94 protein-coding genes and 2 tRNA genes are annotated in these 103,363 nt (G+C 67.0%); 50 read left to right on the plus strand and 46 right to left on the minus strand.

Annotated features, from left to right (window positions below; translation table 11 throughout):
* Nucleotides 1-210: 210 nt before the first annotated feature.
* Together G4G00_RS14470 and G4G00_RS14475 are read right to left on the minus strand one after the other, a co-directional pair.
* Entirely contained in the window at nt 211-870 is a 660-nt protein-coding gene (locus tag G4G00_RS14470) for an RIO1 family regulatory kinase/ATPase (RefSeq protein ID WP_108757406.1), read from the minus strand.
* A gap of 206 nt (nt 871-1,076) precedes the next feature.
* On the minus strand, nt 1,077-2,003 hold the full coding sequence (locus tag G4G00_RS14475) for an alpha/beta hydrolase (protein ID WP_164274586.1): 927 nt from the start codon (nt 2,001-2,003) through the stop codon (nt 1,077-1,079).
* A 224-nt stretch (nt 2,004-2,227) separates the two neighbouring features.
* Here G4G00_RS14475 and G4G00_RS14480 point away from each other — a divergent pair, with 224 nt between their 5' ends.
* The gene (locus tag G4G00_RS14480; RefSeq protein WP_205515562.1) at nt 2,228-3,133 is read left to right on the plus strand and encodes an aspartyl/asparaginyl beta-hydroxylase domain-containing protein; all 906 of its coding nucleotides are present in this window, start codon (nt 2,228-2,230) and stop codon (nt 3,131-3,133) included.
* Between the two features lie 139 nt (nt 3,134-3,272).
* Here the strand turns inward: G4G00_RS14480 and speE are convergent, their stop codons facing one another.
* The gene (gene speE, locus G4G00_RS14485) at nt 3,273-4,127 is read right to left on the minus strand and encodes a polyamine aminopropyltransferase (protein ID WP_108754428.1); all 855 of its coding nucleotides are present in this window, start codon (nt 4,125-4,127) and stop codon (nt 3,273-3,275) included.
* A gap of 179 nt (nt 4,128-4,306) precedes the next feature.
* Here speE and speA point away from each other — a divergent pair, with 179 nt between their 5' ends.
* Nucleotides 4,307-6,196 (plus strand): arginine decarboxylase, encoded by a 1,890-nt coding sequence (speA, locus tag G4G00_RS14490; RefSeq protein ID WP_108763112.1) that lies wholly within the window; start codon nt 4,307-4,309, stop codon nt 6,194-6,196.
* A gap of 57 nt (nt 6,197-6,253) precedes the next feature.
* Entirely contained in the window at nt 6,254-6,574 is a 321-nt protein-coding gene (locus tag G4G00_RS14495) for a DUF6122 family protein (protein WP_012512348.1), read from the plus strand.
* Nucleotides 6,575-6,970: 396 nt separating this feature from the next.
* On the opposite strand, the gene G4G00_RS14500 is transcribed toward G4G00_RS14495, so the two are convergent.
* From G4G00_RS14500 to G4G00_RS14510, 3 genes are read right to left on the minus strand one after another with little or no spacing between them, the layout of a single operon-like run.
* Nucleotides 6,971-8,290, minus strand: coding sequence for a sensor histidine kinase (locus tag G4G00_RS14500; RefSeq protein ID WP_164274592.1), 1,320 nt, complete (start codon nt 8,288-8,290; stop codon nt 6,971-6,973).
* A complete protein-coding gene (locus G4G00_RS14505; RefSeq protein ID WP_164274595.1) occupies nt 8,287-8,946 on the minus strand; it encodes a response regulator transcription factor in 660 nt (219 codons plus the stop codon). Before G4G00_RS14505 ends, G4G00_RS14500 begins: the two co-directional genes overlap by 4 nt.
* Nucleotides 8,946-9,242, minus strand: a complete 297-nt coding sequence (locus G4G00_RS14510) for a PepSY domain-containing protein (RefSeq protein WP_234412201.1) — start codon at nt 9,240-9,242, stop codon at nt 8,946-8,948. The genes G4G00_RS14505 and G4G00_RS14510 overlap by 1 nt, the downstream gene beginning before the upstream one ends.
* A gap of 148 nt (nt 9,243-9,390) precedes the next feature.
* Between G4G00_RS14510 and G4G00_RS14515 the strand changes: the two genes are divergently transcribed.
* Nucleotides 9,391-9,825 (plus strand): PepSY domain-containing protein, encoded by a 435-nt coding sequence (locus G4G00_RS14515; RefSeq protein ID WP_108757400.1) that lies wholly within the window; start codon nt 9,391-9,393, stop codon nt 9,823-9,825.
* Nucleotides 9,826-10,166: 341 nt separating this feature from the next.
* On the opposite strand, the gene G4G00_RS14520 is transcribed toward G4G00_RS14515, so the two are convergent.
* The 3 genes from G4G00_RS14520 to G4G00_RS14530 all read right to left on the minus strand — a co-directional run bounded on the left by G4G00_RS14520 (nt 10,167) and on the right by G4G00_RS14530 (nt 12,597).
* Complete coding sequence (locus G4G00_RS14520) at nt 10,167-10,655, minus strand: hypothetical protein (RefSeq protein ID WP_164274598.1); 489 nt, start codon at nt 10,653-10,655, stop codon at nt 10,167-10,169.
* A 223-nt stretch (nt 10,656-10,878) separates the two neighbouring features.
* A complete protein-coding gene (locus G4G00_RS14525; protein WP_164274601.1) occupies nt 10,879-12,090 on the minus strand; it encodes an FAD-dependent oxidoreductase in 1,212 nt (403 codons plus the stop codon).
* Nucleotides 12,091-12,102: 12 nt separating this feature from the next.
* Nucleotides 12,103-12,597, minus strand: a complete 495-nt coding sequence (locus G4G00_RS14530; protein ID WP_164274685.1) for a lipocalin family protein — start codon at nt 12,595-12,597, stop codon at nt 12,103-12,105.
* Nucleotides 12,598-12,780: 183 nt separating this feature from the next.
* Here G4G00_RS14530 and G4G00_RS14535 point away from each other — a divergent pair, with 183 nt between their 5' ends.
* Entirely contained in the window at nt 12,781-13,029 is a 249-nt protein-coding gene (locus G4G00_RS14535; protein ID WP_108751125.1) for a hypothetical protein, read from the plus strand.
* Between the two features lie 177 nt (nt 13,030-13,206).
* Complete coding sequence (locus tag G4G00_RS14540; protein ID WP_199911387.1) at nt 13,207-15,639, plus strand: DUF3772 domain-containing protein; 2,433 nt, start codon at nt 13,207-13,209, stop codon at nt 15,637-15,639.
* A gap of 439 nt (nt 15,640-16,078) precedes the next feature.
* Here the strand turns inward: G4G00_RS14540 and G4G00_RS14545 are convergent, their stop codons facing one another.
* Both G4G00_RS14545 and G4G00_RS14550 read right to left on the minus strand, forming a co-directional pair.
* Nucleotides 16,079-18,184, minus strand: a complete 2,106-nt coding sequence (locus G4G00_RS14545; protein WP_108754420.1) for a phosphoglycerol transferase I — start codon at nt 18,182-18,184, stop codon at nt 16,079-16,081.
* 231 nt (nt 18,185-18,415) lie between these two features.
* The gene (locus tag G4G00_RS14550; protein WP_234412399.1) at nt 18,416-20,059 is read right to left on the minus strand and encodes an AarF/UbiB family protein; all 1,644 of its coding nucleotides are present in this window, start codon (nt 20,057-20,059) and stop codon (nt 18,416-18,418) included.
* Between the two features lie 251 nt (nt 20,060-20,310).
* Between G4G00_RS14550 and G4G00_RS14555 the strand changes: the two genes are divergently transcribed.
* On the plus strand, nt 20,311-21,237 hold the full coding sequence (locus tag G4G00_RS14555) for a DUF808 domain-containing protein (protein ID WP_164274604.1): 927 nt from the start codon (nt 20,311-20,313) through the stop codon (nt 21,235-21,237).
* Nucleotides 21,238-21,406: 169 nt separating this feature from the next.
* Here the strand turns inward: G4G00_RS14555 and G4G00_RS14560 are convergent, their stop codons facing one another.
* A complete protein-coding gene (locus G4G00_RS14560) occupies nt 21,407-22,945 on the minus strand; it encodes a GGDEF domain-containing protein (protein WP_108751120.1) in 1,539 nt (512 codons plus the stop codon).
* A gap of 106 nt (nt 22,946-23,051) precedes the next feature.
* Here G4G00_RS14560 and G4G00_RS14565 point away from each other — a divergent pair, with 106 nt between their 5' ends.
* The 3 genes from G4G00_RS14565 to G4G00_RS14575 all read left to right on the plus strand — a co-directional run bounded on the left by G4G00_RS14565 (nt 23,052) and on the right by G4G00_RS14575 (nt 24,954).
* Nucleotides 23,052-23,687, plus strand: coding sequence for an NAD-dependent epimerase/dehydratase family protein (locus G4G00_RS14565; RefSeq protein WP_164274607.1), 636 nt, complete (start codon nt 23,052-23,054; stop codon nt 23,685-23,687).
* A complete protein-coding gene (locus tag G4G00_RS14570) occupies nt 23,687-24,400 on the plus strand; it encodes a YafY family protein (RefSeq protein WP_108754416.1) in 714 nt (237 codons plus the stop codon). The genes G4G00_RS14565 and G4G00_RS14570 overlap by 1 nt, the downstream gene beginning before the upstream one ends.
* A 167-nt stretch (nt 24,401-24,567) precedes the next feature.
* Nucleotides 24,568-24,954 carry a VOC family protein gene (locus tag G4G00_RS14575; protein WP_108754415.1) on the plus strand — a complete coding sequence of 129 codons (387 nt, stop codon included), beginning with the start codon at nt 24,568-24,570 and terminating at the stop codon, nt 24,952-24,954.
* Between the two features lie 29 nt (nt 24,955-24,983).
* On the opposite strand, the gene G4G00_RS14580 is transcribed toward G4G00_RS14575, so the two are convergent.
* The 5 genes from G4G00_RS14580 to pdhA all read right to left on the minus strand — a co-directional run bounded on the left by G4G00_RS14580 (nt 24,984) and on the right by pdhA (nt 30,276).
* Nucleotides 24,984-25,895 (minus strand): hypothetical protein, encoded by a 912-nt coding sequence (locus tag G4G00_RS14580; protein ID WP_164274609.1) that lies wholly within the window; start codon nt 25,893-25,895, stop codon nt 24,984-24,986.
* Nucleotides 25,896-26,393: 498 nt separating this feature from the next.
* The gene (locus G4G00_RS14585) at nt 26,394-27,782 is read right to left on the minus strand and encodes a dihydrolipoamide acetyltransferase family protein (RefSeq protein WP_164274612.1); all 1,389 of its coding nucleotides are present in this window, start codon (nt 27,780-27,782) and stop codon (nt 26,394-26,396) included.
* The gene (locus G4G00_RS14590; RefSeq protein ID WP_108751116.1) at nt 27,779-28,132 is read right to left on the minus strand and encodes an SH3 domain-containing protein; all 354 of its coding nucleotides are present in this window, start codon (nt 28,130-28,132) and stop codon (nt 27,779-27,781) included. The genes G4G00_RS14585 and G4G00_RS14590 overlap by 4 nt, the downstream gene beginning before the upstream one ends.
* A gap of 1 nt (nt 28,133) precedes the next feature.
* Entirely contained in the window at nt 28,134-29,201 is a 1,068-nt protein-coding gene (locus G4G00_RS14595; protein ID WP_108751115.1) for an alpha-ketoacid dehydrogenase subunit beta, read from the minus strand.
* Nucleotides 29,194-30,276 (minus strand): pyruvate dehydrogenase (acetyl-transferring) E1 component subunit alpha, encoded by a 1,083-nt coding sequence (gene pdhA, locus G4G00_RS14600; RefSeq protein WP_108763100.1) that lies wholly within the window; start codon nt 30,274-30,276, stop codon nt 29,194-29,196. The genes G4G00_RS14595 and pdhA overlap by 8 nt, the downstream gene beginning before the upstream one ends.
* A 335-nt stretch (nt 30,277-30,611) precedes the next feature.
* Here pdhA and G4G00_RS14605 point away from each other — a divergent pair, with 335 nt between their 5' ends.
* From G4G00_RS14605 to G4G00_RS14620, 4 genes are all read left to right on the plus strand, one after another.
* Nucleotides 30,612-31,487 carry a tryptophan 2,3-dioxygenase family protein gene (locus G4G00_RS14605; protein ID WP_108754411.1) on the plus strand — a complete coding sequence of 292 codons (876 nt, stop codon included), beginning with the start codon at nt 30,612-30,614 and terminating at the stop codon, nt 31,485-31,487.
* 180 nt (nt 31,488-31,667) lie between these two features.
* The gene (locus G4G00_RS14610) at nt 31,668-33,167 is read left to right on the plus strand and encodes an oligopeptide:H+ symporter (protein ID WP_108754410.1); all 1,500 of its coding nucleotides are present in this window, start codon (nt 31,668-31,670) and stop codon (nt 33,165-33,167) included.
* Between the two features lie 17 nt (nt 33,168-33,184).
* Nucleotides 33,185-33,796, plus strand: coding sequence for a thioredoxin family protein (locus G4G00_RS14615; protein WP_164274615.1), 612 nt, complete (start codon nt 33,185-33,187; stop codon nt 33,794-33,796).
* 157 nt (nt 33,797-33,953) lie between these two features.
* A complete protein-coding gene (locus G4G00_RS14620) occupies nt 33,954-35,093 on the plus strand; it encodes a hypothetical protein (protein WP_164274618.1) in 1,140 nt (379 codons plus the stop codon).
* Between the two features lie 161 nt (nt 35,094-35,254).
* Here G4G00_RS14620 and G4G00_RS14625 read toward each other — a convergent pair whose 3' ends face one another.
* Nucleotides 35,255-35,749: a MarR family transcriptional regulator gene (locus tag G4G00_RS14625; protein ID WP_108754407.1), complete on the minus strand. Its 495-nt coding sequence runs from the start codon at nt 35,747-35,749 to the stop codon at nt 35,255-35,257.
* Nucleotides 35,750-35,878: 129 nt separating this feature from the next.
* Between G4G00_RS14625 and hppD the strand changes: the two genes are divergently transcribed.
* Together hppD and hmgA are read left to right on the plus strand one after the other, a co-directional pair.
* A complete protein-coding gene (gene hppD / locus G4G00_RS14630; protein ID WP_199911386.1) occupies nt 35,879-36,991 on the plus strand; it encodes a 4-hydroxyphenylpyruvate dioxygenase in 1,113 nt (370 codons plus the stop codon).
* Between the two features lie 118 nt (nt 36,992-37,109).
* Complete coding sequence (hmgA, locus tag G4G00_RS14635) at nt 37,110-38,414, plus strand: homogentisate 1,2-dioxygenase (protein WP_164274621.1); 1,305 nt, start codon at nt 37,110-37,112, stop codon at nt 38,412-38,414.
* 109 nt (nt 38,415-38,523) lie between these two features.
* On the opposite strand, the gene G4G00_RS14640 is transcribed toward hmgA, so the two are convergent.
* The gene (locus G4G00_RS14640) at nt 38,524-39,042 is read right to left on the minus strand and encodes a hypothetical protein (protein WP_164274624.1); all 519 of its coding nucleotides are present in this window, start codon (nt 39,040-39,042) and stop codon (nt 38,524-38,526) included.
* Between the two features lie 122 nt (nt 39,043-39,164).
* On the opposite strand from G4G00_RS14640, the gene G4G00_RS14645 reads away from it, so the two are divergent.
* Both G4G00_RS14645 and G4G00_RS14650 read left to right on the plus strand, forming a co-directional pair.
* Nucleotides 39,165-39,806 (plus strand): hypothetical protein, encoded by a 642-nt coding sequence (locus tag G4G00_RS14645; RefSeq protein WP_164274627.1) that lies wholly within the window; start codon nt 39,165-39,167, stop codon nt 39,804-39,806.
* Nucleotides 39,807-39,878: 72 nt separating this feature from the next.
* Nucleotides 39,879-40,835, plus strand: coding sequence for a sodium:calcium antiporter (locus G4G00_RS14650; protein WP_164274630.1), 957 nt, complete (start codon nt 39,879-39,881; stop codon nt 40,833-40,835).
* Between the two features lie 324 nt (nt 40,836-41,159).
* Here the strand turns inward: G4G00_RS14650 and G4G00_RS14655 are convergent, their stop codons facing one another.
* The 8 genes from G4G00_RS14655 to G4G00_RS14690 form a co-directional block, all read right to left on the minus strand.
* Nucleotides 41,160-41,546 (minus strand): Na+/H+ antiporter subunit G, encoded by a 387-nt coding sequence (locus G4G00_RS14655; protein WP_108751104.1) that lies wholly within the window; start codon nt 41,544-41,546, stop codon nt 41,160-41,162.
* Entirely contained in the window at nt 41,543-41,827 is a 285-nt protein-coding gene (locus tag G4G00_RS14660) for a K+/H+ antiporter subunit F (protein WP_006399171.1), read from the minus strand. The genes G4G00_RS14655 and G4G00_RS14660 overlap by 4 nt, the downstream gene beginning before the upstream one ends.
* Nucleotides 41,824-42,330, minus strand: a complete 507-nt coding sequence (locus G4G00_RS14665; RefSeq protein WP_108751103.1) for a Na+/H+ antiporter subunit E — start codon at nt 42,328-42,330, stop codon at nt 41,824-41,826. Before G4G00_RS14665 ends, G4G00_RS14660 begins: the two co-directional genes overlap by 4 nt.
* Entirely contained in the window at nt 42,327-43,862 is a 1,536-nt protein-coding gene (locus G4G00_RS14670) for a monovalent cation/H+ antiporter subunit D (RefSeq protein WP_164274633.1), read from the minus strand. Before G4G00_RS14670 ends, G4G00_RS14665 begins: the two co-directional genes overlap by 4 nt.
* Entirely contained in the window at nt 43,859-44,236 is a 378-nt protein-coding gene (locus G4G00_RS14675) for a Na+/H+ antiporter subunit C (RefSeq protein ID WP_108763092.1), read from the minus strand. Before G4G00_RS14675 ends, G4G00_RS14670 begins: the two co-directional genes overlap by 4 nt.
* Nucleotides 44,236-47,064, minus strand: coding sequence for a monovalent cation/H+ antiporter subunit A (locus G4G00_RS14680; RefSeq protein ID WP_108754399.1), 2,829 nt, complete (start codon nt 47,062-47,064; stop codon nt 44,236-44,238). Before G4G00_RS14680 ends, G4G00_RS14675 begins: the two co-directional genes overlap by 1 nt.
* Before the next feature lie 339 nt (nt 47,065-47,403).
* The gene (locus tag G4G00_RS14685) at nt 47,404-47,889 is read right to left on the minus strand and encodes an Mpo1-like protein (protein ID WP_108754398.1); all 486 of its coding nucleotides are present in this window, start codon (nt 47,887-47,889) and stop codon (nt 47,404-47,406) included.
* 242 nt (nt 47,890-48,131) lie between these two features.
* Nucleotides 48,132-49,058 carry a phosphoribosylaminoimidazolesuccinocarboxamide synthase gene (locus tag G4G00_RS14690; RefSeq protein ID WP_029379835.1) on the minus strand — a complete coding sequence of 309 codons (927 nt, stop codon included), beginning with the start codon at nt 49,056-49,058 and terminating at the stop codon, nt 48,132-48,134.
* 141 nt (nt 49,059-49,199) lie between these two features.
* On the opposite strand from G4G00_RS14690, the gene G4G00_RS14695 reads away from it, so the two are divergent.
* The 4 genes from G4G00_RS14695 to yegS all read left to right on the plus strand — a co-directional run bounded on the left by G4G00_RS14695 (nt 49,200) and on the right by yegS (nt 51,927).
* Nucleotides 49,200-49,529 carry a DnaJ domain-containing protein gene (locus G4G00_RS14695; protein WP_107232903.1) on the plus strand — a complete coding sequence of 110 codons (330 nt, stop codon included), beginning with the start codon at nt 49,200-49,202 and terminating at the stop codon, nt 49,527-49,529.
* A 32-nt stretch (nt 49,530-49,561) separates the two neighbouring features.
* Complete coding sequence (rpe, locus tag G4G00_RS14700; protein ID WP_108751097.1) at nt 49,562-50,239, plus strand: ribulose-phosphate 3-epimerase; 678 nt, start codon at nt 49,562-49,564, stop codon at nt 50,237-50,239.
* 3 nt (nt 50,240-50,242) lie between these two features.
* Complete coding sequence (locus G4G00_RS14705; RefSeq protein WP_108757379.1) at nt 50,243-50,734, plus strand: GNAT family N-acetyltransferase; 492 nt, start codon at nt 50,243-50,245, stop codon at nt 50,732-50,734.
* A 260-nt stretch (nt 50,735-50,994) separates the two neighbouring features.
* On the plus strand, nt 50,995-51,927 hold the full coding sequence (gene yegS, locus G4G00_RS14710) for a lipid kinase YegS (protein ID WP_164274636.1): 933 nt from the start codon (nt 50,995-50,997) through the stop codon (nt 51,925-51,927).
* A gap of 8 nt (nt 51,928-51,935) precedes the next feature.
* Here the strand turns inward: yegS and G4G00_RS14715 are convergent, their stop codons facing one another.
* Nucleotides 51,936-52,802 carry an ankyrin repeat domain-containing protein gene (locus G4G00_RS14715; RefSeq protein ID WP_164274639.1) on the minus strand — a complete coding sequence of 289 codons (867 nt, stop codon included), beginning with the start codon at nt 52,800-52,802 and terminating at the stop codon, nt 51,936-51,938.
* Nucleotides 52,803-52,813: 11 nt separating this feature from the next.
* Entirely contained in the window at nt 52,814-53,545 is a 732-nt protein-coding gene (locus G4G00_RS14720; RefSeq protein WP_240336165.1) for an ankyrin repeat domain-containing protein, read from the minus strand.
* 245 nt (nt 53,546-53,790) lie between these two features.
* Here G4G00_RS14720 and G4G00_RS14725 point away from each other — a divergent pair, with 245 nt between their 5' ends.
* From G4G00_RS14725 to G4G00_RS14755, 7 genes are all read left to right on the plus strand, one after another.
* Nucleotides 53,791-56,160 carry an XVIPCD domain-containing protein gene (locus tag G4G00_RS14725; protein ID WP_240336166.1) on the plus strand — a complete coding sequence of 790 codons (2,370 nt, stop codon included), beginning with the start codon at nt 53,791-53,793 and terminating at the stop codon, nt 56,158-56,160.
* A 157-nt stretch (nt 56,161-56,317) separates the two neighbouring features.
* Nucleotides 56,318-57,793 (plus strand): anthranilate synthase component I, encoded by a 1,476-nt coding sequence (gene trpE, locus G4G00_RS14730; RefSeq protein ID WP_057494325.1) that lies wholly within the window; start codon nt 56,318-56,320, stop codon nt 57,791-57,793.
* Between the two features lie 67 nt (nt 57,794-57,860).
* Entirely contained in the window at nt 57,861-58,640 is a 780-nt protein-coding gene (locus G4G00_RS14735; RefSeq protein ID WP_108754393.1) for an SIMPL domain-containing protein, read from the plus strand.
* Nucleotides 58,641-58,642: 2 nt separating this feature from the next.
* Nucleotides 58,643-59,230 carry an aminodeoxychorismate/anthranilate synthase component II gene (locus G4G00_RS14740; RefSeq protein WP_164274644.1) on the plus strand — a complete coding sequence of 196 codons (588 nt, stop codon included), beginning with the start codon at nt 58,643-58,645 and terminating at the stop codon, nt 59,228-59,230.
* 16 nt (nt 59,231-59,246) lie between these two features.
* Nucleotides 59,247-60,278 carry an anthranilate phosphoribosyltransferase gene (gene trpD / locus G4G00_RS14745; protein ID WP_164274647.1) on the plus strand — a complete coding sequence of 344 codons (1,032 nt, stop codon included), beginning with the start codon at nt 59,247-59,249 and terminating at the stop codon, nt 60,276-60,278.
* Between the two features lie 74 nt (nt 60,279-60,352).
* Nucleotides 60,353-61,147 carry an indole-3-glycerol phosphate synthase TrpC gene (trpC, locus tag G4G00_RS14750; RefSeq protein ID WP_108754390.1) on the plus strand — a complete coding sequence of 265 codons (795 nt, stop codon included), beginning with the start codon at nt 60,353-60,355 and terminating at the stop codon, nt 61,145-61,147.
* Nucleotides 61,144-61,860 carry a haloacid dehalogenase-like hydrolase gene (locus G4G00_RS14755; RefSeq protein WP_108754389.1) on the plus strand — a complete coding sequence of 239 codons (717 nt, stop codon included), beginning with the start codon at nt 61,144-61,146 and terminating at the stop codon, nt 61,858-61,860. Before trpC ends, G4G00_RS14755 begins: the two co-directional genes overlap by 4 nt.
* 92 nt (nt 61,861-61,952) lie before the next feature.
* On the opposite strand, the gene G4G00_RS14760 is transcribed toward G4G00_RS14755, so the two are convergent.
* The gene (locus G4G00_RS14760) at nt 61,953-62,714 is read right to left on the minus strand and encodes a sulfite exporter TauE/SafE family protein (protein ID WP_108754388.1); all 762 of its coding nucleotides are present in this window, start codon (nt 62,712-62,714) and stop codon (nt 61,953-61,955) included.
* Between the two features lie 76 nt (nt 62,715-62,790).
* Nucleotides 62,791-63,480, minus strand: coding sequence for a cAMP-activated global transcriptional regulator CRP (gene crp, locus G4G00_RS14765; RefSeq protein ID WP_010482649.1), 690 nt, complete (start codon nt 63,478-63,480; stop codon nt 62,791-62,793).
* Nucleotides 63,481-63,629: 149 nt separating this feature from the next.
* On the opposite strand from crp, the gene speD reads away from it, so the two are divergent.
* Nucleotides 63,630-64,424 carry an adenosylmethionine decarboxylase gene (speD, locus tag G4G00_RS14770; protein WP_006473908.1) on the plus strand — a complete coding sequence of 265 codons (795 nt, stop codon included), beginning with the start codon at nt 63,630-63,632 and terminating at the stop codon, nt 64,422-64,424.
* A 166-nt stretch (nt 64,425-64,590) separates the two neighbouring features.
* The gene (gene sugE, locus G4G00_RS14775) at nt 64,591-64,911 is read left to right on the plus strand and encodes a quaternary ammonium compound efflux SMR transporter SugE (protein WP_108751088.1); all 321 of its coding nucleotides are present in this window, start codon (nt 64,591-64,593) and stop codon (nt 64,909-64,911) included.
* Between the two features lie 115 nt (nt 64,912-65,026).
* Here sugE and coq7 read toward each other — a convergent pair whose 3' ends face one another.
* Nucleotides 65,027-65,671: a 2-polyprenyl-3-methyl-6-methoxy-1,4-benzoquinone monooxygenase gene (gene coq7, locus G4G00_RS14780; RefSeq protein ID WP_108754387.1), complete on the minus strand. Its 645-nt coding sequence runs from the start codon at nt 65,669-65,671 to the stop codon at nt 65,027-65,029.
* Nucleotides 65,672-65,867: 196 nt separating this feature from the next.
* On the opposite strand from coq7, the gene rplM reads away from it, so the two are divergent.
* Together rplM and rpsI are read left to right on the plus strand one after the other, a co-directional pair.
* Nucleotides 65,868-66,296, plus strand: a complete 429-nt coding sequence (gene rplM / locus G4G00_RS14785) for a 50S ribosomal protein L13 (protein WP_005414692.1) — start codon at nt 65,868-65,870, stop codon at nt 66,294-66,296.
* 2 nt (nt 66,297-66,298) lie between these two features.
* Entirely contained in the window at nt 66,299-66,691 is a 393-nt protein-coding gene (rpsI, locus tag G4G00_RS14790; protein WP_005411311.1) for a 30S ribosomal protein S9, read from the plus strand.
* A 187-nt stretch (nt 66,692-66,878) separates the two neighbouring features.
* Here the strand turns inward: rpsI and G4G00_RS14795 are convergent.
* Nucleotides 66,879-66,953, minus strand: a tRNA-Gln gene (locus G4G00_RS14795).
* Nucleotides 66,954-67,005: 52 nt separating this feature from the next.
* A tRNA-Met gene (locus tag G4G00_RS14800) sits at nt 67,006-67,082 on the minus strand.
* Between the two features lie 121 nt (nt 67,083-67,203).
* On the opposite strand from G4G00_RS14800, the gene G4G00_RS14805 reads away from it, so the two are divergent.
* The 3 genes from G4G00_RS14805 (at nt 67,204) to bfr (ending at nt 68,751) form a co-directional block, all read left to right on the plus strand.
* Nucleotides 67,204-67,824 carry an RNA pyrophosphohydrolase gene (locus tag G4G00_RS14805; RefSeq protein WP_108751086.1) on the plus strand — a complete coding sequence of 207 codons (621 nt, stop codon included), beginning with the start codon at nt 67,204-67,206 and terminating at the stop codon, nt 67,822-67,824.
* Nucleotides 67,825-67,932: 108 nt separating this feature from the next.
* Nucleotides 67,933-68,139: a (2Fe-2S)-binding protein gene (locus tag G4G00_RS14810; protein ID WP_057497541.1), complete on the plus strand. Its 207-nt coding sequence runs from the start codon at nt 67,933-67,935 to the stop codon at nt 68,137-68,139.
* Nucleotides 68,140-68,280: 141 nt separating this feature from the next.
* Nucleotides 68,281-68,751, plus strand: coding sequence for a bacterioferritin (bfr, locus tag G4G00_RS14815; protein ID WP_108754386.1), 471 nt, complete (start codon nt 68,281-68,283; stop codon nt 68,749-68,751).
* Nucleotides 68,752-68,900: 149 nt separating this feature from the next.
* Here the strand turns inward: bfr and G4G00_RS14820 are convergent, their stop codons facing one another.
* Genes G4G00_RS14820 through G4G00_RS14830 form a run of 3 tightly spaced genes read right to left on the minus strand, consistent with a single transcriptional unit; the run spans nt 68,901 to nt 73,654 of the window.
* Nucleotides 68,901-71,093, minus strand: a complete 2,193-nt coding sequence (locus G4G00_RS14820; protein ID WP_108754385.1) for a hybrid sensor histidine kinase/response regulator — start codon at nt 71,091-71,093, stop codon at nt 68,901-68,903.
* Nucleotides 71,094-72,992, minus strand: coding sequence for an EAL domain-containing protein (locus tag G4G00_RS14825; protein WP_108754384.1), 1,899 nt, complete (start codon nt 72,990-72,992; stop codon nt 71,094-71,096). It abuts the gene before it with no gap.
* A gap of 44 nt (nt 72,993-73,036) precedes the next feature.
* The gene (locus tag G4G00_RS14830; protein WP_164274650.1) at nt 73,037-73,654 is read right to left on the minus strand and encodes a DUF4126 domain-containing protein; all 618 of its coding nucleotides are present in this window, start codon (nt 73,652-73,654) and stop codon (nt 73,037-73,039) included.
* 178 nt (nt 73,655-73,832) lie between these two features.
* On the opposite strand from G4G00_RS14830, the gene G4G00_RS14835 reads away from it, so the two are divergent.
* The 5 genes from G4G00_RS14835 to ampE all read left to right on the plus strand — a co-directional run bounded on the left by G4G00_RS14835 (nt 73,833) and on the right by ampE (nt 77,443).
* Nucleotides 73,833-74,576 (plus strand): DUF6776 family protein, encoded by a 744-nt coding sequence (locus G4G00_RS14835; RefSeq protein WP_164274653.1) that lies wholly within the window; start codon nt 73,833-73,835, stop codon nt 74,574-74,576.
* A gap of 4 nt (nt 74,577-74,580) precedes the next feature.
* Entirely contained in the window at nt 74,581-75,048 is a 468-nt protein-coding gene (locus G4G00_RS14840; RefSeq protein ID WP_108757367.1) for a polymer-forming cytoskeletal protein, read from the plus strand.
* A 31-nt stretch (nt 75,049-75,079) separates the two neighbouring features.
* On the plus strand, nt 75,080-75,472 hold the full coding sequence (erpA, locus tag G4G00_RS14845; RefSeq protein WP_108747525.1) for an iron-sulfur cluster insertion protein ErpA: 393 nt from the start codon (nt 75,080-75,082) through the stop codon (nt 75,470-75,472).
* 66 nt (nt 75,473-75,538) lie between these two features.
* Nucleotides 75,539-76,444, plus strand: a complete 906-nt coding sequence (gene nudC / locus G4G00_RS14850) for an NAD(+) diphosphatase (RefSeq protein WP_108754381.1) — start codon at nt 75,539-75,541, stop codon at nt 76,442-76,444.
* Nucleotides 76,445-76,555: 111 nt separating this feature from the next.
* Nucleotides 76,556-77,443 carry a regulatory signaling modulator protein AmpE gene (ampE, locus tag G4G00_RS14855; protein ID WP_164274656.1) on the plus strand — a complete coding sequence of 296 codons (888 nt, stop codon included), beginning with the start codon at nt 76,556-76,558 and terminating at the stop codon, nt 77,441-77,443.
* Between the two features lie 601 nt (nt 77,444-78,044).
* Here ampE and G4G00_RS14860 read toward each other — a convergent pair.
* From G4G00_RS14860 to G4G00_RS14900, 9 genes are all read right to left on the minus strand, one after another.
* Nucleotides 78,045-78,470: a DUF2752 domain-containing protein gene (locus G4G00_RS14860; protein WP_108754378.1), complete on the minus strand. Its 426-nt coding sequence runs from the start codon at nt 78,468-78,470 to the stop codon at nt 78,045-78,047.
* Between the two features lie 43 nt (nt 78,471-78,513).
* The gene (locus G4G00_RS14865) at nt 78,514-78,786 is read right to left on the minus strand and encodes a CD225/dispanin family protein (protein ID WP_108751076.1); all 273 of its coding nucleotides are present in this window, start codon (nt 78,784-78,786) and stop codon (nt 78,514-78,516) included.
* 32 nt (nt 78,787-78,818) lie between these two features.
* Nucleotides 78,819-79,106, minus strand: coding sequence for a CD225/dispanin family protein (locus G4G00_RS14870; RefSeq protein ID WP_108751075.1), 288 nt, complete (start codon nt 79,104-79,106; stop codon nt 78,819-78,821).
* A 175-nt stretch (nt 79,107-79,281) separates the two neighbouring features.
* On the minus strand, nt 79,282-81,171 hold the full coding sequence (locus G4G00_RS14875) for an MFS transporter (RefSeq protein ID WP_164274659.1): 1,890 nt from the start codon (nt 81,169-81,171) through the stop codon (nt 79,282-79,284).
* 512 nt (nt 81,172-81,683) lie between these two features.
* Entirely contained in the window at nt 81,684-83,864 is a 2,181-nt protein-coding gene (gene yccS, locus G4G00_RS14880) for a YccS family putative transporter (protein ID WP_164274662.1), read from the minus strand.
* Between the two features lie 96 nt (nt 83,865-83,960).
* The gene (locus G4G00_RS14885) at nt 83,961-86,018 is read right to left on the minus strand and encodes a TonB-dependent receptor (RefSeq protein ID WP_164274665.1); all 2,058 of its coding nucleotides are present in this window, start codon (nt 86,016-86,018) and stop codon (nt 83,961-83,963) included.
* A 233-nt stretch (nt 86,019-86,251) separates the two neighbouring features.
* Nucleotides 86,252-89,374 carry an efflux RND transporter permease subunit gene (locus tag G4G00_RS14890; RefSeq protein WP_164274669.1) on the minus strand — a complete coding sequence of 1,041 codons (3,123 nt, stop codon included), beginning with the start codon at nt 89,372-89,374 and terminating at the stop codon, nt 86,252-86,254.
* A gap of 31 nt (nt 89,375-89,405) precedes the next feature.
* Entirely contained in the window at nt 89,406-92,639 is a 3,234-nt protein-coding gene (locus tag G4G00_RS14895; RefSeq protein ID WP_108754373.1) for an efflux RND transporter permease subunit, read from the minus strand.
* A gap of 74 nt (nt 92,640-92,713) precedes the next feature.
* The gene (locus tag G4G00_RS14900; RefSeq protein WP_108754372.1) at nt 92,714-93,955 is read right to left on the minus strand and encodes an efflux RND transporter periplasmic adaptor subunit; all 1,242 of its coding nucleotides are present in this window, start codon (nt 93,953-93,955) and stop codon (nt 92,714-92,716) included.
* A 186-nt stretch (nt 93,956-94,141) separates the two neighbouring features.
* Between G4G00_RS14900 and G4G00_RS14905 the strand changes: the two genes are divergently transcribed.
* The 9 genes from G4G00_RS14905 to G4G00_RS14945 all read left to right on the plus strand — a co-directional run bounded on the left by G4G00_RS14905 (nt 94,142) and on the right by G4G00_RS14945 (nt 103,236).
* Nucleotides 94,142-95,461 carry a M20 family metallopeptidase gene (locus tag G4G00_RS14905; RefSeq protein WP_108754371.1) on the plus strand — a complete coding sequence of 440 codons (1,320 nt, stop codon included), beginning with the start codon at nt 94,142-94,144 and terminating at the stop codon, nt 95,459-95,461.
* A 673-nt stretch (nt 95,462-96,134) separates the two neighbouring features.
* The gene (gene queF / locus G4G00_RS14910) at nt 96,135-96,953 is read left to right on the plus strand and encodes an NADPH-dependent 7-cyano-7-deazaguanine reductase QueF (protein ID WP_164274672.1); all 819 of its coding nucleotides are present in this window, start codon (nt 96,135-96,137) and stop codon (nt 96,951-96,953) included.
* Between the two features lie 208 nt (nt 96,954-97,161).
* Nucleotides 97,162-97,455, plus strand: a complete 294-nt coding sequence (locus tag G4G00_RS14915) for a LysM peptidoglycan-binding domain-containing protein (RefSeq protein WP_108757357.1) — start codon at nt 97,162-97,164, stop codon at nt 97,453-97,455.
* Between the two features lie 57 nt (nt 97,456-97,512).
* Nucleotides 97,513-98,022, plus strand: a complete 510-nt coding sequence (locus G4G00_RS14920) for a hypothetical protein (protein WP_108751065.1) — start codon at nt 97,513-97,515, stop codon at nt 98,020-98,022.
* A 385-nt stretch (nt 98,023-98,407) separates the two neighbouring features.
* On the plus strand, nt 98,408-100,630 hold the full coding sequence (locus G4G00_RS14925) for an NADP-dependent isocitrate dehydrogenase (protein WP_164274674.1): 2,223 nt from the start codon (nt 98,408-98,410) through the stop codon (nt 100,628-100,630).
* Between the two features lie 294 nt (nt 100,631-100,924).
* The gene (locus tag G4G00_RS14930) at nt 100,925-101,872 is read left to right on the plus strand and encodes a hypothetical protein (protein ID WP_164274677.1); all 948 of its coding nucleotides are present in this window, start codon (nt 100,925-100,927) and stop codon (nt 101,870-101,872) included.
* Entirely contained in the window at nt 101,865-102,413 is a 549-nt protein-coding gene (locus G4G00_RS14935; RefSeq protein WP_164274679.1) for an ATP/GTP-binding protein, read from the plus strand. Before G4G00_RS14930 ends, G4G00_RS14935 begins: the two co-directional genes overlap by 8 nt.
* Entirely contained in the window at nt 102,406-102,822 is a 417-nt protein-coding gene (locus G4G00_RS14940) for a roadblock/LC7 domain-containing protein (protein ID WP_164274682.1), read from the plus strand. The genes G4G00_RS14935 and G4G00_RS14940 overlap by 8 nt, the downstream gene beginning before the upstream one ends.
* A 54-nt stretch (nt 102,823-102,876) precedes the next feature.
* The gene (locus tag G4G00_RS14945; protein ID WP_108751060.1) at nt 102,877-103,236 is read left to right on the plus strand and encodes a hypothetical protein; all 360 of its coding nucleotides are present in this window, start codon (nt 102,877-102,879) and stop codon (nt 103,234-103,236) included.
* Nucleotides 103,237-103,363 lie beyond the last annotated feature (127 nt).

Raw genomic sequence — 103,363 nt, forward strand, 5'->3', positions numbered from 1 at the left:
CATATGGGGATCGGCGGCCAGCCACCTATCTCCAGAGTGCCGCTGAACAACGTAGTGGGTTTACACAACTAACAGTCGACTCTACCCCCGTCAGGCATTCCATCCCGTCAGGCATTCCACCCCGGCACGCATTCCACCCCGGCACGCATTCCACCCCGGCACGCATTCAACGCCGCCAGGCCATGCACCCACCCGGCTGCCAAACAGCGCTTAACGCTGCTTGGCCCACTTATAGAACCGCTTCCAGCTCTGGCGCACGGCGGACACCCAGCCCGGGTCGGCCACCAGCGCAGCCTGGGCGGCGCTCGGGGCCTGGCCGGTCACGCGCTGGCGCATCTTCAGCAGGTTCTTCATGTCGCTGCGGCTGAGCTGGCGGCTGAGCGGGTTGCGGCGCAGCCAGCGCGGTACGCGCCAGGCCGAGGTGAAGTCCAGCAGCACCGGTACGCCGGCGCTGACAACTACATTCGTGCCGTGCAGGTCGTTGTGGGTGATACCGGCGGCATGCAGGCGGCTGAGGGCGTGCTGCAGCTGTTCGAACACGTCGTTGCCCACGGCCTGGGCGGTGCTCAGGGTCTGGCCGGGAATGAATTCCATGCCCAGCGCCAAGCCGCCCAGGGTGCCCAGCAGGGCCGGGGCGTGCTTCCAGCCACCCAGGCGCTGCAGCATGCGCGCTTCGCGGCGCACCATCAGGCGCGCGATCAGCGAAACCGGCGTGCCACGGTAGCGGGAATAGTCCTTCACCACGGCCGGACGGCCGTCCATGCAGGTGCGGTAGACGTCCGGGGCCAGGAAACGATCGCCGCGCTTGAGCAGCAGCGGGGCCACGGCGTCATCGCCGCAGGACGGGGAGGGGGAGGCAGAGAGAGTCATGTGCGGGGTCTCGGACGACCCGGTGGGCGGCGCTGAGCGTCAAGCGAACCGGTACGACTGGGGGGATTAGCTAAACTTTCGTTAAGTACAATTTTAGTACCGCCGAGTTCGCTATTCCACGGTTTGTCGTAGAAATGTCGGGGTCGTGGCTGGAACAGTTCGTCGCGCAGGCTCGGACAATTCTGTCTCAGTTATCCAATATGCCTTTACCTATCAATACGTTGCAGGAACGGCAACAGCGCATCGCGCAGCTGGTCCAGCCCCGGTTGTTCCACCGGGAAGTGGCCGCAGCCGTCCAACAGCACGCGCTGCTTGGGCGCGGCCAGTCGCTGGTAGAAGCGGTCGCTGATGGCCACCGGGGTCCAGTCGTCGCAGGCCGGGTGCAGCATCAGCACGGGGCAGCGCTGGAATTGTTCGGGTTCCAGTGCCGGGGCGGTGCCGAACAGCGAGGCCAGCAGGCCGACCGGCACCCGGTTGCCGCCGCCCAGCGGATCGGCGCAGACCAGGGCCGTCAGGGCGGGGTCGCGCGACATGCGCTGCATGTGGGTGAACCAGCGCACCGGTACCCGCAGGCCACGGGTCAGCCGGCTGAGCGGCCGCAGGGTAAGCAGCAGGGCGCGCATCCACGGCTGCCGCACCAGCGCGGCCTGCACCACCGGGTCGCGCGGGTCGGCCAGAGTGGTGGCGGCAATACCGCGCACCCACCGCGATTCGGCCGCCACCAGATACGCCAGGTAGCCGCCGATGCTGGCGCCCAGCAGTACGATTGGCCGCGCGCCCTGGGTGTGCTCGGTGTCGATCAGCGCCAGCAGGGCGCGCTTCCAGGCCGCGTAGTCCACCTGTGCCCAGTGCGCCGGGCTCAGGCCGTAGCCGGGCAGATCGGGCGCCAGCACTTCATGGCCGGCGTCGGCCAGCGCGGCGGCCAGCGGCGCGAACATGCGGCCATAGCCGCCGGCGCCGTGTACCAGCACCACCGTCAGCGGCGCCTGGCGCGGGCCGTGACGGTCCAAGCGCAGCGTGCCACCGGCCCAGCGGAAGGCTTCACTGCGCGGTGTGGCAGTCGGCTGGCCGGGGAAGAAATCCGCGTAGCGGGCACTCAGGGCGGGGTAATCGGGGGGCGCAACGGCAGGCATGCGGGAAGTGTAGGCCAGCCGTTCAGCCACGTGATGCTGAACCGGACGCACGGGCAACTTGACCACGGCCCACCGGCTGCCGACCATAAGCTGTTAATCCGCGACATCGGCGGCCGCTCCCACCCGGCACGTCACCGTCCCCTGCCGCGTCCCCAACCTGGTGCTGGCCGCGCGGCCGCATCGTTCGTTTCCCTGTCCGGCACCCGCTGGAGGAAAGTGTTTTGATCATCAAGATTGTCCTGGCAGCGCTGTTCGTGGCCTGCGTGCTGTACATCCATTTCCGCGGCAAGGTCCGCGCGCGCTGGTCGCGCCAGTTGCTGGACCATTCCAGCTTCATGGCCCCGATCAACGTGATCATGTACCTGTTCTCGAAGGTGCCGACCACGCCGTTCCTGGACCCGGGCAAGGAGCTGCCGCAGCTGGAACCGCTGCGCCAGAACTGGCAGGTGATCCGCGATGAGGCGCTGGCGCTGCGCGACGCGCAGAAGATCGCCGCCTCCAGCAGCTACAACGATGCCGGTTTCAATTCGTTCTTCCGCCGTGGCTGGAAGCGCTTCTACCTGAAGTGGTACGGCCCGTCGCACCCGTCGGCCAAGGCCATGTGCCCGAAGACCGTGGCGCTGATCGAATCGATTCCCGATGTGCGTGCGGCGATGTTCGCGCAGCTGCCGCCGGGCAGTGAACTGCGCCCGCACCGCGACCCGTTCGCCGGTTCGCTGCGCCTGCACCTGGGCCTGAGCACACCCAACGACGACGGCTGCTACATCGTGGTGGACGGGGTGAAGAAGAGCTGGCGCGATGGCGAGTGGATGATGTTCGACGAGACCTATATCCACCATGCGCACAACGAGACCGAGCAGGACCGCGTGATTCTGTTCTGCGATATCGCCCGCCCGCTGCGCTTCGGCCTGCCGGGCCTGTTCAACCGCGCCGTGGCGGCCACGCTGCTGGCCGGCGGTGCATCGCCGAACCTGCCCGGTGACCCGACCGGTGGCGTGAACAAGGCCTTCGGTGGCCTGTACAAGGTGCGCCTGAAGGCCAAGGCACTGCGCGAACGCAGCGTGGTGGCCTACCAGGTGATCAAGTGGGGCTTGGTGGTGGCGGTGATTGCCGGTATCTGGGCGATCTGATCACGCTTTTGTAGCGTCGAGCCATGCTCGACTGCATTTCGATCAGATCGCGGTAGCCCCGCAGAAGAGCAGTCGAGCATGGCTCGACTCTACAGAAACAAGAAACCCGCGCTGTCGCCAGCGCGGGTTTTTGTTTGGATCAACCCTTCAGTGCAGCCTGCACGAACGGCGGGGTCACCAGCACGCCGGTGTGCAGCGCGGCGGTGTAGTACAGGGTGTTGAAGGTCTTGGCAGCCGAATCGGCCTGGCGGAAGTCGAAACCGCTCTCGCCCTTGCGGGCCATGGTCACGCTCCACCAGCCGGTGGGGTAGCACGGCTGCGGGAACGGCAGGGTCTTGAACGAGCCGAAGCCGGCCTTGCCCATTTCCGTGCGCATCTCGTTGATCAGCTCCAGCTGCATCAGCGGCGATTCGGACTGCTGCACCAGGATGCCGTCGTCCTTCAGGGCCTTGAAGCAGCTCTCGTAGAAGGCCTTGTTGAACAGGCCTTCGCCCGGGCCGACCGGGTCGGTCGAGTCCACGATCACCACGTCCACGCTGCCGGCCGGGCAGTTGGCCATGTAGGCCACGCCGTCGTCGAACAGCAGCTCGGCGCGGGCGTCATCGTTGGAATCGCACAGTTCCGGGAAGTGCTTGCGCGCCATCACGGTGACCTGCTCGTCGATATCGCACTGGGTCACGCTTTCCACGCCGCGGTGCTTGAGCACTTCGCGCAGGGTGCCGCAGTCGCCGCCACCGATGATGACCACGCGCTTGGGCGCGGCGTGGGTGAACAGCACCGGGTGGCTGATCATCTCGTGGTAGAAGAAGTTGTCCTTGCTGGTCAGCATGATGGCCCCGTCGATGGTCATCAGGTTGCCCCAGTCGGTGGTCTGGAAGATTTCGATCTTCTGGAACGGCGACTGCACTTCGTCCAGCTTGCCGGTGATGCGGTAGCCGATGGCCGAGCCAGTGCGTTCGAAGTGTTCGATGTACCAGTTGCTGCTGTCAGTCATGGAGATACGGTCCTGTTCGGAGGGGATGGAGCCGGGCTGACGGCGGGGTGCCTCGCTTCCGGACGGATCGGCCCGTTCAGGTTCAGACCTGCCACGGGCGCGGGCGCGCATGATAACGAACCTGTGGGCACATAGGCGTTATCATGCCCCCCCTTTTATTGCCAACAAGGCCGACTGCAATGACCGATTGGTCCCTCGACCAAGCCCGCAAGACCTACTCGATCCCGCATTGGGCGGATGGTTACTTCGATGTGGATCAGGCCGGGCACATGGTGGTGAGACCGACCGGGGCGGACGGCCCGGTGGTATCGCTGCCCAAGGTGGTGGACGCCGCGCGTGAAGGCGGCGCCAAGCTGCCGCTGCTGGTGCGCTTCCCGGACATCCTGGGCCAGCGCCTGGGCAAGCTGCAGGCGGCCTTCGCCCAGGCCCAGCAGGACTGGGACTACACCGGCGGCTACACCGCCGTGTACCCGATCAAGGTGAACCAGCACCGCGGCGTGGCCGGCACCCTGGCCAGCCACCACGGTGAAGGCTTCGGCCTGGAAGCGGGCAGCAAGCCCGAACTGATGGCCGTGCTGGCGCTGTCGCGCCCGGGTGGCCTGATCGTCTGCAACGGCTACAAGGACCGCGAGTACATCCGCCTGGCCCTGATCGGCCGCAAGCTGGGCCTGCAGACCTTCATCGTGATCGAGAAGCCGTCCGAGCTGAAGCTGGTGCTGGAGGAATCCAAGGCGCTGGACGTGAAGCCGGGCTTGGGCGTGCGCATGCGCCTGGCCTCGCTGGGCGCCGGCAAGTGGCAGAACAGCGGTGGCGACAAGGCCAAGTTCGGCCTGTCCCCGCGCCAGCTGCTGGACCTGTGGAAGTCGCTGCGCGATACCGAATACGCCGACTGCCTGAGCCTGCTGCATTTCCACATGGGCTCGCAGATTTCCAACGTGCGCGACATCGCCAACGGCATGCGCGAAGCCACCCGCTACTTCGTCGAGCTGTCGCAGCTGGGCGCGAAGATCACCCACGTGGACGTGGGTGGCGGCCTGGGCGTGGATTACGAAGGCACCCGTTCGCGCAGCTTCTGCTCGATCAACTACGGCCTGCATTCCTACGCCAGCAACATCGTGCAGCCGCTGGCCAATGCCTGCGAAGAACACGGCCTGACCCCGCCGCGCATCGTGACCGAGTGCGGCCGCGCGATGACCGCGCACCACGCGGTGCTGATCGCCAACGTGTCTGAAGTGGAGCAGGCGCAGGAAGGCCGCGTGCCCGACGCACACGACGACGAGCCGGCCTCGATCCGCCACCTGCGCGAGATCCACGAGGAACTGGACGTGCGCCCGGCAGTGGAATTGTTCCAGGAAGCGCAGCATTTCCATGCCGAAGGCCTGGCCAGCTACGCGCTGGGCCAGATCGACCTGCCGCAGCGTGCGCGCATCGACGATCTGTTCTACGCCATCGCCCACGGCGTGCGCGCGCGCCTGAGCTACGACGAAAAGAGCCACCGCCCGGCGCTGGACGAACTGAACGAGCGGCTGGTGGACAAGTACTTCGTCAACTTCAGCGTGTTCGAATCGATTCCCGATGCCTGGGCGATCGACCAGGTGTTCCCGATCGTGCCGATCGAGCGCCTGAACGAGACCCCCGACCGCCGCGGCATCATCGCCGACATGACCTGCGATTCGGACGGCATGGTGAAGACCTATGTCGAGAACGAAAGCCTGGACACCTCGCTGCCGCTGCACGCGATCAAGCACGGCGAAAGCTACCGCATCGGTTTCTTCATGGTGGGTGCCTACCAGGAAATCCTGGGCGACATCCACAACCTGTTCGGCGATACCGACGCGGTGGAAGTGGTGGCCGATGCCGATGGCTACGCGATCACCCAGCAGCGCCGCGGTGATACCACCGACGTGATGCTGGACTACGTGGGCTACAAGCTGGACGACCTGCGTGCGGCCTACGCCCAGCGCGTGGCTGCGGCCGATCTGTCGCCGGAGCGTGCGCAGGAACTGTCCGAAGCGCTGGAAGCGGGCCTGACCGGCTACACCTACCTGTCCGACGAACCGCTGGTCTGATGTTCATGGGAACGCCGGGCCTGGCCCGGCGCTACCGGTCTTGGTGAGCCTCGCCCGATGAGCGCCCGCGCGATCTTCCATCTGTTCCTGCATGCCGCCGTGCCAGCCCTGCTGGCATGGCTGTTCTGGCGCAAGCGCTTCGCCTCGGCGTGGTTGTTGATGCTGCTGGGCTGGATCATCGATCTGGACCATCTGCTGGCCGACCCGATCTACGCGCCCAATCGCTGCAGCATCGGTTTCCACCCGCTGCACACTGCACCGGCCATTGCGGTGTATGCCGGCCTGTGCGTGCCGAAGAAAACCCGGCTGGTGGGCATCGGGCTGATGATCCACATCGTGCTGGACGCCATTGATTGCTGGTGGATGCACCACCGCTGACGGCGGACGCGGTTGCCTGCGTTGGCGGGACCGTTGCATTGCCTTGGTAGATGCCGACCTTGGTCGGCATGGCGTGGCCGGGACCGTTGGATTGCTTTGGTAGATGCCGACCTTGGTCGGCATGGCGTGTCGACCAAGGTCGACACCTACCGGTCGTGGCGGGGCCGTTGCGCTGCTTTGGTAGATGCCGACCTTGGTCGGCATGGTGTGTCGACCAAGGTCGACACCTACCGATCGTGGCGGGGCCGTTGCGCTGCTTTGGTAGATGCCGACCTTGGTCGGCATGGCGTGGCCGGGACCGTTGGATTGCTTTGGTAGATGCCGACCTTGGTCGGCATGGCGTGTCGACCAAGGTCGACACCTACCGGGCGTGGGCGGGGCGAGCGCAGCGGCAGGTCACCCCACCGGCAACCACAACGTTGCCCGCAGCCCCGGCTGTGCGTTCTGCAGCGCCAAACGCCCGCCATAACTGGCGGCAATATCGCCCACGATCGCCAGCCCCAGGCCGCTGCTGCCGGCGCGCTCATCCAGGCGCACGCCGCGCTCGGTCACCCGCGCCAGCGCCTCGGCGGCCAAGCCCGGGCCGTCGTCGCGTACGTCGATGCGCAGCTGCCCGTCTTCGGCCACTGCGGTAACGCGCACCTGCTGCGTGGCCCACTTGCCCGCGTTGTCCAGCAGGTTGCCCAGCATTTCTTCCAGGTCTTCGCCCGCACCTGCGAAGCGCAGTGCCGGTGCCATCGCCTCTGCAACGAAGGTCACCCCACGTTCGCCGTGTACGCGCGCCATCAGGCCGCATAGCGCCTGCGCCACCGGTTCCACCTCGGTGCGTTGGCGGTGGTCGGCACTGATGCCCGCGGCCAGGTAGCGGTCCACGCTGGCCTGCATGCGTGTGCCCTGTTCGCGCAGGGTACGGCGCCAGTCGTGGCCGTCGCCGTCCGCTTCGGCTGCCAGCACGCTCAGCGGTGTCTTCAGTGCGTGCGCCAGATCCTGTGCGCTGGTGCGCGCGCGCGCCACCATGCGTTGCTGGTGGTCCAGCAGCGTGTTCAGTTCTTCGCCCAGCGGCGCGATCTCCGCACCCAGGCCGGTGCTATCGATCTGCTGCGCCTGGCCGCGGCGCACGCGTTCCAGTTGCGCGCCCAGCCGCTGCAGCGGGCGCAGGCCGAAATGCACCTGGCTGGCCAGCACCGCCAGCCAAGCCGCCACCAGGATGGCCAGTGCGATGGCGGTGCGCTGGCGGAAGGTCGCCACGTCGGCGTCCAGCGCACTGCGATCGGTGGCCACCACGGCCAGGTACGGGCCACTGGCGCGCGGCAGGCGCACCTGCTGCACGCGTGCGCGCAGCGACTGCTGCAACGGCCCGGGCAGGTCGCGTGTTGCCGGGCCGTTGCCGGTAACCGGCAGCGTTTCGTCCCACAGCGAGCGCGACTGCAGCAGCACCGTGCCGGCTTCATCGGCCACCTGCCAGTAGGCGCCGGAAAACACCCGCTGGAAGCGCGCATCGTTGGGTTCCTGGCGCAGGTGCAGTTGGCCGTCGGCGCCGATTTCTGCCTGCGCCAGCAGGGTCAGCATGTCCTGCTGCAGTTCCTGGTCCAGCCGATCGCGCGCGCTGCGCTGGTACAGCTCGCCCAGCAGCGCGCTGGCCAGCACCGACACCAGCAGCAGGCCCACGCCGCCGGCCAGCAGCAGGCGGCGCCGCAGCGAAGGCTGCCCGCTCACGGCGGGGCCAGCCGCCAGCCCTGGCCGCGCACGGTCTGGATCAGATCCACCCCCAGCTTGCGCCGCACCCGGCCCAGCAGCACGTCCAGCGCGTTGGAATCGGGGTCCAGCCCGCCATCGAACACGTGTTCGCCCAGGCGGTCGCGGCCGATCACCTGGCCGCTGTGGTGGATGAAGCAGCTCAGCAGGCGGAATTCCTGCGGGCTCAGCGCCAGCGCCTCACCGTCCAGCTCGAAGCGCCCGGCGTTCACGTCCAGCTGCAGGGGGCCGCATTGCAGGCGCGGGCTGGCGTGGCCGTGACTGCGGCGGATCAGTGCCCGCAGGCGCAGGACCAGTTCGTCGGCCTGGAAGGGTTTGGTCAGGTAGTCGTCGGCACCGGCATCGAAACCGGCCAGCTTGTCGTGCCAGCGCCCGCGCGCGGTCAGCACCAGTACTGGGAACGTGCGGGCGTTGCTGCGCCACCGTTCGATCACGCTCAGGCCGTCCAGGCCGGGCAGGCCCAGATCGACGATGGCGGCCTGGATGTCGTCCACCTGTCCGATTTCTTCGGCCTGGCGGCCATCGGCCACCACCTGGACTACGTAGCCGGCCTGTTCCAGCAGCGGCTGCAGGCGGTGTGCCAGGGCCTCGTCGTCCTCGGCCAGCAGGATGCGCATCAGTCGTCCAGCTCCGTCTTCAGCAGCTTGCCGGTGCGCGCATCATAGTCCAGCTCCACCACCACGCCGTCGGCACGCAGGATCTCGACTTCGTACACGCCGTCGTCCAGCTCCACTTCCAGCAGTTGGCCGGCGTGGCGTTTCAGTGCATCACGCACCACGCTCTCCAGCGGCACATAGCGGCCCTGCTGCACCGCGCGGCGCGCCACCTGCTGTTCCGGGTCCTGGCTGGGCCCGGCGGCCACGGGGGCGCTGGCCAGGGCCAGCAGCAGGGACAGGGCAGGGAAGACGTTCACGGCGTGATGCGATGGATGGAGAGCGGGAGTTGGCGCGAGTGTGCCAGCGCTGGCTAACCATCGACTAACAGGCGCGGCTAAGGGCCTGTTAGGCAGCGTGGGCAAGCTGGTGTTGCCGGGCTGGTCCGGCCCCAACAGGAGAACCCCCATGCTGAAGTCCCTCGCCCTGGCCACCGTGGCCGCACTCGCCCTGGCCCCCGCCGCCCAGGCCGCCCCGCTGGGCATCGCCCAGGTGGAACAGACCCTGCGCAAGGCCGGCTACACCCAGATTCACGAGATCGAGCGCGATGACGGTCTGTGGGAGGCCGACGTCAGCCGCGCCGATGGCCGTTTCAGCGAGGTCTACGTGGACCCCAAGACCGGTGAGATCTTCGATGAGCACAACGGCCGCGCGCTGCTGGGCACCGAACAGGTGCTGGCCAAGGCGCAGGCGCAGGGCCTGCGCGAGATCCATTCGCTGGAACGTGATGGCGCGACCTGGTCGCTGGAAGCGCGCAATGCCCGCAACCAGAAGGTGGAGGTGCGCATGAGCGGTTACGACGGCCGCATCCTGCACAGCGAGCGCGACGGCTGGCTGGATTGACCGAGCGTTGGTAGCTGCCGATCTTGGTCTGTAGAGCGTGTCGACCAAGGTCGACACCTACCGGGCAATCGGCTTTGGTAGCTGCCGACCTTGGTCGGCAGAGCGTGTCGACCCGGGTCGACACCTACCGGGCAATCGGCTTTGGTAGCTGCCGACCTTGGTCGGTAGAGCGTGTCGACCCAGGTCGACACCTACCGGGCAATCGGCTTTGGTAGCTGCCGACCTTGGTCGGTAGAGCGTGTCGACCCGGGTCGACACCTACCGGGCAATCGGCTTTGGTAGCTGCCGACCTTGGTCGGCAGAGCGTGTCGACCCAGGTCGACACCTACCGGGTCTTCGGCTTACCAGCCGTACGGCGGCGGGTAATCCCAATACCCCGGGCCACCACCGTAGTAACCGCCACCATAGGGCCCGAAGTACCCCGGGCCCTTGCCTTCGCTCACGTGGATGTTGACGTTGACCCCGCGGGTCTTGCCCTCATCGGTGGTGTAGTTCTTGCTCAGGTTCAGGGTGGCCGCGTTGTAGTGGCTGTTGCCGGTGTTCTTCGAATAGCCGATGCCGGTGGTGAAGCTGCCGGAGACCTTCAGCTTGTCGTCCTGCACGTCGGCGATCTTTGCATCGTCATGTACGCGCGGGCCGCTCTTGTCACCGTAGTAGGTGCCGGGCGGGTCCTGCGGCAGGGACGGGTCGTTCAGGTAGCGCATCGGCGCCTGCGGCACCGACAGGTCCAGGCCGTTGGACTGCGGGGCGGTGGCACCGGCGGCGGACTGGGCAAGCGCGGCGCCCGGTAGGGCGGCCAGGCACAGCAGCAGGGACAGGGGGCGGATCATCACGACGCTCCAACGCAAGGGGCCGCGCAACACGCGGCGGTACAGGCCGACGCTAGCAGGCGTTGCTTGAATGATGCCTGTAGCCGGCCCGTAGAGTCGAGCCACCACCGCTTTTGTAGAGTCGAGCTTGCTCGACTGCTGTTGGCAGAAGCAGTCGAGCAAGCTCGACTCTACCGGGGTCTTGGGCGCAGTCGAGCAAGCTCGACTCTACGCAAGGCGGGCGTCACGCCCGCCGTTCAAACCCGAACAGGCCCTGCAGCGGGTGCCGCCGCCGCTCCAGCCCGGCGCGCAGCAACCCGGCGCCGATCATCGAATAGGTAATGCCGTTACCACCGTAGGCCATGGCGAAGTGCACCCGTGGCCCCCACTGCGCGTGCGGGCCGAAGAACGGCAGGCCGTCGGCGGTCTCGGCGAACGTGCCCGCCCACGAGAACGCCGGGGTCGGCTGCAACTGCGGGAGCCAGTGCAGCAGCTGCTTCATCAGCTGCCTGGCCTTGCCCTGCACGCGACGGTCGCGGCGCGCAGGCACGTCGATGGCATCGTCCAGCCCGCCCACCAGCAGGCGCCCTTCGCCGGTGGCACGCAGGTACAGGTACGGCCGCGCGCTTTCCCACACCATGGTCTGCTGCAGGGGACCCAGCACCTGCGCATCGATGGGGTCGGTGATGAAGGCGTAGCTGCTGCAGTTGCGGGCCACACGTGGCTTCAGCCAGTGCTGGGTGGCGTAGCCCATGGCCAGCACCACATGACGCGCCTTGATGACCGCGCCGGCGGCGGTGCGTGCGGTCACGCCGCGTGGGCCGGGCTGCAGGGCCTCCAGCACGGTGCGGTCGTACACACCGCAGCCGCGCCGCTGCAGCCGCTGCAGCAGCCCATAGGTCAGCGCGTAGGGGTCCACGCGCGCGGCCTGCCGGGTCAGCAGGGCGCCGCCGGCATCCACGCCGAAGTGTTCGCGCAGGCGCTGTGGGGTCTGCCAGCGGGCATCCAGGCCGGCGCGGCGGCGTGCGTCGCCCTCGGCCATCAGGCGCGGCACGTCGCGGCTGCGGCTGGCCAGGTACAGGCTGTCCATGCGCTGGAAATCCACGCCACGCAGGCCGCGGGCGGCATCGCGCAGCGCCGGCAGGGCCTCGGCGCAGGCCCGGTAGGCCACGGTGGCCGCGTCCGCACCGTACTGCTCGGCCAGTTCCAGCAGATGGGTATCGATCTCGTACTGCAGCAGCGCGGTGCTGGCCGAGGTGCTGCCCCAGCCGATGTCGCGCTGCTCGATCACGGCCACATCGTGGCCATGGCCGCACAGCTCATCGGCGATCAGCGCACCGGTCACACCGCCGCCCACCACCAGCACGTCGCACTGCAGGTCCTGCTGCAGCGGCGGGAACGCATGCAGCAAGCCGTTGCGCACCGCCCACCACGGGTAGCCACTTTTCAGGTCCATGGGGGCAGGGGCTCAGGCAGTGGGGTGGCCGGTGTGTGGCGTATGGATCAGTTCGGACAGATCGAAGCCCTGCTGCTGTGCGGTGGCCAGATAATGGTCGCGCACGGTGGCATCGAGCTGCGGCTGGCGGGACAGCAGCCACAGGTAGTTGCGGTCGGGGCTGCCGACCAGGGCCACGCTGTAGTCCGGGGCGACCTGGATGACCCAGTAGTCGCCCTTGGCGAACGGCAGCCAGCGCAGGCCCTTGGGCAGGAAGCTGACTTCCAGGCGCGCGCTGTCGTTGTCCACGGCGCTGGCTTCACCGGTGGCCTCTTCCACTTCGCCGTCCATGCGGCAGCGGTTGGTCACCCCCACGTTGCCGTTGTCCAGCAGGCGGTAGTGCGCCGACACGTCGGTGCAGCCGTCCGGCTCGTGGCGCATGGGCAGGCGGGCGATCTCGTACCAGGTGCCCAGGTAGCGGGGCAGCTTGAGGTCGGTGACGGTCTTCAGCGTCGGCAGGTCGGTCATGATCATGCGGGGTTGCGGTCGGTTCCCCACCTTGCCCACGCCGCTGCCATGGCCGGGTGAAGCCCGGGCGAGGGTGGTGTCCAGAACATTGCGTCGCCGTGGCGGTGCAGGTGCGGTGCCGGTGGCGGCGGTATGCTGCGGCCAGCGCCGGGTTTTTCCGATTCCAAGGCAGTGGAGGTGCCGATGTACCAGGTGATTCTGTTGAAGAGTGAAACCGCGTTCGCGCGCGAGCAGTGGCCGCAGGTCGATGATCTGGTGGACTACCAGGGCGTGAGCTACAGCCTGCGCGCGGGCCCACGACAGCCGCTGCCCACCGATCACCCCTGGCACCCGATCGCGGTGTACGCGCCGGATGAGATTACCGAGGAAGAATTCCAGGACTGGTATGCCGCGCAGCAGCCGCAGGTGGAAGAGTTGCGGTTGAAGTACTGAACGCGCGGCGCGCGGGTGGTGGGGGCGCGGTGCCGAACATCCCGCCAGTCGAGCAAGCTCGACTCTACGAAGGGGCGGTAGAGTTGAGCTTGCTCGACTGCTTTTCTCGACTCTACGCGGGCGTTACCCCCTGTGCCGTATAGTCGCGCGCAGGCGCGGTGGTCCGCGTGAACCGGTGTGGCTGGCTTGCTTTCCTTCTTCCGAACGATCCTGAAACGTGGCCCGTCGCTGGCGCTGCTGTTGTGTGGTGCGCTGCTGCTGGCCGCGCCGGTGCTGGCCCAGGATGACGACCCCACGCCGAAGCAGCAGCTGGCCAGCATCGAGGCCAGCCTGAAGGATGTGGAGCGCAAGCGCGACGCCGCCGACGCCATCGAAACGCTGGCGATGCTGTCCGAAACCGCTTCGCAGGCGCGCCGCGATGCCGAGGCGCTGGACAAGAGCCTGCAGCCGCAATTGGATCAGTTGAACGAGCAGCTGAGCCAGCTTGGCCCGGCGCCCGACGGCAGCACCGAGCTGCCCGAACTGGCGGCACAGCGCCGTAACCTGACCCGCCAGCGCGATGCGCTTGCCGCGTCCATCGCCCAGGCCAAGGCCAGCGCCGTGCGCGCCGGCCAGTTGGCCACCGATATCGACAAGCAGCGCACCGCCCAGCGCACCGAGGAGCTGGGCCAGAAGGTGGATTCGCCGTTGTCGCCCTCGCTGTGGCGCAAGGTCGCCAAGCAGCTACCGATCGACGTTGCCCGGGTGATGCCGTTGGCCGAGCAGGGCCGCGATGCCTTGGCTGCTGCGCTGCGCAAGGAAGGCTGGAGCACGCCGCTGCTGGGCCTGCTGGCCGCGCTGGTGATGATGTTCCCGCTGCGCCTGTGGCTGCGCTCGCTGGGCCGCCGTTTCGCCGCGTCCGAGCGGGCCCCGGATGGGCGCCTGCGCCGGTCCGGCCTGGCCATGTGGTTGCTGCTGGTGGGCACCCTGTTGCCGGGCTACGCGGTGGTGGTGTTCATCGCTTCGTTGAACGCCATCGGCGCCATTGCCCCGCGCCTGCAGACCGTGGCCGAAGGCGTGCAGCAGGCCACTTTCGCCGCCGCCTTCATTGCCGCGCTCAGCGCCTGCCTGCTGGTGCCCACGCGGCCCTCGTGGCGCCTGTTGAACCTGGATGACACTGCGGCGCTGAAACTGCGCAAGTACGCCTGGGGTGCGGCAGCGCTGGCCTGGCTGAGCACGGTGCTGGTGGCCATCGACCGCGCCACGCGCACCAGCGATGTGACCACGGTAGCGCTGGACGGTGTGATTGCGCTGACCTACCTGGGCCTGATCATGGCCATGCTGGTGACCCTGGCGCGCCTGCACCGCCGGCAGACGGCCGAAGCCGAAGCGAAGCTGGAAGCGCAGGCCGACGGCCAGACCGTGGCGACGCCGGTGCGGCGCGGCAGCTGGCTGGTGCTCGCCCGCGTGGCCGGCAACGCGGCGGTGGTGGCGGCGATCATCGCCACCCTGCTGGGCTACGTGAACTTCGCCAAGTTCGTGAACCAGCAACTGATCGGCGGCACCATCGTCGTGATGGCCGCCATGCTGCTGTTCAAGTTCGTCGACGACTTCTGCACCTGGCTGCTGAATGCCGACAGCAAGGTGGGCCAGACCATCCTGCTCAGCACCGGCTTGAGCGTGTCGCGGCTGGAGCAGGCTGGCGTGCTGCTGTCGGCGATGCTGCGCACCCTGGTGGTGCTGATCGCACTGCTGGCGCTGGCAGCGCCGTTCGGCAACATCGGCACGATCGTCGAGCGCATCGGCTCGCTGGCCAACGGCATCGTGATCAACAAGGACCTGACGCTGCAGCCGGGCCGCATCGTCACCGGTGTGCTGGTGCTGCTGGTGGGCATCGGCCTGACCCAGCTGATGCAGCGCTGGCTGACCGACACCTACCTGCCCAAGACCGAGCTGGACCTGGGCGCGCGCAATTCGATCAGCACGATTGCCGGCTACGTGGGCATCATCCTGGTGGGCCTGTGGGCGCTGACCGCAATGGGCCTGAACCTGAAGAACCTGGCGCTGCTGGTCAGCGCGCTGTCGGTGGGTATCGGTTTCGGCCTGCAGGCGATCATCCAGAACTTCGTTTCCGGTCTGATCCTGCTGGCCGAGCGGCCGGTGAAGATTGGCGACTGGGTGAAGCTGGGTGACCAGGAAGGCGACATCCGCCGCATCAACGTGCGTTCGACCGAGATCCAGGTGGGTGACAAGTCCACGCTGATCGTGCCGAATTCGGAGTTGATCACCAAGACGATCCGCAACATGACGATGGGCAACAACCAGGGCCGGATCCAGATCCAGTTCGCGGTGCCCACCAGTACCGATGTGGCGGGGCTGCGGCAGGCGCTGCTGGATGCCTATGGTGCGCACACGTCGGTGCTGCAGCAGCCGGCGCCGTCGGTGTACATCGACAGCATTGCCGGTGGCCAGATCACGTTCAACAGCTTCGCCTACGTGGCCAGTCCGCGGCAGGTGTACGGCACGCGCAGCGATCTGTATTTCAGCCTGCTGCAGATCCTGGCCGAACGGGATATTCCGCTGTCCACCCCGACCGACATCCACCTGGTACGCGACACCCCAGCGGAGTAAGGGAGTTTTTGTTTGCAGGGCTTGCAGCCCTGCACCCGCTGTAGAGTCGAGCCATGCTCGACTGAAGCAACGTCAAAGGCGGGTGGGTTGAGGGTTGGCGGGGTGGCCGCGATCTGTGGGGAATGCGCTTGGGGTCAGATCCGTTTTCCGTAGGAAAACGGATCTGACCCCAGAAGCAATTCGATATCTGACAGATGTGTCGACCAAGGTCGACACCTACCCACAGCCGCGGGGCACTGTCAGAGGTGGGGCGGTGTCGGATTGCGGGATGTCCGCCGCATGGATGCGGCGGCCAAGCCTACAGGGACGTACTTGCGGCGTCCCCGCAATCCGACACCGCCCCACCATCCCACGTAATGCACGCTTCTGCCGTTGCCGTTGCCGTTGCCGTTGCCGTTGCATTGAGCAGGTGCAGGGCGCAGCCCTGCCGCACCCCCCTTTACCCCCGCGGTCTGCCGCGCGAGGGCACCAGGGCGAAGGTATCCACGGCCAGCTTCTCGGCATGGTTCAACCACGCGCGGATCTCCAGATCGTCCACTTCGTGGTCCAGACCGAACGAGACGTTGATCTTGCCGTCGGCGTCGGGCTGCACCCACTGCTGGGCCAGCACCACCTTGCGCTGCGACGACACCGCTTCGATCCAGAAGCCACGGTCCGGGCGCGTGCTGGCCACCAGCTGCAGCATGTACTGGCCGGCGCGGGTGCGGCGGCCCTTCTGGGTGATCATGTGCGCCTGGCGCACGCTGGGGCGCGGCCCCTGGAAGGCTTCCAGCGGCGCGTCCACGGCAATGCCACCGCGCAGATCGTCGTCGCGGTACAGCTTGATGCCGTTGTCGCGGTTCACCAGCAGCGCGCACCAGTCGCCGTCGGCCGAACCGTCCTCGAATGCCGTGCAGCGGTCCACGTAGGCCAGCGTATTGTCCGGGTCAGCATCGTCGAACTGGCGCGAGGTGTTTTCCAGGTACACCGACTTCAGCGCCCAATCCTTGTCGTACTCCAGCAGCACCGGCGGCTGCACCTGCTGCAGGCCCACCACCACCTGGTCATCGCCATCGATCTTCAGTTCGCGGGTCGGCTCGCCCAGCCACAGCGAACGGGCGAAGGCGAGGTACTGCGGGTAATCGCGGCCGCCATCGCGGCGGGTGGCCACGCTGGCGCTGGGCGCGCGCTCGGTGTCGATCAGCGAACGGCCAAAGCCCATGGTCTTCAGGTTCGGGTCCAGCAGGCTGAGCAGGGTGGCGCCCGAATCCAGCGTGGTGCCGGCCTCGGTGGCCAGCTGGCGCGGAGCAATGCCATCGCCCAGGAACAGCAGCAGGTTCTCGCGCTTCTGCCGGGTCAGGATGTGGCTCAGGTCGTTGGGCATGGCCAGGTGATCGGAGGCGATCACGATCAGCGTGTCCTTGCCGTATGGGCTGGCCTGGATGCGCTGCACCAGCTGCGAGATCAACCGGTCGCTGCACTTGAGCGCATTGAGCATGTTGATGTTGCCGTACTGGCTCTGGTAGCGCTGGCCCTTGCAGGCCACCGGCAGGTGCCCGGCCGGGTGGTGGGTATCCATGGTCAGCGTGGTCAGCATGAACGGCTCGCCCTTGCGCGAGAGCTGTTCGAACCGCTGGTAGGCGGTATCCAGCAGCACGTCGTCATGCACGCCCCACGGCGAGTAATGCACGCGGCCGATCTTCTTCTGCTGCTTGAACCAGTCCAGATCGTGTACTTCGTCGAAGCCGTGGCTGGCCAGGAACTGGCCCTTGCCGGCGAAGCGGCCGTTGGCACCGCCCAGGTAGTGGTTGGTGTAGCCCTGCTGCTTCAGGTAATCGCCCAGGCACACGGCCTTGGGCAGGAAGCTGCCCATGCGGTCCATGCTGTTTTCATCACCGGGCGAGGTGGTCAGCGGCACGCCGCACATCGACGACACCAGGCCGGCAATGGTCCAGCCGCTGCCTTCGGCCGAGGCAAGGCCGCGCACATCCAGCGACTGGCTGGCAAGGCGATTGATGTTGGGCATCAGCCCCGGGAACACGTTCTCATCCAGGTAGGTGCGTTCCAGGCTTTCGCCGTAGATCCACACCACGTTGCGCGGGCGCTGCAGCGGCTGCGTGGGCACCTGGTACTCGGGGGCGATGCGCGCGAAATCGACCGGGCGCAGCTGCTGGTACAGACGCTGGCCATCGCGTGCCAGCGGGCTGATGAAGATCGTGGCCATCCACACCACGGCAAAGCCTGCGAACCAGGCTGCGCCACGGCCGGGGCGGCGCCAGCGCTTCACCCGGGTGGCGAACAGCGGCAGCAGCGACACCAGTGCCAGCACCACGAAGCCAGCGATATAGCCCTTGAAGTCGGCTACGCCGGCGCCTTCCATGTCGGCACCCAGGTGGTACAGGGTGGCCGCATTCAGGCCATCGCCGGAGAGCTTGTCGATCAGCCACCAGGCACTGAGCGATAGCAGCAGCAGCGAGAACAAGGCAGCCTTCCACCACACCCACTTATCGGACGCGAGGAACAACCAGGCCAGCAGCAACAGCGACAGCAGCAGAATCCAGAGCATAGGCAGCTTCGGCAGTGACGGGGTTGTGGTGATGGACGTCGTACCGACGCGTGTCCATTCGACCGACGCTGCCGCAAGCACACACACATGACAGGTCGATGACCCGATCATGCCTGCGCGAACCTGACTGAAATGTTTGTTCGTTACATGATGTGAAATCGCGCCGCATTGGTAAAACCAGCGTGAAAACAGCTACGCGATTTCATTAATTCCGCGCATGCACTGCTCGATTCAACGATGCCCGCGTTCTTCGCGTGCGCGTGCACGGCGATCGAACAGCAGTGCGCTGGTGACGATTCCCAGGCCCAGCACCACGCCGATCAGCATCAACAGCAGGGCGATGGCGGGGTAGCCGAACACATGCCAACCGGTCTCCAGCTTCATCATCAGAGACGCGGCCATGATCAGTGCCGCACTGATGATGCCGGCCGCCACGCGGTTGGCGATCTTCTGCAGGTTCTCCATCAGCCGCGATTCTTCCAACCCGGTCACCTTCATCTGCAGGCGGTTCTCGGCCAGGAGCGCCATGATGTCCGACAGCTTGCGCGGCCCATCGCGCAGCAGCTGCTGCAGCTCCATCGCTTCGCTGGCCAGGTTGGCAGCCGAAAGCGACTTCTTCAGGCGCGCACGCATCACGTGCTGGAGCTGGCGTTCGACGATGCGTCGGGTATCCAGATCCGGCGCCAGCAGGCGGCACACCGTTTCCAGGTTCAGCAGCGCCTTGCCCAGCAGGCTCAGTTCCGGCGGCGTACGCAACCCGCATGAGGTGGCGATGCGCACCATGTCCAGCACTACGCGGCCTTCGGAAAAATTGCCGTTCGCTGCGTAGCGTGCGATCAACTGACCGGTTTCGCGCAGGTAGCGCTCCTCGTCGAAGGCTTCCAGCCGCGTGCTGATGCTGATCAGGTCGTCGGCCACTTCTTCGCCGCGGCCATCGACGGCGGCGAACAGGATCTTCAGCAGGCGCTCGCGCAGCCGCGGTGGCATGTGCGCCACCATGCCCAGGTCGAAGATGGCCAGGCGCCCATCCGGGGTGACGCGCAGATTGCCCGGGTGCGGATCGGCGTGGATTTCGCCATGCACGAAGATCTGGTCCAGGTAGCCGCGGATCAGCGCGGCGGCCAGCGGATCCATCGCCTGTTCGGTGCGGCGCACACCGGGAATCGCGTCCACGCGCACGCCAGTGGCCAGTTCCATGGTCAGCACGCGCTGGCTGCTGAAATCCCACAGCGGCTGCGGCACCCACAGGCGCCGGAACGGCTTCAGGTGTCGGCCGAAGCGCGCCAGGTTCTCGGCCTCGGCGTGGTAATCCAGTTCCTGCATCAGGGTCTTGGCGAACTCGTTCAGCCAGTCGCGCAGGCGCACGCGGCGGCCCACCTGGGTCAGGTGATCGGCGGCCAGGGCGAAGCTGCGCAGCGCTTCCAGGTCCGAGCGCAGTTGCGCGGCCACTTCTGGCTTCTGCACCTTCACCGCCACCTGGCGCCCGTCGCGCAGCACGGCGCGATGCACCTGCGCAATGGAGGCGCAGCCCAGTGGTTCCGGGTCGAACGAGGCGAACAGCTTGTTCACCGGCGCGCCCAGTTCCTGCTCCACGATGGCGTGGATGCGCTGCACCGGAATGGCGGCCACCTTTTCCTGCATGCGCTCCAGCGCGGTGGCGAATTCCACCGGCACCATGTCCGGGCGGGTGGACAGCATCTGCCCCAGCTTCACGAACGTGGGCCCCAGCGCTTCCAGGTCGCTGACGAACTGTTCGGGATTGCCGTCGGGCGGCACGTCGGTATGGCTGCCCGCCGCATCCAGGTTCATGCCGGAAAACACGCCGGAATGGCGATAGCGCATCAGCAGGCGCAGGATCTGGCTGCGCCGGTTCATACCCTTGACCAGCGGGGGATTGCCCGGGGCGGTGGACGGCTTGCTCAAACGACACTCCTTGAAAGCGACGGCACCCTGTTCGTAGCGCCGGGCCACGCCCGGCGGACACCCTGTGCAGGTAGCGCCGGGCCATGCCCGGCGGATTTGGCAACGCGCCCAGTGTCCCCGCAGTGCGGTAGGCGCGCGGTGAACCCGCTACCGCCGTTGCCCCTGATCGGTCAGAATCCGTCCATTCCCTCTCTGGAAGTGCCATGGCCGGTGCCAGTCTGTTTGCCCTGCTCGACGATATCGCCACCCTGCTGGACGACGTCTCGATCCTCACCAAGGTTGCCGCGAAGAAGACCGCCGGCGTACTGGGCGACGATCTGGCCCTGAACGCGCAGCAGGTGACCGGCGTGAACGCCAACCGCGAACTGCCGGTGGTGTGGGCCGTGGCCAAGGGCTCGCTGGTGAACAAGGTGATCCTGGTGCCGGCGGCGCTGGCGATCAGCGCGCTGGAAGCCTGGCTGCACAGCCGTGGCTGGAACGTGCCGCTGATCGTGCCGCTGATGATGATCGGCGGCGCCTTCCTGTGCTTTGAAGGCGTGGAAAAGCTGGCGCACCGCTTCCTGCATTCCGCCGACGAGGACGCCGAGCACCAGGCAGAACGCCGCAAGGCGCTGGCTGATGAACAGGTGGACATGGTGGCGTGGGAAAAGGACAAGGTGAAGGGCGCGGTCCGCACCGACTTCATCCTGTCGGCCGAGATCATCGTGCTGACCCTGGGCGTGGTGGCCGTGGCCTCGTTCACCCAGCAGGTGCTGACCCTGACCGTGGTGGCGCTGGCGATGACGGTGTTCGTCTATGGCCTGGTGGCTGGCATCGTGAAGCTGGACGACGTGGGCCTGTACCTGTCGCGCAAGGGCGGGGCGGTGGCCGCGTTCGGGCGGGGCCTGGTGGTGTCCGCGCCGTGGCTGATGAAGTTCCTGTCGGTGGCCGGCACCATCGCCATGTTCCTGGTGGGCGGCGGCATCCTGGTGCACAACATCCCGGCGCTGCACCACGCGGTGCAGGCGATGGGCGGGGAAGGGCAGTGGGGCTGGCTGATCAGCGCGGCGGCGAACATGGTGGTGGGTATCGTGGCCGGCGCCATCGTGCTGGCCGCCGTGACTGGCTTCCAGAAGCTGCGCGGGCGGTAGCAGCTGCTGCTCATGCCAACCAAGGTTGGCATCTACCAGAGCGGGTTTCCCGCAGACGCTGCGGCTCTGGTAGTGGCCGACCTTGGTCGGCCCCGTGATCCCTGCATGCCAACCAAGGTTGGCATCTACCAGAGCGGGTTTTCCGTGCGAATCGGCCCGGCGGATTGCATCATCCCGCCTGTACGCGGTTCTTGCCGTGGCGCTTGGCCTCGTACAGCGCATCATCGGCACGCCGCAGCAGGCTCTGTGCATCGTCGCCGGGTTGCCACTGCGCCAAGCCAGCGCTGAAATGCACCGGCACGCGCTGGTCGCGCACGGTCAGCACACGATGGGCCAGTGAACGCTGCAGACGCTGGACCGTGGCCATGCTGTCTGCGCCCTGTGCATCGGGCAGCACCAGCACGAATTCATCGCCGCCCAGGCGGGCCACGCCATCGGTGGCCCGCAGCAGCAGCCGGCACACCGACACCAGGTGCTGCAGCAGCGCATCGCCACCGGCGTGCCCGTGGGCCTCGTTGGTCTGGTGGAAGTCGTCCAGATCGATCACCGCCAGCCCCAGCGGCGTGTTGTTGCGTGCCGCACGGGCCAGCTCGCGCTGCAGCAGTTCGTCCAGGCCGCGGCGGTTCAGGGCCTGGGTCAGCGGATCGATGCGGGCCAGGTCTCCGGCCTCGCGCAGTTCCTGTTCCAGCTCGGTGATGCGCTGTTCGGCGCGTTCCACTTCGGCGCGCGCGCTGGCCAGATGGTCGCGTGCCTGCGCCGCCTGCTGCTGAACCTTGCCCGTGTCATGCATCACTTCCTGCAGCAGCTGGTTCAGATCGGCGATGCTGCGTGCTTCGCGCAGCTGCAGCGCATAGCTGCCGATACGGTCGTGGTATTCGCCCGTGCTGGTGGCCATGCCATCCATGCGTTCGATGAACTCGCCCATCAGCCCGCGCATGGCAGCCTTGGATTCATCGATGCCCTGGCGCAGCAGCCCCTGCTTGTAGATCACTTCGCGCAGTTCGGCGCGGGTGCGTTCCACCGCTTCGGTGTCCAACGGGCCGGTCAGCAGCTGCTGCACGGCGGTGATCTGGCCCTGCAGCCAGCTGCGGTCGTCCAGCAGCTCGCTTACGTTTTCCAGCAGCAGGGCGAACAGTTCCAGCAGCAGGGCTTGCTGTTCCTGCCAGCTTTCCGCGCGCACCCCCACCTGGTGGCCGAGTTCGCGCACGCCCTGTTCGATGGGTTCCAGTGCCACGCCGGGCTGCCACTGGCGCAGGCGCGTTGCCAGCGCCTGGGCCTGCTCGCGCAGGTCGGGGTCGTGCTGCAGCAGGGCCACCACCGCACCGCCCAGCAGCAGCCGCAACTGTTCGGACAGGCGCAGGCTTTCGGGCTGGCCATCGGGGGAGTGCTGTTCGATGGTGCGGATGTACTTGTCGATCAGCTGGCGCATGGCCCGGCCATAGCGCGGCCAATCGGCGCTGGCCTGGGCCGACTGCAGGCGGTCGCCCATGTCGCCCAGCTCGCCGGGCAGGGTGGCCATGCCGTTGGCGAAGGCGGCCAGCAGCGGCTCGGGCGCATCGGCGCCGGCGAACAGCTGCTGCAGGGCCACGCCGCCGCCGCCCTGCAGCACCACCCGGTCGGCCCGGCCATCGTCCACCACCGCGCGGACGCGCGCCGGCGGCCCAAGGGCGGTGCCGGGGGCAGGGCGGTGGTCTGGCTGGTCCGTCATGGAGCGAATCCCGGGGGTGGCAGGGGCTGGTTCCAGCATATCGGCGCGGCCGCGCACGGCTTGAACGGATAGCATGGGGCCACAGAATGCAGCAGTGGGGGTGGGTATGCGTGTGATGTTGCTGGGGGCGACCGGGCTGGTCGGTGGTCTGGCGCTGCCGATGCTGCTGGACGACCCGCGCTGCCGTGCCGTGGTGGCACCCACGCGACGGCCGCTGGACTGGCGTGATGCCAAGCTGCACGCGCCCGTGCTGTCCTTTGACGCAGTGCCCGAGGCGCCGGACTGGGCGCAGGTGGACGCGGTCATCTGCGCCCTGGGCAGCACCATGGCCCAGGCCGGCAGCCGCGAGGCGTTCTACCGGATCGACCACGACTACCCGCTGGCCTTCGCCCATGCGGCCCGCACCCAGGGCGCCCGCGCCTTCGTGCTGAATTCAGCGGCCGGGGCCAACCCGCGTTCGGCAGTGTTCTACAGCCGGGTGAAAGGCGAGCTGGAGCGCGACCTGCGGGCGCTGGAGTTCGCCTCGCTCACCCTGGCGCGGCCCGGCTTGATTGGCGGCTATCGCCAGCAGGTGCGCCGTGGCGAAGCGTTCGCGCTGAAGGTGCTGGGCGCGCTGGACCCGGTGCTGCCCCGGGCCTGGCGGATCAACCCGGCCGAGCGTATTGCCAAAGCACTGGTGGATGCCGCACTGGCCCCGGCACCGGGCGAGCACATCGTGCCATCGCGGGATCTGGTGGGCTGATGTCGCGTGCGCTGCGCCTGACCCAACTGCTGCAACGGCTGCGCCGATATCGGCGCCCGGTATCTGGGCGGGTACTGGCCGACGCATTGGGCATCAGCCTGCGTACGCTCTATCGCGATATTGAAACCCTGCGTGCGCAGGGCGCCGACCTGCGCGGGGAGGCGGGTGTCGGCTACCAGCTGGTTCCCGGCGATGTCCTGCCGCCCCTGACCCTGCCTCCCGCCGAGATCGATGCGCTGGTGCTCGGGCTGCGCTGGGTAGCCGCGCGCACCGAACCGGCATTGGCCGAGGCGGCACGCGATGCTCTGGCACGCATTGCCTACGTGCTGCCGGCCGCACGCCGCGAAGCGCTGCGTGACAACGGACTACGTGTGGGACCATCGCGCACGAGCGCCAACGTCCCGCCGGCGCGGCTGCAAGCGGTGCGCGAGGCGGTGGGGGCGCAGCAGCGGCTGCAGTTCAGCTATCAGGATGCTCGCGGCCAACGCACTGAGCGCATCGTGTGGCCTTTCGCACTGGGGTACTTCGATGAAGTGGTGGTGCTGGCGGCATGGTGCGAGGAGCGCGAGGACTTCCGCCACTTCCGCCTGGACCGCATCTGCCAGCCATGCGTATCTGGAGCAGGCTATCCGGTGCCACGCGCCACCCTGCTGCGGCGTTGGCAGAAGGCGCAGGGCATCGCGCCGGACTGGCTGGATCTTTCGTCTTCGTAGAGTCGAGCTTGCTCGACTGTTCCTGATCTTTGCGCAGAGCAGTCGAGCAAGCTCGACTCTACAAGGCAGCGGCACGGTACATAACCGTCCAGCAAGCTCGGCGCTACTGACAGGAACTGTCAGCAGGGTTGGACCACGATGAACGCTCCCAACAACGGAGCTTCTCCATGTTCAAGCCCACCACTCTGCTGCAGTATGTGCGCGATGTCGCCACCAGCGTCAGCTTCTACCGTGGCGTTCTCGGCACGGCGCCTGTCGAGCAGTCGCCTGGCTTCGCGCTGTTCCTGCTCGGCGACGGCGCCGCGCTGGGCCTGTGGCAGCGGGACGATGTGCAGCCGCAGGTGTCCGCGCAGCCCGGCGCCGCCGAACTGGCGATGGTGGTCGCCAATCCAAGTGAAGTGCAGCAGCTGCATGACGCGTGGCGCGCACTCGGGGTGCAGATCACCCAGACACCGGTGACCCTGGAATTCGGCCACACCTTCGTGGGTGTCGACCCCGATGGCCACCGCCTGCGCGTGTACAGCCGTGCCGAGGGCTTGGTCGCGCGCGATTGACCGGAGGGGGAGCCGGCGGCGGCCGGCTCCTACCGCCGTTCTGCTGCTACTACGCTGGCGAAGGGCTCATCGCTATCGGCGTTCCATTCAATGGCAAGTTCGCCAAGTTCATGAATGACATCCCGCTGTGGGTTCTTGCGCCGGATCTCTCCAAGAAGCTGCCGTATCTGTCGTTTCTTCAGCGCACACCCCGGATAGTCAAGAAGGTCGAGGGCGAATCGAGGGGCGACATCCAGCAGCTGCGACACGGTGATCGCGTAGGTGGCCGCATACTGCAGGAATGGAACCTCCCCCAGGAAATTCTCCGCTGCGCAGAGCAGTGAACGGTCGTGCGGTGGATGCCTGAGAAACTCACGGAAAACAGCCGCGACCACGTCATCGGTGGGATTGCCAACCATCGGTACGTAGAAATGGTTTGCGTAGGCGACGCTGCCTTCGTGATCCTGCACAGCGGAAGAGACCATCTCGAGGCGTGAGATCCACGCCTCGGGCGTCATCTGCGCAATGACGTTGGTGGATTCTTCGGAATTCCTTTGGAACTCTGAATCGGACGGATTGGGCTTCTGCAATGATGATTCTCCGCCCTTCCAGGAAGCGAATCGGGCATCCAGAAGCGTCCACATGTCGTTCTCCCCAACCCACGCGTTGTCCTGCGATGGCAGGGGGGCATGCGGAAAAATCGAGGAAAAATCAGAGAGGTAGATCGCCTGCGGACTGAAGTACTCGACCGTAAAGTTCAGAGCATCCTCGCGGAGCGCATGGCCAGGGATCGCCTCATGAAACGTCGCCCGCAGGTCTGTGACGAGTTCCAGAGGGGAGTCCGAGTGAGCGATTGTCGACCCAATGGAATGATCGATGAAGGCATCCCAGGAGGCCAACCAGCGCAGATAGATCAGCGTCGGAATCGGGAGCTGGTCCAGTGGTTCGTCCAGGGATGGCAATGGACCGAATGGCCGCTCGCGAAACAGCAGGGCGCCCTGGGCCAGGAACGCGTCAATGATCGCGGTTGAATTCGGCAGGGGATATTGCGCAGGGCAAGAGCCTCGATGTTACGGAGCTTGGCCTCGGATTCCATGCAACCAATCCGAAATGCGTTGCACAACGGGTTCTGATTTTCGCTCTTCGCCTTTCGCCTTTCGTAGAGTCGAGCTTGCTCGACTGCCTTTGCCTTTCGCGAACAGCAGTCGAGCAAGCTCGACTCTACCAAGGCAAATGCCAAGGCAGTCTAACGGGTTCTGATTTTCGCTCTTTGCTCTTCGCTCTTCGCTTTTCGTAGAGTCGAGCTTGCTCGTCTGCCTTTGCTTTTCGCGAACAGCAGTCGAGCAAGCTCGACTCTACCAAGGCAAATGCCAAGGCCGTTCATCGCCACATTTCGCCCACAAAAAACGCCGGGCAGTGCCCGGCGTTTTTCAGTCAACACCCACCCATGAATGGGTCGATCAGCTGGCCAGTGCCAGGTCGTCCATCATCGCGCGCAGGAAGCGGGCCGCTTCGCCGCCGGTCGCCGCGCGGTGGTCGAAGGTGACCGACAGCGGGATGACCTTGTGCGCTTCCACGCCGCCCATCACCGGGGTCATCTGGTGGCGGGCACGGCCGGCACCGACGATGGCCACGCACGGCGGTACAACCACCGGGGTGGCGTAGCGGCCGGCGAACATGCCGAAGTTGGACAGCGAGATGGTGTAGCCACTCAGTTCCGAGGCGGCGATGGAACGCGATTCCACCTGCTCGCGTAGACGGTTCACGCCTTCGCGGATGCCGCGGGCGTCGAGCATGTCGGCGTTGCGCAGGGCCGGCACGAACAGGCCGTCGTCGGTGTCCACGGCAATGCCGATGTCCACCTGCGCGTGCAGGGTGCGGGTCAGTGCCTCACCGTCGAACCAGGCGTTCATGGCCGGCACCTTCTGCGCGGCCACCACGATCGAACGCACCAGGCGCGCGGTCACGTCGTTGCCCGGCAGCCAGGCGTGGATGTCGGCGTCGTCGTTCAGCGTGGTCGGCACGACCTTGCTGTGCGCGTCGGCCATCACCCGCGCCATGTTGCGGCGTACGCCCTTCAGCGGTTCCGGCTGGCCCTTGGCCACCACGCCCGGCGGCTGGGTACGCATGGGCTTGCCGGCGGCCGACAGCGGGGTGCGGGCTTCGCTCTGCACCGGCGCCGACACCTGCGCCGGAGCCGGCGCTGCATAAGCAGCGGCAGCCACCGGTGCCGGGGCGGCGCCCAGCTTGGCGGTGCCGTTGGCAGCGGCCTGCTTCACGTCGGCCATGGTCACCGCGCCATCGGCGCCGGTGGCACGCACGCGCGACAGGTCCACGCCCAGCTTGCGCGCGGTGGCACGCACGGCCGGCACGGCCTTGACGCCACCGACGGCCAGCGCCTGTTCGGTATGTACGGCGTTGGAGCTCTGCATGGCGCCGACCACGGTGCCGGCGTCATCGCGCTCGGCCTTGGCTTCTTCGGCCACGGCGGGGGCCGGGGCTGCAGTCGGAATGGGCGGCGGGGTCGGTGCGGCGGCAGCCGGTGCCGGGGCATGGCCGTGGCTGTGGCCGGTGTCCTGGCCATCGGCGCGCTGCGGCAGGTTCGGATCGATCTCGAAGCTGGCCAGCACCGAACCGGTGGGAATGATGTCGCCGGCCGCGCCGGACAGCTTCAGCACCTTGCCGGACACCGGCGAGGGCACTTCCACCACGGCCTTGGCCGTTTCCATCGACACCAGCGGTTCGTCCAGCTTGATCACATCGCCTTCCTTCACGAACCATTCCACGATGGTTGCGTCCGGCAGGCCTTCGCCCAGGTCGGGCAGGTTGAAGTTCTTGGTCTGGCTCATGTGCAGTTCTCTTCCAGCAGTTCCAGTTCGCGGGCCGGCAGCCAGCCCGTCGCGCCGTTGGCGCGCTCGGACCACCACCACCCACCATGTTCGTGATGCAGCTTCACCATCTCGCCGCTTTCCACATCCAGCTCGCGGGCGTCGTAGTCGCGCAGGGCTTCGGCGCGACCTTCGTCCAGCGGCTGCAGCCAGGCGACGGGCGCCCAACCGGCGCGCCCATCGTTGCTGCGTACCCAGGCAAACGCCGGCCATTCTTCGTCACGTACACCCACTTCGACGATCTGGCCGGTGCGGAACCGGAGCGGATTGGAATATTGGCTGCGGTAAGCCCCCAGCAGGCGGGCCCGCATGTCAGCCCGCCGCCACCGCGCGCTTGGCCGCGGTCACGATCCGGTCCACACTGGGCAGGTACTTCATTTCCAGGCGGAACAGCGGAATGTGGGTGTCGTAGCCGGTAACGCGCTCGACCGGGGCCAGCAGGTCATACAGCGATTCTTCGGCCAGGCGGGCGGCAATCTCGGCACCGAAACCTGCGGTCTTCGGCGCTTCCTGCACGACCACGCAGCGGCCGGTCTTGGCCACCGATTCGGCGATGGTGGCAAAGTCCAGGGGGCGCAGGGTGGCCACGTCGATCACCTCGGCGCTGATGCCTTCGCCGGCCAGCTTGTCGGCCGCTTCCAGCGCTTCCTTCACCTGTGCGCCCCAGGCCACCAGGGTCACGTCGGTGCCGTCGCGCAGCACGAAGCAGACGTCCAGCGGCAGCGCTTCGCCGTCGTTGACGACCACTTCCTTGTACTGGCGGTAGATGCGCTTGGGTTCCATGTAGATCACCGGATCGGGATCGCGCATGGCGGCCAGCAGCAGGCCATAGGCACGCTGCGGGCTGGACGGCAGCACCACGCGCAGGCCCGGCACGTTGGTGAAGATCGATTCGTTGGCTTCGCTGTGGTGTTCCGGCGCGCGGATGCCACCGCCCCACGGCACGCGCAGCACCATCGGGCAGTGCAGGCGGCCGCGGGTACGGGTGCGCAGGCGTGCGGCGTGGCAGATGATGTGGTCCACCATCGGGTAGACGAAGCCGTCGAACTGGGCTTCGGCCACCGGCTTCATGCCCTGTGCGGCCAGGCCGACGGTCAGGCCGGCAATGGTGGTTTCATCCAGCGGGGTGTCGAGGATGCGCTGCGAACCGAAGCGCTGCTGCAGGCCGGCGGTGGCGCGGAACACGCCACCGTTCACGCCCACGTCCTCGCCCAGCACCAGCACCGACGGGTCGTGTTCCAGCTCCCAGGCAAGGGCCTGGGTGATGGCTTCGATCAGGGTGATGGGGGTAGCGGTCATTGCGATGTCTCCACCGGCGACAGCGGCGCTGTCGGCGGCATTGGCCTGGGAAGCGGAAGCGCCGTGCTTGATCTCATCCATGGCGCTGCTCCAGGGCAATGGCAGCCGCGCGCTGGGCCAGCAGGTCCGCCGGCGGGTCGGCATACAGGTAGTCGAACATGGCCTCGACCGGCTGCACCGGGGTGTTGAGGTACTGGTTCACTTCCTCGTCCACCTTGGCCGCGCACTGCTCGACCCAGGTCTTTTCTTCTGCTTCGCTCCACACGCCCTGGGCGACCAGGTACTTGCGCAGGCGCAGCATCGGCTCGCGGGTCCAGGCGTCCTTCACTTCGGCGTCGTCGCGGTAGCGGCGGGCGTCGTCGGCGGTGGTGTGGTCGGACAGGCGGTAGGTCATCAGTTCCAGCACCGTGCCGCCTTCGCCGGCCAGGCCGCGTTCGCGCGCCTGTTCCATCGCGGCCAGCACCGCAATCAGGTCGTTGCCGTCCACCTGCAGGCAGTGCAGGCCGCCGGCCAGACCCTTCTGCGCCAGCGTTTCGGCACCGGTCTGGGCCGAGCGCGGCACTGAGATGGCCCAGCCGTTGTTCACGATGCACAGGATCAGCGGCAGCTTGTAGGCACCGGCCGAATTGAGTGCAGCGTAGAAGTCGGTCTTGGAACTGCCGCCATCGCCGCACACCGCCACCGCGATCTGCGCTTCGTTGTTCAACTTGAACTTCAGCGCAGCGCCGGCGGCATGCAGGCACTGGGTGGAAATCGGCACGCAGAACGGGAAGTCCTTCACCGCGTTGCCGGTGTAGTCGTTGCCGCGCTCGTCGCCGCCCCAGTACATCAGCACGTCGTACGGGCGCACGCCACGCATGAACATGGCGCCGTACTCGCGGTAGCTGGGGGCGAACACGTCACCCTGCTTCATCGCGGCGCCAATGCCCACGTGCGCGGCCTCGTGGCCCAGGCAGGCGGCATAGGTGCCCAGCTTGCCGGTGCGCTGCAGCGCGATGGATTTGCTGTCGAACGTGCGCACGTACAGCATCTGCTTGAACAGCGGCACCAGGACAGCCGGATCCTTCAGGGATTCGGGCAGGTCGTTGCGGACGAGCTTGCCGTCCGCGTCCAGGTACTGCAGGTATTCGATCTTGAACTCGGCGGCTACCGTCATTGCGTACTGCACCTTCGACAGAGAAGTTACAAATGATATGAATCGCCATGTTAAGGAAGGCGTACGAAATAGCCTTCCTGCGGCGCAACACGGCAATTCCCCGTTGTACCCCTGCCGACGGGTGGGGGGCCAATAACAACAACGTATTCAGTCGTTGCTGCAAAGCATCAGAATACGCCTTTGGCTGACTGCTGGCGCAACGGCGCAAACGGTTCCACGCGCAGCCGGGGGCTCGCGGCTGGCTCCACGGGCCACCGCACGCCCCGGTACGGTAGGCGCCGCTGCCAGCGCGGCGGCAACGCGCTACCCTTGCCGCCCCTGATCTGGTCCCGCCCATGTCCGTCGACAACAACCAACGCGATCTCGAAGCTGGCATCCACACCGATCTGCAGGGGCGCCTGACCTACGGCGGCTACCTGCGGCTGGACCAGCTGCTGAGCGCGCAGCAGCCGCTGTCCAACCCGCCGCACCACGACGAGATGCTGTTCATCATCCAGCACCAGACCTCGGAGCTGTGGCTGAAGCTGCTGGGCCACGAGCTGCGTGCGGCGATCGGCTTCCTGCAGCGCGATGAAGTCTGGCAGTGCCGCAAGGTGCTGGCCCGCAGCAAGCAGGTGCTGCGCCAGCTGACCGAACAGTGGTCGGTGCTGGAAACCCTGACCCCGTCCGAGTACATGGGCTTCCGCGATGTGCTGGGCCCGTCCTCGGGCTTCCAGTCGCTGCAGTACCGCTACATCGAGTTCCTGCTGGGCAACAAGAACGCGCAGATGCTGCAGGTGTTCGAGCACGACCCGGCCGGCCAGGCGCAGCTGCGCACCGTGCTGGAAGCGCCCAGCCTGTACGAGGAATTCCTGAAGTACCTGGCCCGCTTCGGCCACGCCGTGCCCGCGCTGTATGACAGCCACGACTGGACCCAGCCGCACGTGGCCGACGATGCCCTGCAGCCGGTGTTCGAACGCATCTATCAGGACACCGACCGCTACTGGCGCGAGTATTCGCTGTGCGAGGACCTGGTGGACCTGGAAACCGCGTTCCAGCTCTGGCGCTTCCGCCACATGCGCACGGTGATGCGGGTGATCGGCTTCAAGCGCGGCACCGGTGGCTCGTCCGGCGTGGGCTTCCTGCGACAGGCGCTGGAGCTGACCTTCTTCCCCGAACTGTTCCAGGTGCGCAGCACCCTGCAGGCCGGGCCCCCGGCAGATCAGGCCTGATCCCCATTCAGCTTGACCTGCCGCGACCGGCTGGATCGTTTCAGATGCAAGTTCAGCGAGCAGGTCGTGACCTGCCTCAAACGGCGTGTATTTGACGTGAACGCCACAAGTCGGTGATCCTCGCGCGTTGCTCCAGCGCACAGCGGATGTGCCGTCCATCCACCGAACCAGGAAACCCGCATGAGCCTAGACGCCACTGCGAACACCCCAGAACCGGCGCTGCCGGACTTCAAGACCACGCTGGGCCACCCGCGCCCGCTGTGGATGCTGTTCATGACCGAATTCTGGGAACGCTTTGCGTTCTACGGCATCCGCTGGGCCTTGGTCCTGTACATCGTCTCGCAGTTCTACAGCGGCAATGCCGCCGGTGAAGGCGATGCCAGCCGCATCTACGGCGCCTACCTGGCGCTGGTCTACGCCGCGGCCATCTTCGGTGGCTACGTGGCCGACCGGGTGCTGGGCTACCAGCGCTCGATCCTGACCGGCGCGGTCATCATGGCCGCCGGCCTGTTCATGATCTCGCTGCCGCAGGAGCACATCTTCAAGCTCGGCCTGGCCACGATCATCGTCGGCAACGGGCTGTTCAAGCCGAACATCTCCACCATGGTGGGCAAGCTGTACGGCCTGAAGGACGAACGCCGCGACTCCGGCTTCACCATCTTCTACATGGGCATCAACATCGGCGCGATGATCGCCCCGGTGCTGACCGAATGGCTGGCGCGCAAGGTGTTCGGCACCTCGGAAATGCCGTCGTACAAGGTCGTGTTCATCGCCTCGGGCGTGGGCATGCTGATCTCGCTGGTGTGGTTCTACGTCGGCCGTGCCGGCCTGAAGGGCATTGGCGCACCGCCGGCCGGTGCCGAAGGCTTCGGTCGCATCGTGATGGTGCTGGCCGGTGCCGTGGTCGCCATTCCGGTGGCCTACTTCCTGCTGGCCACCGGCGCCACCGCGCTGGCCTGGATCCTGGGCGCCATGTTCACCGCCCTGGCCATCCTGCTGCTGGTGGAAGGCATCCGCGAGGGCAAGGTGCAGCGCGACCGCGTGATCGCCATGCTGATCATCTTCGCCTTCAACGTGATGTTCTGGATGTTCTTCGAACAGGCCGGCAGCTCGTTCACCTTCCTGGCCGAAAACATCGTCAACCGCCAGTTCGGTGACTGGACCTTCCCGACCGCGTGGTTCCAGTCGGTGAACTCGGTGGCCATCATCACCCTGGCCCCGATCATTGCCTGGATCTGGGTGGCCATGGGCCGCGCCAATCCGTCCATCCCGCGCAAGTTCGGCCTGGGCCTGCTGTTCAACGGCGCTGCCTTCGCCCTGCTGATGTTCGCCCTGTCGCAGATGGTCGTGGACGGCAAGATCCCGTTCTGGACCCTGTTCATGGTCTACGTCATCCAGTCGGTGGGTGAGCTGTGCCTTTCGCCCATCGGCCTGTCGATGGTGACCAAGCTGGCCCCGGTGCGCCTGGTCGGCTTCGGCATGGGCGGCTGGTTCCTGTCCACCGGCATCGGCAACAACCTGTCGGGCATCTTCGCCGGTGCGGTCAGCGGTGAAGGCGGCATGACGATCGAATCGGCCCTGAAGGGGTATACCTTCGGGTTCTGGGCGTTGATCGGTTCGGGCGTGGTCCTGTTCCTGATCGCGCCGCTGATCAACAAGCTGATGCACGGCGTCAAGTAATCGCGAGGGCAGTGGGCATGCGTACAACGTTCGGCAGGGCCGTGGTGGCCGCGATGTGTGCAGCGCTGATCAGCGCCTGTTCCCAGCAACCGCCGCCGGCACCGGCCGAACCCACCCAGCCCCTGGATACCCGCCCCACCGAGCCACCGGCCGCTGACCCCAGCGTGCCGGTGGCCTCGGGCAACACCCCGGCGGCGGCCGATATCGCCGCCATCGCCGGCCTCAACGCCAGCTTCGACCCGGCCCGCGACCCGCAGGCCGATCTGGAAACGGCCAAGGTGGAAGCGCAGCGCGGCAACAAGCGCATCATCCTGGACGTGGGCGGCGAGTGGTGCTCGTGGTGCCACCTGATGGACACGTTCATCGAGGGCGATGCCGAAGTGCGCCGCCTGCGCGATGCGAACTTCGTCTGGATGAAGGTGAACTACAGCGAAGACAACGAGAACACCGCCTTCCTGTCGCAGTACCCGCAGGTGAAGGGCTACCCGCACCTGTTCGTGCTGGACGCCGACGGCACCCTGCTGCAGTCGCAGTTCACCGGCGAACTGGAAAAGCCCAAGGGCGAAGGCAAGGGCTACCAGCGCGCCCGCTTCATCGCTTTCCTGGAAAAGTGGGCGCCCCCGCGCTGACCCCGCCCCCCCTGTAGAGTCGAGCCATGCTCGACTGCACTGCTGCTGCTCTGCATGCTCGACTGCCGTGCTCGACGGCTACAGAAATCCCCCCCATGGCCGCTAACGGCAAGGACCTCAGTCGAATCGACTGCGGCCCCCACCCGCAGGAGCGCCCATGCACAGCGACCACGCCGACCGATCGCCCGACCCCGCCAGCACACCGGCCGACGGCGCGGCCCCCGAAGGCGTAGGCCTGCCCGCGCAGGAAACCCTGCTGGACGATGCCGGTACCGGCGAAGACACGCTGGAACTTGCGCCGCCGCGCTACCGGCTGCCGCAGATCGCGCTGCCCGACAACGTGGTGCTGAAGGGCGCCGTGCAGAAACTGGTCGAGCAGAAGGCCCGCCTGGACCGGCTGGCCGCCGAAGGCCAGTTGACCGGCCTGCTACCCGCCGAATGGCAGGGCAGTGGCCTGCGTGCCATCGATCTGTCCAGTTTCATCCAGGGCGTGCTGCCGTTCCTGCAGACCGGTGAACGCGGTGAGACCGCACCGGCCCGCCTGCCGGTGCGCCACGTGCTGGGCGATGACAGCCGTTGGGGCGTGCAGGACGTGGCCGAACCGAAATCGCTGGCGTGGTACCTGGCCAGCGACGAGCGCGCCAGCGCCGGCAGCAAGGACGTGGCCGAAGCCTGGCTGGTCGGCGCGCTGGGCCTGGCCTGGATGCAGGAAGGGCGCAGCCGCCCCGGCTTCCTGCGCGCCATGGACCAGGACAGCCTGGCCGCGCGGGTGACCATGCTGGGCTATCCGCCGCCGGGCGAACTGGCGCTGTACAGCGTGACCGCCCATGGCCAGCCGCAGATCTGGTGTGTGCATGGCCGGCGCAAACTGCGGCCGTTGTTGGCACCGTGGCTGAGCGTGCCGTTGCTGACCGCCTACGGCGTGGCGGCGCCGGCGGCGTGGCCAAGCAGTTTCCCGCCGGTGGACGCGGTGGCCGACGCCATTGCCGCGGCCCGCCCCGGCAAGCTGGTGCCGGAAGTGGACCTGGCCAAGGTGGTGGCGAAGATTGCCGAAAACACCGCCGGCGACGCCTGGCAGCCGGTCAGCTTGTTGCAGCTCAACACCTGGTCGCCGCGCTGGACCTTCTTCCTGGGCACCTTCGTCGGCCTGCCTTCGCTGTTGCTGGTCACCGCTGCGCTGGCCCTGCCGGGCGCGGTGGAAGCGGCCACCGTGGCCGCCTCGCTGGGGTTCGCTGGCGGCGCCATTGCCGCCCTGGCCGTGCCGTGGATCCATGCCCGGCGCAAGCACCTGAGCTGAACCCGCTCGGGGTCGGATCCCTTTCCGCAGGAAAGGGCTCTGACCCGGGTACCGCACCGGCGTGTCGACCAAGGTCGACACCTACCCACCGAAGCCTTGGGGTCGGATCCCTTTCCGCAGGAAAGGGCTCTGACCCCGGAACAACGCCAGGGTAGGCGCGGTTACACCCCTTCGCCCATCCGCTCCAGGCCATCGCCGGCCAGCCGCAGGATCAGCTTTTCCAGCAGCTGCTCCTCTTCCTCGCTCAGCACCGACATCAGCTTGCGGGTGATCTCGATCACCAGCGGGGCAATGGTTTCGTACACCTCGAAGCCGGCCGCCGACAGTGCCAGCACCGAGCGGCGGCGGTCGTCGCCATGGGTCTCGCGCTTGATGAAGCCGCGCTCCAGCAGCCGCGCCACGGCCCGGCTGACGGCCACCTTGTCCATGGCCGTGCGGTCGGATACCTCACTGGCCGACGAGCCCGGGTACAGCGCCAGGATGGTGATCACCCGCCACTCGGGAATGGCCAGGCCATAGCGGTCGCCGTACAGCTTGGCGATGTTGCCGCTGACCCGGTTGGACAGCACGCTCAGCCGGTAAGGCAGGAACTGTTCCAGGTCGAGCAGGACGTGCGAGGCGCGCACGCGGGTAGAGGCGGGATCGGCTGGGTTCATGCTGCGGTGCACCTTGCTGGTGGTTTCAGTTGTAACTATAAAGGTTGGGTCCGTACCCTGCATTCTCGCCGGGTCCAACCCCGCCCGCACCTGGTTTGTGCCGATGCGGCACCGATTCGGAGCCACGCCATGAATACCGCCGTCCCGACCGCCTCGCACCCGAACCCCGGCATGCAGGTCACCACCTTCGAAAACCCGATGGGCATCGATGGTTTCGAGTTCGTCGAATTCGCCGCCCCGGCCGGCCGTGGCCAGGAACTGCACGACTACTTCCGCAAGATGGGCTTCAGCGCGGTGCTCAAGCACAAGCAGCGCCCGATTACCGTCTATCGCCAGGGCGACGTCAACTTCCTGGTCAACGAAGACCCCGACTCGTTCGCCGCCGACTTTGCTGAAAAGCACGGCCCCTGTGCCTGCGGCTTCGCCATCCGCTTCCAGAAGCCGGGCGCTGAGGTCTACCAGACCGCGCTGGGCAACGGCGCCGAAGCGGTGGCCTTCAAGCCGGACAGCAAGGCCGTCAACGCACCGGTCATCAAGGGCATCGGCGATTGCATGCTGTACCTGGTGGACCGCTACGGCGCCGCCGGCAGCATCTTCGATGGCGACTACGAAGCCGTGCCCGGTGCCGACCTGCACCCGTTCGGCTTCGGCCTGACCTTCATCGACCACCTGACCCACAACCTGTACTTCGGCAACATGCAGCAGTGGTCGGATTACTACGAGCGCCTGTTCAACTTCCGCGAGATCCGCTACTTCGACATCAAGGGCCTGAAGACCGGCCTGGTGTCCAAGGCGATGACCGCACCGGACGGCATCGTGCGCATTCCGCTGAACGAATCGTCCGATCCGAAGAGCCAGATCAACGAATACCTGGACGCCTACAAGGGCGAGGGCATCCAGCACATCGCCTGCTTCACCGACAACATCTATGAAACCGTCGAAGCCATGCGCGCGCAGGGCGTGGATTTCCTGGATACGCCGGACACCTATTTCGATGTGATCGACCAGCGCGTGCCCAACCACGGTGAAGACGTGGCGCGCCTGGCCAGGAACAAGATCCTGATCGACGCCGACCCGGAAACCCACCAGCGCAAGCTGCTGCAGATCTTCACCCAGAACTGCATCGGCCCGATCTTCTTCGAGATCATCCAGCGCAAGGGCAACGAAGGCTTCGGCGAAGGCAACTTCACCGCGCTGTTCGAAAGCATCGAGCGCGACCAGATCCGCCGCGGCGTGCTGTAAGGTCACCGCACGCACCCCCCTCGGTAGCGCCGGGCCATGCCCGGCGTATGCTCACCTGTAGAGCCGAGCCATGCTCGGCTGCTTCCCGTTCCGGCCGCGCAGATACCAGGAGCTCCCCATGTCCACCGCCCTCACCGCCCGCGGCTACCAGTCCGGCTTCGGCAACGAATTCGCCACCGAGGCCGTGCCCGGCGCACTGCCGGTCGGGCAGAACTCGCCGCAGAAGGTGGCCCATGGCCTCTACGCCGAACAGCTGTCGGGTACCGCGTTCACCGCGCCGCGCGGCAGCAACCGCCGCAGCTGGCTGTACCGCATCCGCCCGGCGGTGACCCACGGCGAGTTCACCCCGTTCGCGCAATCGCGGCTGCAGTGCGATTACAACGCGCAGCCGGCATCGCCGAACCAGCTGCGCTGGAGCCCGCTGCCGCTGCCGGAACTGCCGACCGATTTCGTCGAAGGCCTGTACACGATGGGCGGCAACGGTTCGCCCGATGCACACGCCGGCGTCGGCATCCACCTGTATGCCGCCAACCGGGACATGGTCGGCCGCTACTTCTACAGCGCCGACGGCGAACTGCTGATCGTGCCGCAGCTGGGTGCGCTGCGCCTGCTGACGGAACTGGGCGTGGTCGAGATCGAGCCGCAGCAGATCGCGGTGATCCCGCGCGGCGTGCGCTTCCGCGTCGAGCTGCCCGACGGTCCCAGCCGCGGCTATGTGTGCGAAAACCATGGCGCACTGCTGAAGCTGCCCGACCTGGGCCCGATCGGTGCCAACGGCCTGGCCAACCCGCGCGACTTCGAAACCCCGCATGCCGCCTTCGAAGACATCGACGGCGACTTCGAGCTGATCGCCAAGTTCGACGGCCGGCTGTGGCGCGCGCCCATCGACCATTCACCGCTGGACGTGGTGGCCTGGCACGGCAACTACGCGCCGTACCGCTACGACCTGCGCCGCTTCAACACCATCGGCTCGATCAGCTACGACCACCCGGACCCGTCCATCTTCCTGGTGCTGCATTCGCCCAGCGACACGCCCGGCACCAGCAACATGGATTTCGCCATCTTCCCGCCGCGCTGGCTGGTGGCGCAGAACACGTTCCGCCCGCCGTGGTTCCACCGCAACATCGCCAGCGAATTCATGGGCCTGGTGCACGGCGCCTACGACGCCAAGGCAGAAGGTTTCGTGCCCGGCGGTGCGTCGCTGCACAACTGCATGAGTGGGCATGGCCCCGATGCGCCGACCTTCGACAAGGCGTCCAACGCCGACCTGTCCAAGGCCGATGTCATCAAGGACACCATGGCCTTCATGTTCGAAACCCGCGCGGTGATTCGCCCCAGCGCGCAGGCGCTGGCTGCATCGCACCGCCAGGGCGATTACCAGCAGTGCTGGAACGGGTTGCGCAACAATTTCCGTTCGGCGTAGGGGCCGGCAGGGCAGGCGGGGTAGAGTCGACCGTTGGTCGACTAACGCGCGCAGCGCGGGATTTGCAGGCAAAAGCAGTCGACCAACGGTCGACTCTACCCGGTCGCTGCTACGCCGTGACCGCAAACCCGTCGCAATGCTCCAACGGCAACGCCTCCAACAGCCGCTGCCGCACGCGCTGGCAATAGCCCTCGGAGGTCATGCCAGGCAGCACACCCAGCGCCGCACGCAGCACCGCCAGCACCTGGTCTTCCGCGCGCGCCTGCTGCAGGTCGCGGAACAACGCCGCGGCCTGTGCATTGCGCTGCATTTCCAGAATGCCCAGCAGGTAGATGCGCGCGGCCGCCAACGAGCGGCGGCGCTCGACCCCGGCCGGGACCGGCGCAGGGTTCTGCGCGGCCGGTACCGCCGGAGGCGCAGCGACTGTCGTTTCCGGCCCGGTCTGCAGATAGCCGCCCTGGATCAGCTGGATCACCATCGCCGGTGCCTCCTGACCGATCAGGCCGGTCAGATCGGCAATGCTGCGCTGGCCATCGCACAGGATCAGCAGCCGGCGCTGGCGCATGTCCAGCGGTGCGCGGTGGGCCTGCAGCGCGGTTCGGGCGAGGTCGGTCTTGCGCGGTTGCATGGAAGGACAGCCAAGTCGGTGCACGCCGAGCCTGAACCGTCGGCATGAAACGGCGATGACAATGCAGCGCCTGCACGCGCGCTGCGCTAGCGTGCCTGCACACCGTGCCCAGGAAACCACCCATGAAACACCTGCCCCTGGCTGGCCTGCTGCTGTTGTCGCTGGCCGCCTGCAACCGCACCCCGGAACCGACCGCACCGGCCGAACCTGCCGCCACTGCCCCGGCCAAGGATGCCTCGGTACCCGCCGATGCCGACCTGGCCACGGCCTCGCCGGTGGACCCGCGCAGTGACAGCCCGGCGCGGCTGGACGGCTTTGGCGGCGTGATGCTGGGCGCCGGCATTGCCGAGGTGCGCAGCGGCTATGGCAGCCCCCTGCAGGGACTGGGCACCGATGCCGCCGGCAAGCCGCTGCCGGCCGATGACAGCAATGACGGCTGCTACTTCCTGCGCCCGCAGGATGCCGAAGACCCGCGCCTGATGATCGAAGGCCGCAAGCTGGTGCGCTACGACGTGCGCAGCAGCGCCATCGTGGCCCCCGGCGGTGGCCGGGTGGGCATGACCCTGGGCGAGCTGCAGACCCTGTACCCGGATCGCGGCGACGTGGTGCCGGACAAATACGACGACAAGGCCCAGCACCTGCGGGTGCGCCCGGCGCAGGAGGGCGGGGCGGTGATCGACTTCGCGCTGGGCGCCGACGGCAAGGTGGGCGGCTGGCGGGTGGGCAAGACGCCGCAGGTGGATTACGCCGAAGGCTGCGGCTGAACCTTGATGCGCGGCGCCCCGGTAGCGGGGCGCCGCGCGTAGAATCGCGCCACGACCGCTGGGGAGTGCTCGATGATCGTCATAGCCATTGCCTGGTTCCTGCTCGGCCTGCTGTTGCTGGCCTTGGGCGGGGACTCCATCGTCAAGGCCGTAGCCGGCCTGGCCCAGCGCTTCGGCGCCAGTGCCTTCACCGCCGGCCTGCTGTTGTTGGGCGTGGCCACCTCGCTGCCGGAGCTGGCGGTCAACGCGCGCGCGTTGCTGGTCGGCCAGCCCGAACTGGCGCTGGGCAACGCGATGGGCAGCAGCATCGCCAACCTGGGCCTGACCCTGGCCGTGGCCGCCATTACCGCGCCGTTGCTGCTGCGCGCGCGCCTGCAGACCGTGCTGTGGTGGTCATTGCTGGCCGCGGCGCTGCTGCTGATGGTGTTCGGCCTGGATGGCCGCCTGCAGCGCTGGGAGGCCGGTGTTCTGGTGGCCGGCTTCGTCGTCGTGCAGGCCGTGCTGCTGCGCCGTGGGCGCTCGGAAGGCCCTGAGGTGCAGGCGGTCATCGCCGAGTCGGCGCTCAGCCGTACCAGTCTGCCGTTGAACGTGCTGCGGGTGCTGATCGCCGCGCTGACACTGTACTGGGGCGCGCGCCTGGTGGTCGGTGCGGCGGCGGACTTCGGCACCGCCCTGGGCTGGTCCCCGTTGCTGGTGGGCCTGCTGCCGGTGGCAATCGGCACCGCACTGCCGGAGGTGGCCGCAGCCATCGCCGCCGCGCGTCGTGGCCACGGCGACATGGTGCTGGGCCACGTGCTGGGTTCCAGCGTGGTGAACCTGCTGCTGGTGATCGGCGCGATGGGGCTGCTGCAGCCGCTGGCACTGCCGGCCTCGTTCGTGCGCCTGGAATTGCCGGCGCTGCTGGCCTTCGCGCTGGTGCTGTACCCGATGCTGCGCGGCGACCTGAAGATCAGCCGCGTGGAAGGTGCGATCCTGCTGGGCGCGTTCGTGGCGTGGGTGGGCCTGGAAATCGCCTTGACCAGTGCCTGATTGAATGCCGGCACGGACGCACAGCGCCGCGGTTTCGTAGAGTCGAGCTTGCTCGACTGCTCCTCGCGCTTCAGTCGAGCAAGCTCGACTCTACCCACGTGCCGACCACGGGTCGGCACCTACCGCACCCACCCTCAACGCGCGGGGGTTTCCATCAGCCGCGACAGCGCGGCCTTGGCCATCAGGTGCGCGCTGATTGGCGCGGTGATGAACAGCACACCGATTTGTAGAGTCGAGCTTGCTCGACTGATCTTCGCGCTTCAGTCGAGCAAGCTCGACTCTACCCACGTGCCGACCAACGGTCGGCACCTACCGCACCTACCCTCAACGCGCGGTGGTTTCCTCTTCCCGCTCCGGTTCCGGCGGCGGCAACTGCTCTTCGGCGGCGCGTTCGTTGCCCGGCAGGCTGGGCCGGGTTTCCATCAGCAGCGACAGCGCGGCCTTGGCCATCAGGTGCGCGCTGATCGGCGCGGTGATGAACAGGAACACGGTAATCAGCAGCTCGCGCGGCTGCGGGTCCTGGCCCAGGAAGATGTGGTAGCACACCGAACACACCAGCACGCAGCCCACCCCCAGCGTGCTGGCCTTGGTCGGCGCATGCAGGCGCTTGAAGAAGGTGGACAGCTTCACCAGCCCCAGCGCGCCCACCAGGATGAAGAAGCAGCCGAACAGCAGCAGCACCGACAGCGCGATCTGGATGAAGGTGATCATTCGACGATGTCCCGCCGCAGCACGAACTTGCTCAGCACCACCGTGCTGCCGAAGCCCAGCATGGCGATCACCAGCGCCGCTTCGAAGTAGATGGCCGAGTTCAGGTACATGCCGAACAGCATCAGTTCGGCGATGGCGGTCACCGACAGGGTGTCCAGTGCCAGGATGCGGTCGGGCACGGTAGGCCCGCGCAGCAGGCGCCAGGTGGCCAGCAGCATGGCCAGGCCGACCACGTGCATGCATACCACCAGGGTGGTCTGGATGATCTGGAATCCAGTCATGGGAAGATCTCCATCAACGGGGCTTCGTAACGGCGCTTGATCGTGTCGATCAGCTCCTGCGGGTCGTCCAGGTGCAGCACGTGCACCAGCAGGAAACGGCGGTCGTCGCTCAACGCAGCCGACACCGTGCCGGGGGTCAGGGTGATCATGCTGGTCAGCGCGGCGATGCCGTGGATGTTGGCGATGTCCAGCGGCAACCAGATGAAACCGGGGTGGATGTTCTTCTCCGGCCCCAGCACCTGGATCGCCACCCGGATGTTGGACACCAGGATGTCCCACAGGGTGACGAACAGCAGCTTGGGCACCGGCCGCAGCGTGCCGATGCGGGCGAATTCGCGGTCCAGGCGCGCGGCGAACAGCGGCACCACCACGCCCAGCACCAGGCCCAGCACGATCTGGCCCAGGGTGAAGCTGTCGGACATCAGCACCCAGAACGCCACCACCATGATGCTCAGGGCGGGCGAGGGGATGATGCGGCGGAACAACGAGCGCTGTGCGTTCATGGCTGGCGGATCTCCGGCGTGGTCGCACGCAGTTGCTGCACGTACTCGCCCGGCTGCAGCAGCTGCGCGGCGATGGCATCGGTGTGGCGCATCAGCGGGGCAGCGCCCAGGGTCATGCCGATGCCATAGGCCAGCAGCAGGCAGGCGGCATACAGCTCGACGCGGCGCAGCGGCGCCTTGCGCGGCGGCGGCAGCGCCGGGTCCGGTGCCGGCACGCGCCAGAACAGGCGGATGCCACCGCGGGTCAGGCCCATGATGACCAGCAGGCTGCTGACCAGCACCGCCGTCCACACCACGCCGGTGTACTGCGCCGGCATGCCGGCCAGCAGTGCGGCCTTGGCCAGGAAGCCGGACAGCGGCGGCAGGCCGGCCACCGACACCGCGCCGATCAGGAACAGCACCGCCGGCGTTTCCTTGCCCGGCATCGGCGCCACCACTTCCTTGCGATCGCTGGCACCGCCACGGCGGCGCCGGATCAGATCGGCCACCAGGAACAGTGCTGCGGCCACGAAGCTGCTGTGCGGCAGGTAGTACAGGCCGGCGGACAGCACCCGCGGCGTGCCCACCGCGAAGGCAATGAACAGCGTGGCCGCCGAGACGATCACCAGGTAGGAAATCAGCACGCGCAGGCGGGTAGCGGCCAGTGCGCCCAGGCCACCCAGCACCAGGGTGGCCACGCCGGCCCACAGCAGCCACTCGCGGCCGTAGCCGGCCATCGCCCCGGCATCCTCACCGAACCACAGCATCTGGATGCGCAGCACCGCGTACAGGCCGACCTTGGTCATGATCGCAAACAGTGCGGCCACCGCTGCCGGCGCGCGCGAATAGGCCTCGGGCAGCCACAGGTACAGCGGCATCAGCGCGGCCTTGGCGCAGAACACCAGCAGCAACAGGCCCATGGTGGCCTTCACCAGGGTCAGCTGCGCCGGCGGCACCTGCGCGATGCGCTGCGACAGCTCGGCCATGTTCAGCGAGCCCAGCGCGGCGTACAGCAGGCCCAGGGCAATCAGGAACAGGGTGGAGGCAGTGACGTTGAACACCACGTAATGCAGGCCGATGCGCATGCGCAGGCCGCGGCCGCCACTCAGCAGCAGGCCGTAGGAGGCGATCAGCATCACCTCGAAGAACACGAACAGATTGAAGATGTCGCCGGTCAGGAACGCACCGTTCAGGCCCACCAGCTGGAACTGGAACAGCGCATGGAAGTGCGGTGCGCGCCGGTCCCAGCCCGAGCACGCATGCAGCAGGCAGGGAATGGCCAGCAGCAGGGTGGTCAGCAGCATCCACGCCGACAGGCCGTCGGCCACCAGCGCAATGCCCAGCCGCGCCGGCCAGTCGCCCAGCAGATAGACCTGGATATCACCGCCGGCGGTGGCGGCAAACAGCAGGCCCACCACCAGCGCCAGCGCGCCCAGTGCGGTCCACGCCACCGCGCGCTGCACCTTCGGGCCATAGCGGCGGTGTTCGACGAACAGCGACAGCGCAGCGCCCAGCAGCGGAACCAGGATCGGCAGGATCACCAGATGGTTCATGCGTGGTCCTCGCCCCGGCGCGGCGGTGCGTCGTCGTCCGGTTCGTGGGCGTCCACATGGTCACTGTGGTTGTCGCTGCGGCTGCGCATGGCCAGCACGATGCTGACCGCGGTCATCGCAAAGGCGATCACGATGGCCGTCAGCACCAGCGCCTGTGGCAGCGGGTCGGTGTAGTTGCCCAGGTGGCTGTCCATGCCTTCCTGCAGCACCGGCGCCTTGCCCTGCACCACGCGACCACCGGCGAAGATCAGCAGGTTGGTGGCGTAGGACAGGAAGGTCATGCCCAGGATCACATCGAAGCTGCGCGCGCGCAGCAGCAGGTAGATACCGATGGCGGTCAGTACGCCGATCGCGGTGGCCAGGGCCAGTTCCATCAGTGCATCTCCCCGGTCAGGGCCGAACGGCGTTGCAGATCGATCTCGCCCTTGCGCGCGCTGCGGGTGCGCGAGGGTTTGATCGTGCCCATCATCGACAGCATCAGCATGGCGCCGCCGAACACCACCAGGTACACGCCGATATCGAAACCAATCGCGCTGGCCAGCGGCACCTCGCCAATCAGCGGCAGGTGCAGGTCGACATGGCCGCTGGTCAGGAACGGCACGCCGAACAGCATCGAGGCGCAGCCGCTGAGCAGGGCGATCAGCAGGCCGGCGCCGATGCAGCGGATGTAGTCGAAGCCGAAGCGCGATTCCACCGACGCCGAGCCCTGGATCACGTACTGGATCAGCAGCGGCACCGCCAGCACCAGGCCGGCGATGAAGCCGCCGCCGGGCGCGTTGTGGCCGCGCAGGAACAGGAAGATCGACACCGTCAGGGTGAGCGGGAACATGATCTGGGCCAGGTCGGCCGGCACCGGCAGCTTGATCGGCGGGCCGGGCATGATCTGTTCCGGCGCCATGCGGGTACGCCGCAGCAGGGCGTGCACCACCAGCGCGGCGATGCCGAACACGGTGATCTCCCCGAAGGTATCGAAGCCGCGGAAGTCCACCAGGATCACGTTCACCACATTCTGGCCGTAGGCCTCGGGCAGCGAGCGCGCCAGCATTTCGCCGGCCATGGTGTTCGGCGGCAGGGTCATGGCGGTGTAGGCCAGCGCACCCAGGCCGGCACCGGCGATGATGGCGATCACCGCATCGCGGCGCTTGCGCCAGCGCGGCCGCTCGGGGCCGGATTGTGCAGGCAGGTAGTTCATGCCCAGCAGCATCAGCACCAGGGTCACCATCTCCACCAGCAGCTGGGTCAGGGCCAGGTCCGGTGCGGACAGGAACACGAAGGTCAGGGCGACCATCAGGCCCACGCCGCCCACCAGCAGTACCGCCAGCAGGCGCTGCTTGTAGATGCGCAGGGTGGCCACCGCGCAGCCCATCATCACCAGCCACAGCGCCCAGCCCAGCAGCGGAATGGGCTGCGGCTTGGTCCAGTTGGGCGAGCCCGGGTTGGCCACGAACGGCGCCGCGCCCACCACCACCGCCACCAGCACCAGGCCCAGCAGCATGCGCTGCAGGCTGCCGTTGGCAATGCCGTTGGTCAGGCGCATGGCCAGCGCGGAAAGCGCATCCAGCTGCGCATGGAAGACGTTGCGGCCGGTGGCGGTGTTCTGCACGCCGTGCAGGTTGATCAGCCTGCGCAGGCCGAAGTACAGCGCCACGCCGCCCACCACGCCCACCGCGCTCATCGCCAGCGGCAGGTTGAACCCATGCCAGACCGACAGGCTGTACTCGGGCATGGCACTGCCCAGGATCGCCGCCGCACCGGCGTGCAGCACCGGGGCGATGGTCAGCGCCGGGGCAATGCCCACCGCCACGCAGATCACCACCAGGATCTCCACCGGCACCTTCATCCAGCGCGGCGGCTCATGCGGCACGTGGTCCAGGTCGTGCGGGCCATCGCCGAAGAAGGTGTCGTGCACGAAGCGCAGGCTGTAGGCCACGCCGAACACGCCGGCCAGCAGCGCGGCGATCGACACCGCCATGCGCATGGTGCCCGGGCCACCGGCGGTGAGTGCCTCGGCAAACAGCATTTCCTTGGACAGGAAGCCATTGAGCAGCGGAATGCCGGCCATCGCCAGCGAGGCGATGATGGCCAGCGCACTGGTGAACGGCATCAACCTGCGCAGGCCGCCCAGGCGGCGCATGTCGCGGGTGCCGGTCTCGTGGTCGATGATGCCGGCGGCCATGAACAACGACGCTTTGAACGTGGCGTGGTTCAGGATATGGAACACGCCGGCCACCACCGCCATCGGCGTGGACAGGCCGAACAGCAGGGTGATCAGGCCCAGGTGGGAAATGGTCGAATAGGCCAGCAGGCCCTTCAGGTCGTGCTGGAAGATCGCGTTCCAGGCGCCGATCAGCAGGGTGAGCGCACCAATGCCACTGACCGTGTAGAAGAACAGGTCGCTGCCGGCCAGCGCCGGGTGCAGGCGCGCCAGCAGGAACACGCCGGCCTTCACCATGGTGGCCGAATGCAGGTAGGCCGACACCGGGGTGGGGGCGGCCATCGCGTGCGGCAGCCAGAAATGGAACGGGAACTGCGCGCTCTTGGTGAAGATGCCGGCCAGCACCAGGAACAGCGCATACGGGTACAGCGCACTGGCGCGGATCTGCTCGCCGGCGGCCAGCACCACGTCCAGGTCGAAGCTGCCGACGATGCGGCCGATCAGCAGCACGCCACCGAGCAGGGCCAGGCCACCGCCACCGGTGATCACCAGCGCCATGCGCGCGCCCTCGCGGGCGTCCTGCCGGTGTGACCAGAAACCGATCAGCAGGAACGAGCTGATGCTGGTCATTTCCCAGAAGATCATCAGCAACAGCAGGTTGCCGGAGATCACCATGCCCAGCATGGCGCCCATGAACAGCAGCAGGTAGCAGTAGAAGCGGTGGGCGTTGTCCTGGCTGCTCAGGTAATAGCGCGCATACAGCACCACCAGCGCGCCGATGCCCAGCACCATGCCGGCGAACATCCAGGCCAGCCCATCCAGGCGCAGGGCGAAGTCCAGCCCGATCTGCGGCAGCCAGGGCACCACGCTGCGCACCACCTGGCCGTCCATCACCGCTGGGGTCAGCCAGCCAAGAATGGCCAGCCCGCCCAACGGCGCCAGCGCCGCCAGCCAGGCAGCAGTGGTGCGCGAACTACGGGGGAAGGCGGCAACGGCCGCTGCCATAAGGAACGGCAGGGCCAGCAGCAGGGGCAGGCTGGGGAGCATGCAGGGAATCCATGATTCACGAGCAGGTCAGTGAGTCTAACAGTCAGTCAAATGTCGCCGAAACCCATGTAACGGCGACAAACAGCATGTAACGTGCGGTATTCATGTTTTTTGCGGTGCAATAGGGGGCGTTTGCGGCCTTGCCGGGTACGTGTGGCGGCTTTGCCGAATCGGCCCCTACGCCCGCGCACGGAAGGGCGCAGGCCCTGCACCACAGGGGCTGCGGGTTCACGTGGTTCGGCAACGGATGGGTTCAGCCACGGCCTGGCCGGCAGCGTGGCAGGCACGGCGTACAGCCACAGTGAGCGCGCGGCCCCGTTCAGGAAAGCCGCCCGGCGATCAGTAGCGCCAGTCCAGCTTGCGGTACAGCTTGGCCATCACCCAGGCCGGGCCGATCAGCAGGTAGGTCAGATCGGTCAGGAAGCTGGGCTTGCGGCCCTCGAACTTGTGTCCGATGAACTGGGCGATCCAGGCCACCACGAACACGCCTATCGCCAGCCAGCGCAACGCATGCAGGCCGATTTCGGCTTCCAGCAGGCGGCACAGGCAGCCGAACACGAAGAACTGGATGAGCATGCCGATGCCCAGCGGGCGCGACAGCTTGTTGTAGAAGCACCAGGCGCTGAACATCGCAAACGCCGCCCAGATGCCGTACTGGAACCAGGTGATCAGCGGCGGCACGCACCACAGCAGGGCCACCACCGACCACAGGATGGCCGGCACCGCCACCACGTGGATGGCCTGGTTGATCGGGTTCTGGTGGTCGTCGGAATAGCTGGCGAAGTAGCGATCGACGGGGCGTGCAAGCTGGGTGGTGGTCTGCATGCGGCCAGCATACTCCCGCAGCGCCGCGCGGTGATGGGGGGCGTCGAATGGTGGGGGCGACCGGGTGGGGCCGACTGTGTGGAAACGACGGGGTAGAGTCGACCGTTGGTCGACTATCGCGCGCAGCGCGGCGATTTTCTCGATCTGAACGGAGAGCAGTCGACCAACGGTCGACTCTACCGGGTCCAATTCATCGACCGCATTCCACGCCCCCAGCCGCGCGGGCCGGGGGCGCAGGGGCATCAGTCGACGCTGATGCCGGCCAGGCGCTGCAGCGCCTCGGCGTACTTGGCGCGGGTGCGCTCGATGATCTCGGCCGGGATGGTCGGGCCCGGGGCGGTCTTGCCCCAGTCCAGCGTCTCCAGGTAATCGCGCACGAACTGCTTGTCGTAGCTCGGCGGGCTGGTGCCCACTTCGTACTCGTCGGCCGGCCAGTAACGCGAGGAATCCGGGGTCAGCATCTCGTCCATGATGTACAGACGGCCATCGGCATCGGTACCGAACTCGAACTTGGTATCGGCCAGGATGATGCCGCGCTCGCGGGCGTAATCGGCGGCGAACTTGTAGATGCGCAGGGTGGCATCGCGCACGCGCTCGGCCAGGTCCGCACCCACCTGTTTGACCATCGCATCGAAATCGATGTTCTCGTCATGGTCGCCCACGGCGGCCTTGGTCGAAGGGGTGAAGATCGGCTCTGGCAGCTGCTCGGCCTGGCGCAGGCCGTCGGGCAGGTCGATACCGCTCACCTTGCCGGTGCGCTGGTAGTCCTTCCAGCCGCTGCCGATCAGGTAGCCGCGGGCGATCGCTTCCACCGGCACCGGCTTCAGCTTCCGGGTCACCACCGCGCGCTTGGCATACAGGGCCGGGTCCACGCCCTCGGGCAGCACGCTGGCCACATCGATGCCGGTCAGGTGGTTGGGCATCAGGTGGGCGGTCTTGGCGAACCAGAAGTTGGACACCTGGCAGAGCATCTCGCCCTTGCCCGGAATCGGGTCGGGCAGCACCACGTCGAACGCCGACAGGCGATCGGTGGCCACCATCAGCAGGTAATCGCCCGGCGGGGTCCCTGCCGGCAGCCGCTCGCGCGGAATATCGAACACATCACGCACCTTGCCGCGATGGCGCAAGGGCAGGCCGGGGAGATCGGATTGCAACAGCGTGGTCGGCACGGGCACTCCTGGGGCTTTGTCGATACGGCTGCCCAACGGACCCGGCGGGCCCGCTGACCAGCGGGCGGCCTAGTGTAAAGCGGTCCGGGCCCGCTGTGACGTAAAATGATCGTCCATTTCGTCGGTCACCCCCGGAACGCCATGCGCTGGTACGGAAAACTGCTCGGATTCATTGCCGGGGCCCTGCTGTTCCGGCCCAATCCGCTGTTCGGGGCGGTGGTGGGCCTGCTGCTGGGCCACGCCTTCGACAGCGACTGGTTCCGCCTGAACAAGGAAAACCCGTACCGGGAGCTGGGGCTGACCTCCGAGGCCACCGACGCCGAGATCGAGCGCGCCTACCGCAAGCTGATATCCCAGTACCACCCCGACAAGCTGGGTGGCGCCGCCCCCGAGCTGCAGCAGCAGGCCGAACAGAAGTCGCGGCGCATCAATGCCGCCTACGACCGCATCAAGACCCTGCGCAAGCGCTGAACCCCTTTCCCCTCGTGCCCAAGGCCCCGGCCATGTCCAACTGCCTCATCGCCCCGTCCATCCTGTCCGCCGATTTCGCCCGCCTGGGCGAGGAAGTGGACAACGTCCTGGCCGCCGGTGCGGACTGGGTCCATTTCGATGTGATGGACAACCACTACGTGCCGAACCTGACCATCGGCCCGATGGTCTGCCAGGCGCTGCGCAAGCACGGCGTCACCGCGCCGATCGACGTGCACCTGATGGTCGAGCCGGTGGACCGCATCATTCCCGATTTCGCCGAGGCCGGTGCCACCTACATCAGCTTCCACCCGGAAGCGAGCCGCCACGTGCACCGCACCATCCAGCTGATCCGCTCGCTGGGCTGCAAGCCGGGTATCGTGCTGAACCCGGCCACCCCGGTGGACATCCTGGACTGGGTGCTGGATGACCTGGACCTGGTGCTGCTGATGTCGGTCAACCCGGGCTTCGGCGGCCAGGCCTTCATTCCCTCGGCGCTGGACAAGCTGCGCGTGGTGCGCCAGAAGATCGATGCCAGCGGCAAGGACATCCGCCTGGAGATCGACGGTGGCGTGAAGGCCGACAACATCGGTGCGATCGCCGCTGCCGGTGCGGACACCTTCGTTGCCGGTTCGGCCATCTTCAACGCCAAGACCAGCTACCAGGACGTGATCGCGCAGATGCGCGCCAACGTCGCTGCAGCGCGGGGCTGAACCATGGGCACGGCGGCCGTGTTGAACATCCGCGCGGCCACCGTGGCCGATGCCGGCCTGATCCTGCGCTTCATCCGCGAACTGGCCATCTACGAGAAGGCCGAGCACGCGGTGCAGACCGATGAGATCGGCATTGCCGAGAGCCTGTTCGGCGCCGATGCCAGCGCCCGCGCGCTGATCTGCGAAGCCGACGGCGAAGCCATCGGCTACGCGGTGTACTTCTACAACTATTCCACTTGGCTGGGCCGCAAGGGCATCTACCTGGAAGACCTGTACATCAGCCCGGAGAAGCGCGGTGGCGGTGCCGGCAAGGCACTGTTGAAGTACATCGCGCGCCAGGCCGTGGCCGAAGGCTGCGGTCGTTTCGAATGGTCGGTGCTGGACTGGAACACACCGGCCATCGCGTTCTACACCGCCGCCGGCGCAAAGCCGCAGGACGAGTGGACCGTGTACCGGCTGCAGGGCCAGGCCCTGCACGATTTCGCCAACGGTTGAGGCTTCAGGTAGGTGCGAACCTTGGTTCGCACGAAATCCAACCCGGTAGGTGCGAACCTTGGTTCGCACTGCCCTTGCAAAAAAAAGCCGCGCCAATCCCCGGCGCGGCTTCGCTGCATGCGTGGGAGGCTGATCCTGCCTCCATCCATCATCCCTGCTATGGCCTTCCATTCTCCGGGCCATCCATGACACCTGGATGACATTCACCGCGGGCAAACGCGGCGTTGCTAGCCTGTGCCACCCCCTCCCGGAAGCACTGCATGAGCACCCCGCGCTGGCGCCTGATCCTCAACGGCAAATCCGCAGGCGATGACGACCTGCGCAGTGCCGTCGGCCATTGGCGGCAGCAGGGCGTACAGCTGGAAGTGCGGGTGACCTGGGAAGAGGGCGACGCCGAGCGTTACGTGGCCGAAGCCATCGACCATGGCGTGGACGTGATCGTGGCCGCCGGCGGCGATGGCACGCTCAGCGCCGTGGCCGAAACCCTGGCCCATCGCGATGAACCAGCCGACGCGCTGCCCTCGCTGGCGCTGGTGCCGATGGGCACGGCCAATGATTTCGCCACCTCCGCCGGCATTCCCACCGAACCTCAGCAGGCGTTTGCATTGATCGGGCAGGCCTCCGCGCGCGCTGTGGATCTGCTGCGCGTGGACGCCGACGGGCGGACCTGGTGGTGCGCCAACCTGGCCAGCGGTGGCTTCGGCACGCAGGTGACGGTGGAAACCGATGCGGGCCTGAAGAAAATGCTGGGTGGGCTTGCCTACGTCATCACCGGCATCGCCAAACTGGGCCGCATCGAGCCGATCACCGCGCGCCTGTCCGGCCCGGATTTCGCATGGGGAGGCGGCTTCATCGCCCTGGGCATCGGCAATGGCCGCCAGGCCGGTGGCGGCCAGCAGCTGTGCCCGCAGGCACTGATCGATGACGGCCTGCTGGACGTGACCGTGGTGCCCGAACTGGAAGGCGAGGTGGCCGCCACGATTGGCCAGATGCTGACCGGTGGCAAGGAAGCCGCGCTGGAGCGCGTGGCAACGCGCGCGCAGTTGCCGTGGTTGCAGATCGAGGCCCCGCAGGCGCTGACCTTGAACCTGGACGGCGAGCCGGTGCAGGCCCGCCGTTTCCGTATCGACTGCGTGCCGGGCCGGGTGCGCATGCACCTGCCGACTGGCTGCGAGCTGCTTTCCGGGGCTTGAGCTACGGGCTACAGCAGCGGGATGTCTTCTTCCCGGCTGGGGAACTTGAAGGCCTCCCGCTTTCTGCGAATGTGCTCGGGCATCGGCGGGCGTGGGATGTTGCAGTCAGCCAACCATTGCTGGCACTTCTTCTGCCACGGCAGGTTGTCGGGCGTGGTGATTTCCCAGTAGATGTCTTCGACCATCAGCTGACGGGCAGTCTTGCCCGATCCTTCCTGTACAGGTTGGGAGATGGTGGGATCTGCTCCGTGCTCCAGCAGCCAGTAGGCATAGTCGAATCCACCTCTTCCTGTGTACCAGCTCAGGACGGTGTCGTCGCCCAAGCTGCGGCGATTGGATTCATTTACATCTGCGCCGTTTTTCACCAGCGTCTGGACATTCTTCCATTGATTTCCGCTGATGAACGCCTGGTAGAGAAGCGTCTCATTGTTGACGTTGCGCGTATCGGGATTTCCGCCATGCTTAAGCAGAAGATCCAGATAGCGCGGGTCGTCCATCTTCGCCGCGTAGACCATCGCGTTGTCGAAGTTGATCAACTGCCCGTTCATCTGCTTGGACTCGCGGGCATTGGGGTCTGCACCGACATCGAGCAGGGCTTTCAGTCCCTCGATGCTGCGGGCTCGCAGCGGCCACGCGATCAGGGGAATTCCGTCGCGCGATGAAAACGTTCTGTCCGGGTCGACGCCCTCGTCTTTGACAAGGTGACGTATGGCATCGGAGTCGCCGCCTTCGGCGGCAATCGCCAGCTGTAAGGCCTTGCCTTCAAAGTAACCCTCAGCGCCATGCATCGATTGCGGTGCGCATGCTGAAAGCAGTGTCAATGCTGCCGCCAAGAGGGCGGGACGGAAGATGGGATCACGAAGGCGAACGTCCATGTCATCTGTCCTTATAGCAGCGGGATGTCTTCTTCCCTGGTCGGGAACTTGAAGGCCTCCCGCTTCCTGCGGATGTGCTCGGGCATCGGCGGGCGTGGGATGTTGCGCTCAGCCAACCATTGCTGGCACTTCTTCTGCCACGGCAGGTTGTCGGGCGTGGTGATTTCCCAGTAGATGTCCTCGACCATCACCTGTCGGGGCGATTGGGTGGTTCCTTCGATGGGGGGCAGGGAAATTGTCGGGTCCGCTCCATGTTCCAGCAACCAGTAGGCGTAATCAAACCCGCCTCTGCCTGTGTAGAGGCTAAGAACGGTGTCGTTCTTGCCTAGGTTTGGTTCGTTGACGCGAGCCCCGTTCTCAACCAGAAGCTGGATATTCTTCCATTGATTGCCGCTGATGAATGCCTGATACATCAGCGTTTCATGGTTGGAGTTGCGCGTATTCGGATCTCCTCCGTGCTTGAGCAAAGCCTCGAGGAAGCGGGGGTCGTCCATCTTTGCCGCATACACCAGAGCGTTGTTGAAATGGATCTCTTGCCCATTCATCTTTCTGACGACGCGTGCGTTTGGATCTGCACCATTCTCCAGGAGCAGCTGAAGACCCTGCAGATTCTTTGCGCGGAGCGGCCATGCAATCAGTGGAATCCCGTCGCGTGACGAAAACGTGTGGTCCGGATCGACCCCTTCGTCCTTGATGAGGCGCCGTATCGTCTCTGCATCGCCCTGCTCGGACGCGATCGCCAACTGCAGTGGCTGTCCTTCAAAGAACTCATCAGCACCGTGTGTGGATGAAACGGCGCATCCAGTGATGAGTAAAAGTGTGACAAGAGTCGCGCTTGTTAGCGCTCTAGCCATCATATTGTGAAGTCGGACGCGCATCGTCGCTCTGAAATATTTGGCCGTGATGGCGTGACACTATCAGATGCGCCCATGCTGGATAAGCAACGTTGGCTCTGCGTTGAGCCCGCGAAAGCGCAATGGAGTTTGCCATGAATGATTCCGACATCGAGTCGCGTGCTCGCCAAGTTCAACAGCAGAATATGCTGGTCAAGCAGTTGCGCGACAGTGGTCACGAAGAAGAGGCAGATCGCCTCAAGGAGACTTACCACTCCCGGGAAATGTCCGGCTTGGCAGCCGATGTCTATCGGGCAGCCAAGCACGACGGTGAGCCGCCGGCAGGGTGGACGCGCGGGAGCACAGACCCTGCGGCACTTCGGGCTGCGGGAATCAACATGACGGACGACGAGTTGCAGCGTCATCTCCAACCCACACAGTCAGGCTTTCGCGCAGAGATCTATCTGCCAGACAAGAGGGTGCTGGGGCAGGATGCAAAGCCTGTACTTGTCTACAAGGGTTCAACCGGCGAGATCATCGATCCCTCGGTGCCAGCGGGTCACAGGGAGTCTCTAGGCGAGGACTTCCTGAACAATGGAATGCAGGGCATCGGAATGCGCAGCGATTACTACGATCGAGCGATGACGCTTGCATCGTTGGTCAATAGTCGAAGCTCCGGCGGCTTCGAAATAGCCGGCCACTCTCTCGGCGGTGGCATGGCCTCCGCCGCTTCCGCCGTCACCGGCGCGCGCGCTACGACCTTCAACGCCGCTGGCCTGCATCCGGCAACCGCATCGCGTTACGCCAAGGATAACGGCCTGCCGACGTTCGACACCGGGCAGACCGTGCACACCTACCAGACCACGGGTGAGGTGCTGAACGATGTGCAGAACGGCATGCACCGCCTGAGCGAGCATCAGCGCCGCGGCTATGGTGTGCTCGCCAACGAGCTGGGCATGGTGCTGAAGGACCCGGTCATGCAGAAGGTTGTCGGTGAGCAGCTGCGCGAGAGTCTGCCGCCGGGCGCGCAGACCGCCGCTGCACAGTTCATCGAACAGCTGGCGACCCAGCCAGGTCAGCAGGCGCTGCGTGATATTCCGCTTGCGGCGGGGCGTCTTGAACTGCTGCTGGAGCCAAAGACGCGCGATGCGCAGGGCGCGCTGATTGATCGACCGCAGGTGGCCGCGCCCAGCCAGGTGGCGGAACTGGCGGGCCCGCTGTCCACCGTGCTGCACGCCACGGCACATGGTATGCGCAACGGTCGCTTGATCGGCGAGCAGGTGGAAAGGGCCGGCGCTGCCACTGCCCATGTGCTGGACAGAACCGGTGATGGCGTCGAGCGTGTGCTGAAGACCGAAGGCATGGCCATCGGCCAGGTGGTGAACATGGGCTCGGCCAGCCTGCAGGTGGGGACGCGCGCGGCAAGCACGGTGATTGCTTCCGGGCGTGAACTGACCGGCAGCATCGAAGCCACGGTGCATCGCGTGCAGTCGCAGGCCGGCGCCCGTGGGCTGTCCGCGTTGTCGTGGGTAGCGGGCAGCGTGGGCATGGACAACGTGGCCGACAAACTGGCCCGGCAGGGCGACGCCGTTCGTGATCTCGGCGAGCAACGTGCGCAGCACGCGACCACGCAGGCCCATGCCGACGCTGCGGGCGCTCGCGCGACGGGCGAGCGCGTGGCCACCGCCATCAACCACGATGGGCAATGGGTGGCGGGCAAGCTGCAGAACGGCTTTGCCACGGCCGGTGCCCATGTCGAACGTGGCTACGATCTTGTGGCATCCCACGTGAAGGGCATTACCGCGACCGCACCGGTCGCCCTCGCCACGGTGGGCGGGGCAAAAGCTGGCCTTGAGGCGGCCGCCGCCACGCATCTGCCCAGCGGAAACCTGCCAATGGTCGCGGTGAAGCTGCACAACCTGGACCAGTCCGCTCGCGTGGTCCGTGGCATCGGGGCAGCCTTCGGCGAGGCGACCGCCCGCCATGGCATGGACCCGACCGTGATCCCCAGCCTGGATTCCGCGCTGAGCACGCAGGAGGCCGCCGCGCGCAAGCTGATCGAGCAACAGCCCGGCATCGTGCCTGCCGCAGGTGGCCGGGCCACGGGACCCAGCACGCAGGCGATCAGCATCGATCATCCCTCCCATGTGGCCAATCCGCTGTTCCTCGGCGCCCAGTCCGGCGTCCACGCCCTGGACCGGGCCCACAACCGCGTGCCCGACCTGCACAGCGACCAGCTGGCCGGCGCGCTGGCGGCCCAGGCCAAGCGCGAAGGGCTCGAGACCATTTCCCATGTGGTCCTCAGCGACGACCGCGCCCGAGCCTTCGCCGTCGATACCGCCGACCTCAATGCCCCGCACCGACGCCATGCCCATGTGGAGGTAGCCCAGGGCATGGCCCAGCCCCTCAGCGTCAGCACGGCCCAGGTGGATGCCGTCACGGCCAGCCGGTCCGCGTCTGTGGAGGCCGGTCTGGCCCAGCAGCAGGTGCAGGAGTCGCAGGAGCATGCGCGACGCATGGGCTAGGGCCGCAGGGTTTCCCTGCCGCCGAACCTGCGTTACAGTCAACGGGTGTCCAGCCTGACGACCCCGCATACCCTTTCTTCCGCACGCCGTTGGTGGCGATGGTGGCCCGTTGCCGTCGTCCGCCCCCATAACGCTGTGTCCCGGAAGGAAAGTCGTCTTGAACTCGCACGCTCAGTTTCAGCAGCAGGCCGCTGAAGGCCACACCCATATCCCCGTTGTCCGCGAAGTGCTGTCCGACCTGGACACGCCGCTTTCGGTCTATCTGAAGCTCGCCGACGGCCCCAATACCTACCTGTTTGAATCCGTCGAAGGCGGCGAGCGCTTTGGTCGTTACTCGATCATCGGCCTGCCGGCACGCCGCGTGTACGCCTTCCACGGCCACACCCTGACCGTGCGCGAGGATGGCCAGGTGGTGGATACCCGCGAGGTGGCCGACCCCTTCGCCGAGGTCGAGGCGCTGCGCAGCGCCCACTCGGTGCCCAAGCTGGACGGCCTGCCGGGCTTCACCGGTGGTCTGGTCGGCTGGTTCGGCTTCGAGTGCATCGGCTACATCGAACCGCGCCTGGCCCCGCCGGCCGGCCGTGATGAGCTGGGCACGCCGGACATCCTGCTGCTGGATTCCAACGAACTGGCGGTGTTCGACAACCTGAAGGGCCGGCTGTACCTGATCGTGCACGCCGACCCGCGGGTCGACGGCGCGTTCGAGCAGGCGCAGGCGCGCCTGGATGCGCTGACCGCCAAGCTGCGCGCACCGGGCGCGGGCTATCCGGCACCGCTGAACAGCGATGTGCTGGACGAATCCGATTTCGTTTCCGGTTTCACCCGCGAAGGCTTCGTCGATGCGGTCCAGCGCAGCAAGGAATATATCCGCGCCGGTGACATCTTCCAGGTGGTGCTGAGCCAGCGCCTGAGCGTGCCGTTCAAGGCGCGCCCGGTGGATGTGTACCGCGCGCTGCGTGCGCTGAACCCGTCGCCGTACATGTATTTCCTGGATGTGGGCGACCTGCAGGTGGTCGGTTCGTCGCCGGAAATCCTGGTGCGCCTGCAGGATGGCGAAGTGACCGTGCGCCCGATCGCCGGCACCCGCCCGCGCGGCGCCACCGTCGAACAGGACCTGGCGTTGGAAGCCGAGCTGCTGGCTGATCCGAAGGAGCGCGCCGAGCACCTGATGCTGATCGACCTGGGCCGCAATGATGCCGGTCGCGTGTCCAAGGCCGGCACCGTGGAAGTAGGCGAGCAGTTCGTGATCGAGCGCTACAGCCACGTCATGCACATCGTCAGCGAAGTGACCGGCCAGCTGCAGCCGGGCCTGAGCTACGCCGACGTGCTGCGTGCCACCTTCCCGGCCGGTACGGTCAGCGGCGCGCCGAAGATCCGCGCGCTGGAAGTGATCCGCGAACTGGAACCGATCAAGCGCAACGTCTACGCCGGCAGCATCGGCTACATCGGCTGGCACGGCGATGCCGATACCGCGATCGCAATCCGCACTGCGGTCATCAAGGATGGCCGCCTGTACGTGCAGGCCGGCGCCGGCATCGTCTACGACTCGGACCCGGACAAGGAATGGGACGAGACGATGAACAAGGGCCGTGCGCTGTTCCGCGCCGTCGCCCAGGCCGCCAAGGGCCTGTGAGTTTCCCCGTGCCGTGGCCTGCGCCGCGGCACCTTCCGCTGTTCCCACCCAAGACAAGGAGTACCGCATGAAGCTGCTGAGCGCATTGCTGTGGTCGTCGCTGCTGGCCACGATGGCCCCGTCCGCGTGGGCGCAGGCCAACACCATTCCCTCGCAGCCGCATCTGCTGGTGAAGGGGCAGGGCACCCGCACGGTGATGCCCGACCGCTTCGGCCTGCAGTTGAACATCGAAGAGACCGATATGGACGCCGATGCGGCGCGCCGCCGCGTGCAGGACAACGTGGCGCGCGCGCTGGCGCTGTTCAAGCAGCACAAGGCGGTGGACGGAAGCGTGCGCGCGGACAACCTGCGCATCGGCCCCGCCACGCGCTATGAGGACAGCCGGCAGGTGTTCATTGGTACCCGCGTTTCGCGCCAGCTGCGTGCCAGCTTTGCCAGCGTGAAGCAGATGCAGGACGTGCTGGCCGCGCTGAAAGCGAATGAGCATGTGCAGGTCAGCAGCGTCGCCCCGACCTACTCCGGTGAGGTCGCACTGCGCCGCGAGCTGAAGACTGAAGCGGCGGCCCAGACCCGTGAATCGGCGCAGGGCCTGGCCAAGGCCTATGGAACGTCGCTGCGCGGCCTGTACAGCATTTCCGATGTGGCACCGGATTTCGCCTATGGCATCCAGGCCGGGCAGTGGCCCCAGCTGGACGAGGATGGCCAGAACCTGGACCGGATCTCGGTAACCGGCAGTCACGGCTACGCCGCAGCGCCTGAGCCTGGTACGCGCGAATCCATCGAAGCCGGCCCCATCACCTACACCGAAAACGTGTACGCCATTTTCCTGATAAGCGACGGAACCTGACCATGTTGTGGATGATCGACAACTACGACAGCTTCACCTACAACCTCGTGCAGTACCTGCAGACGCTGGGTGCCGAAGTGAAGGTGGTGCGCAACGATGCGATGAGCGTGGACGAGATCGCCGCGCAGAAACCCGAGCGCATCGTCATTTCGCCCGGCCCATGCACGCCCAATGAAGCAGGCGTGTCGCTGGAGCTGATCCAGCGGCTGGGCCCGACCACGCCGATCCTCGGTGTGTGCCTGGGCCACCAGAGCATCGGCCAGGTCTACGGCGGCACGGTCATCCGCGCCGGCAACATCATGCACGGCAAGACTTCGCCCATCCGCCATGAAGGCAAGGGCGTGTTCGCCGGCCTTCCGGACCGCTACCAGGCCACCCGCTACCACTCGCTGGTGGTGGACAAGACCAGCCTGCCCGACGCGCTGGAAGTAACCGCCTGGACCGAGAACGAGGACGGCTCGATCGAAGAGATCATGGGCCTGCGCCATCGCCAGTCCCCGGTGGAAGGCGTGCAGTTCCACCCCGAATCCATCCTCACCGAACACGGCCACGCCCTGCTGCGCAATTTCCTGCAGCGCCCGGCGGCCTGATCCAAGGAGCATTCCGATGAGCTTCTCCCCCCAGGAAGCCCTGCAACGCACCATCGAACACCGCGAAATCTTCTTCGACGAAATGGTCGACCTGATGCGGCAGATCATGCGCGGCGATGTTTCGCCGATGATGACCGCCGCCATCCTCACCGGCCTGCGGGTGAAGAAGGAAACCATCGACGAGATCGCTGCGGCCGCCACGGTCATGCGCGAATTCGCGCTGGCGGTGCCGGTGGCCGATACCACCCACCTGGTCGATATCGTCGGCACCGGTGGCGATGGTTCGCACACCTTCAACATTTCCACCTGCGCGATGTTCGTGGCGGCCGCCGCCGGCGCGCGCGTGGCCAAGCACGGCAACCGCAGCGTGTCGTCCAAATCCGGCAGCGCCGATGCGGTGGAAGCGCTGGGCGCGGCCATCGAACTGCAGCCGGCACAGGTGGCCGCGGCGATCGAGCAGACCGGCATCGGCTTCATGTTCGCGCCGATCCATCACCCGTCGATGAAGGTGGTCGCGCCGGTCCGCCGCGAGATGGGCGTGCGCACCATCTTCAACATCCTCGGCCCGCTGACCAACCCGGCCAGCGCACCGTCGGTGCTGATGGGCGTGTTCCATCCCGATCTGGTGGGCATCCAGGCGCGCGTGCTGCGCGAGCTGGGCACCGAGCGCGCCATGGTGGTCTGGGGCCGCGACAACATGGACGAGATCTCGCTGGGCGCCGGCACCCTGGTGGGCGAGCTGCGCGACGGCAAGGTGCGCGAATATGAGATCCACCCCGAAGACTTCGGCATTGCCATGTCGGCCAGCCGCAACCTGCGCGTGGACAGCCCGGAGCAGTCGATCCAGATGCTGCGCGCGGTGCTGGACAACCAGGCCGGCCCGGCGCTGGACATCGTGGCGCTCAATGCCGGCGCAGCGCTGTACGTGGCCGGCGTGGCCAGCGACATCGGCGACGGCCTGGCCCGTGCCCGTGCCGCCATCACCGATGGCAGTGCCCGCCAGCGCCTGCAGCAGTACGTTGACACCACCCGCGCGCTGGTTGCCTGAGCGCGCGGTTCAGCCTGACCCACCCGATGGCCGATAATGGCCGTCCTCACCGCCCCAGTACCGAAGCGACGACGATGAGCGACATCCTGCAGACGATCCTGGCCCGCAAGGCCGAAGAAGTGGCCCAGCGCCGCGCCCAGCGCCCGCTGGAGGCGCTGCAGGCGGCCGTGGCCAGTGCCCCCCCGGTGCGCGGCTTCGTGCGCGCGCTGCAGGCGGCGGTGGCCAACGGCGACCCGGCGGTGATTGCCGAGGTGAAGAAGGCCAGCCCGTCCAAGGGCGTGATCCGCCCCGACTTCCGCCCGGCCGATATCGCCGTCAGCTACGAGTTCGGCGGCGCCAGCTGCCTGTCGGTGCTGACCGACGTGGACTTCTTCCAGGGCGCCGATGCCTACCTGCAGCAGGCCCGCGAAGCCTGCACGCTGCCGGTGCTGCGCAAGGACTTCGTGATCGACGCCTACCAGGTGTACGAGGCCCGCGTGCTGGGCGCCGACTGCATCCTGCTGATCGTGGCCGCGCTGGACGACACCCAGCTGGCCACCCTGTCCGAACTGGCGCTGTCGCTGGGCATGGACGTGCTGGTGGAAGTGCATGACATCGACGAGCTGGAGCGCGCGCTGCAGGTGCCGGCGCCGATGATCGGCATCAACAACCGCAACCTGCGCACCTTCGAGGTCTCGCTGCAGACCACCCTGGACATGCAGAAGGCGGTGCCGCGCGACCGCCTGCTGGTGACCGAGAGCGGCATCCTGGGCCCGCAGGACGTGGCCCTGATGCGCGACGCCGGCATCCATGCGTTCCTGGTGGGCGAGGCCTTCATGCGCGTGGAAGAACCGGGTGAGGGTCTGCGTCAGCTATTCTTCGGGGCATGACAACGCACTATCCAACGCCGCGCGAGGATGCGCCGCTGGTCGTTTTCGACTTCGACCACACTCTCTACGACGGTGATTCGGGCACCCACCTGTTCGCCTCGCTGATCAAGCGCAATCCGCTGCGCATGCTGGCCGCGCTGCTGGTCACGCCGATCGCCGGGCCGCTGGTGGCGATGCTGCCGACCCGCCGTACCGGCATTTCGGTCTACGTGTGGATCGGCAGCTTCGGCCTGCACCGGGCGCGCGAGTTCAACCGGGTGATCGACGCCTACGTGATCCGCAACGAGCAGCAGATGCGCGCCAAGCTGCTGCCGCAGGCGCTGGAAGTATTCGCCGCGCACCGCGCCAAGGGCGACCGGGTGGTGGTGGCCACCGGCGCACCGCCGGAGCTGGCCCGTGCCATTCTGGCCTTCGTGGCCCACCAGGATGTGCCGGTGATCGGCACCGAAGTGGGCCCGCGCCTGGGCGGGGTCGGCCCGACCCGACACTGCCACAACGAAGAGAAGATGCGCATGCTGCGCGAGCGCGGCTATGGCGACATCGACATCGCCTATTCGGACAGCACCGCCGACCTGCCGCTGCTGCTGGCCGCCAAGGCGCCGGTGGTGGTGAACCCGAAGCGCTCCAAGGTCGACTTCTTCCGCAGCGTGCTTCCGGCCGGTACCCGCATCCTCAACTGGGGCTGCGTCGACCGCGGCGGCGACAAGGCCTGACCGGCGTCTGTTGTAGAGTCGAGCCATGCTCGACTGCTTTTCACGAAGAGCCGCCGGGCATGGCCCGGCGCTACCGGAACAGGCGCGGGCCGTCAGCGCCCCAGATAACCGCCCAGCGCGTGGCCGATCTGGAACAGGCTGATGCCCAGCACCAGCACGCCCACCGCCACCAGCACCCAGCGTTCCTTCACCCGCTTGACCAGGATCGCCGCCACCGGCGCGGCCATCATGCCGCCGATCAACAGGCCGGCGACGATCTGCAGGTGCTGCAGGCCCATCGACAGCAGGAAGGTGGCCGAAATGGTCACCGTCACCACGAACTCGGCGGCGTTGACCGTGCCGATGGTGGTGCGCGCCTGGCCGCCGCGGGCCAGCAGGGTGGAGGTGGCCACCGGGCCCCAGCCACCGCCGCCGCTGGCGTCCAGCAAGCCGGCGAAGAAGCCCAGCACCGGAACCCGGCGGATCTCGCCGTTGGGCATCCAGCGCCCGGCCGCACGTGCCAGGATGAGGATGGCCAGCACCAGCAGGTACAGGTAGATGAGCGGGCGGATGATGTCGCCCGGCAGCTGGGTCAGCACATAGGCGCCCACCGCGCCGCCCAGGGCACCGGGCAGGGCCAGGCGGAAGAACAGGCGTTTATCGACATTGCCTGCGACCAGATGCGACACACCGGACGCGCCGGTGGTGAACACTTCGGCGGTATGGATGGCCGCGCTGGCCTGCGCCGGCGGGATACCCATGGCCAGCAGCACCGACGACGACACCAGGCCAAACGCCATGCCCAACGCGCCATCGACCAGCTGTGCGCCCAGGCCGATGAGGATGAACCACCAGAATTCGCTGCTCAGTTCCATGCACCGAGCCTAGCGGATGCGCATGTGCGGGGCGTGCGATGGTGTGCGGACCAAGGTCCGCACCCACCGGGCGTGCTCAACGGGTGCCGTACAGCACCACGGTCTTGCCGCGGGCATGCAGCAACCCGTCGGTCTGCAGCTTCTTCAGTACGCGGCCGGCCATTTCACGCGAGCAGCCGACCAGGCGGGCCAGTTCCTGGCGCGAAACGCGCAGCTGGCTGCCCTGCGGGTGGCTCATTGCTTCTGGTTCCTGGGCCAGATCGTGCAGGGTGCGCACGATGCGGTCGGTCACGTCCAGGAACGCCAGGCGGCTGGCCTTGCGGCTGGTGTCGAGCAGGCGCTTGGAGATCTGCTGGCCCAGTGCGTACAGCAGGCGCGGGGCGTCGGCCGACAGCGGGCCCAGGAACAGCTGGTGCAGGCGTTCGTAGCTGATCTCGGCCAGTTCACAGGCCGTGCGGGTGCGCAGGATCACCTCGCGGCGGTCCGATTCAACGAACAGGCCCATTTCGCCCACGAACTCGCCGGCACCGAAGTAGCCCAGCACCAGTTCGCGGTCGTCATCCTCCTCGGCCATGATCGAGACAGAGCCGCTGATGACGTAATACAGCGTTCCCGCCGGGTCCCCAGGGCGGAAAACGTCGGTACGGGTGGGGTAACGCCGCCGATGGCTGTGCGCCAAGAAGCGATCGATGGTGGCGATATCCAAGGCCAATGGGCTGCTAGCTAGGCGCACGGTTGACACGATAGGGGCGCTCCCTCTGCGCATGAACGGATTCACGGGTTCGATGGCGGAGCTTAACCAGCGCACCTGTTAAGGGCAAATAGTGTGCCAGATGCGTGAGCCCTTCACGTTCCCCCGGCGGGCAGTTTGCCCCATAATTCCCCCTTTCCCATCTCACACAGGAATCGACCGCCGTGGTCAAGCCGTTGCCTCGCCTGAGGTTGCAGGGTTTCAACAACCTCACCAAGGCGCTGAGCTTCAACATCTATGACGTGTGTTACGCGCGCACCGAAGAGGAGCGTCAGCGTTACATTGAATACATCGATGAAGAGTACAACGCCGACAGGCTGACTCAAATCTTGACCGATGTCGCCGAGATCATCGGCGCGAACATCCTGAACGTGGCCCGCCAGGACTACGATCCGCAGGGTGCCTCGGTGACCATCCTGATCTCCGAAGAACCGGTGATCGACAAGAAGCAGGCCGGCAAGGAGCTGATCTCCGATGCCGTGGTCGCGCACATGGACAAGTCGCACATCACCGTGCACACCTATCCGGAAACGCACCCGCAGGAAGGCATCGCCACCTTCCGCGCCGACATCGACGTGGCTACCTGTGGCGTCATTTCGCCGCTGAAGGCGTTGAACTACCTGATCGAGAGCCTGGAATCGGACATCGTGATCATGGACTACCGCGTCCGTGGCTTCACCCGCGATGTGAAGGGCAAGAAGCACTACATCGATCACAAGATCAACTCGATCCAGAACTTCCTGGCCAAGAACATCAAGTCGCGTTACGAGATGTTCGACGTCAACGTCTACCAGGAAAACATCTTCCACACGAAGATGCACCTGAAGGACTTCGACCTGGACCAGTACCTGTTCGAGGAAAAGGCCAAGAACCTGTCGTTCAAGGAACGCATGAAGATCGAAGCGCTGCTCAAGCGCGAGATCGAAGAGCTGTTCCACGGCCGCAATCTGTCCGAGTAACACCCGTGCGCGATGCCCCTTGGCATCGCCCACCCAGGCGGGACGACCCGCCCCGTGGAACCGAATGCTGCGCAATCAGTGGTTCCACGGCGATGTACCGACCTACGGCCCGGTGTGAAAGCACCGGGCCGTTTCGTTTTTGTTCAACAAGGTAAGGACCCCACCCATGCCCTGGATCTATCTGCTGCTGGCCGGCCTGTTCGAAATCGGCTTCGCCATTGGAATGAAGTACTCCGAAGGCTTCAGCAAGCCCCTGCCCACCGCCGCCACCGTCGTCTCGGCGCTGATCAGCCTGTACCTGATGAGCCAGGCGATGAAGAGCATTCCGGTGGGCACGGCCTACGCCATCTGGACCGGTATCGGCGCGCTGGGTGTGGCGGTGCTGGGCATCTTCCTGTTCAACGACAGCGCCTCGCCGGCACGGCTGGGCTGCGTGGCCCTGATCGTGGCCGGCGTGATCGGCCTGAAGCTGGTGTCGCCCAATTGATTGACGGGGTCGGATCCCTTTTCCACGGGAAAAGAGCTCTGACCCCATCATGGATCACGGACCGTCAGGGGTCAGAGCCCTTTCCCTTGGGAAAGGGATCCGACCCCGGCGGCGGTTACAGCCGGTAGGCGATGGTCTTCATCACCTTCGATGCCAGCGCCATCGCGCCTGGAATCGGGAACGGCAGGCGGCGTGCGCCGGCCTGTTCGGCGTGCTCGGCGTGCCGGGCTTCGTCTTCCTTCATCACCTGGATGACCGCGCGGCTGCGCAGGTCGCCCGGCGGCAGGTCCACCAGGTGCTCGTCCAGGTGGGCTTCCACCTGGCGCTCGGTTTCCACCACGAAGCCCAGGTTCCAGCCATCACCGCGCAACCCGGCCAGGGTGCCGATGGTGTAGCTGCCGGCGTACCACAGCGGGTTGAACAGGCTGGGCCGGCTGTCCAGCTCGCCCAGGCGGGTGGCGCACCAGGCCAGGTGGTCGGTTTCTTCCTGCGCCGCTTCCAGCAGGTGTTCGCGGGTGGCCGGATCGCGGGCCACGGCAGCCTGGCCGAAGTACAGGCCCTGCGCGCAGACCTCGCCCACGTGGTTGATGCGCATCAGGCCGGCGGCATGGCGCCGCTGCGCGCGGTCCATGCCCGGTTCGTCGGTGTCCGCGGCCGGGTAGGGGCGGGCGGCCGGCGGGTTGCCGAACACTGTGTCCAGGGCGCGCTGCGCCTCGGTCAGCAGGTGGTCCAGCGGGGTGGTCTGGCGGAGCGCGGTCATGGCAGCACGGGTGGGGCGGGGAGACCTGCGATTCTCGCCCGGCGCCCGGGCCCTGCCAACCCAGGGCAGGGGGCGCTTGCACCGGGCAGGCCGGGTGCGTACAATCCCGCCTCTTACGCTTCACCTTTTCACAACGCGTGGCAGAGTTCCGGCGAGCCTTTCGCCGCAATGAGCCCGACCTAACCTAGAGTTCTTCATGAGCACTTTCACTGCCAAGAACGAGACCGTCCAGCGCGACTGGTACCTCGTCGACGCCGAGGGCAAGACCCTGGGCCGTCTCGCCACCGAGCTGGCCCGCCGTCTGCGCGGCAAGCACAAGCCGGTCTACACCCCCCACGTTGATACCGGCGACTACCTGGTCGTCATCAATGCAGAAAAGATTGCCGTCACCGGCAAGAAGCTGCAGGACAAGATGTATCACCGTTTCACCGGCTACATCGGCAACCTGAAGACCGAATCCCTGGCACAGGCGCTGGAGCGCCACCCGGAGCGCGTGATCGAGATCGCCGTGAAGGGCATGCTGCCGAAGGGCCCGCTGGGTCGCCAGATGTACCGCAAGCTCAAGGTCTACGCCGGCACTGAGCATCCGCACGCCGCACAGCAGCCGCAGGTTCTGGATATCTAATCATGGCTATCACTCAAAACTACGGCACTGGCCGCCGCAAGTCCTCCACCGCTCGCGTGTTCCTGCGCAAGGGTTCGGGCAACATCACCGTCAATGGCCGTCCGCTGGACGAGTTCTTCGGTCGTGAGACCGCGCGCATGATCGTGCGCCAGCCGCTCGAGCTGACCAAGAACACCGAAAGCTTCGACATCCTGGTCACCGCCGCTGGCGGCGGCACCACCGGCCAGGCCGGTGCGATCCGTCTGGGCATCGCCCGTGCACTGGTCGAGTACGACGAAACCCTGAAGTCCGAGCTGCGCAAGGCTGGCTTCATGACCCGTGACGCCCGTGAAGTCGAGCGTAAGAAGGTCGGTCTGCACAAGGCCCGTCGCGCCACCCAGTTCTCCAAGCGCTGATCCGCTGCGCCTGGTTGGGCTCCTTCGGGAGCCCGCTGGTTGGAAACGCAAAAGCCCGGCTTCGGCCGGGCTTTTGTCGTTCAGGGGATTGGGGGTCGGATCCTTTTCCGCAGGAAAAGGCGCTGATCCCCAGTGATGCGCGCGCAAAGAAAAAGGCCAGATCTTTCGATCTGGCCTTTCTTGAATGTGGCTGCCCCGGATGGATTCGAACCACCGAATGCCTGAGTCAGAGTCAGGTGCCTTACCGCTTGGCGACGGGGCAATGTCGCGAACTGCTATTCTCACATTTTTCACATTGAAAAACAACTTCAATGTGGTGGCTATGGGTGGACTCGAACCACCGACCCCAGCATTATGAGTGCTGTGCTCTAACCGGCTGAGCTACATAGCCTTGGTGAGCCCGCTATTCTGCGCATGTGTACTGGGCCTGTCAACACCTTTGTAACGTGCTTGTGGCCTGACAGGCGTCATGGGATAGTCCCAGCCAGTAGATTTTCTTAGGAGTCCGCATCGTGATCGATCCGGACGGCTATCGACCGAACGTCGGCATTGTGCTGATGCGGCAGGACGGGCAGGTATTCTGGGCACGACGTGTGCGCCGGGATGGCTGGCAGTTCCCGCAGGGCGGAATGAACACCGACGAGACCCCCGTCGAAGCCATGTATCGTGAACTGCAGGAAGAAACCGGACTGCTGCCCGAGCACGTGGAAGTGCTGGGCGCGACACCGGGCTGGCTGCGCTACAAACTGCCGGCGCGGGCCATCCGCCGCAATGAACGGCAGGTCTGCATTGGTCAGAAGCAGGTCTGGTTCCTGCTGCGCCTGACTGGCGATGAATCGCACGTGCGGCTGGACCACACCGACTCGCCGGAGTTCGACCACTGGCGCTGGGTCGATTTCTGGTACCCGGTGGAACACGTGGTCATGTTCAAGCGTGGCGTCTACGCCCGTGCCCTGCGCCATCTGGCGCCGCTGGCACGCGGGGTGGCGGGGCAGGGGGTCACTTCCATGCCCAAGAGCGCGGCCGAGGCCTGGATGCCCGGCCAGGCCGCCGGCCATGACCGCCCACGCAAGCGCCCGCGCAGCCGCGGGTACTGGCCGAAGAAGGCCCAGGGCGACGGTCCGGCCACCTAGTGGCCTGAACGGTAGCGAGAATGGTTCAGGTCATTGATTGACAACCATTCTCGTTTGCATTGGAATAGCCACCAGGCCGCTTCCGGCCTGTCAGCCTGGTTCCTGCCCGTGTACGTCTGCATCTGCAATGGTGTTACCGACCACCAGATCCGTGAAGCCGCCTCGCAGGGCGTCACGTCGGTGGGCGAGCTGACCATGCGTACCGGTTGCGGCGCTACCTGCGGTTCCTGCCTGGACATGGCCGGCGACCTGCTGGCCAAGGCGCTGGCCACGCACGACCTGCCGCTGCCCGTGCTGGGCCTGCAGGCGGCCTGATCCGCCTTCGCGCGGCGTTGACGCCGTGCCCCCTTCTGCCTCGCTGCTGGCTGCACTGGCCAATGCGCACGATTCGCGTTCCTTCACGCTCGCGCGCAAGGGGTTACAGTGCCCGCGTTTTCAGCGTGCAGGAGCATCCCCATGAAGGGCGACACCAAGGTCATCGAATTCCTCAACAAGGTCCTCTACAACGAGCTGACCGCGATCAACCAGTACTTCCTGCACGCCAAGATGCTCAAGAACTGGGGCATCAAGGAACTGGCCGAGCACGAGTACAAGGAATCGATCGACGAGATGAAGCATGCCGACATGCTCGCCGACCGCATCCTGTTCCTGGAAGGTCTGCCGAACTTCCAGGCGCTGGGCAAGCTGCGCATCGGCGAAAACCCGACCGAGATCCTGCAGTGCGACCTGTCGCTGGAACGCGACGGCGTGGTCACCCTGCGCGACGCCGTGGCCTATGCCGATTCGGTCGGTGACTACGTCAGCCGCCAGCTGTTCGTGAAGATCCTGGATTCGGAAGAAGAGCACATCGACTGGCTGGAAACCCAGCTGGACCTGATCGAGCGCATCGGCGAGCCGAAGTACCTGCTGAGCAAGCTGGAAGAGTGATGGAACCCGCAGCGTAGAGTCGAGCTTGCTCGACTGCTCTACCCGCGGTTTGTAGAGTCGAGCTTGCTCGACTGTTTTTGCCTGAAGCAGTCGAGCAAGCTCGACTCTACGGAGGGGCCAAGGCAGTCGAGCAAGCTCGACGCTACCGGTTACCGGTGCTGGCCCAGGTAGCCGGTCAGCGCCACGCGCGCACGGGCGAATTCGGCCACCAGCAGCGCCACCGCCACGGCGGGGCGCTGCAGCGTGCCGCCGCGGGCTTCTCGCTCGATGCGCGTGGCCACGGCCGACAGAGACAGCGCACCGACATTGGCGCTGGATGATTTGAGGCTGTGCGACAGCGCCTGCAGGCGCTCGATGTCTTCGCCCTGCGCGGCCTGCTGCAACTGCTGCACCAGCAGCGGCGCATCTTCCAGGAATACGGCCACGATCTGCAGCGCGGCCGGACCGATCACGCTCTGCAGTTCTTCCAGCACGCTGCGGTCGAGCACCGGCTGCGGCGATGCGCTTGGCGCCTCGATCGGTAGCGTCGAGCTTGCTCGACTATCGCCCTGTTGATCGTCATGTTGATCGCAGTCGAGCAAGCTCGACTCTACGCGTGCGGGTGTGCCGCCCCAGCGCTGCAGCAGCGCGTGCAGGGCTTCGCGGTCGATCGGCTTGGACAGGTAATCATCCATGCCCGCCTGCAGGCAGCGCTCGCGATCGCCGGCCATGGCGTTGGCGGTCATCGCGATGATCGGCAGGCGGGCCTGGCCGGTCTGCGCTTCTTCGTGCCGCCAGTGGCGGGTGGCGCTGTAGCCGTCCAGCACCGGCATCTGGCAATCCATCAGCACCACGTCGATGCCACCGGCGCGCATGGCCGCCAGCGCCTGTTCGCCGTCGGCCGCATTGCGTACCTGGCACTGGAAGACCTTCAGCAGCTGCTCGGCCACCATGCGGTTCACCGCGTTGTCTTCCACCAGCAGTACCTGCAGCCCCAGCGCAGGCAGCGTGGGCAGCGGCACGCCGGCGTCGGCCGCCAGCAGCGGGGCGGGCCGCGCACTGGCCATGGGCGCGCCCAGCAGGGTGTGCAGGGCGGCGTCGGTGAAGGCGGCGGGCAGCTGCTGCTGGCGCGGCCGCGCGGGCGCGGCGTCATCCTGCAGCCACAGCACCTGCATCGCGTCGTCGTCGCCGCGCTCGGCCAGGGCGCGTTGCAGCGTGGCCTCGCCCTGGCGGCGCTGGCGTGCATCCACCAGCAGCCATGCCGGCGCCGGCTGGCCGGGCCGCGGCGCACTGCGCAGGCGCTGCACCAGCGCCTCCAGATCGGACAGCGCCTGCGCCTGCAGGCCGTGGTGCACGGCAATGCGTTCCACCCGCGCCTGCAGCAGCGGGTCGGCGCTGTACAGCAGCAGCGCGGCCGGGCCGCGGGCCGATGCCGGCAGGTCGCCGGGCACCTTCAACAGCGGAATCTCGAACCAGAACGTGGCGCCATGGCCGGGCGTGGACTGCACGCCGATCTGGCCGTGCATCAGGTCGATGATGCGCTTGCAGATGGCCAGGCCCAGGCCGGTGCCGCCATACAGGCGGGTGGTCGATGCATCGGCCTGGCTGAAGGACTGGAACAGACGCGCCTGCAGGGCCTGGTCGATGCCGATGCCGGTATCGATCACTTCAAACCGCAGCTGGTGCTGCGCCGGGCCTTCGCCCAGCCGCTGCACGCGCAGCTGCACGTGGCCGCGCGCGGTGAACTTGATGGCATTGGCCAGCAGGTTGCTGAGCACCTGGCGCAGCCGCACCGGATCGCCACGCACCGACAGGCGCACCGCGGGGTCCAGCTGCAGGCTTACCGAAAGCCCCTTCGATTCGGCGGCGCGCTGCATCAGCTGCACCACGCCATCGAGCAGTTCGCGCAGATTGAACGTGGTGATTTCCAGTTCCAGCGCCTGCGCTTCCAGCCGCGAGTAATCCAGGATGTCATCGACGATGCGCAGCAGCTGCTGCGAACTGGCCGATGCGGTGGCCAGCATCTGCCGCTGGTCCTCGCCCAGCGGCCCACGCGCGATCAGTTCCAGCATCGGCAGGATGCCGTTGAGCGGGGTGCGGATTTCGTGGCTCATGGTGGCCAGGAATTCGCCCTTGGCCAGCACGGCGGCTTCGGCGGCCTGCTTGGCCTGCAGCAGCTGGTGTTCCAGCTGCCCCTGGCGTTCGGTGGTGCGCCGCAGCTGGTCGCGTTCGCTGGCCAGCACGGTGCGTTCGCGCTGGCTGGCGGCCAGTTGCCGGCCGCGCGCCCGCAGGCGCAGGCCCAGTACCGCCAGAGCCACGGCGGCCAGGCACAGCGCCGCCAGCAGCGCGACCGTCAGCGGCACTCAGAGCACCGCGTTCTGGAAGTCGAAGTTCAGGTCGCTGCCGGCCGACTGCACCATGTTGCCCTGGATGTAATCGACACCGCCTACCCACATGGCCGCCGCGGCCTGTGGGTCTTCGATCTGCTGGCCGATGATCTGCAGGCCAGCGGCGTGCGCCTGTTCGATCGCACGGCGCAGTTCCTCGCGCGTGCCCGGGTTGGAATGGCTGCTGGAAAAACGCGCGGCCATGCGCACGAAGGCCAGCGGCAGCTGGGTCAGCAGGGCATCGGCTTCGCTGCCGGGTTCGAACTGGCTCAGGCAGAAGCGCACGCCGGCGCTGGCCATGCGCTGGCAGAACTGCTGCAGCGGCACGGTATGGATGAGCGCATCGGGCAGGCGCACGTCGATCACCAGCGCACTGCCCGGCAGGTCGCGCTGCTGCAGCGATTCCAGCAGCCAATCGGCGAAGGCATCGCGCTGCAGGGTACGCAGCGACTGCGAGACGAACAGGTTCAGCGGGTGGGTGGCGTGGCGGTACAGATCCAGCAGGCCCATGGCATGTTCCAGCACCTGCTGGTCCAGGTCGGCAATGCGCCCGGCCGCTTCGGCAGCGGGAATCACCTGGCCGGCGGTCAGCACGGTGCCGTCTTCCTGGCGCAGGCGCAGCAGCAGCTGGTACTGCGCACTCCCGCCACCGGCCACCGCCACGATCGGCTGGTAGGCCAGTTCCAGCTGGCCTTCCAGCAGGGCCAGGTGCTCTTCCTCGTTCACCGTGGGGCGGTGCACGTGGCCGGCCACGCCGGAGCTGAGCAGTCGTGCCTGCAGGGTGGTGCGTTCCACCGCTTCCAGTGCGCTGGTGGCATCGTCGAAGCCGGGCGACAGCGGCGCATAGCCGACCACGCCGCGCAGGTGCACCGATTCGTCGTCGCGGATCACGAAGGCGCGCGCGGACAGCTGTTCGCGCAGGTTGGCGGCCAGGGTTTCCAGGTGGTCTTCGTGGGCATCGCGGGCCAGCAGCAGGAAGCTGTTGTCGTTCAGGCGCGCCAGCAGGTGCGGATGGCCGGCTTCGGCCAGACGCTGCCCGGCCTGCACCATCAGCCGTTCGAATGCGGCGTAGCCGTAGCGTTCGCGCAGGCCCAGCGCGCTGGAAATCTCGATGAAGAACACGCCGCCATGGCCGTGGTGGGCCAGGCTGGCGCTCAGCTGCTGCAGCACGTGGTGGCGGGTGGGCAGGCCGGTTTCCGGGTTGCTGGTGGCTGGTGCACCGTTGGCGCCGGGCAGGGTGGCGGCCTGCGCACGGGCGCGGCGGATGCGGTTGGCCACGGCGGCAATCAGGTGGCGCGGCCGGATCGGCTTGCTCAGGTAATCGTCGGCGCCGCAGTCCAGCACTTCGAACTGGCGCTCCGGGTCCGGATCGCCGCTGAGGAATACGATCGGCAGCAGCTGCATGCCCGGCTGCTGGCGGATCATCGCGGTCAGCCGCATGCCATCCACGCCCGGCAGGTGCAGGTCCATCAGGATCAGGTCGGGGCGCTGTTCGCGGATGGCCTGCGGCACGGCATCCGGGTCGCCCAGCACCACCGCCTGCATGCCCGCGCCGTGCAGCACGCTCTGTGCGAACAGGGCCTGCGCGCGGTCGTCTTCGACGATCAGCACGCGGTACGGCGAATCGGCCGGGGGCGGTGCGGCGTCGCTGTTGCCGGCTTCGCCCTGCGGCGGCGGGAACGGCAGCGGCGGCGGTGCCGGCAGCTCGCTGCCAGCGGCGTGTTCGGTAGTGGCCTGCACCAGGCCCAGGGGCGCCGGAGCGGCCACCGCCACGGCAGGCGCGGCGTCGGGCGTGGCCCAGCGCTGCCAGTGGTCGGCAGGTGGGGTTTCAGCGCGTCCTTGGCGGGCGCCCGCGGGAAATTCATTTGCGGCCATGGGGGCTCCTGATGTTCACGGCCATTATGCGGCAAGGCCAGCCGTCATCCTGCGCGGGCGGGCCCGCCGCCGGCGCTGCCGCCAGCACGGGCAAGCCAGCGCACACCCTTCCACAGCGTGCGCCACACCAGCCACACCAGCAGGGCACCGGCCAGGCTGCAGGCCAGCACCACGATCAACGCGATCCACGGGTGGGCCAGGGCAAGGGCGAGACCGCCGATCACCACGGTGTCTTCGGCGGCCGAGGCAATCCAGTTGCTGGCCGGTTCCGGCGAGGTGTTCAACAAGGCGCGGGTGCCGGCCTTCAGGCCATGGCTGGCCAGGGCCACGCCGGCGCCGGCCACCAGCGCACCGGTGCCCAGATCGCCGTCGGGCGACAGCGTGGCGGCGGCCAGGAAGGCGCCCGCGGGCACACGGGCCAGGGTCTGCAGCAGGTCCCAGATCGAATCGACGCCGGGGATCTTGTCGGCGACGAATTCGGCCGCGGCCAGCGCCGCCGAGGTGCCCAGCACCCACCACGATTCGGTGGCCTGCAGGGCCGGGGGCAGGTCCACCCAACCCAGCAGGCCGGCCAGGCCAACGCCAAACACGGTGAGGTAGACGCGGATGCCGGCCAGCCAGGCCAGCAGGATGCCGATCACGAACAGGTGGGCTTCGGTCATGGCGGACTCCGGCGGCGGAACTGTGCGGGGTGCCACACTATCGGCGATGGCGTGCCTGAACACCACTGGCCGCCGGCGGCCGCCCCCGGGGAATCCCGCCGTTCCTGACTTACACTAGCCCGTCGTTTGCCACAGGGGCCGTGACGGTGTTGCCAATGCGATGCCCCGGAGACTACCCATGAACAACCGCCCTCCCATGCGTGTGCAGGTTCGCCTGCCGGGCGCACCACAACCGCCGCTCGATCGCCGTCGCCTGCTGATACTGGCCGGTATCTGGCTGCTGAGCCTGGTGCTGGCCGTGCTGGGTGGCTGCTGGCTGGGCGCGCCGCGCGATGCCCAGGGCCAGCGGCTGCAGGCCGCCGAAAAGCGCGCCGAGACCCTGCAGACCCAGTTGACCGAGGTGCGCCAGAAGCAGGCCACCCTGGAAGCGTCGGACCGGATCAGTCGCGCGGCCAACACCGAGGTGCAGTCGTCGCTGGCCGAGCGCGATGAAGAGATCGCCGGGCTGCGCGCCGACGTGGCGTTCTACGAGCGCCTGGTGGGTTCCACCAGCCAGCGCAAGGGCCTGAACACCCATTCCATCGAGTTCAGCCCGGAATCGGCCGGCACCTGGCAGTACACCGCCGTGCTGACCCAGAACCTCAACCGTGGCGCGATCAGCCAGGGGCAGATGCGCTTCACGGTGGAAGGTGTGAAGAACGGCAAGCTGGCCACGATCAGCTGGGATGAGCTGCACCAGCGCAACAAGGTACCGGGGCAGGATTACTCGTTCCGGTACTTCCAGCAGCTCACCGGCAGCGTCATGCTGCCGACAGACTTCACCCCGCAACGCGTGCGGGTGACATTGGGTGGGGGTGCGGGGGGCACGACCCAGGTATTTGACTGGAAACAGGCCGGTGCACCGGCCAGCAATGGGGAGTAGGCAGATGTTCGGAAACAGCAAGTCGAGCCGTGATGGCCAGCTGGTGGTGGATGCCCTGATCGGCAACCAGGTGGTGATTCGTGGCGATGTGGAATTCAGTGGGGGCCTGTATGTGGAAGGCCGCATCCACGGCAAGGTGATCGCCCAGGAAGGCGCCAGCGGTGCCACCCTGACGGTGGCCGAGCATGGCGTGATCGAAGGGGAGATCCGCGCCCAGGTGGTGGTCATCAGCGGCCGCATGGATGGCGACGTGCATGCCACCGAGAAGGTGGAGCTGACCCCCAGCGCCCGGGTGAACGGCAACGTGCATTACCAGGTGGTGGAAATGAATGCCGGCGCGCAGCTGAACGGCCGCCTGATCCATGCCAGCAGCCCGGTTGCCGCGCTGCCCGCCCCGGAAGGCGAGGAGACCGCTGGCAAGGGCAAGGGCGGCGATGCCGCGCGTCGCAAGCTGGCCGAGGCCATGGCTTGAAAGCCGCGTTCGGCGCCCCCATGCTGGGGCCATGAGCACGCTAGTTTCCCTGCCCGGCGCCACGCCGGCCGCCGCTCCCGACTACCAGTCGCTGGAGCGGCCGCTGAACTTCACCGAATCCGCTGCGGCCAAGGTGAAGGAACTGATCCAGGACGAGGGCAACCCCGACCTGGCCCTGCGCGTGTACATCGAAGGCGGTGGCTGTTCCGGCTTCCAGTACGGTTTCGAGTTCGACGAGAACCGCGCCGAGGATGATCTGGCGGTACAGACCAGCGGGGTGACCCTGCTGGTCGATCCGCTCAGCCTGCAATACCTGATGGGCGCCGAGGTGGATTACACCGAGAGCCTGACCGGTGCGCAGTTCGTGATCCGCAACCCGAACGCGAAGACCACCTGCGGCTGCGGCAGCAGCTTCAGCATGTAAGCACCGGCACGCGCGGCGGGCAACGCCGACCTTGCCACCTGCTGCGAATGGCGGCAGGCTTGTGGAATGCTTACGACTCCTTCGCCGCTTTCCGGTTTCGCCTTCGTGGACGAACCGCTGGAGCGCGCCGATGCCCTGCGCGCCGATGCCGATGCACTGGCGCGCCTGTGGCCGGATGCGCGCATTCTTGTGCTGGACCAGGACGGCACGGCCTTCACCGATGAGGATGACCAGCCGCTGGCGTTGACCGGTGCCGCACTGGGTGGTGGCCCGGGCGCTGCGATCTTCCTGGGGTTGCGGGATGGCCAGGCATGGTTCGGCGTGGATGCCGCGCAGGTCAGCGTGACCGCGCCGCGACGGCTGGACCTGCGGCAGGCGGCGTTGCTGTGGACGGTGGCCGATGCCACGGCCTTCAGCTATGCGCGCGGCATGTCGTACTGGCAGTCGCGCACGCGCTTCTGCGGTGTCTGCGGCAGTGCCGTGGCCTTCGCCCGCGGCGGCTTCGTCGGCCGCTGCCCGCAGTGCGCCACCGAACACTACCCGCGGGTGGACCCGGCGGTGATCGTGGCCGTGGAAAACCAGGGGCGGCTGCTGCTGGGGCGGCAGGCCAACTGGGCGCCGCGCCGCTATTCGGTGCTGGCCGGGTTCGTCGAGCCGGGCGAAACCTTTGAACAGACCGTGGCCCGTGAAGTGCACGAGGAGAGCAAGGTGCGGGTGATCGCCGCGCAGTACCTGGGCTCGCAGCCGTGGCCGTTCCCCGGCGCGCTGATGGTTGGCTTCCGCGCGCAGGCGCACGACGATGTGCCCACCGTGGATGGCGAGCTGGAAGATGCGCGCTGGTTCACCGTCGATGAAGTGGGCGCGGCACTGGCGCGCGACGTGGAAGACGACGGCCAGGGCATCCGTCTGTCGCCGCCGATCTCGATCTCGCGTGGCCTGATCGAACACTGGTACCGGCAGCAGCGCGGCTGAGCATTGCCGCCACCTGAACACGCGGCGGGTTACAGTGGAATCCGTCGCTGAAGGCGCGGCTGCGGCAGGTAAGGTAGCGGCGCCGAACGCTTGTTCATCGGGAGACCCGCCATGTTCACCACCCTGGTTGCCGTGCTGGTGGCGCTGGCCCTGGGCCATGTTGCCCCGGCCGCTGCCGCTTCACTGCGCCGTTTCGAGGGTTTCCGGCGCTGGCTGGGCTGGTTGGACGCGCATGGCGGGCGGGCCTGGCAGGGGCCGGCGGGTGTGCTGGTGGCACTGCTGCCGCCGCTGCTGCTGATGGGGCTGCTGGTGTGGCTGCTGAGCGGGGTGCTGTTCGGGCTGCCCGCGCTGCTGCTGGGCGTGGCGGTGCTGGCCTGGTGCTGGGGCCCGCGCGATCTGGATCGCGATGTTGAAGCGGTGATCGACGCCGACGAGGCCAGTGCCCGCCAGGCGGCGGTGCGGCACCTGCAGGCCGCCGGTGGCAGCCTGCGCGAGGATGTTCCGTCGCTGGTGGAAGCGACCGTGTTGAATGCACTGCGGCGCTGGTTCGCGGTGCTGTTCTGGTTCCTGTTGCTGGGCCCGGTCGGGGCGCTGGCCTACCGCCTGTTGGCGCTGATGGCCGAGAGCCCGATGCGGGCGCGGGTGCCGGTGGAACCGCTGGCCTTGGCGCAGCGCGTGCTGTCGTGGATTGAATGGCCGGTGGCCCAGCTGATGGCGTTTTCGATGGCGCTGGTGGGCAACTTCGATACCGCGTGGAAGGCCTGGCGGCAGGCCCATGGCGAACGGCTGGCCGGCGGCATCGGTTTCCTGGGCGCGGTGGCGCGTGCCAGCGTCAACGCGGAGCTGCGCGAGGACGCGCACGATTACACCGAAGCGGGGCTGTTGCCGGTGTGGCAGCGGCTGCCGGACCTGCGCGATGCGATGAGCCTGGTGTGGCGCATGCTGCTGCTGTGGCTGGCGGTGCTGGCCCTGCTGGTGATTGCCGGCTGGGTAACGTAGGTGTTCGGGCAGGGCTTGCAGCCCTGCACCCGCAGAGGCTTCAAGCAACGTCAACGTCAAAAGCTGGGTATCCGTGGGATGGCGGGGCGGTGTGGGTGGGCAGGACACGCCGTAAACCCGTCCATGGGGGCTCGTAGGCGCCTTGCTCGCGCGCGCAATCCTGCGCGCCCGGCAAGACCGGGGTTGGGCGTCCTGCCCAACCCGCCCGAGGCATGCCTCGGGCCCATGGCGCCTGCGGTCCTGCCCACCCACACCGCCCCACCTCCGACAGTTCCCCGCGGCTGTGGGGAACTGCGATTGTTCGAATGCCCGGCTGTTGGTAGGTGTCGACCTTGGTCGACACAGTAGATCCACGCCATGCGTGGATACGGAGCGCAGCGACCCGCTTTGGCTTTTGATCTTCTCTTCTTTTCCGTGGTGGACGCGCGCGGAAACTGTCCGTGGCCGGGTGCGATGGGCTTGCGGGGGTATCCGCGCCATGGATGGCGCGGCTAAGCCCCCATGGATGGGTTTACGGCGTCCCCCGCAAGCCCATCGCATCCGGCCAACCTCATGATCGCCAAACGCCCCACCACGAGGGGCTGCGCCGTTGGCTGGAACCCTAGACCGGGGCCAGGGCGGTGAAGGGTGCCCAGGGCAGGTTGCGCAGCAGCGCGTAGCCGGGCAGCAGCCACAGCCAGAACATCGGGTTGGCCAGCACCCGCATCAACGGGTCCAGCACGCGCGGACGGATGCCGGCGCTGTTGAGCAGCATCAGCAACAGGAACGGCAGGCTGATGACCAGCAGCGGATTCATCGCCATCGCGCCGGGCAGGTCGAAGTGGACCAGCGAGTACAGGCAGCGCGTGCTGCCGCAGCCGGGGCAGTACAGCCCGGTCAGTGCGTACAGCGGGCAGCCGGGCAGCGGATTGCCCGAGACATAGGGATTGACGTGGCGCAGCACCACGGCGGCACCCGCGGCCAGGCCGGAAGCGGCCAGCAGTGGGGCCCAGCGGGCCAGTCGGGAACGTGCGGGAAGGACGGACATGCGACAACGGGATCCGGCGCGGTGCCGGATCCCGCAGGGTGCATCAGTAGCTGCTGCCGCCGCCCATCACGCCGACCACGGCGATCAGGATGCCGTACAGGATGCCGACCACGACCGCGGCGATGGCCGACCAGATGGCCCACTTCTTGGCCTTTTCCGACGACTCACGGGCACCGGCGATGTCGCCAGCGGCCAGCTTGCCGTTGACCTGGGCGGCGTAGACGATCGACACGATGCCGGCCGGCAGGCAGCAGAACAGGGTCGACAGGATGGCCCAGACCAGATTGTTGGGGACCTGCGGGGTGGTGGTGTTCATGGTTCAAGCTCCTCGATGGGTGGTGGTGTGAATCAAAGGTCGGAAAGAGCGCCCAGCGCGGCCAAGCCGCCGAACAGCCCGAACCACAACAGCAACAGGACCGGCAGTGCGACGGCCGAAGCCACCGCCCACCAGCCCGCCTTGCGCGACGCACTGAAGGCCCCCGGCAGATCACCGGCCGCGCGGCGGCCGTCCACCTGGGACGCATAGACAATCGACACCACCCCCAGCGGCAGGCAGCAGAACAGCGTGGTCACGATCGCCCAGACCAGATGGTTGGGGATGTACACCGGACGCTCGATAGGTGGCGGTTGATTCAAAGCAAGACTCCATTCCTTGGCGGTCGGTCTGTCGCGGACAGGCCGAACCTCCCCCCTGTGGGTGCGTAATCTACCGCAACGCGCGCCTCATGTATGCGTTTACATGCCCGCCGAGGGGGGCTCGGCGGGTGTCCAGGCGGGGTAGCGGGGCGCGCTGCACCCCGTGTCCGATGCGTCAGGCGTTGTAGCCGCGCAGGCTTCGCACCTGCGTTTCCAGCGCGGCCGCATCGGTACGCTGGCCGTCCACGGCGGGTGAGGCGACCACTTCCACGGTGGCGCGGAAGCGGCGCGGAACGCGCATGCGGCCCAGGCGGGTATCGCGCCGGCTCCACATGCTCGACCACATGCCGCGCAGGGCCATGGGCACCACCGGCACCGGCCTGCGCTCCAGGATCTTTTCCACGCCCGATTTGAACGGCGCCATCTCGCCATCGCGGGTCAGTGCGCCTTCGGGGAAGATGCAGACCAGTTCGCCCTCGGCCAACGCCGCATCCACTTCGTCGAACGCGCGCTGCATCAAGGCCGGGTCTTCGCGTGCGCCGGCAATCGGAATCGCCTTGGCGGTGCGGAAGATCCACCGCATCACCGGGATATTGAAGATGCGGTAGTACATGACGAAGCGCACCGGGCGCGGGATCGTCGCCGACAGGATCAGCGCATCCATGTAGCTGACATGGTTGCAGACCAGCAGCGCGGCGCCTTCGTCGGGCACGTTGGCTTCAATGCCGTGCGGGCGCAGCCGGTACAGCGTGCGCACCATCACCCAGCTCAGGAAGCGCATCAGGAATTCGGGGACGATGGTGAAGATATAGATCGCCACCACGGCATTGGCGATGGCCAGTGCCAGGAACAGCTGCGGGATGGTCCAGTGCAGCCATTCGCGCGCGGCCAGCGAAATGAGGGCGGCGCCGACGATGAAACCGGAATTCTGGATGTTCAGCGCGGCGAACACGCGCGACATCTGCGCCTTCGGGGTGCGGCTCTGGATGAGCGCGAACAGCGGCACCACGAACACGCCGGTGAACAGGCCAATACCGACAAGATCGACGACGATGCGCGCGCTGCCGGCCTGCTGCAGGAAGGCCAGAATGCCCATGCCGTGCACCGTGGCCTCGCCCGGGCGGGCGAAGTACAGATCGAGCAGGAAGGCGGTCATGCCAAAGGCGCCCAGTGGCACCAGGCCGATTTCAACGGTGCGCGCCGACAGCTTTTCGCACAGCAGCGAGCCGACGCCGGTGCCGACCGAGAACAGGGCCAGCGCGAACAGGTACAGCTTCGGTTCGCCGCCCAGGTTGGCCAGTGCGTAGTTGGGCAGCTGCGAGGTCAGCACGGTGCCGACGAACCAGAACCAGGACACGCCCAGGATCGCGTTGCGCACCGCCTTCTGCTGCCGTGCCATGCGCAGCACGACGAGCGATTCCGGCAACGGGTTCCAGTTGATCTTCAGGTCCGGGTCGCCGGCATCGACCTTGGGGATCATGCGTGCGGCGATGTTGCCGCAGACCGCCAGCGCGATGACCGCCGTGGCCGCCACGATCGGACCCTGGCTGCCGGCCAGCAGGAACACCGCGCCGCCCAGGATCATGCCCGACAGGATCGAGATGGAGGTGCCCATTTCCACCAGGCCATTGCCGCCGGTCAGCTCTTCGGGCTTCAGCACGGCTGGCAGCACCGAGTACTTCACCGGGCCGAACAGGGTGGACTGCATGCCGGTGCAGAACAGCGCCACCAGCAGGAACGGCAGGCTTTCGGTCAGGAAGCCGACGGCCGCCATCGACATGATCACGATCTCCATGGTGGTGGTGATCACGATCAGGCGCGATTTTTCCAGTTTGTCGGCGATCTGGCCGGCAAGGGCTGAAAACAGGAAGTAGGGCAGGATGAAGATGGCCGGCGCCAGCGTGGTGTAGAGCGAACGCTGCTCTTCCGATACGCCCAGGTAGAACAGCAGGCCGATGATCGCTTGCCGGTAGACGTTGTCGTTGAAGGCACCGAGCGCCTGCACGATGAAGAACGGCAGGAAGCGGCGCTGGCGCAGCAGGGCGAACTGGTTGTGGCCGGACATGGAACCTCCTTGGACCGCCGCAGCCTAGCATTCCTGCCTGCACGACGGGTGCCGGGCGGGGGGACACGCATCGGTGGCGTTCCATGCGAACGATGCCGGGCACCGGGCTGCACGGTGGCGCGATGCTGCCGCGATGGCGGACCGAATGATGCTGTGATGCTGTCCGGGTGCCCGGGTCGAACGATGCCGCGATGTTACGCGTTGCCGGGCCGAATGTTGCCTCGATGCTGCACGCTGCCGGGTCGAATGATGCCGCGATGCTGCGCTTCGTAGAGTCGAGCTTGCTCGACTGCTGTTGGCGGAGCAGTCGAGCAAGCTCGACTCTACCGTCACCGTCACCGTCACCGTGACCCGCACCCGCACCCGCACCCGCACCCGCACCCGCACCTGCACCGGCAAAGGCACCGGCACCGGCACCGGCACCGGCAACGGCAACGGCAACGGCACCGCCACCGGCAACGGCAACGGAACCAGCCCCGTCACCGTCACCACCTCCACCCATGCAGGCGGGATCAGGTCAGGCCACGCACCGCTTCGTTGGCCGCCGCGCGCATTTTCGGCAGCATGCGCAGCACCAGTGCCATCTGCGTGCGGATCAGCTGCAGCTTCGGCGCCATGCTGTCGTCGGTCTGTTCCAGTTCGGCGGCCACGGCGCGGTCGGCGTCGTTGTCGTCTTCGCTGACCGGCTGCCTCGCGCCCAGCGCGCTGCCCAGCTGTTCCAGTGCCTCGCGCACGCGTTCGCCGGCGGCCAGGGCCAGCGGGTCGGCGGCGAAGCTGTCCACCTGGTCGCGGTGCGCGCCCAGTGCGGAAAGGTGGCCCAGCAGGGTGTTGGACAGTGCCAGGAAGCGGAAGCCGGCATCCAGGTTGCGGCGCACGTGGCCGGGTTCGCGCAGCATGTTCGACAAGGCCGTGGACAGCGCCGCGTCGGCGTTGTGCATGTCGCGGCGGGCAATGCGGTAGGCCAGGTCATCACGCATGCCGCTGCGGTACTGGCCCAGCACCGATTCCAGATAGCGCGCGGCGGTGTCCAGCACCCGCGCCAGTACTTTGTGCAACTGCCGGCCCTGCCAGTCGGGCAGGATCAGGAAGGCCGCCGCGGCGGCGATGGCGCAGCCCAGCAGGGTGTCGACCATGCGCGGCACGATCAGCACGAAGCCATCGCCGATCAGGTTGAAGCAGGTCAGCGCCATCACCGTGATCGCCGCCGAGGCCACCAGGTAGCGGTCGGTGCGGGTGAAGAAGAACAGCAGGGCAGACAGCAGCGCGATCAGCAACTGCACGTGCAGCTGCGGGAACAGCTGCAGCAGCGCCCAGGTCAGCACCAGGCCGGCCAGGGTGCCGACGATGCGCTGGGCCAGGCGCTGGCGGGTGGCGCCGAAGTTGGGGCGGCACACGAAGACGATGGTCAGCAGCACCCACGAGCCGTTCTGTGCATTGAACAGGCGGATGGCCAGGAAGCCGGCGATCAGCGCCAGCGCCATGCGCAGGCCGTGGCGGAACAGCACCGAACCGGGCGTGAGCTGCTGGCGGATGCGCACGCCCATCTCGCGCAGGGTGTGTGGGTTGCTGTCGCGCAGGCGGGTATCGACGTTGTCCAGGCTGGCTTCGGAGCGTTCGGCGTCCAGCAGGCGGCGTTCGATGCTGCGCAGGTTGTGCACCAGCAGGTCCAGCGAACCCAGCAGGCGCTGCCATTGCGGGCGCTGCTGGTCGCGCAGGTAGGCCAGGGCATCGGCCAGGTCGCGCCCGGCCTGCTGGTTGCTTTCCCCATACACGAACGGCCGGCGCAGTCGGATCGCCTCGCCGAGCCGTGCGCAGGCCTGGCCCTGCAGGTCCAGCAGGCGCTGGCAGCGGTACAGCACGTCGCTGTGGAAGAACGCATCGACCAAGGCGCCGTAGGGGTAGTGCGAGGAGCTGGCACGCTCATGGAAATCCTGGGCCATGTAGTACAGGCGCAGGTACAAGCCGGAATTCACCCCGGGGCGGCCGGAGCGACCGAAGCGCGCCATGATCGCGGCCTTGGCTTCATTGAGTGCGCCCACCACCCTGCGGTTCTGCTCGGCCAGGTCCAGCTGGCGACGGTGCAGGTCCGCTTCACGCACCGGCTCGAACAGCGCGGCCTTCAGCTGCAGGTAGCGGCCCAGTTCCTGGTAGAGGCGGGCCACGCGTTCGCGTACCGGCCGGTTGGCGAACAGGGCGGTCCAGACAATGGACAACAGGCCATACCAGACCGCACCGGCCAGCAGGTGGCTGACCGCATGCAGGGCGCGTGGCAGATCGCCGGCGCCGCCGTGCTGCTCCAGCCCGATCATGGTGTAGATGGCCAGGGTGACCGTGGCCTGGGCGATGGAGGCGTAGCGTTCGCCCAGCGCGCCCAGCAGGGTCAGGCCGAAGGTGGACAGCGCCAGCGCGGCGATGAACAGCCACGGCCACGGGAACAGCCAGATGACCGACGCGGCGGCAATGCAGAAGCACAGCAGCGACAGCAGCACCGCCTTGGTGCGGCCCCACCAGTTGTCATCGGTTTCGGCGATGGCGCTGGCGATGATGCCCAGGAACACACCGGGCAGGGCCGGCAGTGCGTCCATGTGCCAGCACACGCCCAGCGCGGTGGTCAGGGCAATGAAGACGCGCAGGCCGTAGCTGGCTTTTTCATGGGCCCACAGGCGGCTGAGGCGGGAATGGGGCGCGGACATGCAGGCTCGGGGGGCGGAGTGCCCCCATTATGGCGGTGCGCGCGTGTGTAGGGTGTTCGAGGTGCGGACCAACGGTCCGCACCCACCGAAACCGCATTACATCTCCCAGCGCACGCTCACGGCGAAGGTGCGCGGCAGGCCGATGCCGGCGTTCGACCAGTACTTTCGGTTGCCCAGGTTTTCCACGCTGGCGCGCAGGGTGACCGGGTGCCCGCTGGCCATCAGCCGGTAGCCCACGCCGGCATTGACCAGGGTGTAATCGGGCAGCTTCAGGGTGTTGTCGGCGTCGTACCAGACATCGCCGTAGTAACGCACGGCGGCGTAGGTTTCCAGGCCATCCACCCACGGCAGCTGGTAGCTGGCATGCAGCACGCCGCTCCAGCGGGCGGCACCGACGGTGCGGTTGCCTTCCCGCGCGGCGCTGTCCGGCGACAGCTTGTCGTAGGTCGGGTCCAGCCAGGTCACGCCGCCACCCACGGTCAGCGCGTCGGTCAGGTGCAGGTCGGCGCTGGCTTCCACGCCTTCGTACAGGGTGATGCCATCCTGCACCAGGCGCAGGCCGGTGTCGGTCTGCTGGTCGATGTTGGCGCCACGTTCCAGCCGGAACGCGGCCACGTTCGCATTCCAGCGCGAGGCTTCCACCTTGGCGCCGATTTCATACTGCTTGCTGATGGTCGGGTCCAGCACATCGCCGGCGTTGATGTAGGTGTTGCCCACGCGGCTGCCGGCTTCCAGCGATTCGATGTAGCTGGCGTACAGGGTCACTGCCTCGCTGGGCTTGAACATGACCGCATAGGTCGGGGTGACCGGGTAGGTGTGGTAACGGCCCTTGGTCTCGAAGTCGTTGTAGCGCCAGCCAGCCAGCACCGACCAGCCGCCGCCGAAGTCGACGGTATCGCTGGCGAACACCGCCTGCTGCACGGTTTCATCGCCACGGGTCAGCACCCGCGAACCCACCGCGTCGTGGCGGATGGCAGAACGCTGGTACAGGTTGGCGCGACCGATGGTGTTCCACTCGTAAGGGCGGTCCCAGCCCAGCCCGGTCTGGTGGCTGACGCCGGCCACCAGCTGGTGCTGCAGCGGACCGGTGCGGAAGCTGCCCTGCACCAGCGCCTGCGCGAGCTTCCATTCGCTCTTGCCGCCCAGCTCGTACACGTTCACGTTGTAGTCGCCGTTCGGATCGTCGATGTAGGCGAAGATCTTGTTGACGTCGTTCCACGAGGTGGTGACGCCGTAGCTCAGGCTGGCCTTCCAGTCGCTGTTGATCTGCCAGTTCAACGCGGTCGACAGCAGGCTGGAACGGGTGTCGTAGTAGGTGCCCGGCACGCTGTTGTCGACGTCGCCGGCAATCGGCCGCGGCAGCGAGGTCAGGCCGATGAAGTAGTACTGCGGCGATTCTTCGCTCAGGTCGCGCGACTGGAACACGCCGTCGAAGGTCCAGGTGAGCGCATCGCTCAGGCGCGCGTCCAGCGACAGTGCGCCGACCTTGCGGTCGACATGGCCGCCGTTGAAGGTTTCGCCCTTCTCCTGGTACGCGTTGAAGCGGTAGCCGAACATCTCTTCGTTGCCGAAGCGCCCGCCGGCATCGACACCGCCGCTGACGATGCCCTGTTCGCGCCAGCCCAGCTGCGCGGAGAACGTCGGGGTGTCGGTCGGCTTCTTGGTGATGTAGTTGACGATGCCGCCGGGTGCGCCGAAGCCGTACAGGAAGCCACCGGGGCCCTTCAGCAGGTCTACCTGTTCCATCACTTCCAGCGGCCATTCGGTGCCCCACGAAGACACCTGCAGGCCGTTCACGCGGTAGCTGTCGTAGTTCAGATCGATGCCGCGGTTGCGGATGGGCGAGCTCCAGCCACTGGCGTAGGCGCTTACCTGGGTGGTGACCGAGGGGTCGAACAGGAAGGCTTCGCCCAGCGAGACGACCTGGCGCTGCTCCAGCTGTTCGCGGCAAACGGCGGTGATGGCGAACGGGGTGTCACGCAGGGCACGGTCGCCCAGCGCACCGGCTTCGGTGTGGGTGCGTCCGCCGACCACCTTGATGGCGTCCAGGTCGGTGGCGCTGCGGGTGTCGGCCGGGGCTTCTGCATGGGCCACGCAGGCGGCGGACAGGGCGGCGGCCAGCAGGGCCACGCGCGGGGTGCGGAACGAAGGCATCGATCAGGTTCCTCGGCGGACGGCCACGGGCCATCCACCCATGGTTGGGGGAAGGGGCAGTGGCTGGGATCACGCAGGCTGACCGGGAACCGGGAGCGGGGCGCCGCAGGGGCGCAGGACCATGGCTGGATGCGAATTGTTCTCTTTTCGTTACAGCGCGTCAAACCCAAGGGGGCGTGCGGACCAACGGTCCGCACCCACCCGGTAGCGCCGGGCCATGCCCGGCGGATCCTTCACGCGCGCTGCGCGCGCTTGAGCAGCTTCGCTTCGCGCTTGCGCGCGCGGCGTGCCCGCCAGCGATCGGCCAGGCACGAGAAGATCACGTACAGCGCCGGCGTGCTCAGCAGGGTCAGGCTCTGCGAGAACAGCAGGCCGCCGATCATCGCGATGCCCAGCGGGCGCCGTAGCTCGGAGCCTTCGCCCAGGCCGATCGCCAGCGGCACCGCCGCCAGGATCGCCACCATCGTGGTCATCATGATCGGGCGGAAGCGCACGATGCTGGCCTCGCGTGCGGCCTCGCGCGGGGCCAGGCCGTGCTCGCGCTGCGCCACCAGGGCGAAGTCGATCATCATGATCGCGTTCTTCTTCACTATGCCGATCAGCAGCACCAGCGCGATCATCGAGATCACCGACAGTTCGGTGTTGGTGCCGAACAGCGCCAGCAGCGCGCCCACGCCCGCCGCCGGCAGGGTGGACAGGATCGTGACCGGGTGGATCAGGCTCTCGTACAGCATGCCCAGCACCAGGTACACGGTCAGGATGGCCGCGAACACCAGGATCAGCATGTCGCTGGGGTCTGAGTTGAAACCGAAGCCGGCGTCGTCGGCCAGGCGGATGTCGCCGGGCATGCGCATGCCGGCCACGGTGGCATCGATGATCGCCTTCGCCTCGCCCATGCTCACCCCGGGAGCCAGGTTGTAGCTCAGGTCCATCGTGGTGTACTGGTTTTCATGGGTGATCTGCGAAGGCGCCAGACCGGGCACCTGGCTGGCCACCGCGGTGATCGGCACCATCTGCCCATTGCTGGCCTTCACGTACACCTCGTCCAGCGCCGCCGGGGTGGCGGTCTGCGAGGGCAGGGCGTTCACCACCACGCTGTACTGGTTGATGTCCGAATAGATGGTGGAAATCTGCCGCTGGCCGAACGCACCGTACAGCGCACCGTCGATGGCACCGACCGAGACACCCAGGCGCGCGGCCTTGGCGCGATCGATTTCGATGTTCTGGCGCAGGCCGGCGTTGTCCACGTCGGTGCCCACGTCACGCAGTTTGGGGTTCTTCTTCAGCTCGGCCTGCAGCTTGGGCAGCCATTCCTGCAGTGCGGCCAGGTCGTTGCCCTGCAGGGAAATGCGGTACTGCGCACCCTGGCTGTTGCCGCCGCCATCATTGCTGGGCAGATCCTGGATCGCGCGCAGGCGCAGCTGCAGGTCGGGGTAGCGGTCGGCCTTGGCACTCAGGCGGGCCAGCGCGTGGGCGGTGGTCTCGCGACGCCCTTCCTTGCGCGATTTCAGTTCCACGTTGAACTGCGCGCTGGAGCCCTGGCGGCCACTGCCCAGGCGCACGCCCACGGTCTTCACCGCCGGGTCGGCCATCAGCATGTCGGTGATGCGGCGCTGGCGGCTGACCATGTCTTCGAAGGACACGGTGGCGCTGGAATTGGCGCGGCCCCAGATCAGGCCGGTGTCCTGCGGCGGGAACGCACCCTTCTTCACTGCACCGAACAGGAAGATGGTGACGCCGATCAGGATGAGCGGGGTGAGCGAGAGCAGCAGCGCGTGGCGCAGCGAGAAATCCAGGAACACGGTGTAGATGCGCAGCATGCGCTCGTGCCCGGCATCGAGCCAACGGCCGAAGCGCGACGGTGCGGCGTTGTGGTCGTGCGCGCTCAGGAAGCGGCTGCACAGTGCCGGGGTGAGGGTCAGCGAGACGATCATCGACACCACGATGGCCGCCACCAGGGTGACGGTGAACTCGCGGAAGAAGGCGCCCATCATGCCGCTGGCAAACAGCAGCGGAATGAACACTGCAACCAGCGAGGCGGTGATCGAGACGATGGTGAAGCCGATCTCGCGCGCACCGGTGAAGGCCGCCTGCAGGCGCGGCATGCCTTCGTCCAGGTGGCGCATGATGTTCTCGATCACCACGATCGCATCGTCCACCACGAAGCCAATCGCGATCACCAGCGCCAGCAGGCTCAGGTTGTTCAGGGTGAAGCCCAGCGCGTACATCACCAGCGCCGCACCGGCCAGCGACAGCGGCACGGTAACCGCGGCGATCAGGGTGGGGGCCAGGCGGCGCAGGAACAGCGCCATGGTCAGCACCACCATGGCCAGGCTGATCAGCAACGTGATCTGTACTTCATGCAGCGACGAGCGGATGGTCGGCGTCCGGTCGAAGTACGGGGTCATGGTGGTGCCGGGCTGCAGGTAGTCGCGCAGCGCGGGAATCTGCGCCTTCACCCGGTCCACGGTTTCCACGATGTTGGCGCCGGCGCGGGTGAACACGTACATCACCACGGCGGGTTTGTGGTCGAACCACGCGGCCTGGTAGGCATCCTGCTGGCCGTCGTAGACGTTGGCGATGTCCTTCAGGCGGATCACCCGGCCATCGCCCTGGGTCTTCACCACCAGATTGGCGAAGTCGGCCGCGCGCGCGACCGAATCGTTGGCGATGATCGCAGTGGTGGTGTTGCCGTCGCTGAGGAAACCGGTGGGCGAGGTGACGTTGGCCGCGCGCACCGCGTTGCGCAGGTCATCGGCGGTCAGGCCCAGGGCGTTCATCAGGCGCAGGTTGACGTCCACGCGCACGGCCGGCGTGGAAGCACCGGCGATATCCACCGATGCCACGCCGCCGATCTGGCGGATGCGCTGGGCCAGCAGCGAGTCGGCCACGTTGTACAGCTCGTCGGCCGACTGCGTCTGTGAGGTCAGCGCGATGGCAATCACAGGATCGTCGTTCGGGTTCGCCTTCTGGTACATCGGCGAGCCCATGCCCGAGGGCAGGTCGGCCTGCGCCGAGTTGATCGCGGTCTGCACGTCCAGCGCCGCCGAATCGATATCGCGGTCGGTCTGGAAGATCATGAACACCAGCGAGCTGCCTTCCGAACTGGAAGAGCGCATGCGGTCGATGCCGGGCAGCTGGCCCAGATGGCGTTCCAGCGGCGCGGTGACCGTGGAGGCCATGGTGGCCGCATCGGCGCCGGACTGGCTGGCGTGCACGAAGATGACCGGAATCTGGATGTTCGGCAGGGCCGACACGCCCAGCTTCAGGTAGCAGATCACGCCGATGATGAACAGGCCGATGGCCAGCAGCGCGGTGCCGATCGGGCGGCGGATGAAGGGGCCGGACAGGTTCATCGTGCCGCCCCCCGCAGGTGCGGGGCCTGGATCATGCCTGCGGCTCCTGCAGCGAACCGTCGCGCAACGCGCGCTGCTCGCGGCGGCGGGCAAGCCATTCCGAGAACCGTTCCATGTACAGGTAGATCACCGGCGTGGTGTACAGCGTTACCAGCTGCGACAGCAGCAGGCCGCCGACGATGGCAATGCCCAGCGGACGGCGCAGTTCCGAACCGATGCCGGTGCCCAGCGCCAGCGGCAATGCGCCCAGCATGGCCGCGGCGGTGGTCATCATGATCGGGCGGAAGCGCAGCAGGCAGGCGCGGCGGATCGCTTCGTGGGCGTTGGCGCCGGCGCGGCGGGCTTCGATGGCGAAGTCCACCATCATGATGCCGTTCTTCTTCACGATGCCGATCAGCAGCACGATGCCGACGATGCCATCCACCGACAGGCTCAGGCCGCACACCATCAGCGCCAGCAGCGCGCCCACGCCGGCCGGCGGCAGGGTGGAAATGATGGTGATGGGGTGGATGTAGCTTTCGTACAGCACGCCCAGCACGATGTAGATCACCACCAGCGAGGCCAGCAGCAGCCACACCACGTCGGTCTGGCTGCCGGTGAACTCGGCGGCCTTGCCGATGAACTCGGCATGCAGGTGGGCCGGCATGTCCAGGCTGGCCTTGGTCTCTTCGATGGCCTTGACCGCATCGGACAGCGAGTAGCCCGGCGCCACGTTGAAGGAGACGGTCACCGCCGGCAGCTGCTGCTGGTGGCTGACCACCAGCGGCGCGCTGGTCACCTTGCCTTCGGCCAGCGCCGACAGCGGAATGATGTTGCCCGCGCCCACCGTAATGCCTGTGTTCTGCGCACCGATGCCGGTGGCGGTGGACGAGTTGGACGAGGTGACCTGGCCGAAACTGGTGGCGTTGGTGCCGGTCAGCGCGCCGGCGCCGTTGGAGGCCACGGCCAGCTGTTCCATCAGCGCGGTGCTGGTGCGGAACTCCGGTGCCACTTCCAGCACCACGCGGTACTGGTTGAGTTCGGTGAAGATGGTGGAGATCTGGCGCTGGCCGAAGGCATCGTAGAGCGTGTCATCGATGGTCTGCATCGGCACGCCCAGCACGCTGGCCTTGTCGCGGTCGATGTTCAGCTCCAGCGCACGGCCCTGGTTGGACAGGTTGTTGTCCACGTCCGCCAGCTCCGGGCGCTGGCGCAGCGCCTCGGTCAGGCGCGTGGCCTGGGTGGCCACGGTGGCCGAATCAACATCGGACAGCGAGTACTGGTACTCGGTGGCGGCCACGCGCGTATCCAGGGTCACGTCCTGCACCGGCTTCAGGTACAGCGCCACGCCGGGAATGCCGGCCACGGCTTTCTGCAGGCGCGGCAGGATCTCGTCCAGGCCATCGCGCTGGCCGCGCTCCTTCAGCACGATCGACAGTTGGCCCTGGTTGAGCGTGGGGTTCATGCTGCCGGCACCGATGAAGGCCGACACGCCGGTCACATCCGGGTCCTGGCGCAGGGCTTCGGCCACCTGCTTGGTGCGCTGCTCCATCTGCGGGAAGGCGATGTTCTGGTCGGCCTGCACCACGCCGGTGATCAGGCCGGTGTCCTGTTCGGGCAGCAGGCCCTTGGGAATCAGCACGTACAGCAGCACGGTCAGCACCAGCGCGGCGGCGGCCACGACCAGGGTGGCGCGCTGGTGGTCCAGCACCCAGTCCAGGCTGCGTTCGTACAGGCCCACGGTGCGCGTCCACAGATTCTGCTTGCCGGCGGCCGCTGCGCGCTCATGCGCGTCTTCGCCCTCGGGCAGCGCGTCGGGCTTGAGCAGGTAGGCGCACATCATCGGGGTGAGCGTCAGCGAGATCAGCATCGACAGCACTACGGCGATGCTGAGCACCCAGGCGAATTCGTGGAACAGGCGGCCGGTGACGCCCGGCATCAGCAGCAGCGGCAGGAACACGGCCACCAGCGAGACGGTCAGCGACAGCACGGTGAAGCCGATCTGGCGTGCGCCGATCTCGGCCGCTTCGCGGCCACTCTTGCCCTGTTCGATGTAGCGCACGATGTTCTCGATCATCACGATCGCATCGTCCACCACGAAGCCGGTGGCCACCACCAGCGCCATCAGCGAAAGGTTGTCCAGCGACATGCCGGTGAAGGCCATCACCGCGAATGTGCCGGCCAGCGACAGCGGCACCGCCACCGAGGGAATGATGGTGGCCCACAGCCGGCGCAGGAACACGAAGATGACCGCCACCACCAGGCCGATGGTGAGGATCAGGGTGAACTGCACTTCATGCACCGACGCACGGATGGTTTCGGTGCGGTCGTTGAAGACTTCCAGGTGCACGTCGGCCGGCAGCACGCCCTGCAGCTGCGGCAGGATGGCGCGGATGCGTTCGACGGTCTGCACGATGTTGGCGCCCGGCTGGCGGCGCACTTCCAGCAGCACCGCCGGCTTGCCGTCGGCCCAGGCGGCAAGCTGGTCGTTTTCCACGCCGTCCACCACCTGGGCCACGTCGGACAGCCGCACCGGGCGGCCGTTCTTGTAGCTGATGATGGTGTCGCGGTACTCGGCGGCACTGGCCAGCTGGTCGTTGGTACCGATGCTGTAGGATTGGGTCTTGCCGTTCAACGAGCCCTTGGGCGCGTTGACGTTGGCCTGGGTGAGTGCGCTGCGCAGCTCTTCCATGGTCAGGCCCATGTTCGACAGCTGCGCCGGATTGACCTGGATGCGCACGGCCGGGCGCACGTTGCCGGCGATCGACACCAGGCCCACGCCCTGCACCTGCGACAGGCGCTGGGCGAGGATCGAATCGGCGTAGTTGTTGACCTCGCGCAGCGGCCGCGTGTCAGAGGTCAGCTTCAGGGTGACGATGGCCGCGTCGGCCGGGTTTACCCGGTTGTAGACCGGCTGGTAGGGCAGCGACGAGGGCAGGGTGGCTTGGCGGATCGCCGCCTGCACGTCCTGCGCGGCGATATCGATGTCGCGGTCCATCGAGAACTGCAGGATGATCGTGGACAACCCGGCCGACGAATCGGAGGTCATCAGTTCCAGCCCGGAAATCTGCCCGAACTGGCGTTCCAGCGGGGTGGTGACCAGCGACGCCATGGTGGTGGCGTTGGCACCCGGGTACTGGGTGGTGACCACCAGGCTGGGGGCATCGATTTCCGGCAGCGCCGACACCGGCAGCTTGCGGTAACCCAGGATGCCCAGCAGCAACAAACCCGCCATCAACAGCGAGGTAGCAATGGGACGGCGGATGAAGATCGTCGAAAAGCCCACGGACGGATCCTTGCTGGTGCTTCAATGGTTGCGCCGGCATCGAGGCCGGCGCGGAAGGAAAGGGTGGCCTGCGCTCAGCGCGGGCCACCACCGGGACGGCCGCGGCCGCCACTCTTCTGTTCGGCGGCCTTCAGTTCGGCCTCGGTGGGCGCCGCGGGGGTTTCGCCCGGCTTCAGCGCGGTCACCTTGCTGCCCGGCTTCAGGCGGAACTGGCCTTCGCTGACCACCCGCTCGCCACCCTTCAGGCCTTCGGTGATCTGCACGTGGCTGTCGCCTACTTCCACGCCACTGCGCACGGTCTGCATCTTGACCGTGTTGTCGCCCTGCACCAGATAGACGTACTCGCCATCGGGCCCGCGCAGCACGGCCTGGGTGGGAATGACCACGCCCCCGGCAATGGTGCGCAGCTGCATGCGCACGTTCACGAACTGGCCCGGCCACAGGCCGTTGTCGGTGTTTTCGAAGATCGCGCGGGCCTTGAAGGTGCCGCTGTCGGCGCTGATCAGGTTGTCCACCACGTCCAGCGAACCGTCACCGGACAGCACGTGCGAATCGGCGCGGTCCAGCGCCGCCACCGGCACCTTGCCGGCCGTCTGCGCCTGGCGCACGTCGCCCAGCTGGCGCTCGGGCAGGTTGAACAGCACGTGGATCGGGTGGATCTGGGTGAGGGTGACCAGCGCGGTACCGGCATTCACCACGTTGCCTGCATCCACTGCACGGATACCGGCAATGCCGGAAATCGGCGCGGTGATGCGGGTGTACTGCAGCTGCACCTGCGCGGCGCGCGCGCTGGCCTCGTTGGCGGCCACCGCGCTTTCGTACTGTGACACCTGGTTTCGTTGTGTATCCAGATCGGTCTTGGCGACGAACTGGCGGTATTCCGGCGCGTTGGAGCGCTGGAAGTTGGAACGGGCGGTGGCCAGCAGCGCCTCGTTCTGGCGCTTGGCGGCCACGGCCTGGTCATAGCTGGCCTGCGCGCTGCGGGGGTCGATCTGCGCCAACAGGTCGCCCTGCTTTACTTCCTGGCCTTCGCGGAAGTTGAGGCTCATCAGCTGGCCGCCCACCTGCGGGCTGACCGTGACGGTGTTCATGGCCGTGACCGTACCCAGGGCGCTGGCATACACCGGCACATCCTGGCGGATGGCATCGACCACGGTGACCGGCACCGGGCCGGCATCGGGATCTTCGCCACCCTGGCGCGCGGCGGCGCCCGGGCCTGCCGCCTTGTCCTTGCCGCCGCCCAGTACCCGCACGCCGACAAACGCCAGCACCAGCACTACCACGACCAGCAGCACGATCTTCCAAACACGTGACATTCAAGGACTCCAAGAAGGCTGGATGGGGCAGCGCCCCGATTGGCAATGCACAAAGCATACCTGTGACCCATGCCTTTTCCTGCATGACGGATGGGACGGGCGCTCAGACCCGGCGCGGCGAAGGAGGTTCCCGTAGCGGCGGCCTTGCCCTACATTCAGGTGCAGACCCCTTCCCTGGAGCCCGTGATGCGCCGTTCCCTGCTGCTGTCCGCCCTGTTGCTGGCTGTGCCGGCCCTTGCCCATGCCGACGTGGCCGAGCGCCCGGAGGTGACCGCTGCCGCGCAGCGCCTGCAGGCGCAGGTGGTGGAATGGCGTCGTGACTTCCATCAGCACCCGGAGCTGTCCAACCGCGAAGCACGCACCTCGGCCGAAGTGGCCAAGCGCCTGCGCGCAATGGGCCTGAAGCCGAAGACCGGCATTGCCCACCACGGCGTGGTGGCGATCATCGAAGGCGGCAAGCCGGGCCCGAAGATCGCCCTGCGCGCGGACATGGACGCGTTGCCGGTAACCGAACAGACCGGCCTGCCGTTCGCCTCCAAGGCTACGGCGCAGTACCGAGGGCAGACGGTGGGGGTGATGCACGCCTGTGGCCATGATGCGCACACCGCCACCCTGCTGGGCGTGGCCGAGGCACTGGTGGCGATGAAGAAGGACCTGCCGGGCCAGGTGATGCTGATCTTCCAGCCGTCCGAAGAAGGCGCGCCGCCGCCGGAAGAGGGCGGTGCCGCGCTGATGCTGAAGGAAGGCCTGTTCGCCGACTTCAAGCCTGAGGCCGTGTTTGGTCTGCACGTATTCTCCAGCGTGCAGGCCGGGCAGATCGCGGTGCGTGGTGGCCCGCTGATGGCGGCGTCCGATCGCTTCGGGATCAAGGTGATCGGTCGACAGACGCATGGTTCGGCGCCGTGGAACGGGGTGGACCCGATCGTGGCCACCGCCGATCTGGTCGGCACTGCGCAGACCATCGTCAGCCGCCGCACCAATCTGTCCAAGCAGCCGGCGGTACTGACCTTCGGGGCGATCAACGGCGGTATCCGCTACAACATCATTCCCGACGAAGTGGAGATGGTCGGCACCATCCGCACCTTCGATGAGGGCATGCGCCAGCAGATCTTCGCTGATCTGCGCAACGTGGCCGAGCACACGGCCGCGGCGCACGGGGCCAAGGCGGTGACCGAGATCTACGAGGCCGAGGGCAACCCGGCCACGGTGAACGACCCGGCGCTGACCGCGAAGATGCTGCCGAGCCTGCAGGCGGTGGTGGGCAAGGACAATGTCTACGAGCCGCCGCTGCAGATGGGCGCGGAGGATTTCTCGCTGTACGCCAAGGAAGTGCCGGGCATGTTCTTCTTCGTCGGTTCCACCAGCGTGGGCATCGACCCGGCGACGGCGCCGGCGAACCATTCGCCGAAGTTCCTGTTGGATGAGAAGGCGCTGGATGTGGGCCTGCGCGCGTTGCTGCAGGTCAGCCTGGATTACCTGCACGGCGCCGGCACCCCGGCGGGGTGAGGGTTACCGGCAGGGCTTGCAGCCCTGCACCCGCTGCAATCAAAGGCAACATCAACGTCAACGTCAACGTCAAAAGCTGGGCTGGTTTTCTGTGGGTTGGGCGGGGCGGTGTGGGCTTGCAGGACACGCCGTAAACCCCCAGTCCGGCCCAGCCGCTGGCGGCTGTGCGTTCGGGCGCTTGCGAAGCAGTGCTTCGCAAGCAAAGCGCCCTCACCCATGGGGGCTCGTAGGCGCCATCCATGGCGCCTGCGGTCCTGCAAGCCCACACCACCCCGCCCCCGACAGTTTCCTGCGATCCGTCGGAACGGCACGGGGTCGGATCCCGTTGTTTCGCAACGGGCTCTGACCCCATTCCTGCTCTGGTAGGTGTCGACCTTGGTCGACACGGCGGACGTCATGAACGTCTGAACGACCGGCTTCTGCTTTTGAATTTGATTTTCCTGATCTTTCCCGTGGTGGCGCGGGAAACTGTCCGTGGCCGGGAGGGTGGGTTGGCTGGGGGCGTGAGCCGCATGGATGCGGCGACCGAGCTTACATGGACGTACTTGCGGCGTCCCCCAGCCAACCCACCCTCCCGGCCGACCCCGAGATCCTGCTCTTAACCACCACGGAGGGGCTGCGCCGTTGGCCGATCCGGCCGAAGGCCCGCCCTGCGCGCGATACAATGACGCCCATGAACACCCCCCAGGACTCCAGCCTCGGTCGCGAGGTCAGTTACCCGTCGCAGTACGATCCCGGCCTGCTGTTTCCCATCCCGCGCATCGGCGCCCGTTCGGAAATCGGCCTCGATGATGCCGCGCTGCCGTTCGTCGGCCATGACCGCTGGCATGCCTTCGAACTGAGCTGGCTCGACCCGCGTGGCAAGCCGCAGGTGGCCGTGGCCACCGTGCAGGTGCCGTGCACCTCGCCGCGGCTGATCGAATCGAAGTCGTTCAAGCTGTACCTGAACTCCCTCAACAGCACCCGTATCGACAGTGCCGAAGCCCTGCGCGAGCGCCTGGTTGCCGATCTGTCGGCCTGTGCCGGTGCGCCGGTGCAGGTGGCGTTCGGCCTGCCGGAACTGCGCGAAGCGCCGCTGGGTGAGTCCATCGACGGGCTGCAGGTGGAGATCGACTGCTATGGCCCGCCGCAGGCCGATTATCTTGCTGCCGACGCGGGCAACGTGGTGGAAGAGACCCTGGTGTCGGCCTTGCTGAAATCCAACTGCCCGGTGACCGGCCAGCCGGATTGGGCCACGGTCAGCCTGCGCTACCGGGGCCCGAAGATCGATCGTGCCGGCCTGCTGCGCTATCTGGTCAGCTACCGCGAGCACGCCGAGTTCCACGAGCAGTGCGTCGAGCGCATCTTCAGCGAGGTGTCCGCACGCTGCCAGCCGCAGTGGCTGGAAGTGGAAGCGCGCTACACCCGCCGGGGTGGCCTGGACATCAATCCCTGGCGTGCCAGCCCCGGCATCGCAGCCCCCGCTGCGACCTACCGCGAACTGCGCCAATAAGCGCCGCCGGGCATGGCCCGGCGCTACCACCGCAGGGGATGGTCGGCACCTACGGGTAGCGCCGGGCCACGCCCGGCGAGCGCAGCGGCCATCGGCCACCCCGATTGTTCAGCCGCCCCGGGGGGCGGCTTCACATCCGCACCATCCCCATTTAACAACCGCCATGGCACCGTGCATACCACGTAGTCATGCAGACGGGAGTGTGTGGATGAGTACCGAGAAGAAGGCCGATTTCTCCGGCGTAAGCGCCAGCGTCGACAGTACCGCGCAACAGGTTCCCAAGGCGGACTTTTCCGGCGTGAGCGCATCGGTGGACAGCACCGCTGATGTTGTCAGTGGCGGCACCTACACCGTGCAGAAGGGAGATTCGCTGTCGAAGATCGCCAAGCAGCACCTGGGCGATGCCAATGCCTGGAAGAAGATCTTCGAGGCCAACCGCGATGTGCTTGACGACCCGGACAAGATCTTCCCGGGCCAGACCCTGAAGCTGCCGCCGAAGTAAGCCGGACCCGCAACCGGCCCACGATCGCTATCCGAACATGCCTGGGAGAAACCACGAATGATCAAGACCACGCCGCTTCAGAACGCCCTGCTGGCCGCCCTGCTGGGCAGTGTCGCCTTGGTGGGCTGCAAGAAGAAGGAAGAATCCACCGATACCAATGCCGCCCCGGCAGCCACTGCCCCGGCCGAGCCGGCACCGGCGCCGATGACTGGCGCGCCGCCGCCGATGGCCGCCGCAAGCGCCGTGGCCGTGTCCTCGGTCACCGTGGGCAAGAGCGCGGCTGCGGACAAGTCCGTTGCCACGGCTGCCCTGTTCGCGCCAAAGGATGATGTCGTCGTTTCGGTGAAGACCGATGGCGCGGCCAGCAACGTCAACGTCGGCGCCAAGCTGACCTTCCAGGACGGCCAGGTGGCCGGTGAACAGAGCGCCACGCTGAACACCAGCGGCGCCGAGACCACCAACATCACGTTCAAGAATGCCAATGGCTGGCCGGCCGGCAAGTACCGCGCCGAAGTCATGGTTGATGGTAAGGCGGCCGGAACGCCGCAGGAGTTCGAGGTCAAGTAAGTCCCGCCGACTCTCTCCCGGTTGGACTCACGATGGACGCAGCCGCGAGGCTGCGTCTTTTTTGTTGGGCGGTTGCACGCTGGGCCGCATCCACGCATGGCGTGGATCTACCCGAACGGCCGCCGCGCCGGGTGTAGACCACGCCACGCGTGGGCGCGCGGCGATGGTTGCAACCGATACCACGGCAATGGATCACTGCGTTGCCGCAGCGCAGTACCTTGGCGTATGGCATGGCTTTGCCCCGCGCGGCTGAAAACGCGACAATGCAGGGGTTTCCCCGCCGCGCGCCCACCCTGACGGCGACGAGGGAAAGTGACACGGTTGCACGTGGCCCGGCGCTGGCGCCGGCCTTCCCCTGAGAACTGCTACAGAGTCCAAGTCCCCCATGTCCAAGATCCTCTATACGCTGACCGACGAAGCACCGTTCCTGGCGACCCAGTCGCTGCTGCCGATCATCGACGCCTATACCGCCACCGCTGGCATCGTGGTGGAAACCCGTGACATCTCGCTGTCCGGCCGCATCCTGTCGCAGTTCCCCGAACTGCTGAGCGATGCGCAGAAGGTCAGCGACGACCTGGCCGAGCTGGGCCAGCTGGCGACCACCCCGGACGCCAACATCATCAAGCTGCCGAACATCTCCGCCTCGGTGCCGCAGCTGAAGGCGGCCATCAAGGAACTGCAGGACCAGGGCTATCCGCTGCCGGATTACCCGGAAACCCCGGCCGACGACCAGCAGCGCGACTACAAGGCGCGCTACGACAAGGTCAAGGGCAGCGCGGTGAACCCGGTGCTGCGCGAAGGCAACTCCGACCGCCGCGCGCCGCTGTCGGTGAAGAACTACGCCCGCAAGCACCCGCACCGCATGGGCGCCTGGGCGTCGGATTCGAAGTCGCACGTTTCGCACATGGCCGCCGGTGATTTCTACGGCAGCGAAAAGTCGGCCACGCTGGCCAACGCCGGTGCGCTGAAGATCACCTTCCACGGCAAGGACGGCAGCGCCGTCGTGCTGAAGGAAAAGACCGCGGTCAAGGCCGGCGAGATCGTCGATGCCGCGGTGATGAGCCGCAAGGCGCTGGCCAGCTTCATCGCCGCGCAGATCGAAGATGCCAAGGCGCAGGGCGTGCTGTTCTCGCTGCACCTGAAGGCCACCATGATGAAGGTCTCCGACCCGATCATGTTCGGCGTGGTGGTCAACGAGTTCTACAAGGACGTGCTGGCCAAGCACGCCGACGTGCTGAAGCAGGCCGGTTTCGATGCCAACAACGGCATTGGCGACCTGGCCGCGCGCCTGCCGTCGCTGCCGGAAGCCACCCGCGCCGCGATCGAAGCCGACCTGGCTGCCGAATACGCACAGCGCCCGGGCGTGGCCATGGTCAACTCGGACAAGGGCATCACCAACCTGCACGTGCCGAGCGACGTGATCGTCGACGCCTCGATGCCGGCGATGATCCGCGACTCGGGCAAGATGTGGAATGCCGAAGGCAAGCTGCAGGACACCAAGGCCATCATCCCCGATCGCTGCTACGCCGGCGTGTACCAGGCCGTCATCGACGACTGCAAGGCCCACGGTGCGTTCAACCCGGCCACCATGGGGTCGGTGCCGAATGTCGGCCTGATGGCGCAGAAGGCCGAAGAGTACGGCTCGCACGACAAGACCTTCCAGATCGCTGCCGACGGCGTGGTCAAGGTCACCGACGATGCCGGCAACGTGGTCTTCGAACACGCGGTGGAAGCCGGTGACATCTGGCGCATGTGCCAGACCAAGGACGCACCGATCCAGGACTGGGTGAAGCTGGCCGTCGAACGCGCCCGCCTGAGCAGCACCCCGGCTGTGTTCTGGCTTGATGCCGCCCGCGCCCACGACGCGCAGGTCATCGCCAAGGTCGAGCAGTACCTGAAGGACCACGACACCAATGGCCTGGACATCCGCATCCTGCCGCCGGTGGAAGCGACCGCGTTCTCGCTCGATCGCATCCGCAAGGGCGAGGACACCATTTCGGTGACCGGCAACGTGCTGCGCGACTACCTGACCGACCTGTTCCCGATCATGGAACTGGGCACCAGCGCCAAGATGCTGTCGATCGTGCCGCTGATGGCCGGTGGTGGTCTGTTCGAGACCGGCGCCGGTGGTTCGGCCCCCAAGCACGTGCAGCAGTTCGTGGAAGAGGACTACCTGCGCTGGGATTCGCTGGGTGAATTCCTGGCCCTGGCCGCGTCGCTGGAACACCTGGGCAACCGTTACGACAACGCCGCCGCCCGCGTGCTGGCCAAGGCGCTGGACGAAGCCAACGGCCAGTTCCTGGACAACGACAAGTCGCCGTCGCGCAAGCTGGGTGGCATCGACAACCGTGGCAGCCACTTCTACATCGCCCTGTACTGGGCGCAGGCGCTGGCTGCGCAGGACGACGATGCCGCACTGAAGGCGCGCTTCGCACCGCTGGCCAAGGCGCTGAGCGACAACGAACAGAAGATCGTTGACGAGCTGGTGGCGGTGCAGGGCAAGGCCGTGGATATCGGCGGCTACTACCGTCCGGATGTGGCCAAGGCCAGCCAGGCCATGCGTCCCAGCGCGACCCTGAACGCCGCACTGGAACAGCTGCGCGGCTGATCCATCGCCGCCTGGTTGTGAAGAAGAAACCCGCGCTCCGGCGCGGGTTTCTTTTTGCTGGGGCCAGGAGTTGGTGCCCGGGGTCGGATCCCGCTGCGAAGCGGCGGGCTCCGACCCCATTCCCCAATGCCGTCAACACGGCATGAAACTTGCCCCCGATGGCCGTCGCAGAACCGCTGTGTGCCCTTTCACTACCCGCTGCAATCTGAGCAATGGGTCACGGCCCGCCGTGTCTCACTTGTCCTAGCCTTGGCCTGCGAAACCGCCGGGGAGGCGGTTGCCCGGGGAACTCGGATGGCACGCGTGCTGGTGGTGGGAACCGATATCCAGGGCGAGCAGGCACTGCTGCAGCGCCTGCGTGTGGCTTCGGCGCTGCCCGACGGGCAGATCCGCCGCAGCCAGGATCTGGATGACTGCGATCTGCTGGTGATCCGCGACACGCCGGCGCTGCGCAATGCGGCACTGCGCATGCGCCAGCAGCGGCCCCGCCTGCAGTGCTGGATAGAAGACATCGGCGGGCAGCTGCGCCGCGGCGATGGTGGCCACGATGTGCTGGACGACGGCGCCATCGGCCATGCGCTGCGCGGCATGCAGGCCGCGCCGCCGTCCACACCGGTACGCCTGGCCGACGGCGCCCATGCCATCACCCGCCTGCTGCGCGAGCGTTTGCCGTTGCGCCAGGGCCAATTGCTGCTGGCCCTGGAGGGCCAGCCGCTGCTGCTGATGGATATCGAACAGGACCAAGCCGTGCTGCTGCAGGAGCCGGCCGCGCTGCTGGTGGAACGCCTGGCCGACGGATTCGAACACCTGCAGCTGGACGCGCTCACGGCCGCGCAGCTGCAGGCGCTGGCCGGTACGCGGCCGCGCCAGCCGCTGCGCCCGCTGCTGTGGCAATGGGCGCAGCGCAGCCGCCACTGGCAGGCACTGGACGAGCGCCTGCGCGGGGCCACGGTGAAGCTGCTGCGCTGGCCGGATTTCCGCGTGCTGGGCCACGATCACGACGCCTTCCGTCTGTGCTCGCTGCTGCTCAAGCGCGCCAGCACGGTGGATGAGTGCGCGATGCTGCTGGAGCTTCCCGCCGCGGCCGTGCGTGACTTCGTGCATGCGGCCTACCTGTGCGGCTACGCCCAGTTGCAGGGTTCGGCCACATCCACGGCCACGCCGATGCGCAGCAGCAGCCCCGACCCTGGCCTGCTGGCCCGTCTGTGGCGCAGCCTGCGCGGGAACGAGCGCCATGCGTGAACACAAGGTGGTGGTGCTGGGTGGCATGGGCAGCGGCAAATCGACGCTGGTACGCAGCATCGCGGCCGGCGCGGTGATCGATACCGATGTGGCCAACAGTGATCGCGCCGGTGCCGACAAAGCCTCGACCACGGTGGCCCTGGACTACGCCGATATCGACCTGCCCAACGGCGAGCGCCTGCGCCTGTACGGCACGCCGGGCCAGCAGCGCTTCGACTTCCTGTGGCCGATCCTGCTGCAGGGCGCGCGTGGCGCGGTGCTGCTGCTGGACGCGCGCCGCAGCGGCCTGGCCACCGAACTGGACACCTACCTGCAGGCCCTGCAGCCCTTCGCCGGTGCGCTGGCGCTGGTGGTGGCGGTCACCCACTTGGACCTGGCACCGGCAGCGGTACTGGACGACTGGGCGGCACGCGCCGTGCTGGACGGGCAACCGTTGCCGCTGCTGCCGCTGGATGCCCGCGATCGTGAGCAGGGACTGCTGCTGATGGATGTATTGATGAGCGAGATGGAAGCGCACGCACTGGTGGCCGCGCATGGCTGACGGACAGCTGGCCCTGTTGCCGGACGAACGACAACGTGCCCGCCTGCAACCGTTGTTGCACGACCTGCGCCAGCGCGTGGAGGGCGTGCGTGCGGTGGTGCTGGCCAGCGTGGATGGCTTTGCGGTGGTCAGTGCCGGTGCCGAAGGGCGCGGCGAACGGCTGGCGGCGATGACCAGCGCCATGCTGGCGCTGGCCGGCGCGGTGGGCCGCGAACTGGTACTGGGCGAACTGCAGACGCTGATGCTGGAGGCCGCCGGCGGCAAGGTGCTGATGCTGGCCATTACCGCCGAAGGGCGCGCACCGCTGCTGTTGATGGCCGCGTGCGACCAGCGCAGCGTGATCGGCCAGGTGCTGTGGCAGAGCAGGGAATGTGGCCGGGAGATCCTGGCCGAACTCGGCGGAACGTGAGCCCGGCCGCAGGGGAACCAGGGGCTCGAACCAACAAGATGAAGGGGAGCGCACGTGGCTGGACTGACTGAATCGCTGAATGCACTGATGGGTATCGACGGCGCGCAGGCCGTGGCCCTGGTCGATTACGAGAGCGGCATGCTGCTGGGCGAGGCCGGCGCGGGCATGGACATGGAGGTGGCGGCCGCCGGCAACACCGAAGTGATCCGCGCCAAGATGAAGACCGCCGCCTCGCTGAACCTCAACGACAGCATTGAAGACATCCTGATTTCGCTGGGCAAGGCGTACCACATCATGCGCCCGGTGGCGCGCAAGAAGGGCCTGTTCTTCTACATCGTGCTGGACCGGACCAAGAGCAACCTGGCCCTGGCCCGGCGCAAGGTGCAGGACGTGGAAGCCGAACTGGCGATCTGACCGCCCGCCTGACCGCCTTTCGTAGAGTCGAGCTTGCTCGACTGCTTTGCTCCGGCCCTTCGTAGAGTCGAGCTTGCTCGACTGCTTTGCTCTGGCCCTTCGTAGAGTCGAGCTTGCTCGACTGCTT

Source organism: Stenotrophomonas sp. B1-1 (genome assembly GCF_010894375.1).
Classification (GTDB): Bacteria; Pseudomonadota; Gammaproteobacteria; order Xanthomonadales; family Xanthomonadaceae; genus Stenotrophomonas.

Bases quoted from the DNA above. Each gene is read 5' to 3' on its own strand.
- G4G00_RS14470 (WP_108757406.1), bottom strand. From the start codon at position 870: ATGACTCTCTCTGCCTCCCCCTCCCCGTCCTGCGGCGATGACGCCGTG.
- G4G00_RS14475 (WP_164274586.1), bottom strand. From the start codon at position 2,003: ATGCCTGCCGTTGCGCCCCCCGATTACCCCGCCCTGAGTGCCCGCTAC.
- speE (WP_108754428.1), bottom strand. From the start codon at position 4,127: ATGACTGACAGCAGCAACTGGTACATCGAACACTTCGAACGCACTGGC.
- speA (WP_108763112.1), top strand. From the start codon at position 4,307: ATGACCGATTGGTCCCTCGACCAAGCCCGCAAGACCTACTCGATCCCG.
- G4G00_RS14495 (WP_012512348.1), top strand. From the start codon at position 6,254: ATGAGCGCCCGCGCGATCTTCCATCTGTTCCTGCATGCCGCCGTGCCA.
- G4G00_RS14505 (WP_164274595.1), bottom strand. From the start codon at position 8,946: ATGCGCATCCTGCTGGCCGAGGACGACGAGGCCCTGGCACACCGCCTG.
- G4G00_RS14515 (WP_108757400.1), top strand. From the start codon at position 9,391: ATGCTGAAGTCCCTCGCCCTGGCCACCGTGGCCGCACTCGCCCTGGCC.
- G4G00_RS14520 (WP_164274598.1), bottom strand. From the start codon at position 10,655: ATGATCCGCCCCCTGTCCCTGCTGCTGTGCCTGGCCGCCCTACCGGGC.
- G4G00_RS14525 (WP_164274601.1), bottom strand. From the start codon at position 12,090: ATGGACCTGAAAAGTGGCTACCCGTGGTGGGCGGTGCGCAACGGCTTG.
- G4G00_RS14530 (WP_164274685.1), bottom strand. From the start codon at position 12,597: ATGACCGACCTGCCGACGCTGAAGACCGTCACCGACCTCAAGCTGCCC.
- G4G00_RS14535 (WP_108751125.1), top strand. From the start codon at position 12,781: ATGTACCAGGTGATTCTGTTGAAGAGTGAAACCGCGTTCGCGCGCGAG.
- G4G00_RS14545 (WP_108754420.1), bottom strand. From the start codon at position 18,184: ATGCTCTGGATTCTGCTGCTGTCGCTGTTGCTGCTGGCCTGGTTGTTC.
- G4G00_RS14550 (WP_234412399.1), bottom strand. From the start codon at position 20,059: ATGAACCGGCGCAGCCAGATCCTGCGCCTGCTGATGCGCTATCGCCAT.
- G4G00_RS14555 (WP_164274604.1), top strand. From the start codon at position 20,311: ATGGCCGGTGCCAGTCTGTTTGCCCTGCTCGACGATATCGCCACCCTG.
- G4G00_RS14560 (WP_108751120.1), bottom strand. From the start codon at position 22,945: ATGACGGACCAGCCAGACCACCGCCCTGCCCCCGGCACCGCCCTTGGG.
- G4G00_RS14565 (WP_164274607.1), top strand. From the start codon at position 23,052: ATGCGTGTGATGTTGCTGGGGGCGACCGGGCTGGTCGGTGGTCTGGCG.
- G4G00_RS14570 (WP_108754416.1), top strand. From the start codon at position 23,687: ATGTCGCGTGCGCTGCGCCTGACCCAACTGCTGCAACGGCTGCGCCGA.
- G4G00_RS14575 (WP_108754415.1), top strand. From the start codon at position 24,568: ATGTTCAAGCCCACCACTCTGCTGCAGTATGTGCGCGATGTCGCCACC.
- G4G00_RS14585 (WP_164274612.1), bottom strand. From the start codon at position 27,782: ATGAGCCAGACCAAGAACTTCAACCTGCCCGACCTGGGCGAAGGCCTG.
- G4G00_RS14590 (WP_108751116.1), bottom strand. From the start codon at position 28,132: ATGCGGGCCCGCCTGCTGGGGGCTTACCGCAGCCAATATTCCAATCCG.
- G4G00_RS14595 (WP_108751115.1), bottom strand. From the start codon at position 29,201: ATGGATGAGATCAAGCACGGCGCTTCCGCTTCCCAGGCCAATGCCGCC.
- pdhA (WP_108763100.1), bottom strand. From the start codon at position 30,276: ATGACGGTAGCCGCCGAGTTCAAGATCGAATACCTGCAGTACCTGGAC.
- G4G00_RS14605 (WP_108754411.1), top strand. From the start codon at position 30,612: ATGTCCGTCGACAACAACCAACGCGATCTCGAAGCTGGCATCCACACC.
- G4G00_RS14610 (WP_108754410.1), top strand. From the start codon at position 31,668: ATGAGCCTAGACGCCACTGCGAACACCCCAGAACCGGCGCTGCCGGAC.
- G4G00_RS14615 (WP_164274615.1), top strand. From the start codon at position 33,185: ATGCGTACAACGTTCGGCAGGGCCGTGGTGGCCGCGATGTGTGCAGCG.
- G4G00_RS14620 (WP_164274618.1), top strand. From the start codon at position 33,954: ATGCACAGCGACCACGCCGACCGATCGCCCGACCCCGCCAGCACACCG.
- G4G00_RS14625 (WP_108754407.1), bottom strand. From the start codon at position 35,749: ATGAACCCAGCCGATCCCGCCTCTACCCGCGTGCGCGCCTCGCACGTC.
- hppD (WP_199911386.1), top strand. From the start codon at position 35,879: ATGAATACCGCCGTCCCGACCGCCTCGCACCCGAACCCCGGCATGCAG.
- hmgA (WP_164274621.1), top strand. From the start codon at position 37,110: ATGTCCACCGCCCTCACCGCCCGCGGCTACCAGTCCGGCTTCGGCAAC.
- G4G00_RS14640 (WP_164274624.1), bottom strand. From the start codon at position 39,042: ATGCAACCGCGCAAGACCGACCTCGCCCGAACCGCGCTGCAGGCCCAC.
- G4G00_RS14645 (WP_164274627.1), top strand. From the start codon at position 39,165: ATGAAACACCTGCCCCTGGCTGGCCTGCTGCTGTTGTCGCTGGCCGCC.
- G4G00_RS14650 (WP_164274630.1), top strand. From the start codon at position 39,879: ATGATCGTCATAGCCATTGCCTGGTTCCTGCTCGGCCTGCTGTTGCTG.
- G4G00_RS14655 (WP_108751104.1), bottom strand. From the start codon at position 41,546: ATGATCACCTTCATCCAGATCGCGCTGTCGGTGCTGCTGCTGTTCGGC.
- G4G00_RS14660 (WP_006399171.1), bottom strand. From the start codon at position 41,827: ATGACTGGATTCCAGATCATCCAGACCACCCTGGTGGTATGCATGCAC.
- G4G00_RS14665 (WP_108751103.1), bottom strand. From the start codon at position 42,330: ATGAACGCACAGCGCTCGTTGTTCCGCCGCATCATCCCCTCGCCCGCC.
- G4G00_RS14670 (WP_164274633.1), bottom strand. From the start codon at position 43,862: ATGAACCATCTGGTGATCCTGCCGATCCTGGTTCCGCTGCTGGGCGCT.
- G4G00_RS14675 (WP_108763092.1), bottom strand. From the start codon at position 44,236: ATGGAACTGGCCCTGGCCACCGCGATCGGCGTACTGACCGCCATCGGT.
- G4G00_RS14680 (WP_108754399.1), bottom strand. From the start codon at position 47,064: ATGCTCCCCAGCCTGCCCCTGCTGCTGGCCCTGCCGTTCCTTATGGCA.
- G4G00_RS14685 (WP_108754398.1), bottom strand. From the start codon at position 47,889: ATGCAGACCACCACCCAGCTTGCACGCCCCGTCGATCGCTACTTCGCC.
- G4G00_RS14695 (WP_107232903.1), top strand. From the start codon at position 49,200: ATGCGCTGGTACGGAAAACTGCTCGGATTCATTGCCGGGGCCCTGCTG.
- rpe (WP_108751097.1), top strand. From the start codon at position 49,562: ATGTCCAACTGCCTCATCGCCCCGTCCATCCTGTCCGCCGATTTCGCC.
- G4G00_RS14705 (WP_108757379.1), top strand. From the start codon at position 50,243: ATGGGCACGGCGGCCGTGTTGAACATCCGCGCGGCCACCGTGGCCGAT.
- yegS (WP_164274636.1), top strand. From the start codon at position 50,995: ATGAGCACCCCGCGCTGGCGCCTGATCCTCAACGGCAAATCCGCAGGC.
- G4G00_RS14715 (WP_164274639.1), bottom strand. From the start codon at position 52,802: ATGGACGTTCGCCTTCGTGATCCCATCTTCCGTCCCGCCCTCTTGGCG.
- G4G00_RS14725 (WP_240336166.1), top strand. From the start codon at position 53,791: ATGAATGATTCCGACATCGAGTCGCGTGCTCGCCAAGTTCAACAGCAG.
- G4G00_RS14735 (WP_108754393.1), top strand. From the start codon at position 57,861: ATGAAGCTGCTGAGCGCATTGCTGTGGTCGTCGCTGCTGGCCACGATG.
- G4G00_RS14740 (WP_164274644.1), top strand. From the start codon at position 58,643: ATGTTGTGGATGATCGACAACTACGACAGCTTCACCTACAACCTCGTG.
- trpD (WP_164274647.1), top strand. From the start codon at position 59,247: ATGAGCTTCTCCCCCCAGGAAGCCCTGCAACGCACCATCGAACACCGC.
- trpC (WP_108754390.1), top strand. From the start codon at position 60,353: ATGAGCGACATCCTGCAGACGATCCTGGCCCGCAAGGCCGAAGAAGTG.
- G4G00_RS14755 (WP_108754389.1), top strand. From the start codon at position 61,144: ATGACAACGCACTATCCAACGCCGCGCGAGGATGCGCCGCTGGTCGTT.
- G4G00_RS14760 (WP_108754388.1), bottom strand. From the start codon at position 62,714: ATGGAACTGAGCAGCGAATTCTGGTGGTTCATCCTCATCGGCCTGGGC.
- crp (WP_010482649.1), bottom strand. From the start codon at position 63,480: ATGCGCAGAGGGAGCGCCCCTATCGTGTCAACCGTGCGCCTAGCTAGC.
- sugE (WP_108751088.1), top strand. From the start codon at position 64,591: ATGCCCTGGATCTATCTGCTGCTGGCCGGCCTGTTCGAAATCGGCTTC.
- coq7 (WP_108754387.1), bottom strand. From the start codon at position 65,671: ATGACCGCGCTCCGCCAGACCACCCCGCTGGACCACCTGCTGACCGAG.
- rplM (WP_005414692.1), top strand. From the start codon at position 65,868: ATGAGCACTTTCACTGCCAAGAACGAGACCGTCCAGCGCGACTGGTAC.
- rpsI (WP_005411311.1), top strand. From the start codon at position 66,299: ATGGCTATCACTCAAAACTACGGCACTGGCCGCCGCAAGTCCTCCACC.
- bfr (WP_108754386.1), top strand. From the start codon at position 68,281: ATGAAGGGCGACACCAAGGTCATCGAATTCCTCAACAAGGTCCTCTAC.
- G4G00_RS14825 (WP_108754384.1), bottom strand. From the start codon at position 72,992: ATGGCCGCAAATGAATTTCCCGCGGGCGCCCGCCAAGGACGCGCTGAA.
- G4G00_RS14830 (WP_164274650.1), bottom strand. From the start codon at position 73,654: ATGACCGAAGCCCACCTGTTCGTGATCGGCATCCTGCTGGCCTGGCTG.
- G4G00_RS14835 (WP_164274653.1), top strand. From the start codon at position 73,833: ATGAACAACCGCCCTCCCATGCGTGTGCAGGTTCGCCTGCCGGGCGCA.
- G4G00_RS14840 (WP_108757367.1), top strand. From the start codon at position 74,581: ATGTTCGGAAACAGCAAGTCGAGCCGTGATGGCCAGCTGGTGGTGGAT.
- erpA (WP_108747525.1), top strand. From the start codon at position 75,080: ATGAGCACGCTAGTTTCCCTGCCCGGCGCCACGCCGGCCGCCGCTCCC.
- nudC (WP_108754381.1), top strand. From the start codon at position 75,539: ATGCTTACGACTCCTTCGCCGCTTTCCGGTTTCGCCTTCGTGGACGAA.
- ampE (WP_164274656.1), top strand. From the start codon at position 76,556: ATGTTCACCACCCTGGTTGCCGTGCTGGTGGCGCTGGCCCTGGGCCAT.
- G4G00_RS14860 (WP_108754378.1), bottom strand. From the start codon at position 78,470: ATGTCCGTCCTTCCCGCACGTTCCCGACTGGCCCGCTGGGCCCCACTG.
- G4G00_RS14865 (WP_108751076.1), bottom strand. From the start codon at position 78,786: ATGAACACCACCACCCCGCAGGTCCCCAACAATCTGGTCTGGGCCATC.
- G4G00_RS14875 (WP_164274659.1), bottom strand. From the start codon at position 81,171: ATGTCCGGCCACAACCAGTTCGCCCTGCTGCGCCAGCGCCGCTTCCTG.
- yccS (WP_164274662.1), bottom strand. From the start codon at position 83,864: ATGTCCGCGCCCCATTCCCGCCTCAGCCGCCTGTGGGCCCATGAAAAA.
- G4G00_RS14885 (WP_164274665.1), bottom strand. From the start codon at position 86,018: ATGCCTTCGTTCCGCACCCCGCGCGTGGCCCTGCTGGCCGCCGCCCTG.
- G4G00_RS14890 (WP_164274669.1), bottom strand. From the start codon at position 89,374: ATGAACCTGTCCGGCCCCTTCATCCGCCGCCCGATCGGCACCGCGCTG.
- G4G00_RS14900 (WP_108754372.1), bottom strand. From the start codon at position 93,955: ATGTCACGTGTTTGGAAGATCGTGCTGCTGGTCGTGGTAGTGCTGGTG.
- G4G00_RS14905 (WP_108754371.1), top strand. From the start codon at position 94,142: ATGCGCCGTTCCCTGCTGCTGTCCGCCCTGTTGCTGGCTGTGCCGGCC.
- queF (WP_164274672.1), top strand. From the start codon at position 96,135: ATGAACACCCCCCAGGACTCCAGCCTCGGTCGCGAGGTCAGTTACCCG.
- G4G00_RS14915 (WP_108757357.1), top strand. From the start codon at position 97,162: ATGAGTACCGAGAAGAAGGCCGATTTCTCCGGCGTAAGCGCCAGCGTC.
- G4G00_RS14920 (WP_108751065.1), top strand. From the start codon at position 97,513: ATGATCAAGACCACGCCGCTTCAGAACGCCCTGCTGGCCGCCCTGCTG.
- G4G00_RS14925 (WP_164274674.1), top strand. From the start codon at position 98,408: ATGTCCAAGATCCTCTATACGCTGACCGACGAAGCACCGTTCCTGGCG.
- G4G00_RS14930 (WP_164274677.1), top strand. From the start codon at position 100,925: ATGGCACGCGTGCTGGTGGTGGGAACCGATATCCAGGGCGAGCAGGCA.
- G4G00_RS14935 (WP_164274679.1), top strand. From the start codon at position 101,865: ATGCGTGAACACAAGGTGGTGGTGCTGGGTGGCATGGGCAGCGGCAAA.
- G4G00_RS14940 (WP_164274682.1), top strand. From the start codon at position 102,406: ATGGCTGACGGACAGCTGGCCCTGTTGCCGGACGAACGACAACGTGCC.